At 68.4% G+C, this 82032-nt stretch carries 70 protein-coding genes, 2 tRNA genes and 1 pseudogene; 46 read left to right on the top strand and 27 right to left on the bottom strand.

The window, feature by feature from the left end; genetic code table 11:
* Positions 1 to 305: 305 nt before the first annotated feature.
* Positions 306 to 1880: an adenylate/guanylate cyclase domain-containing protein gene (locus QC765_RS15240; RefSeq protein ID WP_278315288.1), complete on the bottom strand. Its 1575-nt coding sequence runs from the start codon at positions 1878 to 1880 to the stop codon at positions 306 to 308.
* A 100-nt stretch (positions 1881 to 1980) separates the two neighbouring features.
* On the opposite strand from QC765_RS15240, the gene nucS reads away from it, so the two are divergent.
* Complete coding sequence (gene nucS / locus QC765_RS15235) at positions 1981 to 2640, top strand: endonuclease NucS (RefSeq protein WP_278315287.1); 660 nt, start codon at positions 1981 to 1983, stop codon at positions 2638 to 2640.
* Positions 2594 to 3079, top strand: coding sequence for an Rv1322 family protein (locus QC765_RS16535; protein ID WP_507762904.1), 486 nt, complete (start codon positions 2594 to 2596; stop codon positions 3077 to 3079). Before nucS ends, QC765_RS16535 begins: the two co-directional genes overlap by 47 nt.
* Positions 3080 to 3120: 41 nt before the next feature.
* Here QC765_RS16535 and QC765_RS15225 read toward each other — a convergent pair whose 3' ends face one another.
* Both QC765_RS15225 and mce read right to left on the bottom strand, forming a co-directional pair.
* On the bottom strand, positions 3121 to 4101 hold the full coding sequence (locus tag QC765_RS15225; protein ID WP_278315285.1) for a coiled-coil domain-containing protein: 981 nt from the start codon (positions 4099 to 4101) through the stop codon (positions 3121 to 3123).
* Between the two features lie 90 nt (positions 4102 to 4191).
* Complete coding sequence (mce, locus tag QC765_RS15220; RefSeq protein ID WP_278315284.1) at positions 4192 to 4665, bottom strand: methylmalonyl-CoA epimerase; 474 nt, start codon at positions 4663 to 4665, stop codon at positions 4192 to 4194.
* A gap of 174 nt (positions 4666 to 4839) precedes the next feature.
* On the opposite strand from mce, the gene QC765_RS15215 reads away from it, so the two are divergent.
* The 3 genes from QC765_RS15215 (at position 4840) to QC765_RS15205 (ending at position 7699) form a co-directional block, all read left to right on the top strand.
* Entirely contained in the window at positions 4840 to 6030 is a 1191-nt protein-coding gene (locus QC765_RS15215; RefSeq protein WP_278315283.1) for an acetyl-CoA C-acetyltransferase, read from the top strand.
* Positions 6031 to 6277: 247 nt separating this feature from the next.
* Positions 6278 to 6679: a DUF3817 domain-containing protein gene (locus QC765_RS15210; protein ID WP_278315282.1), complete on the top strand. Its 402-nt coding sequence runs from the start codon at positions 6278 to 6280 to the stop codon at positions 6677 to 6679.
* A gap of 57 nt (positions 6680 to 6736) precedes the next feature.
* On the top strand, positions 6737 to 7699 hold the full coding sequence (locus QC765_RS15205; protein WP_278315281.1) for a tetratricopeptide repeat protein: 963 nt from the start codon (positions 6737 to 6739) through the stop codon (positions 7697 to 7699).
* 26 nt (positions 7700 to 7725) lie between these two features.
* On the opposite strand, the gene QC765_RS15200 is transcribed toward QC765_RS15205, so the two are convergent.
* From QC765_RS15200 to glgB, 3 genes are all read right to left on the bottom strand, one after another.
* Positions 7726 to 8700, bottom strand: a complete 975-nt coding sequence (locus QC765_RS15200; protein ID WP_278315280.1) for a dipeptidase — start codon at positions 8698 to 8700, stop codon at positions 7726 to 7728.
* Between the two features lie 66 nt (positions 8701 to 8766).
* A complete protein-coding gene (locus QC765_RS15195) occupies positions 8767 to 10095 on the bottom strand; it encodes a neutral zinc metallopeptidase (protein WP_278315279.1) in 1329 nt (442 codons plus the stop codon).
* Positions 10088 to 12382: a 1,4-alpha-glucan branching protein GlgB gene (glgB, locus tag QC765_RS15190; RefSeq protein WP_278315278.1), complete on the bottom strand. Its 2295-nt coding sequence runs from the start codon at positions 12380 to 12382 to the stop codon at positions 10088 to 10090. Before glgB ends, QC765_RS15195 begins: the two co-directional genes overlap by 8 nt.
* Positions 12383 to 12562: 180 nt before the next feature.
* On the opposite strand from glgB, the gene QC765_RS15185 reads away from it, so the two are divergent.
* The 7 genes from QC765_RS15185 (at position 12563) to QC765_RS15155 (ending at position 19497) form a co-directional block, all read left to right on the top strand.
* On the top strand, positions 12563 to 13384 hold the full coding sequence (locus QC765_RS15185) for an ABC transporter ATP-binding protein (protein WP_278315277.1): 822 nt from the start codon (positions 12563 to 12565) through the stop codon (positions 13382 to 13384).
* Between the two features lie 35 nt (positions 13385 to 13419).
* On the top strand, positions 13420 to 14199 hold the full coding sequence (locus tag QC765_RS15180; RefSeq protein WP_278315276.1) for an enoyl-CoA hydratase/isomerase family protein: 780 nt from the start codon (positions 13420 to 13422) through the stop codon (positions 14197 to 14199).
* Positions 14200 to 14253: 54 nt separating this feature from the next.
* Complete coding sequence (locus tag QC765_RS15175; RefSeq protein WP_278315275.1) at positions 14254 to 15270, top strand: class I SAM-dependent methyltransferase; 1017 nt, start codon at positions 14254 to 14256, stop codon at positions 15268 to 15270.
* 15 nt (positions 15271 to 15285) lie between these two features.
* Positions 15286 to 16491 carry a class I SAM-dependent methyltransferase gene (locus QC765_RS15170; protein ID WP_278315274.1) on the top strand — a complete coding sequence of 402 codons (1206 nt, stop codon included), beginning with the start codon at positions 15286 to 15288 and terminating at the stop codon, positions 16489 to 16491.
* 185 nt (positions 16492 to 16676) lie between these two features.
* Positions 16677 to 17366, top strand: coding sequence for a DedA family protein (locus QC765_RS15165; RefSeq protein ID WP_278315273.1), 690 nt, complete (start codon positions 16677 to 16679; stop codon positions 17364 to 17366).
* 201 nt (positions 17367 to 17567) lie between these two features.
* Positions 17568 to 18677 (top strand): alanine dehydrogenase, encoded by a 1110-nt coding sequence (ald, locus tag QC765_RS15160; protein ID WP_278315292.1) that lies wholly within the window; start codon positions 17568 to 17570, stop codon positions 18675 to 18677.
* A 61-nt stretch (positions 18678 to 18738) separates the two neighbouring features.
* A complete protein-coding gene (locus QC765_RS15155; protein WP_278315272.1) occupies positions 18739 to 19497 on the top strand; it encodes an acyltransferase in 759 nt (252 codons plus the stop codon).
* Positions 19498 to 19701: 204 nt separating this feature from the next.
* On the opposite strand, the gene QC765_RS15150 is transcribed toward QC765_RS15155, so the two are convergent.
* The 4 genes from QC765_RS15150 to QC765_RS15135 form a co-directional block, all read right to left on the bottom strand.
* Positions 19702 to 20544, bottom strand: a complete 843-nt coding sequence (locus tag QC765_RS15150) for an SDR family NAD(P)-dependent oxidoreductase (RefSeq protein WP_278315271.1) — start codon at positions 20542 to 20544, stop codon at positions 19702 to 19704.
* 71 nt (positions 20545 to 20615) lie between these two features.
* The gene (locus QC765_RS15145; protein ID WP_278315270.1) at positions 20616 to 21845 is read right to left on the bottom strand and encodes a glycosyltransferase family 4 protein; all 1230 of its coding nucleotides are present in this window, start codon (positions 21843 to 21845) and stop codon (positions 20616 to 20618) included.
* Positions 21842 to 23452 carry a 1,4-alpha-glucan branching protein domain-containing protein gene (locus QC765_RS15140; RefSeq protein ID WP_278315269.1) on the bottom strand — a complete coding sequence of 537 codons (1611 nt, stop codon included), beginning with the start codon at positions 23450 to 23452 and terminating at the stop codon, positions 21842 to 21844. The genes QC765_RS15145 and QC765_RS15140 overlap by 4 nt, the downstream gene beginning before the upstream one ends.
* Positions 23449 to 24222 (bottom strand): class I SAM-dependent methyltransferase, encoded by a 774-nt coding sequence (locus QC765_RS15135; RefSeq protein ID WP_278315268.1) that lies wholly within the window; start codon positions 24220 to 24222, stop codon positions 23449 to 23451. The genes QC765_RS15140 and QC765_RS15135 overlap by 4 nt, the downstream gene beginning before the upstream one ends.
* Positions 24223 to 24528: 306 nt before the next feature.
* On the opposite strand from QC765_RS15135, the gene QC765_RS15130 reads away from it, so the two are divergent.
* The 9 genes from QC765_RS15130 to QC765_RS15090 all read left to right on the top strand — a co-directional run bounded on the left by QC765_RS15130 (position 24529) and on the right by QC765_RS15090 (position 34552).
* Positions 24529 to 25314, top strand: coding sequence for an electron transfer flavoprotein subunit beta/FixA family protein (locus tag QC765_RS15130; protein ID WP_278315267.1), 786 nt, complete (start codon positions 24529 to 24531; stop codon positions 25312 to 25314).
* Positions 25315 to 25356: 42 nt separating this feature from the next.
* On the top strand, positions 25357 to 26310 hold the full coding sequence (locus tag QC765_RS15125; RefSeq protein ID WP_278315266.1) for an electron transfer flavoprotein subunit alpha/FixB family protein: 954 nt from the start codon (positions 25357 to 25359) through the stop codon (positions 26308 to 26310).
* Positions 26311 to 26553: 243 nt separating this feature from the next.
* A complete protein-coding gene (locus QC765_RS15120; protein WP_278315265.1) occupies positions 26554 to 27387 on the top strand; it encodes a GNAT family N-acetyltransferase in 834 nt (277 codons plus the stop codon).
* Positions 27384 to 28250: a lysophospholipid acyltransferase family protein gene (locus QC765_RS15115; protein WP_278315264.1), complete on the top strand. Its 867-nt coding sequence runs from the start codon at positions 27384 to 27386 to the stop codon at positions 28248 to 28250. Before QC765_RS15120 ends, QC765_RS15115 begins: the two co-directional genes overlap by 4 nt.
* Before the next feature lie 84 nt (positions 28251 to 28334).
* Positions 28335 to 29600, top strand: a complete 1266-nt coding sequence (locus QC765_RS15110) for a cysteine desulfurase family protein (RefSeq protein WP_278315263.1) — start codon at positions 28335 to 28337, stop codon at positions 29598 to 29600.
* Complete coding sequence (mnmA, locus tag QC765_RS15105; protein WP_278315262.1) at positions 29600 to 30745, top strand: tRNA 2-thiouridine(34) synthase MnmA; 1146 nt, start codon at positions 29600 to 29602, stop codon at positions 30743 to 30745. The genes QC765_RS15110 and mnmA overlap by 1 nt, the downstream gene beginning before the upstream one ends.
* On the top strand, positions 30742 to 31740 hold the full coding sequence (locus QC765_RS15100; RefSeq protein WP_278315261.1) for a uroporphyrinogen decarboxylase/cobalamine-independent methonine synthase family protein: 999 nt from the start codon (positions 30742 to 30744) through the stop codon (positions 31738 to 31740). Before mnmA ends, QC765_RS15100 begins: the two co-directional genes overlap by 4 nt.
* 170 nt (positions 31741 to 31910) lie before the next feature.
* Positions 31911 to 34037, top strand: coding sequence for an NAD-dependent DNA ligase LigA (gene ligA, locus QC765_RS15095; RefSeq protein WP_278315260.1), 2127 nt, complete (start codon positions 31911 to 31913; stop codon positions 34035 to 34037).
* Positions 34034 to 34552, top strand: coding sequence for a GNAT family N-acetyltransferase (locus QC765_RS15090; protein ID WP_278315259.1), 519 nt, complete (start codon positions 34034 to 34036; stop codon positions 34550 to 34552). Before ligA ends, QC765_RS15090 begins: the two co-directional genes overlap by 4 nt.
* A 39-nt stretch (positions 34553 to 34591) precedes the next feature.
* On the opposite strand, the gene QC765_RS15085 is transcribed toward QC765_RS15090, so the two are convergent.
* Positions 34592 to 35242 carry an ACT domain-containing protein gene (locus tag QC765_RS15085; RefSeq protein WP_278315258.1) on the bottom strand — a complete coding sequence of 217 codons (651 nt, stop codon included), beginning with the start codon at positions 35240 to 35242 and terminating at the stop codon, positions 34592 to 34594.
* Positions 35243 to 35422: 180 nt separating this feature from the next.
* Between QC765_RS15085 and QC765_RS15080 the strand changes: the two genes are divergently transcribed.
* The 5 genes from QC765_RS15080 (at position 35423) to gatB (ending at position 40662) form a co-directional block, all read left to right on the top strand.
* Positions 35423 to 36088 carry a putative antibiotic biosynthesis monooxygenase gene (locus QC765_RS15080; RefSeq protein ID WP_278315257.1) on the top strand — a complete coding sequence of 222 codons (666 nt, stop codon included), beginning with the start codon at positions 35423 to 35425 and terminating at the stop codon, positions 36086 to 36088.
* A gap of 116 nt (positions 36089 to 36204) precedes the next feature.
* Positions 36205 to 36504, top strand: coding sequence for an Asp-tRNA(Asn)/Glu-tRNA(Gln) amidotransferase subunit GatC (gatC, locus tag QC765_RS15075; RefSeq protein ID WP_192040016.1), 300 nt, complete (start codon positions 36205 to 36207; stop codon positions 36502 to 36504).
* Positions 36501 to 37982, top strand: coding sequence for an Asp-tRNA(Asn)/Glu-tRNA(Gln) amidotransferase subunit GatA (gatA, locus tag QC765_RS15070; protein WP_278315256.1), 1482 nt, complete (start codon positions 36501 to 36503; stop codon positions 37980 to 37982). Before gatC ends, gatA begins: the two co-directional genes overlap by 4 nt.
* A 40-nt stretch (positions 37983 to 38022) precedes the next feature.
* The gene (locus QC765_RS15065; protein WP_278315255.1) at positions 38023 to 39054 is read left to right on the top strand and encodes an ATP-dependent 6-phosphofructokinase; all 1032 of its coding nucleotides are present in this window, start codon (positions 38023 to 38025) and stop codon (positions 39052 to 39054) included.
* Between the two features lie 72 nt (positions 39055 to 39126).
* Positions 39127 to 40662 carry an Asp-tRNA(Asn)/Glu-tRNA(Gln) amidotransferase subunit GatB gene (gene gatB / locus QC765_RS15060; protein ID WP_278315254.1) on the top strand — a complete coding sequence of 512 codons (1536 nt, stop codon included), beginning with the start codon at positions 39127 to 39129 and terminating at the stop codon, positions 40660 to 40662.
* Between the two features lie 255 nt (positions 40663 to 40917).
* Here gatB and QC765_RS15055 read toward each other — a convergent pair whose 3' ends face one another.
* The gene (locus QC765_RS15055) at positions 40918 to 42060 is read right to left on the bottom strand and encodes a PQQ-dependent sugar dehydrogenase (RefSeq protein ID WP_278315253.1); all 1143 of its coding nucleotides are present in this window, start codon (positions 42058 to 42060) and stop codon (positions 40918 to 40920) included.
* A gap of 92 nt (positions 42061 to 42152) precedes the next feature.
* Between QC765_RS15055 and QC765_RS15050 the strand changes: the two genes are divergently transcribed.
* Positions 42153 to 43319 (top strand): DoxX family protein, encoded by a 1167-nt coding sequence (locus QC765_RS15050; protein WP_278315252.1) that lies wholly within the window; start codon positions 42153 to 42155, stop codon positions 43317 to 43319.
* Between the two features lie 68 nt (positions 43320 to 43387).
* Here the strand turns inward: QC765_RS15050 and ilvD are convergent, their stop codons facing one another.
* Positions 43388 to 45229: a dihydroxy-acid dehydratase gene (ilvD, locus tag QC765_RS15045; protein ID WP_278315251.1), complete on the bottom strand. Its 1842-nt coding sequence runs from the start codon at positions 45227 to 45229 to the stop codon at positions 43388 to 43390.
* Positions 45230 to 45261: 32 nt separating this feature from the next.
* Positions 45262 to 45723 (bottom strand): PH domain-containing protein, encoded by a 462-nt coding sequence (locus QC765_RS15040; protein WP_278315250.1) that lies wholly within the window; start codon positions 45721 to 45723, stop codon positions 45262 to 45264.
* Positions 45724 to 46040: 317 nt separating this feature from the next.
* Here QC765_RS15040 and QC765_RS15035 point away from each other — a divergent pair, with 317 nt between their 5' ends.
* The 3 genes from QC765_RS15035 to ilvC all read left to right on the top strand — a co-directional run bounded on the left by QC765_RS15035 (position 46041) and on the right by ilvC (position 49665).
* Positions 46041 to 48050 (top strand): acetolactate synthase large subunit, encoded by a 2010-nt coding sequence (locus QC765_RS15035; RefSeq protein ID WP_278315249.1) that lies wholly within the window; start codon positions 46041 to 46043, stop codon positions 48048 to 48050.
* Entirely contained in the window at positions 48047 to 48550 is a 504-nt protein-coding gene (gene ilvN / locus QC765_RS15030) for an acetolactate synthase small subunit (protein ID WP_192040024.1), read from the top strand. Before QC765_RS15035 ends, ilvN begins: the two co-directional genes overlap by 4 nt.
* 101 nt (positions 48551 to 48651) lie before the next feature.
* Entirely contained in the window at positions 48652 to 49665 is a 1014-nt protein-coding gene (gene ilvC / locus QC765_RS15025; RefSeq protein WP_278315248.1) for a ketol-acid reductoisomerase, read from the top strand.
* A 93-nt stretch (positions 49666 to 49758) separates the two neighbouring features.
* On the opposite strand, the gene QC765_RS15020 is transcribed toward ilvC, so the two are convergent.
* A complete protein-coding gene (locus tag QC765_RS15020) occupies positions 49759 to 50409 on the bottom strand; it encodes a chymotrypsin family serine protease (RefSeq protein ID WP_278315247.1) in 651 nt (216 codons plus the stop codon).
* A 245-nt stretch (positions 50410 to 50654) separates the two neighbouring features.
* On the opposite strand from QC765_RS15020, the gene serA reads away from it, so the two are divergent.
* Positions 50655 to 52250 carry a phosphoglycerate dehydrogenase gene (gene serA / locus QC765_RS15015; RefSeq protein ID WP_278315246.1) on the top strand — a complete coding sequence of 532 codons (1596 nt, stop codon included), beginning with the start codon at positions 50655 to 50657 and terminating at the stop codon, positions 52248 to 52250.
* A gap of 61 nt (positions 52251 to 52311) precedes the next feature.
* Entirely contained in the window at positions 52312 to 53325 is a 1014-nt protein-coding gene (locus QC765_RS15010) for a 3-isopropylmalate dehydrogenase (RefSeq protein ID WP_278315245.1), read from the top strand.
* Positions 53326 to 53353: 28 nt separating this feature from the next.
* Here QC765_RS15010 and QC765_RS15005 read toward each other — a convergent pair whose 3' ends face one another.
* On the bottom strand, positions 53354 to 54589 hold the full coding sequence (locus QC765_RS15005; protein WP_278315244.1) for an MFS transporter: 1236 nt from the start codon (positions 54587 to 54589) through the stop codon (positions 53354 to 53356).
* A gap of 112 nt (positions 54590 to 54701) precedes the next feature.
* Between QC765_RS15005 and QC765_RS15000 the strand changes: the two genes are divergently transcribed.
* From QC765_RS15000 to QC765_RS14985, 4 genes are all read left to right on the top strand, one after another.
* A complete protein-coding gene (locus QC765_RS15000; RefSeq protein ID WP_278315243.1) occupies positions 54702 to 55487 on the top strand; it encodes a fumarylacetoacetate hydrolase family protein in 786 nt (261 codons plus the stop codon).
* Between the two features lie 90 nt (positions 55488 to 55577).
* Positions 55578 to 57056 (top strand): glutamate--tRNA ligase, encoded by a 1479-nt coding sequence (gltX, locus tag QC765_RS14995; RefSeq protein ID WP_278315242.1) that lies wholly within the window; start codon positions 55578 to 55580, stop codon positions 57054 to 57056.
* 104 nt (positions 57057 to 57160) lie between these two features.
* Positions 57161 to 57232 (top strand) — tRNA-Gln (locus QC765_RS14990).
* A 99-nt stretch (positions 57233 to 57331) separates the two neighbouring features.
* Positions 57332 to 57404: transfer RNA gene (locus QC765_RS14985), tRNA-Glu, on the top strand.
* 339 nt (positions 57405 to 57743) lie between these two features.
* Here the strand turns inward: QC765_RS14985 and QC765_RS14980 are convergent.
* On the bottom strand, positions 57744 to 58445 hold the full coding sequence (locus QC765_RS14980) for an IclR family transcriptional regulator (protein WP_278315241.1): 702 nt from the start codon (positions 58443 to 58445) through the stop codon (positions 57744 to 57746).
* 197 nt (positions 58446 to 58642) lie between these two features.
* On the opposite strand from QC765_RS14980, the gene leuC reads away from it, so the two are divergent.
* The 3 genes and pseudogenes from leuC to QC765_RS14965 all read left to right on the top strand — a co-directional run.
* A complete protein-coding gene (gene leuC / locus QC765_RS14975) occupies positions 58643 to 60085 on the top strand; it encodes a 3-isopropylmalate dehydratase large subunit (RefSeq protein ID WP_278315240.1) in 1443 nt (480 codons plus the stop codon).
* A gap of 80 nt (positions 60086 to 60165) precedes the next feature.
* Positions 60166 to 60768 (top strand): 3-isopropylmalate dehydratase small subunit, encoded by a 603-nt coding sequence (leuD, locus tag QC765_RS14970; protein ID WP_278315239.1) that lies wholly within the window; start codon positions 60166 to 60168, stop codon positions 60766 to 60768.
* A gap of 136 nt (positions 60769 to 60904) precedes the next feature.
* Positions 60905 to 61504 (top strand): annotated as a pseudogene (locus QC765_RS14965) (HU family DNA-binding protein); the annotation flags it as partial.
* A gap of 529 nt (positions 61505 to 62033) precedes the next feature.
* Here the strand turns inward: QC765_RS14965 and QC765_RS14955 are convergent.
* From QC765_RS14955 to cofC, 3 genes are all read right to left on the bottom strand, one after another.
* Positions 62034 to 62975 (bottom strand): NUDIX hydrolase, encoded by a 942-nt coding sequence (locus QC765_RS14955; protein WP_278315238.1) that lies wholly within the window; start codon positions 62973 to 62975, stop codon positions 62034 to 62036.
* A 2-nt stretch (positions 62976 to 62977) separates the two neighbouring features.
* Positions 62978 to 65122 carry an RNA degradosome polyphosphate kinase gene (locus QC765_RS14950; protein ID WP_373876774.1) on the bottom strand — a complete coding sequence of 715 codons (2145 nt, stop codon included), beginning with the start codon at positions 65120 to 65122 and terminating at the stop codon, positions 62978 to 62980.
* Between the two features lie 121 nt (positions 65123 to 65243).
* A complete protein-coding gene (gene cofC, locus QC765_RS14945) occupies positions 65244 to 65987 on the bottom strand; it encodes a 2-phospho-L-lactate guanylyltransferase (protein WP_278315237.1) in 744 nt (247 codons plus the stop codon).
* 111 nt (positions 65988 to 66098) lie between these two features.
* Here cofC and QC765_RS14940 point away from each other — a divergent pair, with 111 nt between their 5' ends.
* The 3 genes from QC765_RS14940 (at position 66099) to QC765_RS14930 (ending at position 70459) form a co-directional block, all read left to right on the top strand.
* Entirely contained in the window at positions 66099 to 67097 is a 999-nt protein-coding gene (locus QC765_RS14940) for an NAD(P)H-dependent glycerol-3-phosphate dehydrogenase (RefSeq protein WP_278315290.1), read from the top strand.
* 51 nt (positions 67098 to 67148) lie between these two features.
* Positions 67149 to 68264 (top strand): D-alanine--D-alanine ligase family protein, encoded by a 1116-nt coding sequence (locus QC765_RS14935; RefSeq protein ID WP_278315236.1) that lies wholly within the window; start codon positions 67149 to 67151, stop codon positions 68262 to 68264.
* A 95-nt stretch (positions 68265 to 68359) separates the two neighbouring features.
* On the top strand, positions 68360 to 70459 hold the full coding sequence (locus QC765_RS14930; RefSeq protein WP_278315235.1) for a heavy metal translocating P-type ATPase: 2100 nt from the start codon (positions 68360 to 68362) through the stop codon (positions 70457 to 70459).
* Here QC765_RS14930 and QC765_RS14925 read toward each other — a convergent pair.
* A complete protein-coding gene (locus QC765_RS14925; protein WP_278315234.1) occupies positions 70436 to 71245 on the bottom strand; it encodes a serine hydrolase family protein in 810 nt (269 codons plus the stop codon). The two genes, QC765_RS14930 and QC765_RS14925, sit on opposite strands and share 24 nt — an antisense overlap.
* Before the next feature lie 216 nt (positions 71246 to 71461).
* Positions 71462 to 71980 carry a DUF3515 domain-containing protein gene (locus QC765_RS14920; protein ID WP_278315289.1) on the bottom strand — a complete coding sequence of 173 codons (519 nt, stop codon included), beginning with the start codon at positions 71978 to 71980 and terminating at the stop codon, positions 71462 to 71464.
* 67 nt (positions 71981 to 72047) lie between these two features.
* Between QC765_RS14920 and QC765_RS14915 the strand changes: the two genes are divergently transcribed.
* The 4 genes from QC765_RS14915 to QC765_RS14900 all read left to right on the top strand — a co-directional run bounded on the left by QC765_RS14915 (position 72048) and on the right by QC765_RS14900 (position 76155).
* Entirely contained in the window at positions 72048 to 73019 is a 972-nt protein-coding gene (locus QC765_RS14915; protein ID WP_373876773.1) for a thiamine-phosphate kinase, read from the top strand.
* 543 nt (positions 73020 to 73562) lie between these two features.
* The gene (locus QC765_RS14910) at positions 73563 to 75089 is read left to right on the top strand and encodes a multicopper oxidase family protein (RefSeq protein WP_278315232.1); all 1527 of its coding nucleotides are present in this window, start codon (positions 73563 to 73565) and stop codon (positions 75087 to 75089) included.
* A 31-nt stretch (positions 75090 to 75120) separates the two neighbouring features.
* Positions 75121 to 75642 carry a pyridoxamine 5'-phosphate oxidase family protein gene (locus tag QC765_RS14905; protein WP_278315231.1) on the top strand — a complete coding sequence of 174 codons (522 nt, stop codon included), beginning with the start codon at positions 75121 to 75123 and terminating at the stop codon, positions 75640 to 75642.
* Between the two features lie 18 nt (positions 75643 to 75660).
* A complete protein-coding gene (locus tag QC765_RS14900) occupies positions 75661 to 76155 on the top strand; it encodes an SRPBCC domain-containing protein (protein WP_278315230.1) in 495 nt (164 codons plus the stop codon).
* 81 nt (positions 76156 to 76236) lie between these two features.
* Here QC765_RS14900 and QC765_RS14895 read toward each other — a convergent pair whose 3' ends face one another.
* The 5 genes from QC765_RS14895 to QC765_RS14875 form a co-directional block, all read right to left on the bottom strand.
* The gene (locus QC765_RS14895; protein WP_278315229.1) at positions 76237 to 76890 is read right to left on the bottom strand and encodes a hypothetical protein; all 654 of its coding nucleotides are present in this window, start codon (positions 76888 to 76890) and stop codon (positions 76237 to 76239) included.
* 127 nt (positions 76891 to 77017) lie between these two features.
* Complete coding sequence (locus tag QC765_RS14890) at positions 77018 to 78469, bottom strand: ABC transporter ATP-binding protein (protein WP_278315228.1); 1452 nt, start codon at positions 78467 to 78469, stop codon at positions 77018 to 77020.
* Positions 78466 to 79299 carry an ABC transporter permease gene (locus QC765_RS14885; protein WP_278315227.1) on the bottom strand — a complete coding sequence of 278 codons (834 nt, stop codon included), beginning with the start codon at positions 79297 to 79299 and terminating at the stop codon, positions 78466 to 78468. Before QC765_RS14885 ends, QC765_RS14890 begins: the two co-directional genes overlap by 4 nt.
* The gene (locus tag QC765_RS14880) at positions 79296 to 80255 is read right to left on the bottom strand and encodes an ABC transporter permease (RefSeq protein ID WP_278315226.1); all 960 of its coding nucleotides are present in this window, start codon (positions 80253 to 80255) and stop codon (positions 79296 to 79298) included. The genes QC765_RS14885 and QC765_RS14880 overlap by 4 nt, the downstream gene beginning before the upstream one ends.
* Positions 80252 to 81796 carry an ABC transporter substrate-binding protein gene (locus tag QC765_RS14875; protein WP_278315225.1) on the bottom strand — a complete coding sequence of 515 codons (1545 nt, stop codon included), beginning with the start codon at positions 81794 to 81796 and terminating at the stop codon, positions 80252 to 80254. Before QC765_RS14875 ends, QC765_RS14880 begins: the two co-directional genes overlap by 4 nt.
* Positions 81797 to 82032: the final 236 nt, after the last annotated feature.

Raw genomic sequence — 82032 nt, 5'->3', positions numbered from 1 at the left:
TAAGCCCTCCAGCGCCGATGGTACTGCACCCGACAGGGTGCGGGAGAGTAGGACACCGCCGGGCAAACACATGTGAAGAGAAGCGGGAGGGGCGGTCGCCAGTGGGCGGCCGCCCCTCCCGCCCTTTTCCGCATCCACCCCCGGCCGCCGGCCGCCGGGACCGGCCGGGGCCGCCCGCCCCGCGCGCCCGGGCGGGCGCGCCCACCGCCTACAGTGGTCACCAGATCAATGTCGTCCGCGCTATGAGGCCGCGGCTGTGAGGCGAAGAGCAGGCACCAACCAACGCCTAGCTCTCACGTGCTGGATCAGGCCGATTCCACCGGCTCCGCCGTAGCCTTGCGCGGGACCGAAACAACCGTCGTCGCCTCGCGGCCGCGCAGCTGCACCTCGCGCTCAGACCGCCACTTGCGAGCCTCTCGAGAACCAGCAGATTCCACGCATGCCCCGGACGCCGCGATCCTGCCAGGGACGGTCTTCGCCACGTCCGATAGTCGTGCCGCCTCGTTCACCGGATCCCCGATGACGGTGTACTCGAACCGTTCGTGCGCGCCCACGTTGCCAGCGACAGCCACTCCGCACGCCACACCGATGCCTGCCTCGCAATCAGGAACCTCACGCTCGAGCCTCTTCATGATCGTTCGCGTGGCACGCAGTGCGGCTCCAGCGGAATCGTCCACTTCCACCGGCGCTCCGAAGATCGCGAGGGCGGCATCTCCCTCGAACTTGTTGATGAATCCTCCGTTGCGATCCACCTCCTCGACCACCACCGCGAAGAACCGATTGAGCAAGGTAACCACCTCTGTCGGTGGCAACTGGGTCGCAAGCTTCGTCGAACCGATCAAGTCGATGAAGAACACCGCGATGAATCGTTCCTCCCCACCAAGCTCAATATCGTGTTGCAGCGCATTATCAGCGACAGCGCGCCCGACGTGCCGACCGAACAGATCGCGGATTCGTTCCCGCTCACGCAGTCCTTCAGCCATCCGGTTGAAGCCGACTTGAAGATCACCAAGCTCGGATCCATCGAACACGACGACCCGGGCATCGAGATCGCCTTTCTCGATCTTGCGCATGGCATGCCGCACCACGCGAACGGGAGCGATCGTTCGGGAGGTATTCAGCAGTTCCATGAAGCTGCCGAACAACAGGACGATCGCTCCGAGCGCGAGGATGGAAACGATCAACGATGTGATTGTGGCGTCCTCGCGAATCGTGGCGGCGAGTGCGATGACCATCAATCCACCGACGGGGACACCGGTGCCAACCATCCAGGTGACCATGGATCGGCTGACCGCGCCTGCCCGGCGCCCGGGGCGATCGCCGTAAGAAAGGACCTCGGCCGCTATTGGCCGCAGCGCGAACTCGCTCAATAGATAGGCGATGGCGCAGACCACCAATCCTGCCGAGGAAAGGGTGAACGCGACCTTGGCGATGATCTCGGGTTCGATGAAGCCGTACCAGGTGGTGAAGACCAGCGTCGCGGTGCTCCAGAGCGCGAGCTGGATAAAGGTCAGCCGCCATGGGGTCGCGAGCGCGATGCGTCGCTGCCGCGCGGTGGGCGTCTCGCCGCTTCGGGACCAGCGCAAGTCCTTGAGCGCCTTCCGGGTTCCCCATAAGAGGCCGACCAGGAGCGAGGCCACGATGTAGATGGGGACCCCGACCATGCTTGGCAGGCGGAACTTGGCCTGCAGCACCTCGGGGCCAGGCACGACCCAGAGGAGAAGCACCACCACGATCGCGATCCCGATGATGTTGGCGCTGACTAGGAAGAGGGTGAGGAGCAACTGCACCCGGACGCGCCTCGCGGTCCGTCCCTCGTTCTCCCGGCCGAGCAGCCAGGAGCCGAGCGGTGACTTGGGACTGGGCAGGACAGGGCTCATGGCCCCAGAGTAGGGGAGCCGCGGCGTGGCCTTGGGAGGTTAGCGCAGTCTGCCCCGCGTGGCATTGGGTGCCTGGCCACGATGCACCTATTGTGGACGGGTGCGTTTAGTGATTGCTCAGTGCCAGGTGGACTATGTCGGACGCTTGACCGCTCATCTCCCGCTCGCCAAGCGGCTACTGCTGGTGAAGGCGGATGGGTCGGTGAGCATCCACGCCGATGACCGGGCCTACAAGCCGTTGAACTGGATGAGCCCCCCGTGCACATTGACCGAGAACGGCAACGAGTGGGTCGTGGTGAACAAGGCGGGCGAGGAGCTGCGCATCACCATCGAGGAGGTGGAGCTCGATGCGTCGCATGAGCTGGGCGAGGACCCGGGCCTGATCAAGGACGGGGTGGAGGCGCACCTGCAGATCCTGCTCGCTGAGCATGTGGAGACCCTCGGCGACGGCTACCGCTTGGTCCGGCGCGAGTTTCCGACAGCGATCGGCCCGGTCGACCTGATGTGCCGGGACTCGGAGGGCATCAGCGTGGCTGTCGAGGTGAAGCGGCGGGGCGAGATCGACGGCGTGGAGCAGCTCACCCGCTACCTCGAGCTGCTGAACCGGGATCCGTTGCTGGCACCGGTGCGCGGTGTGTTCGCGGCCCAGCAGATCAAGCCGCAGGCGCGGACGCTTGCCACGGATCGGGGAATCCGCTGCTTGACCCTTGACTATGACCAGTTGCGGGGAATGGGCAGCGACGAGTACCGCCTCTTCTAACAAGCCCCGTGTGTCGAATCTCGCCGCGCACGGGACATCGAGGCGTTCTTCGGCGTGCGCCAGCCCAGATAGACTGGAACGCATGCCGCGCCGGAACACGCCCCAGCGGAACACAAGCCAGCGTCGCCAGTCGGGACGCCGCCCTGGCGCTAGCGACGCTCGGCCGCCAGGCCTGCATTCCCGCGGACTGTCGAGCCCCCGCACCGAGCATGGCTCCCCGAAGGGCTGGGGCGATGACGAGTTCCTGGTGCGTGATGTGCCGGGCAGCGCCGCGACGAAGGACTACCGGTGTCCAGGCTGCGATCAGGTCATCATGCGAGGTTTCGCGCACGTCGTAGCGTGGCCTAGCAGGCCAGGGGGCACCGATGACCGGCGCCATTGGCACCGCGCATGCTGGAACAGGCGCGCGACCCGCTCGGTGACCAGGAAATGGTCATGATCGAAGCGGATCGCGCGCCTGCCGCAAGTGGCTAGCTCGTACTACTGGCCTGATCGCGAGTCGTTGTCGTCGGACTCGAACGGGTCCTGCATCTCGCCGGTGGTCTCGCTGTCGGTGGCGTAGCGGCGGGTGTTGCGCGAGTTGTCGTCAATGGCGTCATCAGCCGCGGTGCGCGCGCTCGTCTCGGAGTCGGTCTTGCCGAGCGAGGTGGGGAAGGCGTCGAACTGCTCCCGGACCTTGGCGATCTGCTTGAGCAGGTGATCCCGCACGGATCCGAGCTCGTCGACGATCTCGGTGGCGCGGGCGATACGGGTATTGGCATCGCCGGTGGCCTCGTTGATGACGTCCTCAGCCTCCGCGTGCGCCTCGTTGACGGTGCGATCAGCCTCGCGCCGCGCACGATCGCGCAGCTCCTCGATCTCGCGAAGCGCTGCTGTGCGCTTCTCCGACATGGTGGCGTTGAAGTCCTCGAGCTCCTGCCGCTGCTGCGCTGCGGTCTCGGCCTCGATCTGGCGACGCTTCGCCTCGGCGCCCTCGGCAATGCGCTCTGCCTCGCTGCGCGCCCGGGCGAGCGTTTCCTTCTGCTCGGCCTCGAGGCGAGCACGTCGCTGCGTCCACTCCTCGTACTCGCGCTTCTGCCGGGTCTCGAGCTCATGCGCGTTCTGCTCGGCGATCGACATGATCTCGGCAGCCTCGGCACGGGCCTGCTCGCGTGTCTCGGTGGCCTCGTCAGCTGCTAGTCGCATCATGCGGGCAATGCGGTCGCTGACATCCGCGGCGGAGGTCGGCGTGGTCGCGAGCTGGTCGACCTCCTCGCGGAGTGCCTGGATCTCAGCACGTGCCTCGTCAAGCTGGTAGGCGAGATCGTTCGCCTGCGCGGCGATGGCGTCGCGATCGGCCGCAGTGACGCGGATCTCGGCGTCGATGCGACTGAGGTGCTCATGGACCTCAGTGCGCTCGTAGCCACGCATCGCAATGCTGAACATCGTGCTGTGGGGGGTTGCTTCAGTGGTGCGCGCCATCGTTATCAGCCTCTATCGTGCGGTGCGCTTCCGTCCCGGGGGAAGCCGCTGTCACTGGATCGGGTGAACACAGTGTGCACGTCATAGCTGTTATTGGTGGTGTGGCGCGCCGTGCGCGGGCTCAACAAGTTCGACGAGGATGCCGCCCGCGTCCTTGGGGTGGACGAAGTTGATGCGCGAGTCGGCGGTGCCACGTCGGGGCTCGTCATAGAGCAGGCGGACACCGAGGCCGACCAGGTGCTCGGAGACGGCGTCGAGGTCGGTGACGCGGTAGGCGAGCTGTTGCATCCCGGGGCCGTGGCGGTCCAGGAACTTCTTGATGGTCGAGCTGTCGTCGAGGGGCGCGAGGAGCTGGATCGCGGTGGCCGCGATGAGGTCGGTCTCCTGCGCGGCGGGGACGAGCATCGCTTCCTCGACCCCTTGGCCCTCGTTGGTCTCGCGGTGCGCGACGACAAGGCCGAAGGTGCGGCTGTACCAGTCGATAGCCTGGTCGATGTCAGCCACCGCGACACCGACATGGTCGATCGCCGTGATCAAGGAGCCGATCTCAGGTGTGGACAGCATGGAATGACGTTATCGTCGCGCTGCCAGGATTGCCCAATCATCGTGATCCACGCCACACGGGCGCGGTGGGCCAGGCAGGCCGGTAGTCTTGCGGGGCGCAGGAGCCAGGACTCGTCGGGTCTCGTCCTCTCCTTGCCCCACACGTTGAGATTCGTCAGGAATGCGGAGGTTCGGATGACAACGTCGGTCATCGTTGCAGGTGCACGCACGCCCGTCGGCAGGCTGCTCGGCTCGCTGAAGGGACTGAGCGCCGCCCAGCTTGGTTCGATCGCCATCGCGGGCGCGCTCGAGAAGGCGGGTGTCGCGCCCTCCGATGTCGACTACGTCATTCTCGGCCATGTGCTGCAGGCCGGCCAGGGGCAGTTGCCCGCGCGCCAGGCCGCCGCGGGCGCGGGCATCCCGATGAACGTGCCCTCGATCAACATCAACAAGGTGTGCCTCTCGGGGCTCAACGCGATCGCCATGGCTGATCAGCTGATCCGGGCCGGCGAGGTGGAGGTCGTTGTCGCTGGCGGCATGGAATCGATGAGCAATGCCCCGCACCTGCTGCTCGGCAGCCGCGAGGGCACCAAGTTCGGCGACACCAAGCTTGTCGACCACATGGCTTTCGACGGCCTCCGGGATCACTTCACCCAGGAGGCCATGGGCAAGCTCACCGATGAGCGCAACGACTCCGACAAGGTGTCGCGGGAGGAGCAGGACTCCTTTGCGGCGGATTCCCACCAGCGCGCCGCTCGCGCCTGGGAGGCCGGGCTGTTCAAGGACGAGGTCGTTCCCGTGGAGATCCCGCAGCGCAAGGGCGACCCCGTGGTGTTCGATCGCGACGAGGGCGTGCGTGCCGACGCCACGGCCGAGTCCCTGGGCAAGCTGCGACCTGCCTTCCGCCGGGACGGCACCGTCACGGCGGGCAACGCCTCGCAGATCTCCGATGGCGCCGCCGCGGTCGTTGTCATGAGCAAGGACAAGGCCGAGTCGCTGGGCCTATCGTGGCTGGCCGAGATCGGGCCGCACGGCATGTCCGCTGGACCGGATTCCACTTTGCAGTCGCAGCCCGCGCTCTCCATCGCGAACGCCTGCACGAAGGCGGGCATCGAGCCGAGCGGGCTCGACCTCGTGGAGATCAACGAGGCATTCGCGGCGGTCGGCCTCGTCTCGGCGCGCGAGCTCGGCGTCAGCACCGATCAGGTCAACGTCAACGGCGGCGCGATCTCTATCGGTCATCCGCTCGGCATGTCCGGGGCCCGGATCGTGCTGCACCTCGCGCTCGAGCTGCAGCGCGGTGGCGGTGGCGTGGGTGCCGCGGGTTTGTGCGGCGGAGGCGGCCAGGGCGATGCGCTGATCGTGCGGGTGCCTTCTCGGGCATAGAGCTCCTGGTTGCGAACGGCCGGTGTGGCGCTACGGCTGCAAACGCGATAGAAACTGCCGAAATCCCTGGGCAGCTTCTATCGCGTTTGACAGTTTCCCGTGCTTTTGCCGACCTGCGGCGAACCCGCGGCCCGCGCTCGCCCAACCCGCGGCGAACCCGCGGCGAACCCGCGGCAAGAGGCAGGGGGCGCGTGATGTCTACGACATGATGTCGTAGTCGGTGGCGGTGTGCGGCACAATGGGCGGCATGCGCGCATCCCCGTACTTCCAGGACTTCTTCTCTCTCGCGACCCCGGCCAAGCGGTTCCGGCTCATCGCCGTGATCGAAGCACTGACCTGGGCGGGGCTGCTGGTCGGCATGTTCCTCAAGCATGTCACCCACACCACCGAGCTGGGGGTGCAAGTTTTCGGGGCGCTGCACGGCGGTGCGTTCATGGTGTTCATCGCCGTCACAGCGGCGACAGCCTGGAGCCTGCGATGGAACTGGCGGGTCATCGCGCTCGCGCTCCTCTCGAGCATCCCACCCCTGGCCACTGTGGTATTCGAGGTGTGGGCGGCGCGCCGTGGTCATCTCGCGGAACTCTCTGCCGCGGTGGAGCAGGGCGAGCGCGTGACTGCGCGGCAGCAGGCGGCGAGCACGGAGAGATAAGCCAACGGCGAACGCTCCAGGCTGTGAGCACGGCTTCGCTCATGCCAGACTGGGTACGTGACTCGACCTGGACGACCAACCTCTGCCGCCTCGTTCGCTGGTGCCGTTGACCTCTCGGCGCTCAAGGAACGCGCTAACCGCCGTCCCTCGCCACCGGCCAGCAGTCCTGCTGGGTCCCGGCCCGGCGCGGACACCCCAGCCTCCGCGCCATCGGGCGTGCCCGTGATCGTTGATGTCACCGAGGCGACCTTCGAGGCCGAAGTGGTCGAGCGCTCGAACCAGGTGCTCGTGGTCGTGGATCTCTGGGCTCCCTGGTGCGAGCCCTGCAAGCAACTGTCCCCGGCGCTGGAGAAGCTGGCGCGGGAGGGCAAGGGCAACTGGATCCTCGCGAAGGTCGACGTCGAGGAGAACCCCCGGATCGCGCAGGTCTTCGGTGTGGAGTCCATTCCGACGGTGGTGGCCATAGCTGGCGGGCAGCCGGTGCACGCATTCTCGGGCGCGCAATCGGAGGACCAGATCCGCAACTGGCTGGCCGAGCTGCAGAAAGCCGTCGGGGAGAAGCTTCCCGGCCTTGCTGCCGGGGGCGAGTCCGAGCCTGCGGAGCCGCCCACCGATCCTCGCTTCGAGGCCGCCGAGGAAGCCCTCAACCAGGGCGACTTCGACAAGGCGGAGGCGGAGTACGAGAAGATCCTCGGCGAGGAACCCCGCAATGCCGAGGCAAAATCCGGGCTCAACCATGCTCGCTTCCTCGCCCGCGTGCGCTCGATCGATCCCGAGGCCCCGCGCAAGGCCGAAGCCGATCCCTCCGATCTCGAGGCGCAGCTCGCCGCGGCGGATCTGGAGATCATCTCGCAGCAACCAGGCAAGGCGTTCCAGCGGCTCATCGGTGTCGTGCGCGATACCTCGGGCGAAGACCGCGCCGCAGCGAGAGAACGACTCCTCTCCCTGCTCGAGATGTTCGATCCCGCTGATCCGACCGTGCTTGCCGCGCGCCGGGATCTCGCCGCTGCCTTGTTCTAGGCAGACGGCAGGTACCGGTCTGCGACTCACGCCCCGGAAGAACCAGCCGCTCGCCAGCTCTGCTCCGCGACGCGGTAGAAGTTTCCACCGAGCACAGCGGTGATCTCGCCATCGGCCCATCCGCGCTGCTCGAGGTGCCGCCCGAGCTGGAGGAACGTCTCCGGCGGCATCCACTGGATCGGTCCCCAGCGGGTGTAGCTCTCGTCGAACAGCGCGGGGCTCGCGGCGATCTCTTCGAGGAAGTCCTCGTGGTCGAAGGAGTAGTCGCTGCTGACACCGACGTGCTCGATGCCAACGAGCTCGACCGCATGCTCGATGTGCCGGGTCAACGCCTCGAGCGTGGGTGTGTTGGGTCCGAGGAAGATGCCGACGCACGTGATCCCGATGACCCCGCCCGTCCCGGCGCAGGCCGTGGCTTGCTCGTCGGTGATGTTGCGCGGATGATCCCAGACCTCGCGCATGCAGGAGTGGCTGTAGATGACGGGCCTGGTGGACACCTCGCACATGTCGAGCCCGGTACGGGTGCTGCAATGCGATCCGTCAGGCACCATCCCCGCGGAGTTCATCTCCGCGACGATCGACCGTCCCCAAGCGGTGAGGCCGGTGTCCTCGGTGTCGAGGCAGCCGCAACCGGCAGCGTTCGCGTGGTTGTAGGTGGGCAGCATGGTGCGCACTCCGAGGATTGCGAACCGGTGAACATTGTCGAGGTCTCCCTCCAGCGGTCCAGAGTCCTCGAGATCGAAGGCGACGGCGATCCTCCCGGCTCCGCGCGCTACCGCCACGTCCTCGATGCTGGCCACGAGATCCATCTCGTCGGAAGCGGTGACCTCGCGCCGGAAGTGGTCCAGCAGCCTGAGCACATCGTCACGGCTATGCGGGGCATACCCGGCGTTGACGGAAGCGAAGGTTCCGCCGGGTCGGCGGTAGCGGGCCAGCTCCGACACATCGGCATCAGTGCTCAGTGGCAGGCAAGTGTGCTGTTCCCAGAGCAAAGGTGTCATGCCCCATGATCTTGCACGACACCGGGAATCACTGCGACGAGATTCCCAGGGTCGGCCCCTTCTCCACTACAGGTCCCCGCACGCCGCCAGGCCGCCCCGGAAGCCATCCCCGAAGGCGTTGGTGCGCGCGATCCCGATGGGAATGGCCGCGGCGACCAGGGAATTGAGCGCGGGGTCGAGCAGGGCAGTGAGCGCCTCGTCGAGGTCGCCGGGGGAGAGGTAGATCCTGCCTACCTCCTCGCGCGCGGTGGCCGCTGCCCAAGCTCCTGCCTGGCAGGTGGCGCTCGTGACAGCGCGCGAGTCGACCGCAGCGCCCTCCTGGGCGAGGATCGCATGCAGCGCCATGATGCTGAACGCGCTGAAATCACCTTGTGGCCTGGCGGTCTCGAGAACCTCAGTGGCGTGCTGGAGCTGAGGGAGGTCTAGTTCAAGACTATTGGTGCTCGCGCAATAAGACACGGGCGGCTGGAGCGTAGGCGCGGGGCAGGCGCTCCCGGCGTGCGGGACTACTGCGGGCGGCGCGGGCCAGTCCAGGAACTCGGCCAGGGAGGTGACCACGAGCCTCGCGGTTCCCTCGGTGACGGGCAGCTCACCACGATCAAGGGCGTGCGCGTACTGGTCCGGCATCCCGGCTTGTCGCTGCTCGATCGTTCGCGCAGTGATCCCGGCGCAGGCCTCCGCGCCACTGTGCACGCCGGTGGCAAATGCGTCGATGCGGTCGAATCCGGTGCCGTGCCGTGCTTCACCGACGGGCGAGGGGTCGCGCACCGAAAGGAGCGTGAGCAGCACCGCGTCGAGCGCATCGGTGGTATTCATCTGGAAGCGGGCAGATCCGTCCCGCATCACGCTCCCGAGGTAGGTGCCGGCGAAGCAGTCCGCTTGCTGCTCCCAGACGAGGGGTTCGTCCTCCATTCCAGGGAGCCCGAGCGCGGCGCTGATGGCATGGCCATGCTCGTGCGCGAGGACGAGCACCCCGGAGAGGGCTCCGAACTCGTTGATGATCTCGGGAAACCGGAGCGTGCGATCCCATCCGATGGTCCCGGTCGCTGGGCAGTAGGCCGCGACTCCAAGGCTGGCCACGTCGGCGGAGCAGAACGTGTCGCTCGGACTGGTCCCGTCGTAGGGCTCGATCGCGATTCCGACTGGTGCCGATGCGAGCTCCTCGGACCAGAAGGCATCGAGGTCGCTGAGGGCCTGGGCGGCAAGGTGATCGGCAGTGCTGTCGACGGTTTGCCCCGGTAGCTCGAAAGTGGGCGCGGGCGGGTCCTGCCGGAGCCCACTGGGTCCAAAGGTGACTGGCAGGGGAGAGGGTTCGTCACCTGGCGGCGCCGTGCACGCTGTGACAGTGCATATGCAGGCCACGAGCGCAGCAGCCCAGCGATGCAGGCTAGGCATCCGTCCCTGGCCCGGCCCAGGTGAACCACATCGAGGTCAGGGCGGGAATAGTGATAACCGCGCATGCCTGGTGCCCGTGCCAGGGCGTCGGGAACGCCTCGGTGCTGCCGAGATTGCCCTCGCCGCTCCCGCCGTACTCGCGGGCGGCGGTGTTGAGAACCTCATCCCACTGGCCGGGCCTCGGCAGCCCAACGCGGTAATGGTCGAGATCGGTGCCACCGTGGTTGGTGATGCAGGCCAGCAGGCTGTTCCCGCTCGCGCGCAGGAACGAGACGACGCTATTGCGCGAGTCGGCCGCGTCGATCCAGGCGAACGATTCAGGTGTTCCCTCGGACCGCCAGAGCGCGGGAACGTCGCGATAGAGGTGGTTGAGATCGTCGACGAGAAGCCTGATGCCGCGGTGCAGGGAACTGTCCGCGGAGCTGGTCGAGATCTCGAACCAGTCGAGGCCGCGCATCTCGCTCCATTCGGCGGTCTGCGCGAACTCCTGGCCCATGAAGAGCAGCTTCTTGCCGGGGTGCGCCCACATCGTCGCGAGCAGCGAGCGCACAGTGGCTGCTTGCTCGCTGTCGGTGCCGTTGGCGGTTCCGGTGGCGCGGGACCACAGCGTGCCCTTGCCGTGAACGAACTCGTCGTGGCCGAGGGGCAGCACGAAATGCTCGGCGAGGCTGCCCATCAGGGAGAACGTCACCTCGTTGTGGTGGTATCCGCGATGCTCTGGCGAGCGCGCGTGATAGCGGAGGACGTCGTTCATCCAGCGCATGTTCCACTTGAAGGTGAAGCCGAGCCCGCCGAGCCGCACGGACCGGGTCACGCCGGGCCACGACGTGGAGTCCTCGGCAATGGTGAGGCAGCCCGGCGCGTGGTGCTGCACGCTCGTCGTGAGCTCGCGGAGGAACTCCACGGCATCGAGGTTCTCGCGCCCGCCGAGCTCGTTGGGCGTCCAGTCGCCGGGGGGCCGGGAGTAGTCGAGGTAGAGCATCGAGGCGACAGCATCGACGCGCAGCCCGTCGATATGGAACTCGTCGATCCAGTAGAGGGCGCTCGAGATCAGGAAGTTGCGCACTTCGGGCTTGGACCAGTCGAAGATGTAGGTGCCCCAGTCGGGGTGCTCGCCGCGCTGCGGGTCGGGATGCTCGAACAGGGTGGTCCCGTCGAACCGGGCGAGGGCCCATTCGTCGCGGGGGAAGTGCGCGGGCACCCAATCGAGGATCACCCCGATCCCTGCGGCGTGGCAGGTGTCGATGAGATAGCGCAGGTCATCGGCGGTGCCGTGCCGGGGAGTGGGCGCGTAGTAGGAGGTGACCTGGTATCCCCAGGAGCCGCCGTAGGGATGCCCGGCCAGGGGCAGGAACTCGATGTGGGTGAAGCCCCGCGCCCGCGCGTAGGGCACGAGCACGTCCGCGAGATCCCGGAACGTGGCGGCGCCCTCGGCAAGCTCCCGCGACCATGAGGCCGCGTGCACCTCGTAGATACTGATCGGCTCGCGCGTCCAATCGGTGCGGGCGCGGGCGGCGAGCCATTCGTCATCGCTCCACTCGTGCACGGGTGGCGTGGCGATGCGGGAGGCCGTATGCGGCGGTATCTCGGTGTCGCGGGCCATTGGGTCCGCTTTTTCGTGGACCTGCCCATCGCGGCCGTGGATGTGGAACTTGTAGAGCTCGCCGGGCTGCGCGGAGGGCACCAGCACGTCCCACACGCCACCTTCGAGACGACGCATCGGGAAGGTGCGGCCCGACCAGTGATCGAAATCGCCTGTCACTGTGACACCTGCGGCGTGGGGCGCCCAGACTGTGAACGCGATGCCGCTGACGCCATCGATGGTCGCGGGCCGTGCGCCGAGCGCTTCCCACAGGCGCGCGCAGCTTCCCTCCGCGAACGCGGCGAGGCTTGGCCCCGGTACCGTCGGCGCGAGCCGGTACCCGTCCGGGGTGGTGTGCCGGCCGTCGGCATAACGGGCGGTGATCAGGTAGTCGAGGCACTCGGCCCGGATGTCATCGGGCAGGTCGTCACGGGGCAGGTCGACGGCGAAGATCCCGTCGCCCTCGGCATCAAGGGGGACAGGGTTTCCTGCGTGAAGCCCAGGGCTAGTGAGCTCCACGGCATGAGCGTAGGGGCGCAGGACCCGGATCGTGCTGCCGTGCGGGCCCAGGATGGAGTGCGGGTCGGGGTGGTGGCCACGGAGCAACTGCTCGCGCTCGGCGGGATCGAGCGGCGCGCGCGCGAGGGGGCCCGCCCCGAGGTGGTCCCGCGGCCGGGCCTGCCGCTCGCCCGGAGGAACCGTCATGGCCTGCCCCGATCGGTGGTCCGCACCCATCCAGTGTGCCAGCCAGGCCCGGTAGGGCTGGAGCGGGGCCGCGCCTCGCTGCCCATTCCTGCGCCGTCCTTTCTTGGGCCGCCCTTTCTTGGGCGGCCCTTTCCGACACACGGGGGGCCCGGCGTGTGGGCGGGGCCCGAGTGGGCCAAGATGGTAGCCGTGGGTGAACCGAATCCTGACCTGTTGCTCGAGTTCGATGGCGTGCTGCTCCGCCGCGGCCGCAATACCCTCGTGGGGCCCGTTGATTGGCGGGTAGCTCCGGGGGAGCGGTGGGTGGTGCTCGGCCCGAATGGCGCGGGCAAGACGTCCTTGCTGCGGATCGCGGCCGCTGAGCTGCATCCGACGGCGGGCGAGGCGCACTTGCTGGGCGAGACGCTGGGCCGTACCGATGTGTCGGAGCTGCGTCCCCGGATCGGCTTGTCCTCGGCCGCGCTGGCCCAGCGGGTCCCCGCCGAGGAGTCGGTCGGGGATCTCGTTGTCTCCGCCGCCTACGCGGTGCTTGGTCGCTGGCAAGAGGACTACGACGAGATGGACCATGAGCGGGCCCGCGAGATGCTCGGCGCTGTGGGAGCGGACCATCTCGTGGACCGCACCTACGGCACATTGTCGGAGGGGGAGCGCAAGCGCGTGCTGATCGCCCGCTCGTTGATGACCGATCCCGAGCTGCTCCTGCTCGACGAGCCCGCGGCAGGCCTCGATCTAGGCGGCCGGGAGGATCTCGTGGCGCGCCTCGCGGAGCTCGCGGCCGACGATGCGGCACCGGGCATCGTGCTGATCACCCACCACGTCGAGGAGATCCCGCCCGGCTTCACGCATGCGTTGCTCCTGCGGGAGGGGCGCGCGGTCGCTCAGGGGCCGCTCGAGCAGACCATCACTGCCGAGAACCTCTCCGAGGCGTTCGACCAGCCGATCAGCCTGACGGTGGAGCATGGCCGGTTCTTCGCGCGTCGCTCGGTATCGCCCCAGCGCTGATCGGGAAGCGGGACAGAACAGGGTAGCCTTCCAGCATGGCTGAATACGTCTCCCTCGAAGTTGCTGATGGCATCGGGACCATCAGGCTTGCCCGCCCCCCGATGAACGCGCTGAACCGCCAGGTGCAGGGCGAGCTGCAGGAAGTCGCCCGCGAGGCGACCCGCCGCGCTGATGTGCACGCGGTCATCGTCTACGGCGGCGAGAAGGTGTTCGCCGCCGGCGCGGACGTCAAGGAGATGGCGGGCATGTCCTTCCCGGAGATGTCGGAAGCCATCGGTGACCTGCAGGCCGGGCTCGGCGCCATCGCGACCATTCCCAAGCCCACCGTGGCCGCGATCACCGGCTATGCGCTCGGTGGTGGCCTCGAGGTCGCGCTGGGCGCGGACCGGCGGATCGTTGGCGACAACGCCAAGCTTGGCGTGCCCGAGATCCTGCTCGGCGTCATCCCCGGCGGTGGCGGGACGCAGCGGCTGGCACGGTTGATCGGACCGGCCCGCGCCAAGGACATGGTCTTCACCGGTCGTTTTGTCGCGGCCGAGGAAGCGCTGGCGATCGGCCTGGTCGATGAGGTCGTCGCTCCCGATGAGGTGTACAACGCGGCACGTGCCTGGGCGGGGCGCTTCGTGGGCGCGGCGGGCCGCGCGCTGGCTGCGGCCAAGGCCTCGATCGATCAGGGTCTCGACGCCGACCTCGGCACCGGACTGGCCATCGAGCGCCACTTGTTCGCTTCCCTGTTCGCCACCGAGGACCGCACCATCGGGATGGAATCGTTTGTCGAGAACGGCCCCGGTAAGGCAAAGTTCACCGGCAAGTAGCGCCGGTTCCAGGCGACCAGGACGACCATCTCCACGAGACAAGCAGGAAAGATCATGACGATGACTTCGAACGAGCCCATCCCGGCCGATGCGCGAGGCGAGGATCCCGCGCCCCGGCCGCACGCCACGGCGGAGGAAGTGGCAGCCGCCTTCGAGGACACCAAGCTCGCCCAGGTGCTCTATCACGACTGGGAGGCGGAGACCTACGACGAGAAGTGGTCGATCTCCTACGACGAGCGCTGCGTCTCCTACGCGCGGGGCCGGTTCGAGGCCATCGCGGGCGAGGACCAGCCGCTGCCCTACGAGCGGGCGCTCGAGCTTGGCTGCGGCACCGGGTTCTTCCTGCTGAACCTCATGCAGGCCGGGGTCGCCCGCACCGGCTCGGTGACCGACCTCTCGCCCGGCATGGTGAAGGTGGCGCTGCGCAACGCGGAGAACCTGGGCCTCGATGTCGATGGGCGCGTCGCGGACGCGGAGCGGATCCCTTACGACGACAACACCTTCGACCTCGTGGTGGGCCACGCCGTGCTGCACCACATCCCCGAGGTCGAGCAGTCGCTGCGCGAGGTGCTGCGCGTGCTCAAGCCCGGTGGCCGCTTCGTCTTCGCGGGCGAGCCCACCACCGTGGGCAACCTCTATGCCCGCAAGCTCGGCCAGCTCACCTGGTACGCCACGACCAACGTCACCAAGCTGTCGGCGCTCCAGGCATGGCGTCGCCCGCAGGCCGAGCTCGATGAGTCGTCGCGCGCGGCGGCGCTCGAAGCCGTCGTGGACCTGCACACCTTCGAGCCGCGCAAGCTCGAGCGGACTGCCCGCGACGCCGGGGCCGTGCAGGTCAAGGCACGCACCGAGGAGTTCGCTGCTGCCCTCTTCGGCTGGCCCATCCGCACGTTCGAGGCTGCCGTGCCCGCCGACAAGCTCAGCATGCAGTGGCGGCTGTTCGCCTACGAGGCATGGAAGAAGCTCAGCTGGCTCGATGAGACAGTGATGCGGCGCGTCGTGCCCCGCGGATTCTTCTACAACGCCATGATCACCGGCGTGAAGCCCACGCCAGGCAACACGGCCGGCTAGGCCGCGCGCGGCATCGTGGCCTACGAGTTTACTCGCGAGGACGTCGAGTTCCTTCGTTCCCCGCGCGGGGCGGAGGAGCTTGCCCTCGTCGACCAGATGCCACTGACCGAGCAAACCCTGGTCCGCGATATCACTTCGGCCAGGGAACGGCATGGTGACCGTGCCGCGGCGCTGATCGAGACGATCCGGCTCCGGCGCCGCGCCAGGATCAAGCTCGCTGCGGACCGGCCATGGCTGCTCACCGCCGATGCCCTCGAGCAGGCAACGCCCCTGCTGGTCGCCAGGCATCGCGCCCAAAGGCTGCACGGCCGCGACATCCACGATGTGACGTGCTCCATCGGAGCCGATCTCGCGGTGCTCGCCGAGCACGGCCGGTCGGTCATCGGCAGCGATATCGATCCCGTTCGTGCGTCCATGGCCGCGCACAATGCTCCCGCCGCACTGGTCATCCGCGCGGACGCGCTCGTGCCAAGCAGCCGGGGCACCGTCGTGGTCGCTGATCCCGCCCGCCGGGCAGACGGCCGCCGCACCCACGATCCGAGCAAGCTGGTGCCCCCGCTGCCTGATCTGCTCACTGCCTACGCGGACCGGGATCTCGTGGTGAAGTGCGCGCCCGGGATCGACTATGACGCGCTGGGCTGGCCCGGCGAGGTCGAGGTGGTCTCGCTCGACGGCGGCGTCCGGGAGACGGCCCTGTGGTCACGAGGGCTGACCGATGGCGGCACGACCCGGCGGGCAACCATCCTCCGCTCCGATGGCGCCCGGGACATGCTCACCGATGCCGAGCCCGATGACATTCCCGAGCGTCCCGAGGGGCAATGGATCATCGATCCCGATGGCGCCATCGTGCGGTCGGGGCTCGTGCGCCACTACGCTGCCCGGGAAGGCCTCTGGCAGCTCGATCCGCGCATTGCCTACCTCACTGGCGATCATCGCCCCGCGGGGGCGCGTGGTCACCGCATCCTTGAACGCGCCCCTTTCCGGGAGAAGCCCCTGCGCGCGCTGCTGCGCCGCCTCGACTGCGGATCGCTGGAGATCCTCGCCCGTGGCGTGCGGATCGATCCCGACGCGCTACGCCGTCGCCTCAAGCCCTCGGGCACGAGGTCACTGAGCCTCGTGATCGTGCGCATCGGCGATAGCTCGGAGGCGTTCGTGTGCGAGCCGGTGGCTCCCACCACTGCTACGGCCTCGCCCGGCGCTGCGCCCCCGTCACCTTCGTAGAGGCCCTGCGCGGTGTGCGCCCAGGGCCAGATCATCGGAGTAGTTGCGACCGCTGACAATCTCGGAAATCGCCTTCCGCGGAAGTTCGAGCGTGCTGGCGCTCGACGCCCTCCCTATCATTGGACGAGCTACCAAAACCTGAGTCCGCGTCGGCCCCATGCGGCATGTGAGAGGAATAGTCGAATATGGATCATCCTGCTGCCTTGGCCGCAATTTCAGGCTCGACTGACGGGTACGATGGGCTCATCGGCTGGGTGTTGGACCTCATGGAGCGACTGGGAGAGATCGGTGTCGGTCTGGCGATTCTGCTGGAGACGTTTTTCCCACCGATACCGTCCGAGGCCGTACTTCCGGTCGCAGGCTTTATGGCCTACGAGGGACGGATGAACTTTTGGGTCGCCTGGATCGCGGCCACGGTCGGCGCCCTGCTCGGCGCCTGGATCTGGTATGCCATAGGGGCGGCACTAGGCCGAGCCAGGACACGTCGCCTCGTTGGCCGCATCCCACTGCTGGACTTCGAGGACTTCGATAAGGCAGAGGCGTTCTTTCGGCGGTGGGGAGTGGCCGCCGTGCTCGTTGGGCGCTGCGTTCCCCTCGTCCGCTCGTTCGTCTCGATTCCTGCAGGCATTGAACGAATGCCGTTCGCGAACTTCACTGCGTACACCGCGATCGGGGCTGGTGCATGGAACTTCATCTGGATTGGGCTGGGCTACTCGTTCGGCCCTGCGATCAAGCCCGCACTCGAGCAATGGAGTGGCATCTTGTCGAATGCCGTGCTCGCCGTTATCGCGATCATGTTCGGTTGGTTCGTGATCGGCCGACTCCGTCGGCTCCGGAGCACTGTCCCGGAACCTGTTCCGTCTGCAGCGCAGTGAGCTTTGCGCGTCCTGAGTTTTTTAACGGCAAGGCCGGAGTCGCGCGTTCGCGCACGCCGACGAACCGCCTTTCGTCTCACCCCCGATCCCACTCCTAATCTCTGGCTCAAACGGTTCACCGGACAAGCGCCAGCCACCACTGCTTGGCTCCCGCGTACTAGGTGCTGCGCACTAGACTGGGAGGGCAAGGAGGCGATGGCCGTGATCATTGGGGTTCCTGCCGAAGTGAAGAGCGGCGAGCATCGCGTCGCGCTCACGCCCGACGCGGTTCGCGAGCTGATGGAAGCGGGCCACGAGGTCCGCATCGAGGCCGGGGCGGGCACCGGCTCATCGTTCCCTGACACCGACTACAAGGCTGCCGGCGCGAGCCTGTGCGACGCCAGCGCTGCCTGGGGCGCTGAGCTTGTCGTCAAGGTGAAGGAGCCCCAGCCGAGCGAGCATGATCACCTCAGGCCCGACCTGGTCCTTTTCACCTACTTGCATCTTGCTGCCACCAGGGAGTGCACCGAGGCACTCGTGAATAGTGAGTGCACCGCCATCGCGTACGAGACGGTCGAGTCCCCGGATGGAGCGCTGCCGCTGCTCGCGCCGATGAGCCTGATCGCCGGTCGGCTCGCGACGCAGGTAGGGGCATGGGCGCTGCAGAAGGCCAACGGTGGCAGGGGAGTGCTGCTCGGCGGCATCGCGGGAGTGCCGCTCGCTGATGTCGTGGTGATCGGCGCGGGGGCAGCGGGCAGCCAGGCCGTGGATGTCGCCGTGGGCATGGGCGCGCACGTCACGGTGCTCGATGTGAGCACGATGCCCCTGCGCGGGCTGATGGCGCGGTATGGCAACCGGATTCGCACCGTCACCGCTACAGCGGGAGCCGTGGAGGCAGCAGTCCTCTCCGCCGACCTCGTGATCGGCGCTGTGCTGGTACGCGGAGCACGGGCACCACGGCTCGTGAGCAATGATCTCGTCGCCCGCATGCGTGGCGGCAGCGTGCTCGTCGACATCGCCGTCGACCAGGGCGGCTGCTTCGAGGACACCCGCCCCACCACGCACGACGATCCGCTCTACAGCGTGCACGGCTCGCGCTTCTACGCGGTGGCCAACATGCCCGCAGCAGTGCCCAGGACCTCCACGTTCGCGCTCGTGGACGCGACATTGCCCTACATCAAGGCCATCGCGGCGCACGGGTGGCAGGAAGCATGCCGCGCCGATCAGGGCCTCGCCTCGGGCGTGAACATCACCTCGGGCACGATCACCTGCGCGCCGGTCGCCGAAGCGCACGGAATGCGTCATGCGCGGCTGGACCTCGACCACGCTTGAACCGGGCTGATCCGGCGCGTGCGGTATGGCTCCCAATCGTCACGCCGTAGGCTTGCATGCCATGACGAGTATGTGGGGTTCGCCGTACAGGTTGCGGTGGCGGGCGCGGCAGCGCGAGGACGGGCAGGCACGATTCCTGACGGTGGCGTCGCTCCGCTGGGTGCTGCGCAACAAGGCCTATACGCCGTGGTACCTGGTCCGGTACTACCGGCTGCTGCGGTTCCGCATCGAGAACCCTCATATCATCCTGCGCGGCATGGTCTTTCTCGGCAAGAATGTCGAGATCCACGCCACCCCGGGCCTGGCCCGCATGGAGATCGGCCGGTGGGTGCATATCGGTGACGGCAACGCCATCCGGTGCCACGAGGGTTCACTGCGCATTGGCGACAAGGCCGTGTTCGGGCGCCAGAACGTCGTGAACGCCTATCTCGATATCGAGATCGGGGATGCCGTGCTCGTCGCGGACTGGTGCTACATCTGCGATTTCGACCATGTTGTCGACGACATCACCATGCCGATCAAGGACCAGGGCATCATTAAGGGGCCGCTCCGCATCGGGCCCGACACCTGGATCGCCACGAAGGTCACGGTATTGCGCAACACCATCGTCGGCCGCGGCTGCGTGCTGGGTGCTCATGCCGTGGTGAAGGGGAAGATCCCAGACTTCAGCATCGCCGTGGGCGCGCCGGCGAGGGTCGTGAAGAACCGCAAGGATGCCTGGGAGCGCACCGCTTCGGAGCGGGCCGCGCACGAGGCCGCCCTTGCTGACATCGAGCGCAAGAAGGCGGGCGAGAAGCCGGTGGACTCGGAGGCCAGCTAGCGTGGTCCTCTCGACCGGGGCGGAGGGCAGGCCTCCTGGCGGCAGCACGTGCAGCTGCTAGCCAATGTCACGCCCCGCCTCGGTGTGTCGCAGCGTATCGCGAGACAACCACCAGCAGATCCTGGAGAGGAAGCAAAAAGCCTCCCCGGTGCCGCGCCCAACGGGCTTGCGGTAGCCGGGGAGGCTTTACGCTTCTGCGATCAGTTACTTGCTTGCGTCGGGAGCCTCGCGGCCCTTGAACTCCTCCATGCTGTGGTAGACGCCGAGGATGCGTCCGGCGAGGAAGTCAAACGCACGGGTGGGCAGCACGCCCTTGAGGCCCTTGGACAGCAGGACGGTCTTGGGCAGGAAGATCAGCGGCGTGCCGGCCTTCATCGCGGCCCAGCCCTTGTCGACGACTTCCTGCGGCTCGAGGATCGGGGCCAGCAGCGGGCCCTTGGCGCCCTCGAACATGCCGGTGTTGATGTAGCTCGGGCACACGGTGGTCATCTTGACGTGCTTGTGGCCCTCCTGCTCGAGCTCGAGGCGGACCGAGTCGCTCCAGCCGAGCACGCCCCACTTGGACCCGGCGTAGACCGACATCTTCGGGTTCGCGACGGTGCCCGCGGCGGAGGCGAGGGTGATCAGGCGCGAGTCCTCGTTGCGCTCGATCATCTCGTTGATGAACGCGCGCGCGATGTACATCGGGGCGAGCACGTTGATATCGATGGTGAACTTGGTGTCGTGGATGTTGTCGTGCTCCCAGAAGAGCTTGCCGCGCACCACGCCGGCGTTGTTGATCAGCACGTGTGGCGCGCCGACCTTCTTCTTGACCTCTTCGGCGGCCTTCTCGATCTGGTCGAGATCAGCGACGTCGACGACCTGGGCGAGGATCGTGCCGCCCGCTGAGGTCAGCGCGGCCTCGGTCTTCTCCAGCTCGGGACGGTTGATGTCCCAGATGACGACGTTCGCGGCGCCCTCCTTGACGGCCTTCTCCGCGAACAAGCGTCCCATTCCCATTGCTGCGCCCGTAACGAGCACTGTCTTGCCCTTGACTGAAAATCCCATGCCACTGAGCCTATCCGAGCGGAGCCACGCGCTGGCACGCACATGCCGGTTTCGCGGCGAAGCGTGTTGCGTCACCGCCCTGGAAGCGGTCGCTGCGGGACGTCGGGACGGTGCAGCGGCGGTCGCGGCCGGTGCTGCGCCGAGCGATATACCGACACGGTCGTGGCGGTGACGGTGGACCAGGCGAACTCGGTGGTGAGGCGCTCGTTGGCGGCCCGCGCCATCTTCTGGGTGAGCTCCGGCTCGTCGAGCGCGTTGCGGACCGCCTGGGTCAGCGCGATGACATCGCCCGGCGGGAAGGTGCGACCGGTCACCCCGTCGATGACCGCTTCCCCGAGGCCTCCTGCGGTGGAGGTGATCAAGGGGGTGCCCGCGGCCGCGGCCTCGAGCGCGACGATGCCGAATGGCTCGTAGCGGCTCGGCAGCAGGATGGCCGTCGCCCGGTGGAGCCAGCCCAGCAGTTGTTCGTGGTCGAGCGAGCCGAGGAACGTCACCCAGGGGGCCACGCCGTGCCGCGTTGCCTCCTCGGCGAGCCATTGCCGCTGCGTACCGGTGCCGGCGATCGAGAGCGTCGCGCCGGGGTGCGTCTTGCGGACCTCCGCGAGCGCGGCTATCGCATCGTGCACGCCCTTCTCGTACTCGAGCCGGCCGGCGAAGAAGAGCTCGGGAGCATCGTGGCGGTGCGCGCGGACGGCGTAGCTCCACTTCGTGGTGTCGATCCCATTGTGGATGACGTGGATGCCGGACAGGGCCGGGCCGAACAGGGCGGCGACCTCGTCGCGCATCAATGCCGAGCAGGTGATGAGCGAGTCGGCGGAGTTGGCGAGCCACCATTCCACGGAGTGCACCTGCCGGTTGATGCGCCCGGAGATCCAGCCGCTGTGCCGTCCCGCCTCGGTGGCGTGGATCGTCGCGACGAGCGGCGCATCGCAGCGGTCCGCGATGGCGATCGCCGGGTGGGCGACCAGCCAGTCGTGGGCGTGGATCACATCGGGGGTCCAGGTGTCGAGGAGGGCAAGGCCGTGGCGGATCATCGCGTGGCCCATGGCGAGGGTCCAGGCGAGCATGTCCTCGCCGAACAGCAGGTGCGGGGGGTCTTCGGCGACCGCGAGCACGCGGACGCCCTCGACGACGGTATCGGTGGTCGGGTGGGTGCCAGCGTGCGTGCCCGAGGGCTGCCGGGAGAGGACGACGACCTCGTGCCCGTCCTCGGCGAGGTGCACCGCGAGGTTGTGGACGTGGCGACCGAGGCCACCGACGACGACGGGCGGGTACTCCCAGGAGATGATGAGGATCTTCATCGTGAACCTTCAGTGCTGGTGGAGGAGTTGCGCGGCGCGGGCCGGAAGCCGCGGGCATCGAGGGCAGGGAACAGGCCATCGGCCTGGTTCCAGGCGGCAGCGAGCTCGCGCGCCCGCTGCTCGTCCCCGCGCAGGGCCGCCGAGGCGATCTCCCGGGCGGCGTGGGCATGCTTGTGGGCGCGGCCGCGGGCGTACTCGACGGCGGAGTCCTTGCTGACCATGAAGGCCCAGTCGCTGGCGAGGCAGAGCAGCACCTCGCGCAGGACCTGGTCGGTGACGGGGTCGCGCCCGGGGCTGCCGGAGGACATTCGCTGGGCGAGAAGCTCGATCCCGAGGTCGCCGACCTCCTGGTTCAGCTGGACGAGGTCGGCGACCTGATCGCCTGCCCACACGCGCCAGTCCTTGCCAGAGCCCCAGGAGGAATCCTCGATCCGGGCGGGCGTTCCCACGTACCCGGCGGCGAGGGCGTCGTCGAGGGTGCCGATGGTGATGCCGCGCTCGGGCATGAGGCGCAGTACCGCGGCGAGCCAGTCGGGGCCCTCGTGCCACCAGTGGCCGAACAGCTCGGTGTCGAACGCAGCGATGACGTGGGCGGGCCGGCCGATGCGGGCGGACTCGTCGATGAGCCGCGCGCGCACCGTCTCGACGAAGTCCGCCGCGTGCTCCTGCACGGCTGCCGCGGCCCGCTCGGGATCGTAGGGCGCCTTCCGCTCGGAAGGGGTCGTCTTGCTGGTCACGCGCGCGGGCTTGAGCCCGGTCCCGTGGTGGTAGGTGTGGAAGTCGCGGTAGTCGCGGTGGCCGGGATAGCCCGATTTCGGTGACCACACGCGGTAGCTCACGGTGAGGTCGCGGCCGAATGCCACGACGCTGGAGTCGTGCACGGGGCGGCCGAGCGTGGTGTCGCCGTGCAGGCTTGGCCCGTCGACCATGAAGTGGGTGATGCCGCTGGCCTCGTAGAGCTGCTCCATCCCAGGGGTGTAGGCGCACTCGGGGGCCCAGATCCCGGTTGGCCGGGTGCCGAAGCGGTGCCGTGCGTCGGCGAGCCCCGCGCGCAGGGCGCCCTCGCGCAGCGCCGGCTGGGTGAGGGGCTGGAACGTGTGGGTCAGCGGCCCGCCGAGCAGCTCGATGGTGCCGTTGGAGGCGAGCTCGCGGACAAGCCCGGCTCCGCCATGGCGCCAGTGCTGCTCGAAGTCATCGAGCGCGGCGGCGGCGTTGCGGTGCTCGCGCCAGCCAAGCTCGCGCAGTGCCGCGGGGCACGATGCTGTTGCGCCGGTGCCTTTGCCCGGCGTGAGGGCCGCCTCGTGGGATCGCAGCTGCCAGTCCGCGAGCCAGTGGTGCATCGCGGAGAGCGCGTAGGGGTCGTCGAGCTGCGCGGCGAGCACCGGGGTGATGCCGAGGGTCAGCAGGTGGTCGCGGCCCTCCGCGGCAAGCGCGCGCAGGGTGCGCAGGACCGGGATGTAGGACGCGGCCCAGGACTGGTAGAGCCATTCCTCGCCGACGGGCCACCGGCCGTGGTTGGGCAGCCAAGGCAGATGGCTATGCAGCACCAGCGAGAACATGCCGGGAACCGGGGATTCGCCGGGCCCCGAAGAGGATGCCGTGCTCATTGCTTGACGGCGATGGCGAGCAGGTCGAGGCTGTCATCGATCGATCCTGGCCGGATGTCGAAGTCCTCGGCGGTCACGCCCGCCACGTCCGCGGCGAGGTCGTCGGGCCAGGGGATCCCGGCGATGGCGAGCTCGAGCTGCCGGTCTATGAGGGAGCCGCCGTGGCGCTCGTCGAGGGCCGCGAGGCGGGGGCCGTGGTGCACGCCTTCCATGGAGGCCACCTCGAGCCCGCCGTCGACGAGCAGCTCCTCGAGCTCGCGAGCGTTGAGCTCGCGGGTGTGGAACGGATTGAGGGGGGTATCGCGACCGGGAGAGAACGTGATCCGGTTGGGCGTGGAGATGAGCAGCTCGCCACCGGGCCGCAGCACGCGGGCGCATTCGCGGATGAACTGCACCTGGTCCCAGAGGTGCTCGATGACCTGCAGGTTGATGACGACATCCACGGATTCATCAGCAAGGGGCAGCGCGGCAAGATTGGCGCGGGCAGCGCTGACGGCAGGGTAGCGCCGGGCCACGTGCTCGGTGGCCTGCTGGTCGTAGTCGAGGCCGATGACCGTGCGCGCGTGCCGGGCGATCATGTCTGCCCCGTAGCCCTCGCCGAAGCCAGCGTCGACGACGATCTTGCTGGCGCACCGCTGGGCCAGCGCGACGTAGACGATCTCGTGGCGGCGGAACCAGTAGTTCTCCTCCGCGATGCCGGGCACGGTGCGCTCGCCGGTGAGGGGCAATGGCGCGGAGTTGTTCGTCGATGCGCTGGCGGAATCGGTCACGAGGGCAGCCTAGAGGCTGATCGGGCCGTAGTTCGAATCCCGTGGTGACTGTGTGGGATGGCCTGCCCATGCAATTTGCTGGCTCGTGGTGGCTAAGCGTGCCATTCGGTGCAGTTATGGAGTATGTTCAGCTAGGTACTTGCACATATGTTACTCGTCAGTAACCTAGGTGTAGGACACGGTTGCGTATCAAGCTTGACTCGCGCGACGTCGCTGGACCCAGTCCGCGGCTCGTCGCGAGCCTCGGGTTCACACGCGCTGCCGGAGCCTAGAATGCCACCACTCGCAGGAGGTCAAGGAAGACCCATGACAAATGTTGTCGTCTTGATCAAGCAGGTCCCCGACACCTGGTCCGAGCGCAAGCTTCGGGAGTCCGACTGGACCCTCGACCGCGACTCCGCCGACCCGGTGCTCGATGAGATCAACGAGCGCGCCGTCGAAGAAGCGCTGCTCATCAAGGAGAAGAACGGTGGCGAGGTGACGGTGCTGTGCGCCGGTCCCGACCGCGCTGCCGATGCCATCCGCAAGGCCCTGTCCATGGGCGCGGACAAGGCGATCCACATCAACGACGAGGGTATGCATGGCAGCGATGCCCTGCAGACCAGCTGGGTGCTCGCCAAGGCACTCGGCACGGTCGAGGGTGTCGAGCTCGTCATCGCTGGCAACGAGTCCACTGACGGTCGCGTCGGTGCGGTGCCCGCGATCATCGCTGAGTACCTCGGCCTGCCGCAGCTCACCCAGCTGCGCAAGCTCGAGGTGGACGGTGACACCGTCCGCGGCGAGCGCGAGACCGACGACGGCGTGTTTGGCCTCGAGGCCAGCCTGCCCGCGATCGTCAGTGTCAACGAGAAGATCAACGAGCCCCGGTTCCCCTCCTTCAAGGGCATCATGGCCGCGAAGAAGAAGCCGATCGAGGTGCTCACCCTGGCCGAGCTCGGTGTCGAGGGCGATGAGGTCGGCGTTTCCAACGCTGCCTCGCAGGTGACCTCGGCCGCTCCGAAGCCGCCGAAGGCCGCGGGCGAGAAGGTCACCGACGAGGGCGACGGCGGCAGCAAGATCGCCGAGTACCTCGTTTCGCAGAAGATCATCTGATCGCCTCTCTGACGACACACAGACGAACAGGAGTAGCAACAAATGGCAGAAGTTCTTGTGCTCGTCGAGCATGCCGAGGGCGCAATCAAGAAGCTCACCGCTGAGATGCTGACCGCCGCCCGCAACCTGGGCGAGCCGTCCGCAGTGGTCACCGGTGCTCCCGGCACCGCGGCCGCTCTCGCTGACAGCCTCAAGGAGGCTGGCGCCGAGAAGATCTATGTGGCCGAGTCCGACGCCTTCGACAACTACCTCATCACGCCGATGGTGGACGTGCTTGCCGAGCTGTTCGAGCAGGCCAGCCCGGCAGCGGTCATCACCGGTGCCACCACCGAGGGCAAGGAGATCAGCGGGCGCCTCGCCGCGCGCCTCGGCCTCGGCCTGCTGTCCGACGTCGTTAGCGTCAACAGCGATGGCTCGGCCGTCCACTCCATCTTCGGTGGCGCGTTCACCGTCGATGCGAAGACCAACGGCGTCCCGATCATCAGCGTCCGTCCCGGCGCCGTCGAGGCGGAGCCGCAGGCCGGTGCTGGCGAGCAGGTAACCGTCGAGGTCGGCGATCCTGATGAGAGCGCGGTCAAGATCACCTCGCGCGATCCAGCCGTCGCCGGCGATCGCCCCGAGCTCGCCGAGGCAAGCGTTGTTGTCTCCGGTGGCCGTGGCGTCGGCAGCGCCGACAAGTTCTCCGTGGTCGAGGAGCTCGCCGACTCGCTCGGCGGCGCAGTGGGCGCCTCGCGTGCCGCGGTCGACTCCGGCTACTACCCGGGCCAGTTCCAGGTGGGCCAGACCGGCAAGACCGTCTCCCCGAACCTCTACATCGCCCTCGGTATCTCCGGTGCCATCCAGCACCGCGCGGGCATGCAGACCTCGAAGACGATCATCGCCGTCAACAAGGATGAGGAAGCCCCGATCTTCGAGATCGCCGACTATGGCATCATCGGCGACCTCTTCGATGTGGCTCCGCAGCTGACCGAGGCCGTCAAGAAGCGCAAGGGCTGATCCCAGCACCGCGCACGAATGGCCTGAAGCGGCCCCCGCAGGGATGCAGATCCCAGCGGGGGCCGCTTTCGTTCGGCGATGCGATACAGATCACCGCGCCGATCGCGCGTTCGAGGCCCGTTCACCTCGCCGTGGCCTGATCCATGCGATCCGGTCAACACGGACAAAGAGTTAACCAGCCTGGCATGGCACCTTCACTCCCGTGACGCGCGCCCGCCGAACTGCCCCGGTAGACACCGAGGCATGACCACATCATCGGTGCTGATCCCGGCTCCCGCGGCGACAGCGAGCACACCGCGCTACTCCCTGCTGCTGTCCACGCGGCCGGACGACATCGAGGCCGCCCAGCGGCTCCGCCATGATGTCTTCCGCGCCGAGCCGGGCTTCAGCAACACCATCGGCGAGGACGGCCGTGACGCCGACGAGTTCGACAAGCACTGCGACCACCTCCTCGTTCGCGACGAGCAGGACCACCGCATCATTGGTTGCTACCGGATGCTTCCCGGCGCCACCGCGCGCCGCATCGGCGGCTTCTACACCGCCACCGAGTTCGCGCTCGACGGGTTCGAAGAGATCCTGCCCAGCACCGTCGAGATGGGACGCGCCTGCGTGCACCCCGACCACCGCAACGGCGCTGTCCTGAGCATCATGTGGTCGGGCATCCTCCAGTACCTCAACCACACGGGGAATGACTGGGTGCTCGGATGCGTGAGCGTGCCGATGCTGCCCGCGCCCGGTGATATGCCGGGAGCCAACGTGCGAGCAGTGCGCGACCACGTGCTGGCCCGGCACCGGGCTCCCGAGCACATGAACGCGCGCCCCTACAACCCGGTCATCGTCGACGGCGCCACCCTCGAAGAGATCGCCCCGCCCGCGAAAGCAGACATCCCGCCGCTGCTGCGCGGCTACCTGCGCCTCGGCGCCTGGATCTGTGGCGAGCCCGCGCACGATCCCAGCTTCGGAGTGGCCGACTTCGTCACCGTTCTCGGAGTGCGCCACGCCAACGCTCGCTACCTCGCGAGGCTTGCGTCCGCCTCCTCCGCAGCCGCCTCTAGCAACGGCGCGGGGGCACAATGACCACCAGCGAGCGGCACGACTGGTACCCGAGCAGTCCCTGCGGGTGCGGCTGCCTGCCCGCGGCGCGCGAGAAAGTGCCTGCGCTTGTGGTTGCGCGCCGCTGTGCCCGGCTCGCTCTCGCGCTGGCCGCGGCGCCCGTGCTGCTCGGCGCGCGCCCTTGCCTGCCAGAGAGCGTCAAGGGGGCGTGGCAGCGCACGTTCTTCCGGCAACTGCTCGGCGCGCTCGGCATCACGGTGCGTGTCCACGATCGCCGTGGCGGCCTCGAGGAAGGTCGCGCGCAGGGCCTGATCGTGTCCAATCACATCTCGTGGCTCGACCCGCTGGTGATCTCCACCACTGTCTCGGCCTCGTTCGTCGCGCGCGCTGATCTCGTCGGATGGCCGATCGTGGGATCGCTGGCCCGGTGGGCCCGCACGATCCCGGTCCGCAGGGAATCGCTGCGCGAGCTGCCCCGGGCGCTCGACCTCGTGACCGAGAAGCTGCGCCGTGGCGAGCGCGTCGCCGTCTTCCCCGAGGGCACCACGTGGTGCGGCCGCTCCTGGGGCCGGCTGCGTCCCGCCTTCTTCCAGTCCGCGATCGACGCGGGCGCGTGGGTGCATCCCATCCACGTGCGGTACCTGACCCGAGATGGCGAGGTCACCACGGTGCCGAGCTTCGTCGGCGACGATGGCCTCGCTGCATCGATCGGGCGGGTGCTCAGCCAGCGCTCCCTAGTGGTGGAACTGACGCTGCTCGCTCCAGAGCTCGCGGTGGGCGACCGGAAGCTGCTGGCGCAGCGTTGCGATCGCAGCCTCCGCAGCGCGGAGCGCGATACCGGACTGCGCCTGATCGAGGTCGAGCACCCCGAGCGCGCGGCGGCCTGAGCGCTGGGGCGGCCTGAACCTGGGCGATCGGGGACTCTCGCGTTTGGTAGCGGGGCGCGGATGGCGTCTATCCTGGCAGGTGCCATGAACCATCCCGACGCTCGTCCTGATGACCGCGGCGCGGCCCCGCGCGCAGCCGCGGCGCCCGTGTATCTCGATCATGCTGCGGCCACGCCGATGCGGCCCGTGGCGATCGACGCGATGACCAAGGGGTTCGCGGTCACGGGCAACGCTGCGTCGGTGCATCGCTCGGGGCGGGTGGCCCGCCGCCTGGTGGAGGAATCCCGCGAGGCCATCGCCGAGGCCCTCGGCGCGCGCCCCTCCGAAGTGATCTTCACCGCAGGCGGCACCGAGAGCGACAACCTCGCCATCAAGGGCCTCTACTGGGCCCGCCGGGCGGCGGATCCGCGGCGCAGGCGCATCCTGATCGGCAGCACCGAGCATCACGCCGTGCTAGATGCGGCGGAATGGCTCGTCGAGCAGCAAGGCGCCGAGGTCACCCTGATCCCCGTCACGAGCGCGGGCACGGTCACGCCCGAGGCCCTGCGGGAAACAATCGGCGATGATGCCGGGAGCATCGCGCTCATCTCGATCATGTGGGCCAACAATGAGGTCGGCACGATCAACCCGATCCCCGAGCTCGCCGCGGTGGCCGCTGAGGCAGGCGTTCCGCTGCACAGCGATGCGGTGCAGGCGGCGGGATCACTGCACTGCGATTTCGCGGCCAGCGGGCTCGCCGCGCTCACGCTGACCGCCCACAAGCTCGGCGGGCCGCACGGGGCTGGTGCGCTGCTGCTGCGCCGCGATGTCGCGTGCCAGCCGCTGCAGCATGGCGGCGGGCACGAGCGGGATGTCCGGTCCGGCACTCCCGATGTCGCTGCGATCATGGGCATGGCTGCCACTCTCGCCGAGGTGACGGCACAACGATCGGCCGAGCACGCCCGGCTCGCCAAGCTGCGTGAGCGCTTGCAGGAGGGAATCACCCGTATCGATCCCACCGCGATCATCAACGGCCCCACCGGCCCCACCGGCCACGACGCGGTGCTGCCCTCGATCCTCAATGCGACATTTCCTGGGTGCGAGGGCGATTCGCTGCTCATGCTGATGGACGCTCACGGTGTGGAATGCTCCACCGGCTCGGCCTGCACCGCCGGGGTGGCGCGGGCCAGCCATGTCCTGGTAGCCATGGGCATGGACGCGCGGATCGCGCGCGGCACCTTGCGGTTCTCGCTCGGGCACCCCTCATCGGTCGCCGACGTCGATCGCGTGCTCGAGGTGCTGCCGCAGGCCGTGGAACGAGCCCGGATGGCAGGGCTTGCCAGCACGGCGGCAGGGGAAAGGACGAACTGATGCGTGTACTCGCGGCGATGAGCGGAGGCGTCGACTCGGCGGTAGCGGCGGCCCGGGCCGTCCGCGACGGTCATGACGTGGTGGGAGTGCACCTGGCCCTGTCCACCGCGCCCGGCACGCTACGAACCGGATCGCGGGGGTGCTGCACCCGGGAGGACGCCGGCGATGCGCGGCGTGCCGCCGATGTGCTCGGCATCCCGTTCTACGTGTGGGACTTCGCGGAGCGGTTCAAGGAGGACGTGATCGACGATTTCGTCGAGTCCTACGCGGCGGGCGAGACGCCCAACCCATGCTTGCGCTGCAACGAGCGCATCAAGTTCTCGGCCCTCGCGGAACGCGCTCTCGCCCTCGGCTTCGATGCTGTTGTCACCGGCCACTACGCGCGCCTCAAGGATGGCACGCTGCGCCGGGCGGTCGACAACGACAAGGACCAGTCCTACGTGCTCGCCGTGCTCACCGCTGGGCAGCTCGCGCGCGCGATGTTCCCCATCGGTGATACGCCCAAGCCGGAGATCCGCGCGGAGGCCGAGCGCCTCGACCTCGCCGTGGCGAGCAAGCCCGATAGCCACGACATCTGCTTCATTCCCTCCGGCAACACGCAGGCCTTCCTCGGTGCGCGCATTGGCGTGCGCCCGGGCAAGGTGGTTGATGCCGAGACGGGCACCGAGCTCGGCGACCACGACGGGGTGCACGGTTTCACGATCGGGCAGCGCAAGGGCCTCGGCCTGCCCGGGCCCGCGCCGGATGGACGGCCGCGATATGTGACAGCGATCGATCCCGGCTCCGCCACCGTCACCGTGGGTGCCGCGGAGTCGCTCGACGTGTGGACCATCGAGGCCAGGGGTGCCGTGTGGACCTCGGGCATCATCCCGAGCGCGCCCGTTCGCTGCCAGGTGCAGGTGCGGGCGCACGGCGGCATCGCCGCAGCCATCGCCGAGCCCGTGGAGGGTGCTGACGGGGAGCCTCGACTGCGGGTGCATCTGCTGGAGCCGCTCACCGGCGTCGCGCGCGGCCAGGCCGCCGTGCTCTACCAGCCCGACGAGCACGGCGACATTGTGCTCGGCAGCGGCACCATCAGCGGCACGAGCCCGCAGCGGCACGCAGTGGACGGGGCCGACGACGTAGCGGCGGCGGGTAGCCGATGAGCCTGCTCGCTGGCACGGTCACCGGTACCGGGCCGTGGCCGGGCACCGACATGGCCGAGGCGATCACCACGGTCCTCGGCGAGCTCGCGGGCGACGGCGTGCCGTTCCAGCCCACGATGCAGGACAGAGGCCCCGGTGCGGACTCCGTGGGCCAAGCAGCGGTGCTGCTGATCGACATGCCGGTGGAAGCTTCGACCACGGGCTATCGGCTTGCCCAGCATCACGGCATCATTGGCCGCCGTGCCCGCGACTGGCTGCACCGCGACACCGATCAGGTGGTCGAGGCATGGGAGACCAGCGGTGGCTCGCCCACCTGGAAGATCCAGGTCACTGGCCCGGTGACGCTGGGGCGGGAGATCGAGCTGCCCAGCGGGCATGCCGTGCTCCAGGACCGTGGCGCGCTGCGCGATCTCGCGGCCTCCCTCGCCGAGGGCGTCGCCGGGCACGTGGCGCGGCTTGAGCACTCCCTGGGGTGCAAGGTCGTCGTGGAGTGGCTCGAGCCCGCGCTCCAGGAGGCACTCGATGGCAGTAGCCGACCGTTGAGCATCCTGCAGCCGCCTCGGCGCGTGCCCCCGCCCGAGGTGAACGGCCTGTGGGCGGCATGCGCGGGGATCGGTGCGGAGCAGGCAGTGTGGTGCGGCGATGCTGTGCCGTGGAATGTCGTAGCGGACGGTCCGTTCGGCACCGTCGTGCTCGGGGCGGCCGCGACTGGCGCGGGCAGCGCGCGTGATTCCGCCCTGATCGACGGCCTGGGCCGATGGTTCGACGCTGGCCGTCATGGAGTCCTCGCGGTGGACGGCGATGACCACCCGCAAACCGTGGCGCGCCGGATCCTCGCCCTCGGCAGGGAGGCCGGGCTCGGTGGGGAGCAACTGCTCGAGCGGGTCGGGTTGGCCTTCGAAGGCTCTGGGGCCGGATCGTCGCGCGAGATGGTCGCGGGAATCCGGCACGCGCGGTCGATCCGCGCGGCGTGCGCCGAGGTCGGCGAGCACTAAGGGTTTCGACCGCGGCCCCGGCCTCTCGGGCTTCAGCCGCGAGTGTGGCCGCGCCCCGGTCGCGAGTGTGCGAAGAACGACAGCTCGGCGCTCGAAACCTGTCGCAAATCGAACACTCGTGCGTTGCAGACCGACCGCGGACCGACCGCGAGCCTGGGCTAGGTCCACGCATGACCATTCCTGACAGGGTCCTGCGCTACTCTGCCCAAGTGGACGATGGCCAGGCACCGGGCAGCGCGCCCGTTCGGAATCAATGGCAGGAGCTGGCAGAGGAAGTGCGCTTCCACCAGTTCCGCTACTACGTCAAGGACGCTCCTGTCGTCAGCGACGGCGAGTTCGATGAGATGTTCCGCGCGCTGCAGGATCTCGAGGAGAAGCACCCCGAGCTGCGCACCCCGGATTCCCCGACGCAGCTTGTGGGCGGCGGCTTCTCCACCGAGTTCACGCCCGTCGACCACCTCGAGCGAATGCTCAGCCTCGACAACGTCTTCAACGAGGATGAGCTGCGCGAGTGGGCGCAGCGCGTCGAGGGCGAAGTCGGCAGCAGCGTGCACTACCTGTGCGAGCTGAAGATCGATGGGGTGGCACTGAGCCTGGTCTACGAGAACGGCGTGCTAGTGCGTGCCGCGACCCGAGGGGACGGCCGCACCGGCGAGGACGTGACGCTCAACGCCCGCACGATCGACGATGTGCCCGAGAAGCTGGCCGCGAGCAAGGATTTCCCGGCGCCCGCGCTGCTGGAGGTGCGCGGCGAGGTGTACTTCCGGCTCGATGACTTCGCCGCCCTCAATGCCTCGCTCACCGCGGAGGGCAAGCCACCGTTCGCGAACCCGCGCAACTCGGCCGCGGGGTCGCTGCGGCAGAAGAATCCCGCGATCACCGCGCGGCGCCGGCTGCGCATGCTGTGCCATGGCATCGGCAAGCGCGACGGGTTCACACCGGGCTCCCAGTCCGAGGCTTACGAGGCGCTGCGCGCCTGGGGACTGCCCGTGTCCGCGGACACCGTGCGGCTCGACGAGATCGGAGCGGTGGTCACGCATGTCGCGGAGTGGGCAGAGCGTCGGTATGACGTCGACCACGAGGTCGATGGCCTGGTCGTCAAGGTCGACGAGGTGAGCATCCAGCGGCGGCTCGGCTCGACCTCCCGCGCGCCACGCTGGGCCACCGCCTACAAGTACCCGCCGGAGGAGGCCACCACCAAGCTGCGTGATATTCGCGTCAGCGTGGGCCGCACCGGCCGTGTCACGCCGTTCGCCTACATGGAGCCCGTGCTCGTGGCAGGATCCACCGTCTCCTTGGCCACCCTGCACAACGCTGAGGAGGTCAAGCGCAAGGGCGTCCTCATCGGTGACACGGTGGTGATCCGCAAGGCTGGCGAGGTGATTCCGGAAGTCCTCGGTCCGGTGGTGGACCTGCGCGATGGCAGCGAGCGCGCGTTCGTGATGCCCACTCATTGCCCGGAGTGCGGATCGCTGCTCGCCCCGTCGAAGGAGGGCGATGTCGACATCCGCTGCCCCAATTCCCGCACGTGCCCGGCCCAGCTGCGCGAACGAGTGTTCTACATCGGAGGACGGGGCGCGCTCGACATCGAAGGACTCGGCTACGAGGCCGCGACCGAGCTGCTCGCGCATGGCGTCATCACCGACGAGGGGGAGCTGTTCACCCTCACCGAGGATGACCTGCTGCGCACCGAGCTGTTCCGGAACAAGAAGGGCGAGCTCACCGCCAATGGCGCGCGGTTGCTCGAGAGCCTGGCGAAAGCCCGGTCGCAGCCGCTGTGGCGAGTTCTTGTGAGCCTGTCGATCCGGCATGTGGGCCCCACTGCGGCCCGCGCGCTCGCCACCGAGTTCGGCACCCTCGATGCCATTCGCGCCGCCACCACCGAGGAGCTCGCCGCCATCGATGGGGTGGGGCCCACGATCGCGCAGGCCGTGGAGGAATGGTTCGACGTGGACTGGCACCGCGAGATCATCGACAAGTGGACAGCCGCTGGCGTGCGCATGGCTGACGAGCGCGACGCCTCCATCGAGCGCAACCTCGAGGGCATGTCCATCGTTGTCACGGGCGCGCTGCAGCGCTACTCGCGGGATGAGGCCAAGGAAGAGATCGTCGCGCGCGGCGGCAAGGCCGTGGGCTCGGTATCGCGCAAGACCGCGTTCGTCGTCGTCGGGGACGCCCCCGGCTCGAAGTATGACAAGGCCATGTCGCTGGGTGTGCCGATCCTCGACGAGGACGGGTTCACCGTCCTGCTCGAGCAGGGCCCCGACGCAGTGGCGCCGATCAACGACGACTCATGAGGCCGGGCGCGCAGCCCCCTGGCGAGCGGAACCCGGGGGAGCAGCACCCGCACCTGCTGCGACCGATCGATCCGGGCGACTACGCCCTGGTCTCGGAGATCACCGTGGCCGCCTACACGCCGTACATCCCCGCTGGCAGCGAGTATCTCGATCTGCTCGCTGACGTCGAGGGACGCGCTGCGGCCGCCGAGATCGTCGTTGTCGAGATCGCGGGCTCGGTCGTCGGCGCGATCGTCCTCGCCGATGCGGCTAGTGCTCTCGCGGAGATCGCGCGCGAGGGCGAGCTCGAGTTCCGCATGATCGCCGTGGCCGAGCACGCGCGCGGCAGTGGTGCTGGCACCGCAATGGTCCGGCACGGGATCGCTGAGGCACGGCGGCGCGGATACGAGGCGACCGTGCTGTCCTCGATGCGCGCGATGACCGAGGCCCGGCGAATCTACGCGCGCCACGGGTTCCTCGAGGTGCCCGAGCGCAAGCAGTACCGCAGCATCGACGTGTTCCGGCTCGAGCTGTAGGTTGCCAGCGGTACCAGAGCAGCCCTCTGGAGCAGCCCCCTAGAGCAGTACCGTGCCGATGATGCCGGCGAGGTAGCCGAGCCGCGCGACCTCCGAGGGCCGGAAGTCAGGCCCGCCGGGGCGACCGAGCACCAGCGCGATGTCCTTCTGGCCCAGTGGCGCGGCCGCGAGCGAGGTGGCCATGTCCTTCCAGATCTGAGGAACCCAGTCCGCCTCGGAATCGAGCATGACGGGCTTGCGCAGTGGCATCCATGGCAGCTCGGCTGCTCTCGATTCGGGTGCCCCCGAGCTCGCCGCTACCCGGTACGCGCCATTCGGGCCGAGCGCCACGACCGTGGCCCAGCCCACGCGCAGCACCCGGGGCGCCCCATCGACGAGCACCTGGATGCGATCGGAGGCGGCGACGGCCACCTGGTCTATCAGCTCGAGCTCCCGGTGAGTGTCGAGCACATCGGCGTAGGGGCGGATCGAGTCGACCCGCACGTCCTCGAGCTGCTCTGCCGCGGTGATCAGGGTGTCGGGCAGGGATCCCGGTGCCATCTCGACGACAAGATCATCGACGGCATAGCCGGTGGAGCGCTCCACCACATCGAGGGAGATGATGTCCGCGCCGACGGAGCCGAGCGCGAGAGCGAGGGAGCCCAGGCTGCCGGGGCGGTCGGGGAGTTGCACCCGCAGCAGATACGACATCAGTCCCCTTTCGCGCCTTCTGTTCAATGTGCCTGGCGGCCCCCGTGGGCTTGGCCTGCCTGACACGATCCTCGCACGCCAACCTAACCGCAACATCTGACAAGTCCGGCATCGGCGAATGTGACACGACGTTCACACAGCGCCAAACCACGGCAATCTTGGTCGACGAGACTGGCATCCATGGCTATCCAGACCACGCATCCCAGGCTCGCCGCGAGCCCGGCGGCCCCATCCGCAGGCCGCCGCGCGCACGTGCAGGGCGTTCCAGTGCCGACAGTCACCACCTCGGTCATCCGTGATGTCGACCTGGGGCGCGACGAGGACTTCGTCCAGTGGACGGAAGCGGGCATCGCGCTCGCCCGCACGTTCCCCGGCTTCCTTGGGGCCGGATGGGTGCGGTCGTCCACGACGACGCGCCGCTACCACGTCCAGTACCGATTTGCCTCCGATCGCTTCCTGCGCGACTGGATGCGATCATCGCTGCGCAGCGCATGGCTCGCGCATGGTCGCTCCTTCTCCCGCGATGCGGCAGTGGACCAGCGGACTGGGATCGAGGGCTGGTTCGATCCCGCGGCATCCGTGGGAATGCCGGGAGCCGTGCCGGTGGCGCCCCGGCCGAGGGCGGAGCATGCACCGCCGCGGTGGAAGCAGGCCGTCACGATCTGGCTCGGCTTCTTCCCCCTCAGCCTGCTGGTGAACATCCTGCTCGCCCCGCAGCTCGCTGATGTCAGCGTCGTGGCGCGCACGCTGCTCCTGACGGTATGCGTCACTCCGGTGATGGTGTACGCGGTGCTGCCGTTCATCACTGCCCGGCTGGGGCCGTGGCTGCGCGCGCGGCGCGACTGACCCTCGACTGGCCCCGGCCTGGCCCCGCGCCGGCATGGGCGTGCCGTGCTGATCGGGCTAGGCTAGGCGGGTCCGAACCGTGATCCCACTGGAAAGGGGCCCGTGCAGTGCCTGACATGCCTGCAATCTCCCGCGACGAGGTGGCCCACCTCGCGCGGTTGTCCAGGCTCGCGCTGTCCGATGCCGAGCTCGATGAGTTCGCCGGCCAGCTCGATGCGATCCTCGGCCATGTGAAGGCCGTGACCGAGGTTGCCGCCGATGACGTGCCCGCTACCGCCCACCCGGCGGCAACGGCGAACGTCTGGCGGGAGGACGTCATCGAGCCGGGGCTCACGGTGCAGCAGGCCCTCTCGGGCGCGCCCGAGGCCGATGGGGACCGCTTCGCGGTGCCGCAGATCCTGGGGGAGGAGCAGTGAGCGACCTGACACGGCTGACCGCCGCGGATCTGGCCACCCGCATCCATGCCCGCGAGGTCTCGTCGGTGGAGGCCACCGAGGCGCATCTCGAGCAGATCCGCGCGGTCGATGGGACCTACAACGCGTTCCTCCACGTCGGCGACGAGGCCGCTCTCGATGCGGCCCGCGATGTCGATGTGGCGCTGGCCAACGGGGAGGCTCCCGCTTCGCCGCTCGCCGGTGTGCCCCTGGCGCTCAAGGATGTCTTCGCCACCGCGGACATGCCCACCACATGCGCCTCGCGGATGCTGGAGGGCTGGGTTCCGCCCTACGACGCGACCGTGACGGCACGGCTGCGCGCGGCGGGGATCCCGATCCTCGGCAAGACCAACATGGACGAGTTCGCGATGGGATCCTCCACCGAGAACTCCGCCTATGGCCCGACGCTCAACCCGTGGGGCGACAACCGCATCCCTGGTGGCTCGGGCGGTGGATCCGCGGCCGCGCTCGCCGCTTTCGAGGCGCCCCTGGCGATCGGCACCGATACCGGTGGCTCGATCCGCCAGCCCGCTGCCATGACCGCCACTGTCGGCGTGAAGCCCACCTACGGCACGGTGTCGCGCTTCGGCCTCGTGGCGTGCGCGTCCTCGCTGGACCAAGGTGGCCCCTGCGGCCGGACGGTGCTCGATACCGCTCTGCTGCACGAAGTGATCGCCGGTCATGATCCGCGTGATTCGACGTCCATCGATACTCCGGTGCGTCCCGTGGTGCGGGCCGCGCGCGAGGGTGCAGCGGGCAGCTTGAAGGGCGTGCGCGTCGGCGTGGTCAAGGAATTGCATTCCGACTCCTACCAGGATGGCGTGCTCAGTACTTTCGATGCCGCGGTGGAGACCCTTCGCGGGCTCGGCGCGGAGGTCGTCGAGGTCTCGTGCCCGCACTTCACCTATGCGCTCGCCGCGTACTACCTGATCCTGCCCAGCGAGGTGTCGTCGAACCTCGCCCGCTTCGATGCGATGCGCTATGGCCTGCGGGTCGACAACGATGGCACCAAGGGCGCCGAGCAGATCATGGCGGAGACCCGCGCCGCTGGCTTCGGCGCGGAGGTCAAGCGCCGCATCATGATCGGCACCTACGCGTTGTCGGCGGGCTACTACGACGCCTACTACGGGCAGGCGCTGAAGGTTCGCACGCTCATCTCGCAGGACTTCGCCAAGGCCTACGAGAGCGTCGATGTGCTCGTGGCGCCGACGAGCCCGTTCACGGCGTGGAAGCTCGGCGAGAAGGTCGATGATCCGGTGGCGATGTACCTGTCGGACCTGTGCACCCTGCCGACCAACCTCGCGGGGCATTGCGCGATGTCGCTGCCCGCGGGGCTCTCGCCCGATGATGGACTGCCCGTGGGGCTGCAGATCATGGCGCCAGCGCTCGCCGACGAGCGGCTGTACCGGGTCGGCGCGGCATACGAGGTTGCGCGCGGGGAGCATCCAGCGGCCGTGTGAGGTGCCAGCAGCATGATCCAACAAGACCGGAGGTGACCCGATGCGCATCGGAGTGCTGACAGGTGGCGGGGATTGCCCGGGCCTCAACGCGGTGATCCGCGCGGTGGTCCGGACCAGCGAGGTCCGCTACGGCTCCACCGTGGTCGGCTTCCGGGATGGCTGGAGGGGCCTGCTCGAGGATCGCAAGCAGCGCCTGCGGTTCGATGATCGCGTGGATCAGATCCTCGACCGGGGCGGCACCATCCTCGGCACGGCGCGCGTCAACCCGACCGTGCTGCGGGAGGGGCTCGCCACGATCAAGCAGACCCTCGACGACAACGGCATCGACGTGCTCATCCCCATCGGGGGCGAGGGCACGCTGACCGCCGCGCACTGGCTGTCCGAAGCGGGCGTGCCGGTGGTGGGGGTGCCCAAGACGATCGACAACGACATCGCCTGCACCGACTACACCTTCGGCTTCAACACCGCCCTCGCGATCGCTACCGAGGCGATCGATCGGCTGCACACCACCGCGGAGTCCCATCAGCGCGTCATGCTGGTGGAGGTGATGGGGCGCCACGCTGGCTGGATCGCGCTGCACGCCGGGCTGGCCGGTGGTGCCCACCTCACGCTGATCCCGGAGCAGCCGTTCGACGTCGATGAGGTGTGCCGCATGGTCAAGAGCCGGTTCCAGCGCGGCGACAGCCACTTCATCTGTGTCGTCGCGGAGGGAGCGTCGCCGCTGCCGGAATCGATGACGCTGCGCGAGGGCGGCGTCGACGAGTTCGGCCACAAGCGGTTCACCGGCGTGGCTCAGCAGCTTGGTGCCGAGATCGAGAAGCGCATCGGCAAGGACGTGCGCACCACCGTGCTCGGCCACGTGCAGCGTGGTGGCACCCCCACTGCCTACGATCGCGTGCTCGCGACCCGCTTCGGCATCCATGCCGCCGATGCCGCTCATGCCGGCGAGCACGGCAAGATGGTGGCGCTCGACGGTACCGACGTCACGCTCGTGGCGCTCGCTGATGCGGTCGAACACCTCAAGACCGTTCCCCAGGATCGATATGACGAGGCCGCGGCCTTCTTCGGTTGACACTTGTGACAAGACCATTCGCCCGAGCCGGATCGGCCGGACCGGGCCCGACAATGAATAGACTGACGAGACATGACTTCGAGCACCCCGATGGACACTGGATTGGACGCACGCGCGGTGGAACCTCTCGCCTATGACGATGTGATCGAGCGATTCGACCCCGTGCTCGGCATGGAGGTGCACGTCGAGCTGCACACCGAGACGAAGATGTTCTGCCCGTGCCCCACTGCCTTTGGCGCTGCGCCGAACACGCAGGTGTGCGCGGTATGCCTCGGCCTGCCCGGCGCGCTACCGGTGGTCAACCGCAAGGCCGTGGAATCGGCGATCCGCATCGGCCTCGCGCTGAACTGCTCCATCGCCTCCTGGTGCCAGTTCGCGCGGAAGAACTACTTCTACCCCGACCAGCCGAAGAACTACCAGATCTCGCAGTACGAGGAGCCGATCGCGTTCGACGGCCACCTCGATGTGGTGCTCGATGACGGCGAGGTGTTCCGGGTGGACATCGAGCGGGCGCACATGGAGGAGGACACCGGCAAGCTCACTCACGTGGGCGGAGCCACCGGCCGCATCGAGGGCGCCACGCACTCGCTGATCGACTACAACCGGGCGGGCGTGCCGCTGATCGAGATCGTCAGCAAGCCCATCGAGGGCGCGGGCGAGCGGGCACCGGAAGTGGCGCGCGCCTACGTCTCCGCGCTGCGGGAGCTGCTCCGCGCGCTCGATGTGTCGGACGTGCGCATGGACCAGGGCTCGCTGCGGTGCGATGCGAACGTGTCGCTGCGCCCGCACGGGCAGCAGGAGTTCGGCACGCGCACCGAGACGAAGAACGTCAACTCGCTCAAGAGCGTGGAGGTCGCCGTCCGCTACGAGATGCGCCGCCAGGCAGCCGTCCTCGAGGCCGGGGGCGAGATCAACCTGGAGACCCGCCACTTCCAGGAATCCGATGGCACCACCAGCCCGGGCCGCAAGAAGGAGACCGCCGACGACTACCGGTACTTCCCGGACCCCGACCTGCAGCCCATCGAGCCGGCCGAGGACTGGATCGAGCAGCTTCGTGGCACCCTGCCGGAGCTGCCGTGGGTGCGCCGGGCCCGCATCCAGCAGGACTGGGGCGTCTCCGATGAGGTGATGCGCGACATCGTCAACGCTGGCGCCGTGGAGCTGATCACCGCCACCGTCGAGGCGGGGGCCCCAGCCGAGGCCGCGCGCTCCTGGTGGGTCTCCTACCTGACGCAGAAGGCCAACACCGCCGGTGTCACCCTGGAGGGTCTTGCTATCACCCCGGCGCAGGTGGCCGAGGTCGTCGCGCTCATTGCCGATGGCAAGCTCAACAACAAGCTGGCCCGCGAGGTCGTCGACGGCGTGCTCGCCGGAGAGGGCGAGCCCGAGGCCGTGATGGTCGCGCATGGGCTGGAGATCGTGCGCGACGATTCGGTGCTCGACAAGGCCGTCGAGGAAGCGCTAGCCGCCAACCCGGGCATCGTCGACAAGATCAAGGGCGGCAAGATGCAGGCGGCGGGCGCGATCGTCGGTGCCGTGATGAAGGCCACCAAGGGCCAGGCGGATGCCGCGCGGGTGCGCGAGCTCATCCTCGAGAAGTGCCAGTAGGGCCTTCGGCGCTGGGCTAGCGGCCAGGCCGCCCGGCTAGTGCCCGTCGGCAGGTTGGCCGCCGCCCGGCGACTGCGCGACGGCAAAAGCACGGGAAAACGTCAAACGCGATAGAAGCAGCACGGGGCATCCGGCAGCTTCTATCGCGTTTGCGGTTGAGGCTCCCCGCGGTCGAGGCCCCCCGCGGCCACGGCTCCCGGCGGCCAAGGCGCCCACCGGCCAAGGCTCCCCGCGGCCCGGGTCCGCGACCGGAAGCTAGTCGGGTCCGACGCCGCCACCGCTGCCCGACGGGATGAGCACGACGCGATCGTCGGTCTCGACGGGCTCGCCGATGTCCTTGTTGATGGTCCCGGACCAGATCTCGCCCGCGAGGCCGACGGCGGCGCCATGCAGCTTGCCGAAGCGTCCTTCCGCAGCGCGGACGGGATCGCCACTGATCAGGCCGGTTTCCTCGTCGCGGCTCAGGAACGCGACAGCCTCGGTGTCGGTGAGCACCACGGCGATGTCGGTGCCGACGACCGCGCACTCGGCGGCGCCCTCGCTGCCTTGCCATTGCCACAGCGGACGAAGGGTGCCATCGCTGAGCACCTCGAGGAGCTGGTCGCCGCCCGGAGTGCGCTCGGTGATGTAGATGGTGCCGTTTCCGGGGTCGGGGCAGATGCTGCCGGTGCCGCGCGCGCCCGGGGCGATGATCTCGGGTGGGCGGGGGGCGCTGGGGTTCAGCGAGTCGAGTCTCAGCACCTTTCCGCCGAGCGAGCCGGGGTTGGTCGCGCTTGCTGGGTTGCCGCCGTCGCCGGTGCGGACGAGAAGCGAGCCGTCGGGCGCGAACGCGAGCCCGCCCGCGTTGCCGGACGTGCCACGGGGCAGGCCGGTGAGCAGGGGCTTGGCGACATCGCCGGGGGCGATCCGCACGACGCGGTTGTCGGTCGGCGTGGTGATCAGCGCGTAGAGCAGGCGATCCTCGCCGAAAGCGGGGGAGAGCGCGATGTCGAGCAGGCCACCGCCGCTGCTCGCGTCGACGTCGATGCGGAGGAACTCCACGGGGTCGAGCTCGGGCGCGACCTCCATGATCCGGCCGGTCGCCCGCTCCGCGGCGAGCGCGGCCTCCCCGGACGGCAGCACCGCGATCCCGGTGACTGGCTCGAGGCACGTCGCGATGACGGCGGGGTCGGGATCGTCGCAGGGGCCAAGCTCATCGCTGGCCTCGTCGTCAGGCGGCTCATCGGTGGGCTCAGCGGGCCGGATGTGCGCGAACCCGCCGTCCGTGGGCTCGGGCTCGAATGGCGTGGTGGCCCGTTCGTCGAACCGGGCGCAGCCTGCTGCGAGGACGGTGGTGGCAATGAGCATCGCGACCACGGTTGCCCGCGGGCGGTGGTGCCGCGAACTCGATTCAGCCATGTGCACCAACGTAACCCAAATTGCGATGCGACCGCGTGGCGCGCCCGGCCGCCTACCGCCCATTCGGCGCCGGATCGACCTACTCTGGGAGCATGAGCGACAAGCGCGACGACGCGGATGCGTCTTCCCCCAACGATTCCTGGGGCGCTGCCCCCAGCGCCAGCGATTCCGGCAAGGACGGCTCGGGCACCGCGCCGAGTCCCTTCGATCATGCCACTGAGGAGATCGCGGTGGGCCGTCCGCCGCGAGCGGAGTCCGCGGCGGAGCAGACTTCCGCGATGAGCCTCGGCGATATCGACGACGAGGGCGATTCGCGCGATGACGCGACGAGTGCCCCTGGCTTCGCCTGGTCGCGCACGCCCGAAGCGGAGCCTGGCGCTGCTGCCAACCCATACAGCCAGCATGTGACCCGCGGTCGTCCGGCCCGCGCGGCCGCTGCATCAGGCCGGGAGGATGATCCGGCGACCGAGCAGCAGGCTCCGCCCGGGCCTGTTGAGTCCGCGCCGACCGAGCAGATCCCGATCAACCGGGATCCCGAGCCGGAGCAGGCCTACAGCAGCTCGCAGACGGTGATCCTCAAGCGGCCGGGGAACATGGATGACACGACGCCGGGCCTCGCGCCGCGCTCGGCGGAGTACCACGATCCGCAGCCAGTGGCGTACGACGAGCCGGCGGCGCAGGCAATGCCCTACGGGGGCTACCAGGAGCAGGATCGCGGGGGCATGGTTGTCGCGCCGACCGCGGTGGAGCCACGCAGGGGCACCCTGGATCTCGGGCTCCTGCTGCTGCGCCTGCTGATCGGTGGCGCGCTGATCACCGATGGCGTCCGGCACTTGCTGGGCCAGGGCGGCGGCCTGGGCATCGATGGCGTGGAGGAACTCTTCGCCACCGCGGGCTACGACTTCGCGGGCATCGTCGCGATCAGCGTGCTGAGCGCGCAGATCGGTGGCGGCGCGCTGATCGTGCTCGGGCTCGCGACGCCATTCGGCGCGGCGGTGGCGCTCGCGGCGATGATCAATGTGTGGGCGGCCAACCAGGGTGCCCGATCCGCGCTTGATGGCATCGGCACACCGGCGCTCGAGCTCGCGACGATCCTCGGTGTGGCGGCGGCGGGCCTGGTGCTGACCGGCCCGGGCCGGATGAGCCTGGAGCGCAACGCCAAGTGGGCAGTGCGCCCGAGGTGGGGCGCGAGCGTGCTGCTCGTGCTCGGCATCATCGGCGGCATCGCGGCCTGGCTGGTGCTCACCGGCAAGGTGTAGGAACCTACGACGGAGGCGGGGCGGGGAGCTAGTGCTCCCCGCCCCGCCTCCGTTCTCGCCGAGTGCAGCTACTTGACCTCGCGGACCGCGCCCCGGTCGGCGGAGGTGGCCAGCGCGGCGTACGCACGCAGTGCCATCGTGACCGGGCGCTGCCGGTCCTTGGGCTGCCAGGGACGCTCGGAGGCTTCCATCTTGGCGCGGCGGGCCGCGAGCTCCTCGTCATCGATGAGCAGCTCAAGGGCGCGCGTGGCGACATCGATGAGGATCTGGTCCCCATCCTCGATGAGCCCGATCGTGCCACCGGCCGCGGCCTCGGGGGAGATGTGGCCGACCGAGATGCCCGAGGTGCCGCCGGAGAACCGCCCGTCGGTGATCAGCGCGCACTTCGCGCCGAGGCCCGCGCCCTTGAGGAAAGCCGTGGGGTGCAGCATCTCCTGCATGCCTGGGCCGCCAGCCGGGCCCTCGTACCGGACGACAATGATCTCGCCGGGCTGCACGACGCGCTGCAGGATGATCGACACGGCCTCCTCCTGGCTCTCCACGACGCGCGCGGGGCCCTGGAAGCGCCAGAGCGACTCGTCGATGCCTGCCGTCTTGATGACCGCGCCACGAGGAGCGATGTTGCCGCGCAGGACGGCGAGGCCGCCATCCTTGGTGTAGGCGTGCTCGATATCGCGGATGCAGCCGCCCGCCGCATCGGTGTCCAGGGACGACCAGCGGTTGGAGGTGGAGAAGGGCTCGGTGGTGCGGACGCCACCTGGAGCCGCATGGAACAGCTCCAGGGCCTGCTCGGTGGCGGTGCCGGAGCGGATGTCCCAATCGTCGAGCCAGGCGCCGAGGCTCGGGGCATGCACGCTGGGGATGGTGTCGTCGATGAGACCGCCGCGGCGCAGCTCGCCGAGGATCGCGGGGATGCCGCCCGCCCGGTGCACGTCCTCCATGTGGTAGTCGGAGTTGGGGGAGACCTTGGCCAGGCACGGCACCTGCCGGCTGATCGCGTCGATGTCCTCGAGGGCGAAGGGCACCTCGCCCTCCTCGGCGGCAGCGAGGATGTGGAGGACGGTGTTGGTCGATCCGCCCATCGCCACATCGAGCGCCATCGCGTTGCGGAACGAGGTGGGCGTGGCGATGCTGCGCGGCAGCACGGACTCGTCGCCATCGCGGTAGTAGCGGGTGGCGGCCTCCACGATCACCGTGCCCGCCCGCTCGAACAGCGCGCGGCGCGCGGAGTGCGTGGCGAGGGTGGAGCCATTGCCCGGCAGGGCAAGGCCCAGGGCCTCGGTGAGGCAATTCATCGAGTTGGCCGTGAACATGCCGGAGCAGGAGCCGCAGGTGGGGCAGGCGGAGCGCTCGACCTCGTCGAGCCCCTCATCGGCGATGGCGCTGTTGGCGCTCGCGGAGATGGCGGTGACGAGGTCGGTGGGCGCGTGCGTGATCCCCTCCACCACGACTGCCTTGCCGGCCTCCATGGGGCCGCCGGAGACGAACACGGTGGGGATGTTCAGGCGCATCGCGGCGTTGAGCATGCCGGGGGTGATCTTGTCGCAGTTGGAGATGCACACGAGCGCGTCGGCGGTGTGGGCGTTGACCATGTACTCGACGGAGTCCGCGATGATCTCCCGGCTCGGCAGCGAGTAGAGCATGCCGCTGTGTCCCATGGCGATGCCGTCATCGACAGCGATGGTGTGGAACTCGCGGGCCACGCCGCCCGCCTCCCGGACGGCTTCGGCAACGATCTCGCCGAGGTTCTTCAAGTGAACGTGGCCGGGGACGAACTGGGTGTAGGAGTTCGCGATGGCCACGATGGGCTTGCCGAAGTCGGAATCGGTCATGCCGGTGGCGCGCCACAGGGCACGGGCTCCGGCGGCATTGCGGCCGATGGTCGTGGTGCGTGATCTCAAGGGGGGCATCGGTTGTTCCTTGGCTGGAGTCCGGGGGTGGTTTATCCGCTGCTGTCCTCGGGGCTGGCGGTCGCGGCGGAGCGGGCTTCCTCCTGCTCAGCGCGAAATGATGCCTCGATGTCCGGGATGAGTCCGTTGCTCAGCGGCGTGATGCTGGGCAGGTCCTCAAGGGTCACGGCGGGCAGTGGTACGTGCTCGCCGGAGCGCAGGACGGCGCGGGCGGAACGATGCTTGGGGAAGGTAAGCCCCTTGATCTCGTCCCATGCCACGATACGTGTTCGCAGCATCGTTCGTGTTCTGAGCCCGGTCTCGGATACCCTGGTCTGTACTCGCAGGATCCAGACCGCGAGAATGATGGGTGCCGCTAGCAGCCAGCCAAACAGGCGTGGTGCCGCAGCGGCGACAAGTACGACGCAGCAGGCGAACAACAGGACGCCCAGCAGCGCGAGGCGTGAGACGCGGATGATCCGTGCTTGCGATTCCGGTGACTTTGCATTGGACACGCCTCCATACTCCCATCTCGCCGCGACAGTCCTACGATGTGGGACGCGCGGAGTTTTCGTTTGACGCCATGCGTAGGTTTTCACTAACGTCGGGTGCATGAATCGAACTGAGGTACTCGTACTCGCTGGGCGCGTCGCCGCCTGAGTGGGATTACGGATCACTCACGAGAGACGACGCGCACCCTCGTTTCGCAGAGACCTGCGAGCGGGGGTTTTTTGATGCCCGCAGTTACGATTCATGTAACGCCCAGGCGCGGTGGCCACGATGACGTCCCCGTGATTGGTACAAGCCCGAGAACTAGCCAGAGGAACTTGCAGTGAGTGCACCGACAGCACGGCCAACACCAGGCCCGCAGCCAGGACATCTCGCCGCGGGCAGCACCGCGGGTCACAGCGGCGACAGCGGTGGTGCCCAGGCCGAGCACGGTTCCGGGGCCTCCCCGGCGAGCCTGCCCAGCACGCGGCCCGGTACCCCCGAGAAGATGACGGGCGCGCAAGCAGTGGTCCGCAGCCTCGAGGAGCTCCACGCCGATATCGTGTTCGGCATTCCGGGCGGCGCCATCCTGCCCGTCTACGACCCGATGCTCGACTCCCGCAAGGTGCGGCACGTCCTGGTCCGCCACGAGCAGGGCGCGGGCCACGCCGCCACCGGGTACGCGCAGGCCACGGGCAAGGTCGGCGTGTGCATGGCAACGTCGGGCCCCGGCGCTACCAACCTGGTCACCCCGCTCGCTGACGCGTACATGGACTCGGTGCCCATGGTGGCGATCACCGGGCAGGTCGGGCGTCCGCTCATCGGCACCGATGGCTTCCAGGAAGCTGATATCTCCGGCATCACCATGCCGATCACCAAGCACAACTTCCTCGTCACCGAGGGCGACGACATCCCGCGCATCATCGCCGAGGCATTCCACCTCGCGGCGACCGGCCGGCCAGGACCAGTCCTCGTCGACATCCCGAAGGACCTCCTGCAGGGGCAGATGAGCTTCATCTGGCCGCCGGAGATGCACCTGCCGGGCTATCGCCCCGTCACCAAGCCCCACGGCAAGCAGGTCCGCGAGGCAGCCCGCCTGATCGCTTCCGCCGATCACCCCGTGCTCTACGTCGGCGGCGGCGTGATCAAGGCAGAGGCCTCGGCCGAGCTGCTGGGCCTCGCTGAGCTGACCGGCATTCCGGTGGTGACCACCCTGATGGCTCGCGGCGCGTTCCCCGACAGCCATGACCTCAACCTCGGCATGCCTGGCATGCACGGCACGGTCGCGGCCGTCGCGGCGCTGCAGCGCAGCGACCTGCTCATCACCCTCGGCGCCCGCTTCGATGACCGCGTCACCGGACAGCTGTCCACCTTCGCCCAGAACGCCAAGGTCATCCACGCGGACATCGACCCGGCGGAGATCGGCAAGAACCGGCATGCCGACGTGCCCATCGTCGGTGACTGCAAGGAGGTCATCACCGAGCTGACGGAGGTGATCCGCGCGGACCGCGAGAGCGGGCGCGTGCCGGACCTCACCGCGTGGTGGCGCTACCTCGATGGGATCCGCACGACCTTCCCGCTCAGCTATGGGCCGCAGAGCGATGGGTCGCTGTCGCCCGAGTACGTCATCGAGCAGCTCGGCAAGCTCGCCGGGCCGGAGGCCGTCTATGTCGCGGGCGTCGGCCAGCACCAGATGTGGGCCGCGCAGTTCGTCAAGTACGAGAAGCCCCGCACCTGGCTCAACTCCGGCGGCCTCGGCACCATGGGCTACTCGGTGCCTGCCGCCATGGGCGCCAAGATGGGCATGCCCGATACCGAGGTGTGGGCCATCGACGGTGATGGTTGCTTCCAGATGACGAACCAGGAGCTCGCGACCTGCGCCATCGAGGGCGTGCCGATCAAGGTGGCGCTCATCAACAACGGCAACCTCGGCATGGTCCGGCAGTGGCAGACCCTGTTCTACGGGGAGCGCTACTCCAACACCGACCTGTCCACCCACTCGCTGCGCATCCCGGACTTCGTCAAGCTCTCCGAGGCTCTTGGCTGCGTCGGCATCCGGGTCGACAAGGAGGAGGACGTGATCCCCGCGATCAAGAAGGCGCAGGAGATCAACGACCGCCCCGTCGTCATCGACTTCATCGTCGGCGCGGACGCGCAGGTGTGGCCCATGGTCGCCGCGGGTACGGGCAACGACGAGATCATGGCCGCGCGCGGCATCCGGCCCCTGTTCGACGATGATGAGGGAATCGGGGATTCCCCCGCCGCGATCCACCAAGTGATGCATACCGAGGACCAGGCCGTCGCGAGCAACGACGAGCAGGGCGCGGACGAGGAAGAAGGGGCCGATCAGTGAGAAGCAGTCACACGCTCAGCGTGCTCGTCGAGGACAAGCCTGGCGTTCTCGCGCGCGTGGCATCGTTGTTCTCGCGGCGCGGCTTCAATATCGAGTCCCTCGCGGTCGGCCCGACCGAGATCAAGGGAGTCTCGCGGATGACGATCGTGGTCGTCGTCGAGGACCAGCCGCTCGAGCAGGTCACCAAGCAGCTCAACAAGCTCATCAATGTCCTGAAGATCGTCGAGCAGGATCCTGTCGCGTCGGTCGCCAGGGAGCTCGTCCTGATCAAGGTGCGCGCCGATGCCGCTGTCCGCGGCCAGGTCGTCGAGGTTGCCCAGCTCTTCCGGGCCAATGTCGTCGATGTCGCGCCGGAGTCCCTCACCATCGAGGCGACCGGGACCCAGGACAAGCTCGAGGCGCTCCTCAAGCTCCTCGAGCCCTATGGCATCCGCGAGATCGTGCAATCCGGGATCGTGGCGCTCGGGCGCGGACCGAAATCCATCACCGCGACCCGCTAGCCTTGACTACCCTGGATGCGGCCAGTCCAGCATCCAGGAAATGCCTTACATCATGCTCGACGATTGTCGGGCATGCCCATAGCTAAGAAGGGAACCACCACGTGGCTGTCGAGATCTTCTATGACGATGATGCCGACCTCTCGATCATCCAGGGCCGCAAGGTCGCTGTCATCGGATACGGAAGCCAGGGGCATGCCCACTCGCTGAGCCTCCGCGACTCCGGCGTCGACGTGCGCATCGGCCTGAAGGAGGGCTCCAAGTCCCGCGCCAAGGCGGAGGAGCAGGGCCTGACGGTGCTGAGCCCCGCCGAGGCGGCGGCCTGGGCCGACGTCATCATGGTCCTCGCGCCCGATACCGCGCAGGCCTCCATCTACAGCAATGACATCGAGCCCAGCCTCAAGGACGGCGACGCGCTGTTCTTCGGCCACGGCCTCAACATCCGGTTTGGCCTGATCAAGCCCCCGGCCAACGTCACCGTCGCGATGGTCGCCCCGAAGGGCCCCGGCCACCTCGTGCGCCGCCAGTTCACCGATGGCAAGGGCGTTCCCGCGCTCGTCGCCGTGGAGCAGGACCCCAAGGGCGAGGGCCTCGCGCTCGGCCTGTCCTATGCCAAGGCCATCGGCGGCACCCGCGCCGGCGTCATCAAGACGACCTTCGCCGAGGAGACCGAGACCGACCTGTTCGGTGAGCAGGCCATCCTGTGCGGCGGTACCGAGAAGCTCGTGCAGACCGGCTTCGAGGTCCTCATCGAGGCTGGCTATGCCCCCGAGATCGCGTACTTCGAGTGCCTCCACGAGCTCAAGCTCATCGTTGACCTCATGTACGAGGGCGGCATCGGCCGGATGAACTACTCGGTGTCCGACACCGCGGAGTTCGGCGGCTACCTCTCCGGCCCGCGTGTCATCGACGCCGACACCAAGGCCCGCATGAAGGACATCCTCGCCGACATCACCTCCGGCGAGTTCGTCAATCGCCTGGTCGCCAACGTCGAGGGCGGCAACAAGGAGCTCGAGGGCCTCCGCACGGAGAACGCCGAGCATCCCATCGAGGTCGTGGGCGCCAAGCTGCGTGGCCTGATGAGCTGGGTCGATCGGCCGATCACCGAGACTGCCTGACCCCTTGCACCGACGAGTGCCCCCGGATCCGTAGGGATCCGGGGGCACTGTTGCATCGCCGCGTCCCGGGCTAGTGGCCGGGGGGGAGCATTGCTAGATCGGGCGGAAGCCCGCCCCGACCCCGCCGGTGAAGTTGCTCTCGGCGAGGATCGCATCCATGTTGATGCTCACGTGCGGCCCCGCGCAGGGGATGACGAAGTAGGCGCTGACCAGCCCGATCAGGCGGGTGCCCGAGGTGATGGGACCGCCGGAGTCGCCCTCGGTGATGCACACGAAGCCATACTGCTCAGCGAAGACAGAATCCACGAACAGGTTGACGCCGCACGTATGGCCGGTGGTGCGTCCCTGCTTGCAGACGAGCTCCGGGAACGGGGCGGGTGCCCCCACATCGGTGATCGTGGTCCCACCGACGGTGCGGGTGGGCGTCACGCGGGATTCATCGAACTGTATGACGGCGTAGTCGAGGAGGGGGTTGGTCCGGACGACGGTGCCCACGCGGCCCGCCGAGGGGAGCGCCTCGGCGTGCACCGAGGAGCCGGGGCCGCCGCAGTGCGCGGCGGTGAAACCTACCAGGCGCCCCTGTCCGTCGCGACCGATCGTGGTGAGCGAGCAGAGGTAGTCCCCGCCCACGACGATGCCCGAGCCGCCCCCGAGCGTGGCCTTCGTGGTTTGCGCGCTCGCGGCGGGCAGGCCGACGAGCAGCGTGGCGGCCAGCGCGACCAGGGCGATGACGAATCTTCTCAACCGGGGACTCCTTCGCTTGTGTGGATCCGGGCCGAAGGCATGCCTCGCGCGCGGCGGATTTTCGTTGAGACTACGTGACTGCATTGATATGCAGTCGTGATTAATGATGGTAACCCCACGTGGCGCGCAAGAGCCTGTTTGCCACCGGCATGGCTCCACTAGGTGGGACGATGTGGAATGTGACCGGGGAGCCGACTAGGCTGATCGGCGATCACAGCATCAAGAGACCCGAGGAGAGTTCGCAGGTGACCCAGTCAGGCCGTCCGGTAGTTCTAATCGCGGACAAGCTCGCACCCTCGACAGTGGAAGCGCTCGGCGATGGAGTGGAGGTCCGCTGGGTCGATGGGCCCAACCGTGCCGAACTGCTCGCGGCTGCCCCTGAGGCTGATGCGCTGCTCGTTCGTTCCGCCACCATTGTCGACGAGGAAGTCCTCGCGGCGGCGCCGAAGCTCAAGATCGTCGCGCGCGCCGGCGTCGGCCTCGACAACGTCGACGTTCCCGCTGCTACCGCGCGGGGTGTCATGGTGGTCAACGCCCCCACCTCGAACATCCACAGCGCGGCGGAGCACGCCGTGGCACTGATGATGGCCGCCGCCCGGCAGGTCCCCGCGGCGGACAAGACGCTGCGCGACCACGAGTGGAAGCGCAGCAGCTTCAACGGCACCGAGATCTTCGGCAAGACCGTCGGCGTCGTGGGCCTCGGCCGCATTGGCCAGCTGTTCGCCCAGCGTGCTGCCGCCTTCGAGACGACCATGATTGCCTACGATCCGTATGTCTCCGCGGCCCGCGCCGGACAGCTCGGCATCGAGCTCGTGTCCCTCGAGGAGCTGCTCGAGCGTGCCGACATCATGTCGATCCACCTGCCGAAGACCCCGGAGACCAAGGGTCTCATCGGTGCGGCCGAGCTCGCGCGCACCAAGAAGGGCGTGATCATCGTCAATGCTGCTCGCGGTGGCCTGATCGATGAGGCCGCGCTCGCGGACGCGATCACCAGCGGGCAGGTACGTGGCGCCGGCATTGACGTGTTCGCCTCCGAGCCGTGCACCGACAGCCCTCTCTTCGAGCTTCCCCAGGTCGTTGTCACCCCGCACCTCGGTGCTTCCACCGTCGAGGCACAGGATCGTGCCGGAACCGATGTGGCCAAGAGCGTCCGCCTCGCTCTCGCTGGCGAGTTCGTCCCCGACGCGGTCAACGTCGCGGGCGGCGCGGTCGGCGACGAGGTCGCTCCCTGGCTGGAGATCGTCCGCAAGCTCGGCGTGCTCGCCGGGGTGCTCACCCCGGAGCTGCCCGCCAGCCTGTCCGTCGATGTGCGCGGCGAGCTGGCCAGCGAGGATGTCGAGATCCTGGGCCTCTCCGCGATCCGCGGCCTGTTCTCCGCGGTCATCGATGAGTCGGTCACCTTCGTCAATGCCCCCTCCCTCGCTGAGGAGCGCGGCGTGACCGCCGAGGTGACCAAGGCTGCCGAGAGCCCCAACCACCGCAGTGTCGTGGACCTGCGCATGGTGCTCTCCGACGGAGAGATCATCAACGTCTCCGGAACCCTGACCGGCCCGGCGCGCGTGGAGAAGATCGTCAACATCAACGGGCGCAACTTCGAGATGCGCGCCGAGGGCATCAACCTGCTCGTGCACTACGAGGACCAGCCTGGCGCGCTCGGCAAGATCGGCACCCGTCTCGGCGAGGCGGGCGTGAGCATCCTCGCCGCGCAGCTGTCGCAGGATTCCGAGGGCTCGGGCGCGACCATCCTGCTCCGTCTCGACCGCGCGGTGCCACAGGAGACCGTGGATTCCATCGCCGCGGGCGTCTCCGCCTCGAACATCAAGGTCATCAACCTCGACTGATCACATCCACAGGGCCGGGTCCAGGCGGGCCCGGCCCTGCTTGGGCAATGGGAAGGAAGTCATGAAGCTCGCGGTCATCCCCGGCGACGGCATCGGACAGGAAGTCATCGCCGAGGCGCTCAAGGTCCTCGACAAGGTCTCGCCCGGCATCGACAAGACCACGTTCGACCTTGGTGCGCGGCGCTACAACGCGACCGGCGAGATCCTGCCGGACTCGGTGCTCGAGGAGATCCGCGAGCACGATGCCATCCTCCTCGGCGCGATCGGCGATCCGTCCGTGACACCGGGCATCCTCGAGCGCGGCCTGCTCCTCAAGCTCCGGTTCGCGCTCGACCATCACGTCAACCTGCGCCCGTCCAAGCTTTTCGACGGCGTCACGGGTCCGCTCGCGGGGAACAAGCCCATCGACGTCGTCGTGGTGCGCGAGGGGACCGAGGGCCCCTACATCGGCAACGGTGGCGCGCTGCGCGTCGGCACGCCCCATGAGGTAGCCACCGAGGTCAGTGTCAACACCCGCTTCGGCATCGAGCGTGTCGTCCGCTACGGCTTCGACCTGGCCATGCAGCGCAGCAAGCACGTCACCCTCGTGCACAAGACCAACGTGCTTACCTACGCGGGGTCGCTCTGGTCCCGCACCGTGGATTCCGTCGCGGCCGAGTACCCCGAGGTGGAGGTGGCCTACCAGCACATCGACGCCACCACCATTCACCTCGTGACCGACCCCAAGCGCTTCGACGTGATCGTCACCGACAATCTGTTCGGCGACATCATCACCGATCTCGCTGCGGCAGTCACCGGCGGGATCGGGCTCGCGGCGAGCGGCAACATCGATGCGAGCCGCGCCAACCCCAGCATGTTCGAGCCGGTGCATGGCAGCGCGCCCGACATCGCCGGGCAGCAGAAGGCAGACCCGACCGCAGCGATCCTGTCGGTCTCGTTGCTGATGGCCCACCTCGGGGACAATGAGGCGGCCGCGCGCATCGAGGCAGCGGTCGCCGCCGATCTTGCCAGCCGGGACGCGGCCACCACTGCGACCACGGGCGAGATCGGGGACCGGATCGCGGCCGCTCTCTAGCTCTCCTGGGCCGCTGGTGCCGGGCGCCTCACTGCCTCGTGGTGATGGTGCCCGGCACGAGTGGCACGGCGAGAAGGGCGAACACGGCGCTGCCCGCGAAGACCCATGGGAAGCCCCACTGCTCGACGACGAGGCCCGCGACCGGTGGCACGGCACTGGCCAGGGCATTCTGCGCCGTGTTGTGCAATCCCAGCACCCGGCCGCCCCAGAACGGTCCGGCGATCTCGGCCGCGGCCGTGTACGCCAGGCCATTGTCAGCGACCGTGATGACGCTCGCCGCGACCAGGATGACGAGCGCCACCGTGGTCGCGCCCACGATGTCGGCTACCGCGAGCATGAGCATCACTACTACTGCCGCGATGGCGACTATCCGCATCGGCCCGGTGCGGGACCCCGCACGGTCCGACCACACCCCGGCGCCTACGCGGCCCGCGGCGCCCGCGAGCTGCGTGATGCCAACAAACACGCCCGCGGCGAGGGGCGAGAAGCCCTGATCGCTGATCAGCCACACCATGGCCAGGCTCCACAGCGTGAACTGCGGGACCACGAGCAGCACGGCCGCAGCGTGCACCCGCATGAGTCCTGTGCCCTGGCTGTAGGGGGACCGGTGCAGCTCGATGGCCTCGGAGGAGCCCGCGCGGGGGCGCGCCGGATCATGCGCCCAGCGGGCCAGCACCGCGGTCGACCCCATGCAGGCCACGGCCGCTATGGCGAGCACTGCTGCCACCCCGTACCGATCCGCGGTCACGGGAACCACTACGGCGGCAATGGCGACCCCGAGCGGTTGCGCCATCTGGCGCAGGCCCATCGCGAGGCCGCGCTGCTCGGCGGGAAACCAGCCGACGACGAGGCGTCCGCTGGCCGCGTTCGCGCTTGCTGCGGCGATGCCGGCGATGAACAGGATGGCCGCGATGGAGGTCGGGTGCATGGACGCGCTGAGGGTGCCCCCTTGCAGGGCCACCGTGAGCGCCGGGGCTCCCGTGGCGATGGCGCCGAGCACCATTCCCGTGATCAGGATCCCGCGCTCGCCGAGCCGGTCCACGAGCGCGCCCCATGCGACCAGCGTGAGCATGAGTCCCGCGGTGGGCGCGGCAGCGATGGCACCGGCATGCCCGAGGCCTAGCCCATAGGGGCCATCGGCGGCGTGCAGATGGGGGATGAGGAACGCGCCGATGCCCACGAGAAGCGCGGAGGTGGTCTGCGCGAGCGTCCCGGCGGCGAGGACACGCCATTTCATGCCGGGGGAGCGGGCATCGACCCTCATGGCGACTCCTAACAAGTGGGATTCACATCCTAATATATGAAATCCGTTCAAGGGAACGCTAGCATCCGGGCGCCGGTGCCGCGAGCCCACCGCACCCGCTACCCTTGACCGCATGCGTCTAGGCCGAGTAGCAACCCCCGACGGCGTCGCCTTCGTCTCCGTGGACGGCGACCCCCTGACCGATCCGAGCACCGCCACTGTCCGTGAGATCGCCGAGCATCCCTTCGGCGAACCCACCTACACGGGCAGGAGCTGGAACCTGCCGGATGTGCGACTGCTCGCCCCGATCCTCTCCAGCAAGGTCGTCTGCATCGGGAAGAACTACGCTGCCCATGCGGCCGAGATGGGGGGAGCGGCGCCGGAGGAACCTGTCATCTTCATGAAGCCCTCCACCGCCATCACCAGTCCGGGGGCACCCATCCTGTTGCCGCCCGCATCCGCCGAGGTCCACTACGAGGGCGAGCTCGCCGTCGTCATCGGTCGCCCCTGCCGCGACGTCCCCGCTGCGCGCGCCAAGGACGTCATCCTCGGCTATACCGTGGCCAATGACGTCACGGCCCGCGACCTCCAGCGCCGCGACGGGCAGTGGACCCGCGCCAAGGGATTCGACTCGTTCTGCCCGCTCGGACCCTGGATCGTCACCGATCTCGACCCGTCCGACCTGCGCATCCACACCGAGCTCGACGGCACGACCATGCAGGATAGCCGCACCTCGCTGCTCGTTCACTCGATACCCGAGCTCGTCGAGTGGGTATCGCGCGTCATGACCCTGCTGCCCGGCGACGTCATCCTGACCGGGACCCCCGAGGGGATTGGCCCGATTCGCGCGGGCCAAAGCGTTTCCGTCACCGTCGAGGGAATCGGCACGCTGACCAACACCGCGCAGGACCGCGCATGAGGCAGTGGCGCACACTAGTCACCCAGCTCTAGCGCCCCGGCGACCGGCGCCCGAGGCCGTGCCGCACCATCCCGATTATCGAAGAGAGCCATGAATACTCCTGTCAGCCCCGTCCGTGTCCGGTTCTGCCCATCGCCCACCGGCACCCCGCACGTCGGGCTCATCCGAACCGCCCTGTTCAACTGGGTGTTCGCCCGCCACCACGGAGGCGACTTCGTCTTCCGCATCGAGGACACCGATGCGCAGCGCGACAGCGAGGAGTCCTACCTCGCGCTGCTCGACGCGATGCGCTGGCTCGGCCTCGACTGGGACGAGGGCCCAGAGATCGGTGGCCCCTTCGAGCCATACCGGCAGTCCGAGCGGCGCGAGCTCCACCTCGACGTGGTTCGTCAGCTGCTCGACGCCGACGAGGCCTACGAGTCGTTCTCCACCCCGGCTGAGGTCGAGGAGCGGCACAAGGCCGCCGGGCGCGATCCCAAGCTCGGCTACGACAACCACGACCGCGACCTCACCGAGGCGCAGCGCGACGCCTTCCGGGCCGAGGGCCGCCAGCCCGTCATCCGCCTGCGCATGCCCGCCACCGACATCACCTGGAACGACCTCGTGCGCGGAGAGATCACCTTCAAGGCCGGGACCGTGCCTGATTTCGCCATCACCCGAGGCAACGGCGACCCGCTCTACACGCTCGTCAACCCCGTCGACGACGCCACCATGCGCATCACCCACGTCTTGCGCGGCGAGGACCTCCTGTCCTCCACGCCGCGCCAGATCGCCCTCTACGGAGCCCTCCAGCGCATCGGCGTGGCCGAGGCCGTGCCCGCGTTCGGCCACCTGCCCTATGTGATGGGAGAGGGCAACAAGAAGCTCTCCAAGCGCGATCCCCAGTCGAACATCTTCCTGCACCGCGAGCGTGGCTTCATCCCCGAGGGGCTCCTCAACTACCTCTCGCTGCTTGGCTGGAGCATCTCCGGCGACCGTGACATCTTCTCGCTCAACGAGATGGTCACCGCGTTCGACATCTCCGGTGTCTCCGCCAACCCCGCGCGCTTCGACCAGAAGAAGGCCGACGCGATCAACGCCGAGCACATCCGGCTGCTCGAGCCCGAGGAGTTCGCGCAACGGCTCCGCGACTTCCTCTCCGAGCGTTTCGGGCTCTCCGCCAGCATCCCGGACAATGAGTTCGCCGTTGCCGCCGACCTCGTGCAGACCCGCATCGTCGTGCTCGAGGACGCCTGGGGCCTCCTGCGCTTCCTCTACATCGACGAAGCGGACTTCGCGATCGATCCCGCTGCCGCGCGGAAGAACCTCAAGCCCGAGAGCGCACCCGTGCTCGATGCCGCGATCGCCGCGCTCGATGGCCTCCCGAGCTGGGAGACCAGCGCGATCGAGACGGCGCTGAAGTCCGCGCTCATCGAGGGGCTCGAGCTCAAGCCGCGCGTTGCCTTCGGGGCGGTTCGTGTCGCGGCGACCGGATCCCATATCAGCCCGCCGCTGTTCGAGTCCCTCGAGCTGCTTGGGCGGGAACGCACCCTCTCCCGGCTCCGATCGGCACGGGAATCGCTCTCCTGACCTGCCGATTTGGTCAAACCGGTAGTGGGTTTGCTAACCTGTTCATCGGTTTGGGGCGCAGGCGCTCGGCCTCCACGGTCAAGCTCGTCTTCGCCCCAATGCTTTGGGGTATGGTGTAATTGGCAACACAGCTGATTCTGGTTCAGCCGTTCTAGGTTCGAGTCCTGGTACCCCAGCTTGCTCGCACAGCAACCGATTTGGTTGCCGGACGATCACCAGCTAAGCTGGCTGAGCTTCCAAGCGAGCGACCAAGGAACGAACACGTTCCAAGTCCTGGCCCCGTCGTCTAGCGGCCTAGGACGCCGCCCTCTCAAGGCGGTAGCGCGGGTTCAAATCCCGTCGGGGCTACAGTGAGATCTCTCCGGAGATTACGCGAGGGCCGGATCCTTTCAAGGATCCGGCCCTTTCGCTATTTCTGGCGTGTTTTGCGGCAGCGGCAGGGGCTCGCTCGCGTCGAGCCGCTCGCGAAGGCTGGAGAGCTGCCACCCTTGCTAGCCCGCTGCCACGGCTAGCCCACAGATGCCCCCGATATATCCGTGGTGGCTGTGCCCAGGGGTGGCAGGAGCCAGCCAAGGGTGGCAGGAGCGCCGCCTGGGGAGAGCCAGCCAGGGGGGGCAAGACCGGCGCGCGCGGGGCGGGAGCGCCGCCCGGGGAGCGCCACCGCAGCAGGCCAGCAGCAGGGCCGGGTCAGAGGCGCTTCTGGATGGCATCCGCTGCGGCCAGGAGGTCCGCGGCCCAGCGCGCTCCCGGCTTGCGGCCCATGCGGTCGATGGGGCCGGAGACGGAGATGGCGGCGATGACCGCGCCGGCATTGTCGCGGATGGGGGCGGCGACGCTCGCTACGCCTGATTCGCGCTCGGCGATGGATTGCGCCCAGCCGCGGCGGCGCACCTCGCTGAGGGTGCGGTCGGTGTACTTCGCCTCGGCAAGCAGCGCGCGCTGCACGGGAAGGTCGGCCCAGGCGGCGAGCACCTTGGCGCCGGATCCGGCGGTCATGGGCAGGCGGGTGCCCACGAGAACGGTGTCGCGCAGGCCGGTGGGTGGCTCCATCGAGGAGATGCAGATGCGGTCGAGCCCGTCGCGGCGGTATACCTGCACGCTCTCGCCGGTGATCTCGCGCAGCCGGGGCAGCACGTAGGAGGCGGCGTCGACGAGGGTGTCCTTGGCGGTGGCAGCGAGCTCGGCGAGGGCGGGCCCGGGTGCCCATAGCCCTTGGGAGTTGCGGATGAGCAACCGATGCGTCTCGAGGCCCACGGCGAGGCGGTGCGCGGTGGCCCTCGGCAGGCCGGTTCGCTCGCAGAGTAGGCTGAGGTTGCATGGTTCGTCTGCCACTGCGTGCAGAACGGTCATGGCTTTGTCGAGAACTCCAATGCCGCTATGCTGTCTCACAAGACGATATTAGCGTTCCGAATGGTGAGATTTCTAGTGGTTGCGGCAAACGGCCAGGTTTTCGCCAGGAAGAACCCCTGAGATACAGCGTGCGGCGGTGCGACCGCGCTGCCGCCAGGAGCAAGGCCGGGTCTCCGGTTCGCGCACAGCCCACCGCGCGATCCCTGGAGCCCGAACCAGGATGAGGTGGAATCGACATGGCACACACATCGTCGGCGCGACCAGGCCCCCGCACGATGGCGGAGAAGGTCTGGGAGGACCACGTCGTCGTGCATGGCAGCGGCGAGGGCGCCTCGCGCGAGCCCGATCTGATCTACATCGACCTGCACCTCGTCCATGAGGTGACCAGCCCCCAGGCCTTCGACGGGCTGCGCCTCGCCGGGCGCCCCGTCAGGCGCCCTGATCTCACGATCGCCACCGAGGACCACAACGTCCCCACCATTGACATCGACAAGCCCATCGCGGACGTGGTCTCCCGGACCCAGGTCGAGACGCTGCGCCGCAACTGCGAGGAGTTCGGCGTGCGCCTGCACCCGATGGGCGATCTCGAGCAGGGCATCGTGCATGTCGTCGGCCCCCAGCTAGGCCTCACCCAGCCCGGCATGACCGTGGTGTGCGGCGATAGCCACACCTCCACGCATGGCGCGTTCGGGTCCCTCGCCATGGGAATCGGCACCTCCGAGGTCGAGCACGTGCTCGCTACCCAGACGCTTCCGCTGCGGCCGTTCAAGACGATGGCCATCAACGTCGACGGCGAGCTCGCGCCAGGGGTCACGAGCAAGGACATCATCCTCGCGGTCATCGCGAAGATCGGCACCGGCGGCGGGCAGGGCTATGTGCTCGAGTACCGCGGCAGCGCCATCCGCGCCCTGTCGATGGAAGCCCGCATGACCATCTGCAACATGTCCATCGAGGCGGGCGCCCGCGCGGGCATGATCGCCCCCGACGAGACGACCTACGAGTTCATCAAGGGCCGCCCGCACGCGCCGCAGGGCGATGACTGGGACGCTGCCGTCGCTGCCTGGGACCAGCTCCGCACCGATGAGGGCGCGGAGTTCGACCAGGAGGTCTACATCGATGCCTCCACCCTCACTCCTTTCGTCACCTGGGGCACGAACCCCGGCCAGGGCATCCCGCTCGGCGACGCGGTCCCCGACCCGGAATCGTTCCTCGACGAGGGCAGCCGGTACTCGGCCGCCAAGGCACTCGACTACATGGGCCTTACCGCCGGCACCCCGATGCGGGAGATCCCCGTCGATGCCGTTTTCGTGGGCTCCTGCACCAACGGTCGCATCGAGGACCTGCGCGCCGTCGCCGAGGTGCTCGAGGGACGCTCCGTAGCGCCGGGAGTGCGCATGCTCATCGTGCCCGGCTCGATGCGCGTCCGCGCCCAGGCAGAGGACGAGGGCCTCGGCCGGATCTTCGAGGCAGCGGGCGCCGAGTGGCGGCAAGCGGGATGCTCGATGTGCCTGGGCATGAATCCCGATCAGCTGGCCCCGGGAGAGCGCTGCGCCTCGACCTCGAACCGCAACTTCGAGGGACGCCAGGGCAAGGGCGGGCGCACCCACCTCGTCTCGCCGCTCGTGGCCGCCGCGACCGCTGTGCGCGGCACCCTGGCATCTCCCGCTGACCTCGACTGAGCGGGCCGCCAGCACGATCGAGCGCTGGCGCAGCCTCTCCACGACGAAACAGCCCGACGAAGCAATGCGAGGAACACACCATGGAAGCCTTCACCACCCACACGGGAATCGGCGTCCCGCTGCGCCGCTCCAACGTCGATACCGACCAGATCATCCCGGCGGTCTACCTCAAGCGGGTCACCCGCACCGGGTTCGAGGACGGGCTGTTCGCCGCCTGGCGCAATGACCCGTCCTTCATCCTCAACATTCCGCCCTACGATCGTGGTTCCGTCCTCGTGGCCGGGCCCGACTTCGGCACTGGGTCCTCCCGCGAGCACGCGGTGTGGGCGCTGTCGAACTACGGCTTCCGCGTGGTCATCTCGTCGCGGTTCGCGGACATCTTCCGTGGCAACTCCGGCAAGCAAGGGCTCCTCGCTGCCGAGGTCGAGCAGGGCGACGTCGAGCTGCTGTGGAAGACCCTCGAGGAGCAGCCGGGCCTGGAGGTCACGGTCGATCTCGAGACCCGCACCATCACGGCGGGAACGCTCGTGCTGACCTTCAACATCGATGACTACACCCGCTGGCGGCTGCTCGAGGGGCTCGACGACATCGGGCTGACGCTGCGCCATGAGGAGGCCATCGAGGAGTTCGAGAAGACCCGGCCGGCGTTCAAGCCGCTCACGCTGCCTGCCCGCACGGAGTGACGTTGCTGGATACCGCGACGAATTATGCCGTCTCCGCACGCGAGTTTGACTGTGGCACATAGACTCGGACTGATCACGGAACTACCGTGAACACTGGGGCCGGAGCCACCGGGGCCAGACTGTGCGGAGGCAAGGTATGAACAAGGCGGATCTCGTCGATGCCCTCACCCAGAAACTGGGCACGGATCGGCGCAATGCATCGCAAGCCGTCGAGTCGGTAGTCGACTTGATCGTGCGGGCAGTACATGCCGGAAAGACCGTGACTATCACGGGCTTTGGCGTATTCGAGCAGCGCAAGCGGGCCGCTCGTGTGGCGCGGAACCCCCGCACCGGCGAGACGGTGCGCGTCGAGCCCACCAGTGTTCCCTCGTTCCGGCCGGGGGCCCAGTTCAAGGCGCTCGTGGCCGGCGAGGCAGAGCTCCCCGAGGAAGGCCCCGCGGTCAAGCGTGGCGCGGGAGCATCCGGCGAGAAGGCGGCGCTTCCTGAGGCCGCGCGCTCCACGGTCGTCAAGGCACCGCGCAAGTCGGCGACGAAGGCGGTCGAGGCATCCAGCGGTAGTGCCGCGAAGAAGGCCCCGGCCAAGAAGGCGCCGGCGAAGACCGCTGCGGCCAAGAAGGCACCGGCAAAGGCTGCCGCCGCGAAGAAGGCGCCCGCCAAGAAGGCGCCCGCCAAGTCGACGTCGTCCACGACAGCTGCCGCCAAGAAGGCACCCGCGCGCAAGGCACCGGCGAAGAAGTCCGTACCAAGCACTCCGGCACCGAGCACGACAGCCAAGGAGCCTGCCAACAATCCCGCCGCATCAGGTCCCACCACGAAGCCTCCTGCTGCCAAGCCACCGGCTGCCAAGAAGGCCGCCGCGAAGAAGGCACCGGCGAAGGCCGCTGCCGGCGAGGGCCTCGGCCCGGCGAAGAAGGCACCCGCGAAAAGGGCTCCCGCCAAGAAGGCTCCAGCCAAGAGCGCGACGAGCGAGACAGCTGGTTCGGCCTCGTCGCCCGCGAAGAAGGCACCCGCGAAGAAGGCTCCAGCGCGCAAGGCACCGGCCAAGCGGACGGGCTCCGGGTCCTCCGGCACAAGCACTGCCCCGGGCGAGGAGTCGTCGAGCTAGCAGTCACCGCTTGCGCGAGCTCCGCGCTGGCACCACTACCGCGCAGGACCGACGCAGTGGAAGCTTTTCCCCCTCCAAGCGGGAAAAGTTTCCACTGTTTCGCGGTCGGCCACCGGCGGTGAGCGGCGGAACCCCCGCGCCCGAAGCCGTTCGGAAAAATCTACGTGGTGCTGAGCGCTGTGCCGGACATCGGGGATGCCAGGTAGTCGGCGGTGATGAGGTAGCCGTCGAGCAGGGTGAGCACCCACAGGCTGGCTTTCTCGTTCTCCGCGGGCGGCAACGGGATGCCGCTGCGGCGCGCCAGCCACTCGGTGAGGTGAGGGATGACGCCGCCCTGGCTGCAGAGCACGCGCGTGCCCGGCGCCTTGGCTAGCTCGAGGAGGCGCTGGTGGGCGGCGGCAGGGTTTTCCTGGTAGGCCTCTTCGGTGAGGGTGGGCTCGATAACGATCTCGGCGCCGAGCTCGTCCGCGATGGGAGCGACGGTCTGGGTGCAGCGGACCCTATCGGCGGAGTGCACGTCGGTGACGCCGAAGGCGAGGAAATGCAGTAGCAGTGCCTCGGACTGGGCACGGCCGGTGGCGTCGAGCGGGCGCTGGGTGTCATCGCCGATGAAGTCCAGGCGGCTGCCCGCGCTGGCATGGCGCACGATCAGCAGCGTAGTGACGTCAATCGCGGACTTGGTGAAGGTCTTGATGACCCGCCGATCGAGGTTGTAGCTGACCTTCTTGCAGGCCTTGTCGATATCGAGCCAGAGCAACTGGTCGCATTCCTCATTGGGCACGAACTCGCCGTGGAGCGCCTCGGCGGACCAGTAGTCGACTTCCTTGCGCTTGGCGTCCTTGAGGGGGTAGGAGACGCGGATGAGGTGGCGCCCGAGCCGGGGCGCGAAGCCGGTCTCCTCGGCGATCTCGCGTGCCGCGGCGACTGCTGGTGTCTCCCCGGGGTCGAGCTTTCCCTTCGGCAATGACCAGTCGTCGTAGCGGGGCCGGTGGACGACCGCGATCTCGACGCGGTTGTGATTGGCATTGTGGCGCCACAGCACAGCACCGGCAGCGAGGACGCTGGACCTATCCTTCTTTTTCTTCTTGGATCCTGATGCCATGCTCACGAACCTTTTGCCAGGTGCCGACGGATCATCTCTTCCTGGTGGTCGCGGACCTGCTCTCCATCGGCGGGAGCAGCCACCCAGTTGCCATCGGAGCCGAGGACCCAGCAGCGAGTGGTGGGGTCGAGCGCGGACTCGAAGAGGTCGTTGATCTGCGCGGTGTTGCGGGGATCGGTGACGCGCAGCAGGACCTCGATGCGCCGGTCGAGGTTGCGGTGCATCATGTCGGCGCTGCCGATCCAGAACTCCTCGGCCCCGCGGAACTGGAAGATGCGGGAATGCTCGAGGAAGCGCCCGAGGATCGAGCGGACGTGGATGCTCTCGCTGAGCCCGGGGACCCCCGGCTTGAGCGCGCAGATTCCGCGGACCACGATATCGACGGGCACGCCCGCCTGCGACGCGCGGTAGAGAGCATCGATGACCTGCTCATCGACGAGAGCGTTGGCCTTGAGCCGGATGCCGGCGTGCTTGCCTGCCCGATGGAGCTCGATCTCCCGATCGATGCGGGAGATGATTCCCCCGCGGATGCCGGACGGCGCGACGAGCAGGTTGCGATACTGCTCGACCCGCGAGTAGCCGGTAAGCGAGTTGAACAGGTCGGTAAGGTCGGCACCGACCTCGGGAGCGGCTGTGAGGATGCCGACGTCCTCGTAGAGGCGGGCGGTCTTGGGATTGTAGTTTCCGGTGCCGATGTGGCAGTAGCGGCGGATCGTCGATCCCTCGCGGCGCACCACGAGGCAGGTCTTGCAGTGGGTCTTGAGGCCGACCAGGCCGTAGACGACATGCACGCCGGCTTGCTCTAGCTTGCGGGCCCATTTGATGTTGGCCTGCTCGTCGAAGCGCGCCTTGATCTCCACCAGCGCCACAACCTGCTTGCCAGCCTCCGCGGCATCGATGAGGGCGTTGATGATGGGGGAGTCGCCGGATGTGCGGTAGAGGGTCTGCTTGATCGCGAGGACCTGGGGGTCGGCTGCTGCTTGCTCGACGAACCGCTGGACGCTCGTGGAGAAGGAGTCGAAGGGGTGGTGGACGAAGACGTCGCCCTCCCGGAGAGTGGCGAAGACACTTTTGGGCGTCTCGCGTTCTCCGAACGCCGGGTGGGTCGCGGGGACGAAGGGCTTGTCCTTGAGGGCGGGCCGATCAACGCCATAGACCTGCCACATGCTGGACAGATCGAGCAGGCCGGGCACGTGGACGACGTCGCCCGGGTCGACATCGAGCTCGCGCAGCAGCAGCTCGAGCATGCGCTCGGTCATGTCGTCGGAGACCTCGAGGCGCACGGGGGATCCGAAGCGCCGGCGGGCGAGCTCGCGCTCGAGAGCCTGCAGCAGATCCTCGTCGCGATCCTCCTCGACCTCGAAGTCCGCGTTGCGGGTGATGCGGAACGCATGGTTCTCCACGATCTCCATGCCGTGGAACAGCACGTCGAGGTGCGCGCCGATGAGTTCCTCCACCGGCAGGAACGCCACCGTATCGGGCTCCTCCACAGGGACCTTGACGAAGCGGGAGACGTTATCGGGCACCTTGACCCGAGCGAAGTGCTGCCCGGCGGCGTGATCGCGAACGGTGACGGCGAGGTTGAGGCTCAGCCCGCTGATGTACGGGAACGGATGCGCGGGGTCCACGGCGAGCGGGGTGAGCACGGGGAACACCTGGTCGTGGAAGTACTTGGTCATGGCCTTGCGCTGCTCATCGGTCAGCTCGGCCCAGGCAACGAGGAAGATGCCCTCGTTGGCGAGGGAGGGCCGCACCTGGTCCATGAACACGCGCGCGTGCTTGTTGGCCAGCTCCTGGGTGCGGGTGGCGATCAGGCCGAGCTGCTCGCGCGGGGACAGCCCGTCCGCGGATCGCACGGAGAGACCCGTCTCGTCGCGGCGCTTGAGACCAGCGACGCGCACCATGTAGAACTCGTCGAGGTTGGAGGCGAAGATCGCGAGGAACTTGGCGCGCTCGAGCAGCGGGATCGAGGAGTCCTCGGCGAGGCTGAGCACTCGCGAGTTGAAGTCCAGCCAGCTGAGCTCGCGGTTGAGGTAGCGGTCGGTGGGCAGGCCCTCGGGAGCCGATTCGGCCGCGGTCGCAGCGGGTGGCGCGGAGGGGATGACATGCACGGGAGCGTTGGGCGCGGCTGGTGCCTCGGGATCCAGCGCGAGGCCATCGGGCAGTGGGTTTCGCTCGGTCCGCTCGTCACCGCCGTCGGGGCCATTGCGAGCGCTGCGGCCGGGGGCCGGGGCAGGTGAGGTGTTCGCGCGATCATCCACACCCCGATCATTCCAAATTGTCGCGCCACAGCAAGTTGGTTGGTGCCCGATCTGTCTGAACATCTGATGATTTCTTCGCGACATGCCCGAAAAGCGGCAAGAATCCCAGGATTTCCGCCGTGAAACGGCCCACACCGATGGCGCGCGCCGCCTCGATGTCGGCGACGCTATCGATATCCGTGCGCAGCCCAGGCGCGGCAACAGCAAGATCAAGGGCGCCGTCGAGACCGTGGTGCCGCGCCGAATCCGGGCCAAAGCGGAAGCGCGCGGCCATTCCCGGCGGATGAACGAGCATGGTGCTGCCGCGACCGTGCCGGTCCGCCACGACCACCGGGTCGCCCGTGGCGGCGCACTGGTCGAGGGCGGACTCGATCTCGCTGGTGCAAGCCGCGGGAAGATCAGCATGGACCACGGCCATCAGGTTCCCGCGCCTGCGGGCCAGCCGGGCCGCTCCCGCGAGGAGCATGTTCAGCCGCGCCTCCGGGCTCGCCTGGCCGGGCGCGGCTCCGTGCGCCGCGAGGCAGGTGGCCTCGTCGAGGATCCGTGCCCCGTGGCTGCCCGCGGTGCGCGCGATCGCATCGGATCCCGCGATCACTGCGACCGTCTCGACCGCGGGGCTGCCTGCCAGCGTCGTGAGGACATCGTTGAGCATGGCCTCGGCGAGCCGGGACCGCTCCGCGGGACCGAGGCGCGGCCCGAGCCGGGACTTGGCGCGGGTCCAGTCCTTGGCCGGGACGAGCACATCTACCATTGGCCCGCCCGGGGGTGTTGTCGTGGCGATCGACCACGGCCACCCTGGGTGGCTGGCAGAATGCCGACACAGGAGCATGGCGTCGCGCGCGAGACACGGAAGTGGGTTTTCATGACGAAGGCTGCAGTAATGGGCTCGGGATCGTGGGGAACGGCATACGCCAAGGTCCTCGCGGATGCCGGCACGGACGTCATGATGTGGGCGCGCCGCCCGGAGCTCGCCGAGTGCATCGAGTCACGGAACGAGAACAAGGACTACCTTCCTGGCATCATCCTGCCGGAGCGCCTGCACGCCACCTCGGACCCCGCGGTGGCGCTCGCCGACGCGGACATCGTGGTGTTGGCGGTTCCGTCGCAAACACTACGCGGCAACCTGGAATCGTGGAAAGAGCTGGTGCCGCCGGACGCGACGCTGATGAGCCTGGCCAAGGGCGTGGAGAGCGAGACGCTGCTGCGCATGAGCCAGGTGATCGCGCAGGTCCTCAAGGCTGACTCCTCGCGGGTGGCGGTGCTGTCGGGACCGAACCTCGCGCGCGAGGTCGCCGAGGGCCAGCCCGCGGCAACGGTCATCGCGTGCCCGGACTCGGCGCGGGCGATCGCCCTGCAGAAGGCCTGCCACACCGGCTATTTCCGGCCTTACACCAATACCGATGTGATCGGTTGCGAGATCGGCGGCGCCTGCAAGAACGTGATCGCGCTGGCATGCGGCATGGCATCGGGCGTGGGACTCGGGGAGAACACGATCGCCTCGATCATCACCCGCGGTCTCGCGGAGGTCACCCGGCTCGGTGTCGCGCTGGGAGCGAACCCCTCGACGCTCGCTGGACTGGCCGGGGTGGGCGACCTGGTGGCGACATGCTCCTCGCCGCTGTCTCGCAACCGCAGCTTTGGCGAGGCCCTGGGCCGTGGCGGCTCGGTGGAGGACGCGCAGCGCGCTGCCCACGGGCAGGTCGCGGAGGGCGTGAAATCCTGCACCTCGGTGCGCGCGCTGGCGAACAGCTACGGGGTGGACATGCCGCTGACCAACGCGGTGCACCAGGTGTGCCACGAGGGGCAGGCCGTGCTCGATGCGGTGCAGCAATTGCTGGGCCGTTCCACGAAATCCGAGTAACAGCCGTGCCTCTCGCCCCGCGCCGACGATCGTCCGGGTAGCGTTGGGCGCGTGCCTGAGGATCGGATTCGCGTAGCTGTTGTATTTGGTGGCCGCAGTGCCGAGCATCCCGTGTCGTGCGTATCGGCGGGGAGCGTGCTGCGACACATCGATCGGGAGCGCTTCGATGTCGTCCCGATCGGCATCACCCGCGAGGGCACCTGGGTGCAGGGCGTGACCGATCCCGCCAAGCTAGTCATCGCGAACAAGTCCCTGCCCTCGGTGGATCCCGCCGGTGGCGAGCTCGCGCTATCGCCGTCACCCGCGCGCAAGGGCGAGATCGTCGCGCTCGATGGCGAGGCGATCGGAACGGTCCTGTCCACCGTGGACGTGGTCTTCCCCATCCTGCACGGCCCCTACGGCGAGGACGGCACGGTGCAGGGCTTGCTCGAGCTCGCTGGAGTGCCCTACGTGGGTCCCGGGGTGCTCGCGAGCGCGGCAGGCATGGACAAGGAGTTCACCAAGAAGCTGCTCGCCGCCGAGGGGCTTCCCGTCGGCCGCCAGGTCGTGCTCCGGCCCGGCAACGCGACGCTCGACAAGCAGGAGCGCGAGCTCATCGGCCTGCCCGCTTTCGTCAAGCCAGCACGCGGTGGCTCCTCCATCGGCATCTCCCGCATCACCAGCTGGGACGAGCTCGATGCAGCGATCGCGGAGGCGCGCGCCCACGATCCCAAGGTGATCGTCGAGGCAGGCATCGTCGGCCGCGAGGTGGAGTGCGGCGTCCTGGAGTTCGCCGATGGCCGGGTGGAGGCCAGCGTGATCGCCGAGATCCGGCTGCCCGATAGCCACGTCGGGGATGCCGAGGGCGGCGCGTTCTACGACTTCGAGACGAAGTACATCAACGATGTCACCGAGTTCGATGTGCCTGCCGGTCTTGATGATGCGACGACGAAGGAGATCCAGCGCATCGCCATCGAGGCGTTCCATGCGCTCGGCTGCCAGGGGCTCGCCCGGGTGGACTTCTTCGAGACCGAGGACGGTCCGGTCATCAACGAGATCAATACGATGCCGGGCTTCACGTCGATCTCGCTGTACCCCCGGGTGTGGGCCGAGACGGGCGTCGAGTACTCGCGGCTGATCACCACCCTGATCGAGACGGCGCTCGCGCGCGGCACCGGCCTGCGCTGACACCACGCCCGCGAGGGGCAGGGCATGCCGTCGGCACCCTAGACGTAGGTACCCCCTGGGGGTATGGTGGGAGTGTTCCGAACCGGAGGTCCATCATGCACGAGCACCACGCGCACGCCGAGCAGCACAAGGCCGAGCATCACAAGGCCGAGCATCATAAGGACGATCGCCATGCCGGGCACGGCGCGCACGGCGAGATATTCAAGCACCGCTTCTTCGTCAGCCTTGTGCTCGCGATCCCCGTCGTGCTTCTCAGCCCGATGATCGCGGATCTGCTCAGCTACACCCTGCCCAGCAACGACCTGGTCACCGCGATCCCTGCGATCCTCGGCACGATCATCTTTGTGTATGGCGGTAGTCCCTTCCTGACCGGGGCCATCCGGGAGCTCCGTGACCGGCAGCCCGGGATGATGACCCTGATCGGCATGGCCATCACTGTCGCCTTCCTCGCCTCGGCGGCAACGACCCTCGGAATCGGCGGCCTGCACCTCGACTTCTGGTGGGAGCTCGCGCTCCTCATCGTCATCATGCTTCTCGGCCACTGGCTGGAGATGCGTGCACTTGGTTCCGCGTCCGGCGCGCTCGACGCCCTGGCCAGCATGATCCCCGATACAGCCGAGCGCATCGAGGACACGGGCACGCGCGAGGTCAGCATCGCGGACCTCGCCGTCGGCGACCAGGTCCTCGTCCGGGCCGGCGGTCGCGTCCCCGCCGATGGCACCATCGAATCGGGCCACGCCGACATGGACGAGTCACTCATCACCGGGGAATCCCGGGCGGTTCCGCGAGCCTCCGGGGACCGCGTCGTGGCCGGCACCGTCGCCACCGACAACTCGGTGCGCGTCACCATCACCGCCATCGGTGAGGACACGGCGCTCGCTGGCATTCAGCGGCTCGTCGCCGACGCGCAGCAATCCTCGTCCCGCGCCCAGGCGCTCGCCGATAGGGCAGCCGCGCTGCTGTTCTATTTCGCCGTTGCCGCGGCCGTGCTTACCTTCAGCGCTTGGATGATCGTCGGCAGCGTCGACGATGCCGTGGTGCGTACCGTCACCGTCCTCGTCATCGCATGCCCGCACGCACTGGGCCTCGCGATACCCCTCGTGATCGCCATCTCCACCGAGCGCGCGGCCCGGGCTGGCGTGCTTGTCAAGGACCGGCTCGCCCTCGAGCGAATGCGCACCGTCGATACGGTCCTGTTCGACAAGACCGGCACCCTCACCACCGGCCAGCATCGCGTCACTGGCATCGAGCCTGCCGACAGCGACGAGCTGCTACGGATCGCCGCGGCGGCCGAGTCCGAGAGCGAGCATCCCGTCGCGCGCGCCATCACGGCCGCTGCGCGGGAGCGCAGCATCGACGTGCCGCGCGCCACCGGCCACGAGACGCTCGCCGGGCGCGGAGTCACCGCACAGCTCGACGGTGGACGCATCGCCGTCGCGGGGCCCGCGCTGCTCGAGGAACTGGGCATCGACCCCGATCCGCGCTTCGAGGACACCGTCACGGAATGGAAGGACCGCGGAGCGTCGGTGCTGCATGTGCTCGACGGCGAGAGGGTCGTCGGCGTGCTCGCTCTCGAGGATGCGATCCGGCCCGAGTCGCGCGCCGCAATCGATGCGCTGCATGCCAACAACGTGCAGGTCGTCATGATCACCGGGGATGGCCGGCAGGTCGCCGAGAGCGTTGCTGACCAGCTCGGGATCGACGAGGTGTTCGCCGGGGTTCTGCCGGACCGCAAGGAATCGCGGGTGCGCGAGCTGCAGGAACGTGGCCATCCGGTGGCCATGGTCGGCGACGGCGTCAACGATGCCCCCGCGCTCGCACGCGCTGACGTGGGCATTGCCATCGGCGCGGGCACCGATGTCGCCATCGAGTCCGCGGGCGTGGTCCTCGCGGCGGACGATCCCCGGCTCGTCGTCTCCGTCGCGCGCTTGTCGCGGGCCGCCTATCGCAAGATGCGCCAGAACCTCGTGTGGGCCGTCGGATACAACATCGTCGCCGTGCCGCTCGCGGCGGGCGTCCTCGCGCCGGTGGGCATCATCATGCCCCCAGCGGTGGGCGCCGTCCTGATGTCGCTCTCCACCATCGTTGTCGCGCTCAACGCGCAGCTGCTCCGCCGCGTGGACCTCTCGCCCGACCAGGCACAGGAGGCGCATGCACAGGAGGCGCCGGCATCAGCCGAGCACGTCCCCGCATAGGCCCTCGAGCGCGGATCCGAGATCGGCGGTGTGCTGCTCGCGCGAGCCAATGGTGCTGCCCGCGACGATGAACCTGTCACTGAAGCCAACGGACGCCACGGTCGGCACGCCCCAGTCCGACCAGCCGAGCTTCACCCCCACCACGCCCGGGACCTGTGCGACGCCCCAGTCCTGCATCTCGCCGTCCGCCGCGACTGGCTCGGTGGTCGCCATGAGCGCCAGCACCTCGCGGCCCGCAGGGGTGTCCCTGGCCCGCTGGAGGAACACAACGAGATCAGCGGCACTGGTGAGGCTTACGCCCCACGTGTCCATCCCGAGGGTGTCCTGCAGGTCGTACCGCTCCGCGACGCTGTTGATTGCTCCCGGGTGCCGGGCATCAAGGATATCGGCGGCGCGATCATCGGATCTCGCGATCATCCGCTCTACCAGCCCGAGCTCGTCCTCGGCGGTGCCGGGACGCGACAAGACATGCTCGGCCAGGTACAGCTTTGCCGTTGACAGCGCCGCGCGCGGAATGGTCGCATTGCCCGTTGCCGTGACCGTGCCGTCGGAGCACGCGACGGCGAGAGCGGTGCGGGCTGGCACGACCAGGTCGGCGGCAACAGGATCAGCAAGGTCGGGGACGGAGGCGACAGGATCAGCAGGCGTCGCGGAATTCTCGCTATCCGCGGACTGGATGAACGCAGTCATCCTGTCCGATGACGCGACGAGCGCACCGATTCCCAGCACCATGATCGCGGCGACCTGGGCCGGGTGACCGCCGAGGCCTGCCCGCAGGCTTGCCATGCCATCAACTCTATGCCTGGTTGCCGCACGTCGGCTAGCAGCCGGTGCCTTGAGGCCGCGGTTTGGGCCCGCGGCTTGGGCCCGCAGCCGGGGACCGCGGCCGCAAACGCGATAGAAGCTGCGGAAACGTCGAGGTGGCTTCTATCGCGTTTGACGGTTTCCCGTGCTTTTGCCGGTGAGCGGCACCGCCCACCTTGTGCCGCCGGACGCGACGAGCTAGTTGATCGGGGCCGGGTCGATGGGCTGCTTCGCGACAGCGTCGCTGACCGTGTTGGACAGCACCTGGATCGGCGTGGGGCCCGAACCGTTGGGGATGGTCACCGCGACGTAGATCCCGCGGTCGACGGCGTACCAGGTGGAGGATTCCAAGCCCATGCTCTCGCCGGAGATCTCGAACCAATTGACGCCGTTGACGATTTGCAGGGCGGAAGCACGATCGAACTCGAGCGGTCGCTCCAGCCCGCAGCGCAGCACCACGGGCTCGCCCAGGATCGCGGGGTCGCGCCATGCCGCGGCACCCTTGGGGGCAGGTTCAAGCAGCTCAGCGCGCTTGAGATCACCGAGCTGCTCGGGCAGGGCATCCATGAGGCTGGCGCACTCGCTGGATTGCGCATCCGGGGCTGGCACCGTGGTGATCGCGACCGGCTCGGCGGGCGAGGAGCGTTGCATGACCACCGCTGCCACGATCAGCGCCACGATCAGCGCGGCGGGCAGTGACACCGCGGTAGCGATCATGCCGGGGGAGTAGCGTTCCGACGAAGTCTTGCTCACCACGCCACCGTACTCTAGGGGCGTGAGCGATCTGCATCACCACGAATCCGGCGCCACGGTGCGCGCTGCCGGCGAGTTCGCCGTCATCGACCGGGCTACCCAGGGCCGCGCCCAGCCCGCATCGGTGCTGCTCGGCCCCGGTGACGACGCGGCCATCATCCGCATCGACGGCGGCGCGACAGTGGCATGCCTCGACATGCTCGTCGAGCATCGGCATTTCCGGACGGACTGGTCCAGCGCCCACGACGTCGGGCGCAAGGCGATCGCGCAGAACGCCGCCGACCTGTGCGCGATGGGCGCGGTACCGATCACCTTCCTCATCGGGCTCGCCTGCCCGCCCGACACCCCGACAGCCTTCACCGATGCTCTCACCGACGGTCTCTGGGCGGAGGCCGGAAGGTTCGGCGCGGGCATCAGCGGCGGAGACCTCGTCCAGGGGCGCGACATCACGGTCTCGGTCACCGCGCTCGGCCAGCTCGAGGGCCGCGAGGCCACCCGCCGATCGGGAGCGCGACCAGGCGATGTGGTCGCGCTCGCTGGAGCGACCGGGCGATCCGCGGCGGGCTTGCACCTGCTCGAGCGGGAGATCGCGCCAGCCTCCGCGGCCGAGGAGGAGTGCATCGCGGTGCATCGCGTGCCCCGGCCGCCCTACGAATCGGCGCTCGCTGCCGCGCGATCCGGGGCGCGCTCGATGATCGATATCTCGGATGGCCTCCTCGCTGACCTCGGCCATGTCGCGCGAGCATCATCGGTCTCGATCGATCTCGAGCTCGCCACCTGGCGGCCCTGCCCAGCCGTGCTGGCAGTAGCGGGCGCGCATCACGGAGACCCCTGGGACTGGGTGCTCAACGGCGGCGAGGATCATGCGTTCGCCGGCACCTTCGATCCCCGGTCCCCGCTGCCCGAGGGCTGGAGCCGCATCGGCACGGTCACCGCGGGAGATCCTCGGGTACTCGTGGCGGGGCAGCCTGCCGCGGGCCAGGGATGGACGAGCTGGAGGTAGCTGGAACTGGCTCGTTTCCGGGTCGATGCGCGCCCACCACGCTAGCGCCGTGATCTGGGTCACATTTGCGCGGGCAAGGTGCAGGTCAGGGATGGCTTTGACCGGTGATTGGCGGGCACGGCCGAGTTGCGGCCAGCAGCGATGTCCCCAAGGGTCGAGATGATCGCATCCACGAACGAGGAGAAAAATCATGGGATCTGCCGAAGGCTTGCTGTACGACTTCCAGATCATCGGCGGCGTCATTCTCATATCCGCCTACAACTCGATCGCCGGGCTCGTTCCCGGGTTGCAGGGGCTGGGCCTGTAGGACGCCGGCACGTTTAGACATGCCGTCGATAATTCGTGGCGTGCCCCCCGAACAGGGCGCATACTAGGGGTAACGGGAGCATGCGCCGAGGGGCCCAGGGCCGGAGCGCCCCGCACGTTGACGGTATCCGTGCGGGGCGCTCCGCCATTCCTGCGCTGCGTCAGGGGGAACCCGCAGGAGGGAATGGGGCTCGAGCCCCGATGTGCGGGGGAGCGGATCGGCCGACGATGAGAGCCATGGGTATCCGTGTGCTTCCATCCCGCCTCGCGATCGCAGCGCGCCTGGCTGTTCTCGCCGTGCTCGCGGTCAGCGCCTTCGCCGTCGTGGTGCTCGTCATGGCGTGGAGCAGCGCGGTGGAGGACACCTCCGGCGCAGTGGAGTTCACCAACCCGTTGCAAGTCCCGCCGCTTGCCGAGTCACGCCTCGACCCCAACGGCACCCGGGTGTTCGACCTCGCGATGCAAGCAGGCACCGCTGACCTCGGCCACGGGCCGCGGACCCGCACCTGGGGAGTCAATGGCGACTACCTCGGTCCGACGATCCGCGCGGCGCGGGGCGAGAAGGTCCGCATGAACGTCACCAATGAGCTCGGCGAGACCAGCACCCTCCACTGGCACGGGATGCATCTTCCCGCAGCAATGGATGGCGGTCCGCACCAGGTGATCGACCCCGGGCAGTCCTGGTTTCCCGAATGGACGATCGCGCAGCCCGCCGCGACGCTGTGGTACCACCCCCACCTGCATGGCGCCACGGCGGAGCATGTCTACCGCGGCATCGCGGGAATATTCATCCTCGATGAGCCGGGCGGGCCGGAACTGCCCGCGGAGTATGGGATCGATGACATCCCGGTGATCGTGCAGGACAAGCGATTCCGCGATGGCCAGCTCGATGCCGCACCAGCGATGTTCGCCGAGGCAGGAATCATCGGCGGTGACATCCTGGTCAACGGCACACCCGCTCCCTACCTCGACGTCACCACCGAGCGCGTGCGGCTGCGCCTCCTCAATGCCTCCAGCGCACGGACCTATCGGTTCGCGCTCCCTGGCAGCGCCTCCATGGACCTGATCGGCACCGATGGCGGGCTCCTCGCACGGCCGCACCGGGTCGACCACGTGCAGCTCTCGCCCGGCGAGCGTGCCGAGATCATCGTCGAGGTCGCCGCAGGGACCACGGCAGTGCTGCGCAGCGAGCCGCCGGAGCTGGGCCTGAACTTCTGGACCGATCGCTTCTCGGGCGGCGATGACACGCTGGACATCCTCGAGCTCCGCGCCACGAACGAGCTAGCCCCGAGCCCCGAACTTCCTACCGTCCTCGCGGTGCCCCGTGACCTCGGCGAGCCCTCGGTGCACAGGGAGTTCGCGATCACCAGTTCGAGCACCATCGATGGCCGCACGATGGACATGAACCGCATCGACGAGACAGTCACGGTCGGCACCACGGAGCTGTGGGAGGTGCGCAACGCCACCGGTGATCCGCACAATTTCCACGTCCATGACGTGCAGTTCCAGGTCCGCGATCCCGGGAGTCCCCTCCAATCAGGCCCCAAGGACACCGTGTACATCCGGCCCGGCCAGGTGGTGCGGCTGCTGATGCGGTTCGAGCACTACACCGATCCGAGCACGCCCTACATGTTTCACTGCCACCTCCTCGAGCACGAGGACCGCGGGCTCATGGGCCAGTTCGTGGTGGTCGAGCCAGGTTCCACCGGCCTCGTGGCCCCTCGCCACCATCCGATGAGAAACCAGGCCCCCGCAGGTCTATAGATGTAATACCCTGCGATCACAGGAGGGCATCATGGCTCCAGCACCAACGGTTCACCTCGATCCGCGCTACAGCGATCCCGCGGCACCCCCTACCACATGGGAAACGGCGCGCGACGTCCTCGAGCAGGCGGAGCTCTACTGGATCTCGACGGTCCGGCCCACCGGCCAGCCCCACGTCACTCCGCTGATCGGGCTATGGCACGACGAGTGCTTCTGGTTCTGCACAGGACCGGACGAGCAGAAGGCACGCAACCTCGACAGCAACCCCCACGCCGCCGTCACCACTGGCACGAACGCGCTCGGCAGCGGGCTCGATATCGTCGTCGAAGGCGTCGCTACCGCACAGCACGACGAGCGAGTCCTCAGTGGGGTCGCCGCAGCGTACGTCGCCAAGTTTGGCCCAAGCTGGACGTTCACCGTCCGCGACGGAGGCTTCCACCATGCCGATGGGGGCCACGCGACCGTCTACGCGGTGCGGCCGATCACGGCCCATGCCTTCGCGAAGGGAACTTACAGCCAGACGAGGTTCACATTTCCCTCGATGGCGGATTAGCGGTCGAAAGGAACCAGCATGAACCCCAAGCCCACAGGCACCGTGACGGGCTCCGAGCTCGCCATCGCGCGCACCTTCCACGCCACGATCGACGACGTCTGGGCAAGCATCACCGAGCCCGAGCGCACCGCACGCTGGTACGGCCCCTGGACCTCTACTGACCAACCACCCCGGCAAGGTTCCACCGTTAGCATTCAGATGATGTTCGAGGAAGGCCAGCCCTGGGGCGATGCGCGCATCGAGGCCTGCGCGCCACCGACAAGACTCCAGCTCGCTCTCCTTGCCGGTCCCGGCGAGGCCGACTCCTGGCATGTGGCCCTCGACCTTGCCGAATCGGCCGGCGCGACCACCCTCACGCTCACCCAGCAGCTCGGGCCCGGCATCGACGCAGCCGACATTGGACCCGGCTGGGAGTACTACCTCGACATGCTCGTTGCCGCTAGGAACGGCACGCCGCTTCCTGACTTCGCTGACTACTACCCCTCGCAGAGCGCGCACTACCGCGTCGGGTAGGGCCGCTGCCGCACGGATCCTCCGATCGTGAAAGCCGGGCCACCTCTCGCGTGGCTAGATGTTCACGATCGGGTGGCGGGCTTATCCATCGAGCGGCTGGGCATCCACGCCTGGGGCCGTGGCGATGGCGGCTAGTTCATCGAGGGAGAGGGCGGGCTGGTCCACGAACGTGTCGGTCATCGTGTCCTGATCGGTGTGCTCGTTGGTCGAGAGCGCCATGACGCGGGATCCATCAGGCTGGTAGGCGATGACGCTGTACGTGATGTACTTGTCGCGCTCGCTAAGGCGGTGCTCAAGGATCGTGCCGTCGGCCAATTGCTCCCGGTGCAGGGTGCGGTCCTTGATACACGGCGGTACTGGCTCGTCCGACTGCTCGACGGCCAAGAAGAGCGTGCCGTGCCCGCGCGGCGACTCGACGCCGGACCATGATTTAGCGATGCCATCGAACATGGGGTCGCTCGCGCCGACCATCAAGGGGCCGAACTCGAGCGCATCTACCTCGACGCCTCCCGGCAGCGCGTCGAGCACTGCATCGCGGAGGGATTCTGCCTTCTGCTCCGAGTACCAGGGGAATTCTGGAGAGTCATAGGTAGTGCGACCCGTGGCTGATCGGATAGTGCCATCCATCTCGAAGGTCTCGGTGCATGCGAGCGGCACGGGTACTGGTTCGCTGCACCCCGCAGCGGCCAGTGGGGCGAGAACAACCATGAGGGCGGGGAGGGCTCGGCGATGCACCTCGCCATCGTACGGTGACGGGTCGCGCTTGCCTCGCCCGGTTGTGTGCGGTTTTGCACCCCGATCGCTGCCTGGGAGGGTGCAGAACCGCACACTTCCGGAGGTGCGTCCGTCGACCGCTGACCGCCTACCGGGCCGCCACCGCCTCAGCTAACTCGCGAGCCGAGTTCCCCCCACCGCCCGCGAGGTGGACGCTCGCGCGCGCGATGGCGGCGGCGAGCTCGGTGTCGTGGGTGATGAGCAGCAGCGCGGCCCCGGTGCGCTCGATGCCGCGCATCAAGCAGTCGATGGTGCGCTCCTGGCTGATGAGGTCGAGGCGGGAGGTGGCCTCGTCGGCGAGGATGATCGCGGGCTCGACGAGCATGGCGCGGACGATGGCGAGGCGTTGCAGCTCGCCGCCGGACACTTGGCTGGCCAGCCGGTCGAGCAGTGCGGCCCGCAGCCCGACTTGCTCGAGCAGGTCATCGAGGCGTCCAAGATCGATGCCGTGCCGGCGGCACGCATCGTGCATGGCGAGCCGGAGGGGGACCTTGCGGGGGAACGAGAGAGCGGGATCCTGGTAGAGCTTCTGCCGTCCGGTGCCTTGGGCTTCGGGCGCTCGGTGGATCTGGCCGCGATCAGCGGAAGCGAGCCCGAGCAGAACGTTGCCGAGTGTGGTCTTGCCCGCGCCGCTGGGGCTGGTGAGCGCGATGCGATCACCTCGCCCGACCTGCATCGAGATGTCCTCGAACAGATGGTTCGTTCCGTAGGACTTGCTGAGTCCCTCGGCGCGGAGGAGCTCCTGGCCAGAGGCATGGGGGCCCGCGCCCTGCCATGGGTACCGCCATCTCGCGGGCTCGGCGGCGACCAGTCGCTGCGTATACACGTCGTTGGGCGCGGCCAGTACCTGTTCGACCGGTCCCTGCTCGACCACCGATGCGTCCTTCATGACGAGCACCTTGCCGCCGAGGTGCCGGGCGAAGCGGAGGTCGTGGGTAATGGTGAGCAGCATTCCGCCGCGGGCGAGGTGCGCGGCGAGCAGCTCGCCGAGCTGATCGACGGCGGCAGTGTCGAGGCCCTTCGTCGGCTCGTCGACGATGAGCACGTCGGCACCACCGATGGAGGCAGCGGCGAAGGCGACGCGCTGCGCCATGCCCCCGGACAAGGTGTGCGGATAGGAGCGGGCAGCGTCGGCAAGCCCGAGACCGTCGAGGGCGAGGCTCGCTTGGTCCAGTGCCGTCGAGGACGAGGCCCGGAAATCGCGGGCACCTTCCGCCACTTGATTGATGATGCGCATCGTCGGGTCGAGCGAGAGCATCGGCTCCTGCGGCAGCAGCGCGAGCCGGGTTCCCCACAGTCGACGCGTGGCGCGCGATCCCAGGTCGAATGTGTTGCCATTCAGCAAGAGCGCACCGTCGACAGTCAGTGATCGGGGGAGCGAGCCCATCAGGGCATGGGCGAGGATCGACTTTCCCGAGCCGCTTTCTCCGACGATGGTGGTGGCGATGCCTGGCTCGAGGCGCATGTCCGTGGCCTCGGCGAGCACGGTGCCGTGATGGGAAACCGCCACGTGGGGCACGCGCAGGGAGTTTCTGGTCATCGGGAATCCTCCGAGCTGCGCAGGCCGAACAGGCACAGGGCCAGCGCGAACAGCACACAGATTGGCGCCAATGCGATCCACGGCGCAGCGGCGTAGTGCGGGAATGCCTCGGCGATCATCAGCCCGAGCTCGGCGCGGGGCGGCTCGAGGCCGACCTTGATGAAGCCGAGGGTAGACATCGCGAGGATCGCGGTGACCATGCCCAGCGATGCGAGGGTGGTGAGCACTGGGCGAAGCTCGGGCCACAAGTGCCTCCGCACGACATGCGCGGTGCCGAGGTCGAGCATCTCCGCGGCCTCCACGGCGCTCGAGCCGAGCAGGACGGCGCACCGCGAGCGAACCACCCGGAAGTACTCCACCCACTGAGCGAGCGCCAGCCCGATGTAGAGGGTGATGAGGCTGCCGCTCGGGGAGAGCGCCGCGAAGAGCAGCACGATGAGCAGCGCGGGCATGGCTACGAATGACTCGGAGATGCCGCGCAGCACGGCATCGATCCATCCGCCCCGCCAGGCCGCGAGAACCCCGGCGAGGGTGCCGAGAACGAGCGCGGTCACGACGCTCGCCGCAGCAAGCAGTAGGGATAGCCGTGTCGCGTGGGCGAGGCGGGCTAGAACGCTGCGCCCGAACTCATCGCGGCCCAGGGGTTCCGTCACGGTGGGCGGCTCGAAGTAGCGGGTGAGGTCCTGGCTGATCGGGTCGCTCCACGACAGCGGTCCGAGCAGCGCGAACGCCACGAGGGCGAGCAGTCCGCCAGCGGCCGCGATCCGTACCGGCGATCGCTTCGGCCGTCCTCGCGCCAGGGCATCGTCGATCGTGAGCATGGTGCTCATGCGGCGATCGCCTCCTTCCTCGGGCGTGGGTCGAGCCATGCCATAAGCAGATCCACTCCGGTATTGATCGTGACGACGAGCAGCGCGAGCGCCAGCGCGGTAGCCTGCAGCATCGGCACATCACGCCAGAAGACCGCGTGCACCAGCGCATGGCCAAGGCCCTGCCATCCGAAGAGGCTCTCCACGACGACCACGCCCTCGATGAGGATCAGCACCTGGGCGCCGACATAGGGAACGACCAGCACGCAGGCGTTGCGCGCGACGTGCCGGATTAGCAGAACCCTTCCGCCAAGTCCTTTGGTGCGGGCGAACTGCACGTGCTCGCTGGAGCGGACCTCCACGACGGCATCGCGCGTGACCCGGGCGATCAATCCGGACAGGCCCACGGCCAGCGTCGTCGCGGGTAGCACGATGCTGGAAGCAGTCCCGTGGCCGACGGCAGGCAGGAGGCCAAGCTGTACCGACAGCACTGTGATGAGCAGCAGGCCGAGCAGGAAGGGAGGCAGGGCCCGCACGGCCGCGACCCACGTGTCGGTGAGCCGGTCGATCACGCCACCGGGGCGGCGCGCTGCCAGCACTCCCGCTGTGGCCCCGAGGACGATCGCTAGCCCGACCGCGACCACAGTGAGCTGGAGCGTCCCGGCGAGGTAGTAGCGCACCTCGTCGAGGACCGGGCGCGAGGTCACCAGGGACGCCCCGAGGTCGAGCCGGGCGGCGCTGGCCAGCCAGTCCGCGAGCTGGGCCAGCATTGGTCGATCCAGGCCGAGCTCCGCGCGGACCGCAGCAGCGGAGCGGCTATCGACGAGGTCATACCCGTACCGGCCCGCGGCGATGCGGTAGGCGAGGTCGCCGGGCAGCTGCCGGATCATCACGAAGCACAGCGTGGACACCACCAGTGCGACGGCCACGGCCTGCGCGGCACGGCGCGCGAGGATGGAGGGTAGCTGACGCGTCATTCGTCGAGCACCGCATCAGTGATGCGCCAGGTGTGCTCCAGCGGATCCATGACGAAGCCCTCGATACGATCCGAGACGGCGGCGTTCATCCGGTACCAGGCGATCGGGATCACGGGCAGATCCTCCTGCGCGATCCGTGCGATTGTCGCGCGCAGTTCCTCCGCACGGTCCTCGCTCGCCCCGGCGAGGAGGGCATCCACTGCCGCGAGGACCTCATCGTTGCGCCAGTTCATCGCGCCCCAGTCGGCGCCGTCCGGTCCGAAGGTGTCCGCGACGGTCACGAGGGGGTCCGAAACCAGCGCGAGGTGGCGGGCCAGCAGCCCGAGCTCCAGGGTGCCATCGGCGTGGCCGGCGGGGATCTCGCTGGAGTTGGTGACGTCCACCTTGACCTGCACCCCGATCTGGCGGAGCTGGTCCTGGATCGCGGCGGCAAGCGCGGGCAGCTCCGGGCGGTCCGGGTAGGTCAGGAGGGTCACCTCGAGCGGCTGGCCGTCGCGCTGCATCGTGCCGGACTCATCCTCGGTCCATCCGGCCTCGGCGAGGAGGTCGATCGCGCCCTCGGGGTCATGCTCGAGGGGGTCGAGGCCGTCACTATGCCACTGCGGAAGCGACGGCGGGAAGAGCTGGGTGGCAGCGAGCTCGGGCTCCCGCAGGACGGCGTCGGCGATGCTGCGACGGTCGATGGCCTTGCTGATGGCTTGGCGCACACGCACGTCGCCGAGAACAGGGTGCTCGCCGTTGACCTTCATGTACAGCGTGCGGGGCTGCAGGCTGCTCACCAGATCTACCCCTTCCGCTGCCTCGACCCGCTGCCGTCCGGAGGGCTCGAGGTGGAAGATGACATCGGCCTGGCCGCTGGCGGCCATGAGCGCCCGCGACTCGGCGCGGGAGACGGTCTGGAACTCCACGCGCTCGATCTCGGGGCGCTCACCACGCCAGTCCGCGAACCGCGTGGTGTGGATGGACGCGGGCAGCTCGATCGACTCTGCCTCGTAGGCGCCGGTGCCGATGACGTCGACGACGTTGCCACTGTCGTCATACGCCGAGGGCGACAGGATCGCGGTGCTGTAGTGGGTGAGGATCGCGGGCAGGGTGGGCAGCGGCTCTTCCAGCTCGATGCGCACCGCGTCCTCCAGCGGCTCGATGCGCGCGATGCCTGCGGTGGCGAGGGGGCTGCCTGCCTGCTCGCGGGCGTGGTCCAGCGCGTTCGCCACGGCCTGCCCGGTGAGCGGGGCGCCGTCGTGGAAAGTGACGTCCGCGGGCAGGGCGAATGTCCACGTCCGCTGGTCATCCGAGGGTTCCCAGGACGTGGCGAGCCCCTCGGTGATCCGGCCTTCCAGGTCGCTTGCGACGAGGGTCTCGATGATGTGGAGGCGGTTGAAGACGGCACTGCTCGTGGCGGGCACCATGCTGTGGACCTCGAACGGGCCGATGATGCGCAGCGTGTCGGTCTCCGGCTCGCGGTCCTGCGCGCTGCATCCGCTGAGCAGCAGCGTTGTCGCGATCGTCGCTGCGATGGCCATGCGCGATCTGGTCTTCACTCAAGCACCCCCATAGATGGTAACGATTATCGAAAGCGATAGTACGAGAGTGCGCGCGAATCGTGAAATCGGCTGCCAGGAGCGGGGTGCAGCTGGCGGGGTGCTGGCGCGGGGCATGGTTGCCTCGCCCGGTTGTGTGCGCTTTTGCACCCCAAATGCCGGGTGGATTCATGCGGTCGTCGCAACACCAGGCGGATCCGGCTCCTCGGACAACATCCTAGCGAGGGCCTCGGCAG

The sequence above is a fragment of the Hoyosella levis genome (genome assembly GCF_026008515.1).
In the GTDB taxonomy this organism is placed as follows: Bacteria; Actinomycetota; Actinomycetes; order Mycobacteriales; family Mycobacteriaceae; genus Lolliginicoccus; species Lolliginicoccus levis.
This window is presented reverse-complemented; position numbering and strand designations above follow the sequence as displayed.

Excerpts from the sequence above, each read along its gene's own strand:
- QC765_RS15010 (WP_278315245.1), top strand. The coding sequence starts at position 52,312 with ATGAAGCTCGCGGTCATCCCCGGCGACGGCATCGGACAGGAAGTCATC.
- QC765_RS14880 (WP_278315226.1), bottom strand. The coding sequence starts at position 80,255 with ATGACGCGTCAGCTACCCTCCATCCTCGCGCGCCGTGCCGCGCAGGCC.
- QC765_RS15180 (WP_278315276.1), top strand. The coding sequence starts at position 13,420 with ATGGCTGAATACGTCTCCCTCGAAGTTGCTGATGGCATCGGGACCATC.
- QC765_RS15155 (WP_278315272.1), top strand. The coding sequence starts at position 18,739 with ATGACGAGTATGTGGGGTTCGCCGTACAGGTTGCGGTGGCGGGCGCGG.
- QC765_RS15000 (WP_278315243.1), top strand. The coding sequence starts at position 54,702 with ATGCGTCTAGGCCGAGTAGCAACCCCCGACGGCGTCGCCTTCGTCTCC.
- QC765_RS15110 (WP_278315263.1), top strand. The coding sequence starts at position 28,335 with ATGAACCATCCCGACGCTCGTCCTGATGACCGCGGCGCGGCCCCGCGC.
- QC765_RS14940 (WP_278315290.1), top strand. The coding sequence starts at position 66,099 with ATGACGAAGGCTGCAGTAATGGGCTCGGGATCGTGGGGAACGGCATAC.
- QC765_RS14955 (WP_278315238.1), bottom strand. The coding sequence starts at position 62,975 with ATGGCATCAGGATCCAAGAAGAAAAAGAAGGATAGGTCCAGCGTCCTC.
- QC765_RS15090 (WP_278315259.1), top strand. The coding sequence starts at position 34,034 with ATGAGGCCGGGCGCGCAGCCCCCTGGCGAGCGGAACCCGGGGGAGCAG.
- QC765_RS15195 (WP_278315279.1), bottom strand. The coding sequence starts at position 10,095 with ATGCCTAGCCTGCATCGCTGGGCTGCTGCGCTCGTGGCCTGCATATGC.
- QC765_RS15175 (WP_278315275.1), top strand. The coding sequence starts at position 14,254 with ATGACGATGACTTCGAACGAGCCCATCCCGGCCGATGCGCGAGGCGAG.
- QC765_RS14890 (WP_278315228.1), bottom strand. The coding sequence starts at position 78,469 with ATGACCAGAAACTCCCTGCGCGTGCCCCACGTGGCGGTTTCCCATCAC.
- QC765_RS15125 (WP_278315266.1), top strand. The coding sequence starts at position 25,357 with ATGGCAGAAGTTCTTGTGCTCGTCGAGCATGCCGAGGGCGCAATCAAG.
- gatB (WP_278315254.1), top strand. The coding sequence starts at position 39,127 with ATGACTTCGAGCACCCCGATGGACACTGGATTGGACGCACGCGCGGTG.
- QC765_RS14900 (WP_278315230.1), top strand. The coding sequence starts at position 75,661 with ATGAACCCCAAGCCCACAGGCACCGTGACGGGCTCCGAGCTCGCCATC.
- leuC (WP_278315240.1), top strand. The coding sequence starts at position 58,643 with ATGGCACACACATCGTCGGCGCGACCAGGCCCCCGCACGATGGCGGAG.
- QC765_RS15140 (WP_278315269.1), bottom strand. The coding sequence starts at position 23,452 with ATGAGCACGGCATCCTCTTCGGGGCCCGGCGAATCCCCGGTTCCCGGC.
- QC765_RS14920 (WP_278315289.1), bottom strand. The coding sequence starts at position 71,980 with ATGATCGCTACCGCGGTGTCACTGCCCGCCGCGCTGATCGTGGCGCTG.
- QC765_RS15215 (WP_278315283.1), top strand. The coding sequence starts at position 4,840 with ATGACAACGTCGGTCATCGTTGCAGGTGCACGCACGCCCGTCGGCAGG.
- QC765_RS15145 (WP_278315270.1), bottom strand. The coding sequence starts at position 21,845 with ATGAAGATCCTCATCATCTCCTGGGAGTACCCGCCCGTCGTCGTCGGT.
- QC765_RS14925 (WP_278315234.1), bottom strand. The coding sequence starts at position 71,245 with ATGGCAAGCCTGCGGGCAGGCCTCGGCGGTCACCCGGCCCAGGTCGCC.
- QC765_RS15085 (WP_278315258.1), bottom strand. The coding sequence starts at position 35,242 with ATGTCGTATCTGCTGCGGGTGCAACTCCCCGACCGCCCCGGCAGCCTG.
- QC765_RS15165 (WP_278315273.1), top strand. The coding sequence starts at position 16,677 with ATGGATCATCCTGCTGCCTTGGCCGCAATTTCAGGCTCGACTGACGGG.
- QC765_RS15240 (WP_278315288.1), bottom strand. The coding sequence starts at position 1,880 with ATGAGCCCTGTCCTGCCCAGTCCCAAGTCACCGCTCGGCTCCTGGCTG.
- QC765_RS15100 (WP_278315261.1), top strand. The coding sequence starts at position 30,742 with ATGAGCCTGCTCGCTGGCACGGTCACCGGTACCGGGCCGTGGCCGGGC.
- leuD (WP_278315239.1), top strand. The coding sequence starts at position 60,166 with ATGGAAGCCTTCACCACCCACACGGGAATCGGCGTCCCGCTGCGCCGC.
- QC765_RS15005 (WP_278315244.1), bottom strand. The coding sequence starts at position 54,589 with ATGAGGGTCGATGCCCGCTCCCCCGGCATGAAATGGCGTGTCCTCGCC.
- QC765_RS15050 (WP_278315252.1), top strand. The coding sequence starts at position 42,153 with ATGAGCGACAAGCGCGACGACGCGGATGCGTCTTCCCCCAACGATTCC.
- QC765_RS15130 (WP_278315267.1), top strand. The coding sequence starts at position 24,529 with ATGACAAATGTTGTCGTCTTGATCAAGCAGGTCCCCGACACCTGGTCC.
- QC765_RS14905 (WP_278315231.1), top strand. The coding sequence starts at position 75,121 with ATGGCTCCAGCACCAACGGTTCACCTCGATCCGCGCTACAGCGATCCC.
- QC765_RS16535 (WP_507762904.1), top strand. The coding sequence starts at position 2,594 with ATGACCAGTTGCGGGGAATGGGCAGCGACGAGTACCGCCTCTTCTAAC.
- gatC (WP_192040016.1), top strand. The coding sequence starts at position 36,205 with ATGCCTGCAATCTCCCGCGACGAGGTGGCCCACCTCGCGCGGTTGTCC.
- ligA (WP_278315260.1), top strand. The coding sequence starts at position 31,911 with ATGACCATTCCTGACAGGGTCCTGCGCTACTCTGCCCAAGTGGACGAT.
- QC765_RS15210 (WP_278315282.1), top strand. The coding sequence starts at position 6,278 with ATGCGCGCATCCCCGTACTTCCAGGACTTCTTCTCTCTCGCGACCCCG.
- QC765_RS15185 (WP_278315277.1), top strand. The coding sequence starts at position 12,563 with ATGGTAGCCGTGGGTGAACCGAATCCTGACCTGTTGCTCGAGTTCGAT.
- QC765_RS15055 (WP_278315253.1), bottom strand. The coding sequence starts at position 42,060 with ATGGCTGAATCGAGTTCGCGGCACCACCGCCCGCGGGCAACCGTGGTC.
- QC765_RS15225 (WP_278315285.1), bottom strand. The coding sequence starts at position 4,101 with ATGGCGCGCACCACTGAAGCAACCCCCCACAGCACGATGTTCAGCATT.
- mnmA (WP_278315262.1), top strand. The coding sequence starts at position 29,600 with ATGCGTGTACTCGCGGCGATGAGCGGAGGCGTCGACTCGGCGGTAGCG.
- QC765_RS15120 (WP_278315265.1), top strand. The coding sequence starts at position 26,554 with ATGACCACATCATCGGTGCTGATCCCGGCTCCCGCGGCGACAGCGAGC.
- QC765_RS15080 (WP_278315257.1), top strand. The coding sequence starts at position 35,423 with ATGGCTATCCAGACCACGCATCCCAGGCTCGCCGCGAGCCCGGCGGCC.
- QC765_RS15200 (WP_278315280.1), bottom strand. The coding sequence starts at position 8,700 with ATGACACCTTTGCTCTGGGAACAGCACACTTGCCTGCCACTGAGCACT.
- QC765_RS14930 (WP_278315235.1), top strand. The coding sequence starts at position 68,360 with ATGCACGAGCACCACGCGCACGCCGAGCAGCACAAGGCCGAGCATCAC.
- gltX (WP_278315242.1), top strand. The coding sequence starts at position 55,578 with ATGAATACTCCTGTCAGCCCCGTCCGTGTCCGGTTCTGCCCATCGCCC.
- ilvD (WP_278315251.1), bottom strand. The coding sequence starts at position 45,229 with ATGCCCCCCTTGAGATCACGCACCACGACCATCGGCCGCAATGCCGCC.
- QC765_RS15065 (WP_278315255.1), top strand. The coding sequence starts at position 38,023 with ATGCGCATCGGAGTGCTGACAGGTGGCGGGGATTGCCCGGGCCTCAAC.
- cofC (WP_278315237.1), bottom strand. The coding sequence starts at position 65,987 with ATGGTAGATGTGCTCGTCCCGGCCAAGGACTGGACCCGCGCCAAGTCC.
- QC765_RS15115 (WP_278315264.1), top strand. The coding sequence starts at position 27,384 with ATGACCACCAGCGAGCGGCACGACTGGTACCCGAGCAGTCCCTGCGGG.
- QC765_RS14910 (WP_278315232.1), top strand. The coding sequence starts at position 73,563 with ATGGGTATCCGTGTGCTTCCATCCCGCCTCGCGATCGCAGCGCGCCTG.
- glgB (WP_278315278.1), bottom strand. The coding sequence starts at position 12,382 with ATGACGGTTCCTCCGGGCGAGCGGCAGGCCCGGCCGCGGGACCACCTC.
- QC765_RS15150 (WP_278315271.1), bottom strand. The coding sequence starts at position 20,544 with ATGGGATTTTCAGTCAAGGGCAAGACAGTGCTCGTTACGGGCGCAGCA.
- QC765_RS14885 (WP_278315227.1), bottom strand. The coding sequence starts at position 79,299 with ATGAGCACCATGCTCACGATCGACGATGCCCTGGCGCGAGGACGGCCG.
- mce (WP_278315284.1), bottom strand. The coding sequence starts at position 4,665 with ATGCTGTCCACACCTGAGATCGGCTCCTTGATCACGGCGATCGACCAT.